The organism is Burkholderia sp. MSh2 (assembly GCF_000731655.1).
Taxonomy (GTDB): Bacteria; Pseudomonadota; Gammaproteobacteria; order Burkholderiales; family Burkholderiaceae; genus Burkholderia; species Burkholderia paludis.
On record NZ_JPGM01000004.1, the window covers coordinates 1 to 112,936 of the forward strand.

General features: G+C 67.5%; 108 protein-coding genes, 1 tRNA gene and 1 riboswitch (1 of these 110 cut by a window edge). Of the genes, 50 read left to right on the plus strand and 59 right to left on the minus strand.

Features of this window, described 5'->3' with window-relative positions; all coding sequences use genetic code 11:
- The first annotated feature begins 202 nt into the window (after positions 1–202).
- The 5 genes from GQ57_RS02500 to GQ57_RS02520 all read left to right on the plus strand — a co-directional run bounded on the left by GQ57_RS02500 (position 203) and on the right by GQ57_RS02520 (position 5,966).
- Entirely contained in the window at positions 203–775 is a 573-nt protein-coding gene (locus tag GQ57_RS02500) for a flavodoxin family protein (RefSeq protein ID WP_031396960.1), read from the plus strand.
- A 156-nt stretch (positions 776–931) separates the two neighbouring features.
- The gene (gene argC / locus GQ57_RS02505; RefSeq protein WP_031396961.1) at positions 932–1,882 is read left to right on the plus strand and encodes an N-acetyl-gamma-glutamyl-phosphate reductase; all 951 of its coding nucleotides are present in this window, start codon (positions 932–934) and stop codon (positions 1,880–1,882) included.
- Positions 1,883–2,312: 430 nt separating this feature from the next.
- Positions 2,313–3,737, plus strand: a complete 1,425-nt coding sequence (locus tag GQ57_RS02510; RefSeq protein ID WP_031396962.1) for a DUF2957 domain-containing protein — start codon at positions 2,313–2,315, stop codon at positions 3,735–3,737.
- Between the two features lie 135 nt (positions 3,738–3,872).
- A complete protein-coding gene (locus GQ57_RS02515; protein WP_031396963.1) occupies positions 3,873–5,114 on the plus strand; it encodes a DUF2957 domain-containing protein in 1,242 nt (413 codons plus the stop codon).
- 18 nt (positions 5,115–5,132) lie between these two features.
- Entirely contained in the window at positions 5,133–5,966 is an 834-nt protein-coding gene (locus tag GQ57_RS02520; RefSeq protein WP_031396964.1) for an OmpW/AlkL family protein, read from the plus strand.
- 187 nt (positions 5,967–6,153) lie between these two features.
- Here GQ57_RS02520 and GQ57_RS02525 read toward each other — a convergent pair whose 3' ends face one another.
- On the minus strand, positions 6,154–7,083 hold the full coding sequence (locus GQ57_RS02525; protein ID WP_034197005.1) for a LysR family transcriptional regulator: 930 nt from the start codon (positions 7,081–7,083) through the stop codon (positions 6,154–6,156).
- Between the two features lie 97 nt (positions 7,084–7,180).
- Here GQ57_RS02525 and GQ57_RS02530 point away from each other — a divergent pair, with 97 nt between their 5' ends.
- Positions 7,181–8,476: an MFS transporter gene (locus GQ57_RS02530; protein ID WP_034197006.1), complete on the plus strand. Its 1,296-nt coding sequence runs from the start codon at positions 7,181–7,183 to the stop codon at positions 8,474–8,476.
- Positions 8,477–8,551: 75 nt separating this feature from the next.
- Here the strand turns inward: GQ57_RS02530 and GQ57_RS02535 are convergent, their stop codons facing one another.
- Positions 8,552–9,193 (minus strand): LysE family translocator, encoded by a 642-nt coding sequence (locus GQ57_RS02535; RefSeq protein ID WP_031396967.1) that lies wholly within the window; start codon positions 9,191–9,193, stop codon positions 8,552–8,554.
- A 76-nt stretch (positions 9,194–9,269) separates the two neighbouring features.
- Positions 9,270–10,346 carry an NAD(P)-dependent oxidoreductase gene (locus tag GQ57_RS02540; RefSeq protein WP_268810859.1) on the minus strand — a complete coding sequence of 359 codons (1,077 nt, stop codon included), beginning with the start codon at positions 10,344–10,346 and terminating at the stop codon, positions 9,270–9,272.
- Here GQ57_RS02540 and GQ57_RS02545 point away from each other — a divergent pair.
- Positions 10,236–10,991 carry a Mut7-C RNAse domain-containing protein gene (locus GQ57_RS02545; protein ID WP_034197008.1) on the plus strand — a complete coding sequence of 252 codons (756 nt, stop codon included), beginning with the start codon at positions 10,236–10,238 and terminating at the stop codon, positions 10,989–10,991. The two genes, GQ57_RS02540 and GQ57_RS02545, sit on opposite strands and share 111 nt — an antisense overlap.
- 77 nt (positions 10,992–11,068) lie before the next feature.
- On the opposite strand, the gene GQ57_RS44225 is transcribed toward GQ57_RS02545, so the two are convergent.
- On the minus strand, positions 11,069–11,302 hold the full coding sequence (locus tag GQ57_RS44225) for a hypothetical protein (protein WP_031396970.1): 234 nt from the start codon (positions 11,300–11,302) through the stop codon (positions 11,069–11,071).
- A 406-nt stretch (positions 11,303–11,708) separates the two neighbouring features.
- Here GQ57_RS44225 and GQ57_RS02555 point away from each other — a divergent pair, with 406 nt between their 5' ends.
- Genes GQ57_RS02555 through GQ57_RS02570 form a run of 4 tightly spaced genes read left to right on the plus strand, consistent with a single transcriptional unit; the run spans position 11,709 to position 15,972 of the window.
- Positions 11,709–12,911 (plus strand): efflux RND transporter periplasmic adaptor subunit, encoded by a 1,203-nt coding sequence (locus GQ57_RS02555; RefSeq protein WP_031396971.1) that lies wholly within the window; start codon positions 11,709–11,711, stop codon positions 12,909–12,911.
- A gap of 7 nt (positions 12,912–12,918) precedes the next feature.
- On the plus strand, positions 12,919–13,617 hold the full coding sequence (locus tag GQ57_RS02560; protein WP_031396972.1) for an ABC transporter ATP-binding protein: 699 nt from the start codon (positions 12,919–12,921) through the stop codon (positions 13,615–13,617).
- Between the two features lie 21 nt (positions 13,618–13,638).
- Entirely contained in the window at positions 13,639–14,793 is a 1,155-nt protein-coding gene (locus GQ57_RS02565; protein WP_031396973.1) for an ABC transporter permease, read from the plus strand.
- A gap of 12 nt (positions 14,794–14,805) precedes the next feature.
- On the plus strand, positions 14,806–15,972 hold the full coding sequence (locus GQ57_RS02570; protein ID WP_031396974.1) for an ABC transporter permease: 1,167 nt from the start codon (positions 14,806–14,808) through the stop codon (positions 15,970–15,972).
- A 16-nt stretch (positions 15,973–15,988) separates the two neighbouring features.
- Here GQ57_RS02570 and GQ57_RS02575 read toward each other — a convergent pair whose 3' ends face one another.
- Together GQ57_RS02575 and GQ57_RS02580 are read right to left on the minus strand one after the other, a co-directional pair.
- The gene (locus GQ57_RS02575) at positions 15,989–17,320 is read right to left on the minus strand and encodes a carotenoid oxygenase family protein (protein WP_034197009.1); all 1,332 of its coding nucleotides are present in this window, start codon (positions 17,318–17,320) and stop codon (positions 15,989–15,991) included.
- A 16-nt stretch (positions 17,321–17,336) separates the two neighbouring features.
- Positions 17,337–17,963 carry a DUF2239 family protein gene (locus tag GQ57_RS02580; RefSeq protein ID WP_034197010.1) on the minus strand — a complete coding sequence of 209 codons (627 nt, stop codon included), beginning with the start codon at positions 17,961–17,963 and terminating at the stop codon, positions 17,337–17,339.
- 315 nt (positions 17,964–18,278) lie between these two features.
- On the opposite strand from GQ57_RS02580, the gene GQ57_RS02585 reads away from it, so the two are divergent.
- Together GQ57_RS02585 and GQ57_RS02590 are read left to right on the plus strand one after the other, a co-directional pair.
- Entirely contained in the window at positions 18,279–19,619 is a 1,341-nt protein-coding gene (locus GQ57_RS02585) for an MFS transporter (protein ID WP_034197087.1), read from the plus strand.
- A 62-nt stretch (positions 19,620–19,681) separates the two neighbouring features.
- Positions 19,682–21,085 carry an enolase C-terminal domain-like protein gene (locus GQ57_RS02590; RefSeq protein ID WP_034197011.1) on the plus strand — a complete coding sequence of 468 codons (1,404 nt, stop codon included), beginning with the start codon at positions 19,682–19,684 and terminating at the stop codon, positions 21,083–21,085.
- A gap of 81 nt (positions 21,086–21,166) precedes the next feature.
- Here GQ57_RS02590 and GQ57_RS02595 read toward each other — a convergent pair whose 3' ends face one another.
- Positions 21,167–22,156: an arginase family protein gene (locus tag GQ57_RS02595; protein ID WP_081896560.1), complete on the minus strand. Its 990-nt coding sequence runs from the start codon at positions 22,154–22,156 to the stop codon at positions 21,167–21,169.
- A gap of 101 nt (positions 22,157–22,257) precedes the next feature.
- Here GQ57_RS02595 and GQ57_RS02600 point away from each other — a divergent pair, with 101 nt between their 5' ends.
- Positions 22,258–22,905: a CGNR zinc finger domain-containing protein gene (locus tag GQ57_RS02600; RefSeq protein ID WP_052001024.1), complete on the plus strand. Its 648-nt coding sequence runs from the start codon at positions 22,258–22,260 to the stop codon at positions 22,903–22,905.
- Positions 22,906–23,059: 154 nt separating this feature from the next.
- Positions 23,060–23,371 (plus strand): hypothetical protein, encoded by a 312-nt coding sequence (locus GQ57_RS02605; RefSeq protein ID WP_031396981.1) that lies wholly within the window; start codon positions 23,060–23,062, stop codon positions 23,369–23,371.
- A gap of 111 nt (positions 23,372–23,482) precedes the next feature.
- Here GQ57_RS02605 and GQ57_RS02610 read toward each other — a convergent pair whose 3' ends face one another.
- The 12 genes from GQ57_RS02610 to GQ57_RS02660 all read right to left on the minus strand — a co-directional run bounded on the left by GQ57_RS02610 (position 23,483) and on the right by GQ57_RS02660 (position 36,860).
- On the minus strand, positions 23,483–24,844 hold the full coding sequence (locus GQ57_RS02610) for a virulence factor (RefSeq protein WP_425322010.1): 1,362 nt from the start codon (positions 24,842–24,844) through the stop codon (positions 23,483–23,485).
- A gap of 75 nt (positions 24,845–24,919) precedes the next feature.
- Positions 24,920–25,132, minus strand: a complete 213-nt coding sequence (locus GQ57_RS02615; RefSeq protein WP_034197013.1) for a hypothetical protein — start codon at positions 25,130–25,132, stop codon at positions 24,920–24,922.
- Positions 25,133–25,390: 258 nt separating this feature from the next.
- Positions 25,391–26,725 carry a hypothetical protein gene (locus GQ57_RS02620; protein ID WP_034197014.1) on the minus strand — a complete coding sequence of 445 codons (1,335 nt, stop codon included), beginning with the start codon at positions 26,723–26,725 and terminating at the stop codon, positions 25,391–25,393.
- A 291-nt stretch (positions 26,726–27,016) separates the two neighbouring features.
- Positions 27,017–27,274, minus strand: coding sequence for a PAAR domain-containing protein (locus GQ57_RS38705; protein WP_075122837.1), 258 nt, complete (start codon positions 27,272–27,274; stop codon positions 27,017–27,019).
- 9 nt (positions 27,275–27,283) lie between these two features.
- Positions 27,284–28,750, minus strand: a complete 1,467-nt coding sequence (locus GQ57_RS02625) for a hypothetical protein (protein ID WP_034197015.1) — start codon at positions 28,748–28,750, stop codon at positions 27,284–27,286.
- Positions 28,747–30,909 (minus strand): T6SS effector phospholipase Tle3 domain-containing protein, encoded by a 2,163-nt coding sequence (locus GQ57_RS02630; protein ID WP_052001026.1) that lies wholly within the window; start codon positions 30,907–30,909, stop codon positions 28,747–28,749. Before GQ57_RS02630 ends, GQ57_RS02625 begins: the two co-directional genes overlap by 4 nt.
- 198 nt (positions 30,910–31,107) lie before the next feature.
- Positions 31,108–33,894: a type VI secretion system Vgr family protein gene (locus GQ57_RS02635; RefSeq protein WP_052001027.1), complete on the minus strand. Its 2,787-nt coding sequence runs from the start codon at positions 33,892–33,894 to the stop codon at positions 31,108–31,110.
- Between the two features lie 508 nt (positions 33,895–34,402).
- Positions 34,403–34,478: transfer RNA gene (locus GQ57_RS02640), tRNA-Ala, on the minus strand.
- Positions 34,479–34,543: 65 nt separating this feature from the next.
- Complete coding sequence (locus GQ57_RS02645) at positions 34,544–34,906, minus strand: c-type cytochrome (RefSeq protein WP_034197016.1); 363 nt, start codon at positions 34,904–34,906, stop codon at positions 34,544–34,546.
- Positions 34,903–35,703, minus strand: a complete 801-nt coding sequence (locus tag GQ57_RS02650) for a BON domain-containing protein (RefSeq protein WP_034197017.1) — start codon at positions 35,701–35,703, stop codon at positions 34,903–34,905. The genes GQ57_RS02645 and GQ57_RS02650 overlap by 4 nt, the downstream gene beginning before the upstream one ends.
- Before the next feature lie 17 nt (positions 35,704–35,720).
- The gene (locus GQ57_RS02655; protein ID WP_031396988.1) at positions 35,721–36,305 is read right to left on the minus strand and encodes an SIS domain-containing protein; all 585 of its coding nucleotides are present in this window, start codon (positions 36,303–36,305) and stop codon (positions 35,721–35,723) included.
- A 126-nt stretch (positions 36,306–36,431) separates the two neighbouring features.
- Complete coding sequence (locus GQ57_RS02660) at positions 36,432–36,860, minus strand: YraN family protein (protein ID WP_031396989.1); 429 nt, start codon at positions 36,858–36,860, stop codon at positions 36,432–36,434.
- Between the two features lie 46 nt (positions 36,861–36,906).
- On the opposite strand from GQ57_RS02660, the gene rsmI reads away from it, so the two are divergent.
- On the plus strand, positions 36,907–37,788 hold the full coding sequence (gene rsmI / locus GQ57_RS02665; RefSeq protein WP_034197018.1) for a 16S rRNA (cytidine(1402)-2'-O)-methyltransferase: 882 nt from the start codon (positions 36,907–36,909) through the stop codon (positions 37,786–37,788).
- A 113-nt stretch (positions 37,789–37,901) separates the two neighbouring features.
- Here rsmI and GQ57_RS02670 read toward each other — a convergent pair whose 3' ends face one another.
- Entirely contained in the window at positions 37,902–38,513 is a 612-nt protein-coding gene (locus GQ57_RS02670; RefSeq protein ID WP_031396991.1) for a septal ring lytic transglycosylase RlpA family protein, read from the minus strand.
- Positions 38,514–39,169: 656 nt separating this feature from the next.
- Between GQ57_RS02670 and GQ57_RS02675 the strand changes: the two genes are divergently transcribed.
- The 3 genes from GQ57_RS02675 (at position 39,170) to GQ57_RS02685 (ending at position 41,020) form a co-directional block, all read left to right on the plus strand.
- Complete coding sequence (locus GQ57_RS02675; RefSeq protein WP_031396992.1) at positions 39,170–39,814, plus strand: MBL fold metallo-hydrolase; 645 nt, start codon at positions 39,170–39,172, stop codon at positions 39,812–39,814.
- Positions 39,811–40,470 carry an exonuclease gene (locus GQ57_RS02680; protein WP_034197019.1) on the plus strand — a complete coding sequence of 220 codons (660 nt, stop codon included), beginning with the start codon at positions 39,811–39,813 and terminating at the stop codon, positions 40,468–40,470. The genes GQ57_RS02675 and GQ57_RS02680 overlap by 4 nt, the downstream gene beginning before the upstream one ends.
- A 79-nt stretch (positions 40,471–40,549) precedes the next feature.
- The gene (locus GQ57_RS02685) at positions 40,550–41,020 is read left to right on the plus strand and encodes an Lrp/AsnC family transcriptional regulator (RefSeq protein WP_011882933.1); all 471 of its coding nucleotides are present in this window, start codon (positions 40,550–40,552) and stop codon (positions 41,018–41,020) included.
- A gap of 42 nt (positions 41,021–41,062) precedes the next feature.
- Here GQ57_RS02685 and GQ57_RS02690 read toward each other — a convergent pair whose 3' ends face one another.
- From GQ57_RS02690 to GQ57_RS02700, 3 genes are all read right to left on the minus strand, one after another.
- Entirely contained in the window at positions 41,063–42,220 is a 1,158-nt protein-coding gene (locus GQ57_RS02690) for a cation diffusion facilitator family transporter (RefSeq protein WP_034197020.1), read from the minus strand.
- Positions 42,221–42,460: 240 nt separating this feature from the next.
- Positions 42,461–42,754, minus strand: coding sequence for an H-NS histone family protein (locus GQ57_RS02695; RefSeq protein ID WP_006491875.1), 294 nt, complete (start codon positions 42,752–42,754; stop codon positions 42,461–42,463).
- A gap of 366 nt (positions 42,755–43,120) precedes the next feature.
- On the minus strand, positions 43,121–43,780 hold the full coding sequence (locus GQ57_RS02700; protein ID WP_034197021.1) for a HugZ family pyridoxamine 5'-phosphate oxidase: 660 nt from the start codon (positions 43,778–43,780) through the stop codon (positions 43,121–43,123).
- A 219-nt stretch (positions 43,781–43,999) separates the two neighbouring features.
- Here GQ57_RS02700 and GQ57_RS02705 point away from each other — a divergent pair, with 219 nt between their 5' ends.
- The gene (locus tag GQ57_RS02705; protein ID WP_034197092.1) at positions 44,000–45,217 is read left to right on the plus strand and encodes an MFS transporter; all 1,218 of its coding nucleotides are present in this window, start codon (positions 44,000–44,002) and stop codon (positions 45,215–45,217) included.
- 87 nt (positions 45,218–45,304) lie between these two features.
- On the opposite strand, the gene GQ57_RS02710 is transcribed toward GQ57_RS02705, so the two are convergent.
- Both GQ57_RS02710 and GQ57_RS02715 read right to left on the minus strand, forming a co-directional pair.
- On the minus strand, positions 45,305–46,447 hold the full coding sequence (locus GQ57_RS02710; RefSeq protein WP_031396997.1) for a branched-chain amino acid ABC transporter substrate-binding protein: 1,143 nt from the start codon (positions 46,445–46,447) through the stop codon (positions 45,305–45,307).
- 438 nt (positions 46,448–46,885) lie between these two features.
- Complete coding sequence (locus GQ57_RS02715) at positions 46,886–47,965, minus strand: NAD(P)H-dependent flavin oxidoreductase (protein ID WP_034197022.1); 1,080 nt, start codon at positions 47,963–47,965, stop codon at positions 46,886–46,888.
- Positions 47,966–48,188: 223 nt separating this feature from the next.
- Here GQ57_RS02715 and GQ57_RS02720 point away from each other — a divergent pair, with 223 nt between their 5' ends.
- Both GQ57_RS02720 and GQ57_RS02725 read left to right on the plus strand, forming a co-directional pair.
- Entirely contained in the window at positions 48,189–48,881 is a 693-nt protein-coding gene (locus GQ57_RS02720; RefSeq protein ID WP_034197023.1) for a dienelactone hydrolase family protein, read from the plus strand.
- 86 nt (positions 48,882–48,967) lie between these two features.
- The gene (locus GQ57_RS02725) at positions 48,968–50,446 is read left to right on the plus strand and encodes an amidase (protein WP_031397000.1); all 1,479 of its coding nucleotides are present in this window, start codon (positions 48,968–48,970) and stop codon (positions 50,444–50,446) included.
- Between the two features lie 84 nt (positions 50,447–50,530).
- Here GQ57_RS02725 and metF read toward each other — a convergent pair whose 3' ends face one another.
- The 9 genes from metF to GQ57_RS02770 form a co-directional block, all read right to left on the minus strand.
- Complete coding sequence (metF, locus tag GQ57_RS02730; protein ID WP_031397001.1) at positions 50,531–51,361, minus strand: methylenetetrahydrofolate reductase [NAD(P)H]; 831 nt, start codon at positions 51,359–51,361, stop codon at positions 50,531–50,533.
- A gap of 25 nt (positions 51,362–51,386) precedes the next feature.
- Positions 51,387–51,740: a phage holin family protein gene (locus GQ57_RS02735; protein ID WP_011882923.1), complete on the minus strand. Its 354-nt coding sequence runs from the start codon at positions 51,738–51,740 to the stop codon at positions 51,387–51,389.
- A 108-nt stretch (positions 51,741–51,848) separates the two neighbouring features.
- A complete protein-coding gene (gene ahcY, locus GQ57_RS02740; protein ID WP_031397002.1) occupies positions 51,849–53,267 on the minus strand; it encodes an adenosylhomocysteinase in 1,419 nt (472 codons plus the stop codon).
- A gap of 32 nt (positions 53,268–53,299) precedes the next feature.
- Positions 53,300–53,409, minus strand: a riboswitch (S-adenosyl-L-homocysteine riboswitch).
- A 65-nt stretch (positions 53,410–53,474) separates the two neighbouring features.
- Positions 53,475–54,209, minus strand: a complete 735-nt coding sequence (locus GQ57_RS02745; protein WP_031397003.1) for an RNA polymerase sigma factor FliA — start codon at positions 54,207–54,209, stop codon at positions 53,475–53,477.
- Between the two features lie 22 nt (positions 54,210–54,231).
- Positions 54,232–55,050 carry a nucleotide-binding protein gene (locus GQ57_RS02750; protein WP_031397004.1) on the minus strand — a complete coding sequence of 273 codons (819 nt, stop codon included), beginning with the start codon at positions 55,048–55,050 and terminating at the stop codon, positions 54,232–54,234.
- The gene (flhF, locus tag GQ57_RS02755) at positions 55,043–56,812 is read right to left on the minus strand and encodes a flagellar biosynthesis protein FlhF (protein ID WP_031397005.1); all 1,770 of its coding nucleotides are present in this window, start codon (positions 56,810–56,812) and stop codon (positions 55,043–55,045) included. Before flhF ends, GQ57_RS02750 begins: the two co-directional genes overlap by 8 nt.
- Complete coding sequence (gene flhA, locus GQ57_RS02760) at positions 56,809–58,908, minus strand: flagellar biosynthesis protein FlhA (RefSeq protein WP_031397006.1); 2,100 nt, start codon at positions 58,906–58,908, stop codon at positions 56,809–56,811. Before flhA ends, flhF begins: the two co-directional genes overlap by 4 nt.
- Positions 58,905–60,122, minus strand: coding sequence for a flagellar biosynthesis protein FlhB (gene flhB / locus GQ57_RS02765; RefSeq protein ID WP_031397007.1), 1,218 nt, complete (start codon positions 60,120–60,122; stop codon positions 58,905–58,907). The genes flhA and flhB overlap by 4 nt, the downstream gene beginning before the upstream one ends.
- A 308-nt stretch (positions 60,123–60,430) precedes the next feature.
- On the minus strand, positions 60,431–60,811 hold the full coding sequence (locus GQ57_RS02770) for a DUF805 domain-containing protein (RefSeq protein ID WP_031397008.1): 381 nt from the start codon (positions 60,809–60,811) through the stop codon (positions 60,431–60,433).
- A 375-nt stretch (positions 60,812–61,186) separates the two neighbouring features.
- On the opposite strand from GQ57_RS02770, the gene GQ57_RS02775 reads away from it, so the two are divergent.
- A complete protein-coding gene (locus GQ57_RS02775) occupies positions 61,187–61,591 on the plus strand; it encodes a hypothetical protein (RefSeq protein WP_034197024.1) in 405 nt (134 codons plus the stop codon).
- Positions 61,592–61,933: 342 nt separating this feature from the next.
- Here GQ57_RS02775 and GQ57_RS02780 read toward each other — a convergent pair whose 3' ends face one another.
- From GQ57_RS02780 to flhD, 15 genes are all read right to left on the minus strand, one after another.
- Positions 61,934–63,169 carry a DUF3443 family protein gene (locus tag GQ57_RS02780; RefSeq protein ID WP_031397010.1) on the minus strand — a complete coding sequence of 412 codons (1,236 nt, stop codon included), beginning with the start codon at positions 63,167–63,169 and terminating at the stop codon, positions 61,934–61,936.
- 16 nt (positions 63,170–63,185) lie between these two features.
- Positions 63,186–63,689, minus strand: a complete 504-nt coding sequence (locus GQ57_RS02785; protein ID WP_031397011.1) for a DUF2844 domain-containing protein — start codon at positions 63,687–63,689, stop codon at positions 63,186–63,188.
- A gap of 261 nt (positions 63,690–63,950) precedes the next feature.
- Positions 63,951–64,682 carry a protein phosphatase CheZ gene (gene cheZ / locus GQ57_RS02790; protein ID WP_031397012.1) on the minus strand — a complete coding sequence of 244 codons (732 nt, stop codon included), beginning with the start codon at positions 64,680–64,682 and terminating at the stop codon, positions 63,951–63,953.
- 1 nt (position 64,683) lies between these two features.
- Complete coding sequence (cheY, locus tag GQ57_RS02795; RefSeq protein ID WP_006485893.1) at positions 64,684–65,079, minus strand: chemotaxis response regulator CheY; 396 nt, start codon at positions 65,077–65,079, stop codon at positions 64,684–64,686.
- Positions 65,080–65,146: 67 nt separating this feature from the next.
- Positions 65,147–66,238, minus strand: a complete 1,092-nt coding sequence (locus tag GQ57_RS02800) for a protein-glutamate methylesterase/protein-glutamine glutaminase (protein ID WP_031397013.1) — start codon at positions 66,236–66,238, stop codon at positions 65,147–65,149.
- Positions 66,235–66,960, minus strand: a complete 726-nt coding sequence (cheD, locus tag GQ57_RS02805) for a chemoreceptor glutamine deamidase CheD (RefSeq protein WP_031397014.1) — start codon at positions 66,958–66,960, stop codon at positions 66,235–66,237. Before cheD ends, GQ57_RS02800 begins: the two co-directional genes overlap by 4 nt.
- Positions 66,957–67,940, minus strand: a complete 984-nt coding sequence (locus GQ57_RS02810) for a CheR family methyltransferase (protein WP_031397015.1) — start codon at positions 67,938–67,940, stop codon at positions 66,957–66,959. Before GQ57_RS02810 ends, cheD begins: the two co-directional genes overlap by 4 nt.
- 3 nt (positions 67,941–67,943) lie before the next feature.
- Positions 67,944–69,908 (minus strand): methyl-accepting chemotaxis protein, encoded by a 1,965-nt coding sequence (locus tag GQ57_RS02815; protein ID WP_031397016.1) that lies wholly within the window; start codon positions 69,906–69,908, stop codon positions 67,944–67,946.
- A 37-nt stretch (positions 69,909–69,945) separates the two neighbouring features.
- A complete protein-coding gene (gene cheW, locus GQ57_RS02820) occupies positions 69,946–70,461 on the minus strand; it encodes a chemotaxis protein CheW (protein ID WP_031397017.1) in 516 nt (171 codons plus the stop codon).
- A 51-nt stretch (positions 70,462–70,512) separates the two neighbouring features.
- Positions 70,513–72,750, minus strand: coding sequence for a chemotaxis protein CheA (cheA, locus tag GQ57_RS02825; protein ID WP_031397018.1), 2,238 nt, complete (start codon positions 72,748–72,750; stop codon positions 70,513–70,515).
- A 33-nt stretch (positions 72,751–72,783) separates the two neighbouring features.
- On the minus strand, positions 72,784–73,161 hold the full coding sequence (locus tag GQ57_RS02830) for a response regulator (protein WP_031397019.1): 378 nt from the start codon (positions 73,159–73,161) through the stop codon (positions 72,784–72,786).
- 24 nt (positions 73,162–73,185) lie between these two features.
- The gene (gene motB / locus GQ57_RS02835) at positions 73,186–74,205 is read right to left on the minus strand and encodes a flagellar motor protein MotB (protein WP_034197025.1); all 1,020 of its coding nucleotides are present in this window, start codon (positions 74,203–74,205) and stop codon (positions 73,186–73,188) included.
- Positions 74,206–74,218: 13 nt separating this feature from the next.
- Positions 74,219–75,079: a flagellar motor stator protein MotA gene (gene motA, locus GQ57_RS02840; protein ID WP_031397021.1), complete on the minus strand. Its 861-nt coding sequence runs from the start codon at positions 75,077–75,079 to the stop codon at positions 74,219–74,221.
- 169 nt (positions 75,080–75,248) lie between these two features.
- A complete protein-coding gene (flhC, locus tag GQ57_RS02845; RefSeq protein WP_031397022.1) occupies positions 75,249–75,803 on the minus strand; it encodes a flagellar transcriptional regulator FlhC in 555 nt (184 codons plus the stop codon).
- 91 nt (positions 75,804–75,894) lie between these two features.
- A complete protein-coding gene (flhD, locus tag GQ57_RS02850; protein ID WP_031397023.1) occupies positions 75,895–76,215 on the minus strand; it encodes a flagellar transcriptional regulator FlhD in 321 nt (106 codons plus the stop codon).
- A 665-nt stretch (positions 76,216–76,880) separates the two neighbouring features.
- Here flhD and GQ57_RS02855 point away from each other — a divergent pair.
- A complete protein-coding gene (locus tag GQ57_RS02855; protein ID WP_031397024.1) occupies positions 76,881–77,945 on the plus strand; it encodes a glycosyltransferase family 4 protein in 1,065 nt (354 codons plus the stop codon).
- A gap of 105 nt (positions 77,946–78,050) precedes the next feature.
- Here the strand turns inward: GQ57_RS02855 and GQ57_RS02860 are convergent, their stop codons facing one another.
- On the minus strand, positions 78,051–78,347 hold the full coding sequence (locus GQ57_RS02860) for an H-NS histone family protein (RefSeq protein ID WP_031397025.1): 297 nt from the start codon (positions 78,345–78,347) through the stop codon (positions 78,051–78,053).
- 299 nt (positions 78,348–78,646) lie between these two features.
- Here GQ57_RS02860 and aqpZ point away from each other — a divergent pair, with 299 nt between their 5' ends.
- The gene (gene aqpZ / locus GQ57_RS02865) at positions 78,647–79,387 is read left to right on the plus strand and encodes an aquaporin Z (RefSeq protein ID WP_031397026.1); all 741 of its coding nucleotides are present in this window, start codon (positions 78,647–78,649) and stop codon (positions 79,385–79,387) included.
- 117 nt (positions 79,388–79,504) lie between these two features.
- Here the strand turns inward: aqpZ and GQ57_RS02870 are convergent, their stop codons facing one another.
- Both GQ57_RS02870 and GQ57_RS02875 read right to left on the minus strand, forming a co-directional pair.
- Positions 79,505–80,329: a Cof-type HAD-IIB family hydrolase gene (locus GQ57_RS02870; protein ID WP_031397027.1), complete on the minus strand. Its 825-nt coding sequence runs from the start codon at positions 80,327–80,329 to the stop codon at positions 79,505–79,507.
- A gap of 126 nt (positions 80,330–80,455) precedes the next feature.
- Complete coding sequence (locus GQ57_RS02875) at positions 80,456–81,337, minus strand: BadF/BadG/BcrA/BcrD ATPase family protein (RefSeq protein ID WP_031397028.1); 882 nt, start codon at positions 81,335–81,337, stop codon at positions 80,456–80,458.
- A gap of 141 nt (positions 81,338–81,478) precedes the next feature.
- Here GQ57_RS02875 and GQ57_RS02880 point away from each other — a divergent pair, with 141 nt between their 5' ends.
- On the plus strand, positions 81,479–82,081 hold the full coding sequence (locus GQ57_RS02880) for a DNA-3-methyladenine glycosylase I (protein ID WP_031397029.1): 603 nt from the start codon (positions 81,479–81,481) through the stop codon (positions 82,079–82,081).
- A 92-nt stretch (positions 82,082–82,173) separates the two neighbouring features.
- Here the strand turns inward: GQ57_RS02880 and GQ57_RS02885 are convergent, their stop codons facing one another.
- Complete coding sequence (locus GQ57_RS02885; RefSeq protein ID WP_031397030.1) at positions 82,174–83,409, minus strand: PepSY-associated TM helix domain-containing protein; 1,236 nt, start codon at positions 83,407–83,409, stop codon at positions 82,174–82,176.
- Between the two features lie 227 nt (positions 83,410–83,636).
- On the opposite strand from GQ57_RS02885, the gene GQ57_RS02890 reads away from it, so the two are divergent.
- Entirely contained in the window at positions 83,637–85,760 is a 2,124-nt protein-coding gene (locus tag GQ57_RS02890; RefSeq protein WP_031397031.1) for a TonB-dependent siderophore receptor, read from the plus strand.
- A gap of 196 nt (positions 85,761–85,956) precedes the next feature.
- Here GQ57_RS02890 and rpsU read toward each other — a convergent pair whose 3' ends face one another.
- Positions 85,957–86,169, minus strand: coding sequence for a 30S ribosomal protein S21 (rpsU, locus tag GQ57_RS02895; protein ID WP_006401410.1), 213 nt, complete (start codon positions 86,167–86,169; stop codon positions 85,957–85,959).
- Between the two features lie 531 nt (positions 86,170–86,700).
- Between rpsU and GQ57_RS02900 the strand changes: the two genes are divergently transcribed.
- The 5 genes from GQ57_RS02900 (at position 86,701) to vioA (ending at position 93,605) form a co-directional block, all read left to right on the plus strand.
- Positions 86,701–87,858, plus strand: coding sequence for a flagellin (locus GQ57_RS02900; RefSeq protein ID WP_031397032.1), 1,158 nt, complete (start codon positions 86,701–86,703; stop codon positions 87,856–87,858).
- 135 nt (positions 87,859–87,993) lie between these two features.
- Positions 87,994–89,502, plus strand: coding sequence for a flagellar filament capping protein FliD (gene fliD, locus GQ57_RS02905; protein WP_031397033.1), 1,509 nt, complete (start codon positions 87,994–87,996; stop codon positions 89,500–89,502).
- Positions 89,503–89,527: 25 nt separating this feature from the next.
- The gene (locus tag GQ57_RS02910) at positions 89,528–89,827 is read left to right on the plus strand and encodes a flagellar protein FliT (RefSeq protein WP_031397034.1); all 300 of its coding nucleotides are present in this window, start codon (positions 89,528–89,530) and stop codon (positions 89,825–89,827) included.
- Between the two features lie 251 nt (positions 89,828–90,078).
- Positions 90,079–92,436, plus strand: coding sequence for a tetratricopeptide repeat protein (locus GQ57_RS02915; protein WP_031397035.1), 2,358 nt, complete (start codon positions 90,079–90,081; stop codon positions 92,434–92,436).
- Between the two features lie 26 nt (positions 92,437–92,462).
- Complete coding sequence (gene vioA, locus GQ57_RS02920) at positions 92,463–93,605, plus strand: dTDP-4-amino-4,6-dideoxy-D-glucose aminotransferase VioA (RefSeq protein WP_034197026.1); 1,143 nt, start codon at positions 92,463–92,465, stop codon at positions 93,603–93,605.
- 10 nt (positions 93,606–93,615) lie between these two features.
- Here the strand turns inward: vioA and GQ57_RS02925 are convergent, their stop codons facing one another.
- The 5 genes from GQ57_RS02925 to GQ57_RS02945 all read right to left on the minus strand — a co-directional run bounded on the left by GQ57_RS02925 (position 93,616) and on the right by GQ57_RS02945 (position 99,675).
- The gene (locus GQ57_RS02925; RefSeq protein ID WP_034197027.1) at positions 93,616–94,278 is read right to left on the minus strand and encodes an acetyltransferase; all 663 of its coding nucleotides are present in this window, start codon (positions 94,276–94,278) and stop codon (positions 93,616–93,618) included.
- Positions 94,279–94,371: 93 nt separating this feature from the next.
- On the minus strand, positions 94,372–96,312 hold the full coding sequence (locus tag GQ57_RS02930; RefSeq protein WP_034197028.1) for a tetratricopeptide repeat protein: 1,941 nt from the start codon (positions 96,310–96,312) through the stop codon (positions 94,372–94,374).
- A 25-nt stretch (positions 96,313–96,337) separates the two neighbouring features.
- A complete protein-coding gene (locus GQ57_RS02935; RefSeq protein ID WP_031397039.1) occupies positions 96,338–97,081 on the minus strand; it encodes an acetyltransferase in 744 nt (247 codons plus the stop codon).
- Positions 97,082–97,510: 429 nt separating this feature from the next.
- Positions 97,511–99,133, minus strand: a complete 1,623-nt coding sequence (locus GQ57_RS02940) for a TIGR04222 domain-containing membrane protein (RefSeq protein WP_034197029.1) — start codon at positions 99,131–99,133, stop codon at positions 97,511–97,513.
- Positions 99,134–99,345: 212 nt separating this feature from the next.
- Positions 99,346–99,675 (minus strand): helix-turn-helix domain-containing protein, encoded by a 330-nt coding sequence (locus GQ57_RS02945; protein ID WP_034197030.1) that lies wholly within the window; start codon positions 99,673–99,675, stop codon positions 99,346–99,348.
- Between the two features lie 654 nt (positions 99,676–100,329).
- Between GQ57_RS02945 and GQ57_RS02950 the strand changes: the two genes are divergently transcribed.
- From GQ57_RS02950 to GQ57_RS03035, 18 genes are all read left to right on the plus strand, one after another.
- Positions 100,330–100,536 (plus strand): tail protein X, encoded by a 207-nt coding sequence (locus GQ57_RS02950; RefSeq protein WP_034197031.1) that lies wholly within the window; start codon positions 100,330–100,332, stop codon positions 100,534–100,536.
- 16 nt (positions 100,537–100,552) lie between these two features.
- On the plus strand, positions 100,553–100,897 hold the full coding sequence (locus GQ57_RS02955) for a putative holin (protein ID WP_034197032.1): 345 nt from the start codon (positions 100,553–100,555) through the stop codon (positions 100,895–100,897).
- 1 nt (position 100,898) lies between these two features.
- Positions 100,899–101,165, plus strand: a complete 267-nt coding sequence (locus GQ57_RS02960) for a phage holin family protein (protein WP_034197033.1) — start codon at positions 100,899–100,901, stop codon at positions 101,163–101,165.
- 3 nt (positions 101,166–101,168) lie between these two features.
- The gene (locus tag GQ57_RS02965) at positions 101,169–101,987 is read left to right on the plus strand and encodes an N-acetylmuramidase domain-containing protein (RefSeq protein ID WP_034197034.1); all 819 of its coding nucleotides are present in this window, start codon (positions 101,169–101,171) and stop codon (positions 101,985–101,987) included.
- Positions 101,984–102,424, plus strand: a complete 441-nt coding sequence (gene lysB / locus GQ57_RS41270; RefSeq protein ID WP_034197035.1) for an Rz-like lysis system protein LysB — start codon at positions 101,984–101,986, stop codon at positions 102,422–102,424. The genes GQ57_RS02965 and lysB overlap by 4 nt, the downstream gene beginning before the upstream one ends.
- Positions 102,312–102,548: an Rz1-like lysis system protein LysC gene (lysC, locus tag GQ57_RS43565; protein WP_235215008.1), complete on the plus strand. Its 237-nt coding sequence runs from the start codon at positions 102,312–102,314 to the stop codon at positions 102,546–102,548. The genes lysB and lysC overlap by 113 nt, the downstream gene beginning before the upstream one ends.
- Positions 102,541–102,990: a phage tail protein gene (locus GQ57_RS02980; protein WP_034197037.1), complete on the plus strand. Its 450-nt coding sequence runs from the start codon at positions 102,541–102,543 to the stop codon at positions 102,988–102,990. Before lysC ends, GQ57_RS02980 begins: the two co-directional genes overlap by 8 nt.
- Positions 102,991–103,570: 580 nt before the next feature.
- The gene (locus GQ57_RS02985; RefSeq protein WP_034197038.1) at positions 103,571–104,257 is read left to right on the plus strand and encodes a phage baseplate assembly protein V; all 687 of its coding nucleotides are present in this window, start codon (positions 103,571–103,573) and stop codon (positions 104,255–104,257) included.
- Positions 104,254–104,616: a GPW/gp25 family protein gene (locus GQ57_RS02990; protein ID WP_034197039.1), complete on the plus strand. Its 363-nt coding sequence runs from the start codon at positions 104,254–104,256 to the stop codon at positions 104,614–104,616. Before GQ57_RS02985 ends, GQ57_RS02990 begins: the two co-directional genes overlap by 4 nt.
- The gene (locus GQ57_RS02995; protein WP_034197040.1) at positions 104,613–105,527 is read left to right on the plus strand and encodes a baseplate J/gp47 family protein; all 915 of its coding nucleotides are present in this window, start codon (positions 104,613–104,615) and stop codon (positions 105,525–105,527) included. Before GQ57_RS02990 ends, GQ57_RS02995 begins: the two co-directional genes overlap by 4 nt.
- Entirely contained in the window at positions 105,520–106,062 is a 543-nt protein-coding gene (locus GQ57_RS03000) for a phage tail protein I (protein WP_034197041.1), read from the plus strand. The genes GQ57_RS02995 and GQ57_RS03000 overlap by 8 nt, the downstream gene beginning before the upstream one ends.
- Positions 106,063–106,068: 6 nt before the next feature.
- Positions 106,069–108,669, plus strand: a complete 2,601-nt coding sequence (locus GQ57_RS03005; RefSeq protein WP_034197042.1) for a phage tail protein — start codon at positions 106,069–106,071, stop codon at positions 108,667–108,669.
- A 15-nt stretch (positions 108,670–108,684) separates the two neighbouring features.
- A complete protein-coding gene (locus GQ57_RS03010) occupies positions 108,685–109,371 on the plus strand; it encodes a tail fiber assembly protein (RefSeq protein WP_034197043.1) in 687 nt (228 codons plus the stop codon).
- Between the two features lie 55 nt (positions 109,372–109,426).
- Complete coding sequence (locus tag GQ57_RS03015) at positions 109,427–110,599, plus strand: phage tail sheath protein (RefSeq protein ID WP_034197044.1); 1,173 nt, start codon at positions 109,427–109,429, stop codon at positions 110,597–110,599.
- 28 nt (positions 110,600–110,627) lie between these two features.
- A complete protein-coding gene (locus GQ57_RS03020) occupies positions 110,628–111,137 on the plus strand; it encodes a phage major tail tube protein (RefSeq protein ID WP_034188121.1) in 510 nt (169 codons plus the stop codon).
- A gap of 71 nt (positions 111,138–111,208) precedes the next feature.
- Positions 111,209–111,607 carry a phage tail assembly protein gene (locus GQ57_RS03025; protein ID WP_034197045.1) on the plus strand — a complete coding sequence of 133 codons (399 nt, stop codon included), beginning with the start codon at positions 111,209–111,211 and terminating at the stop codon, positions 111,605–111,607.
- A gap of 8 nt (positions 111,608–111,615) precedes the next feature.
- Entirely contained in the window at positions 111,616–111,729 is a 114-nt protein-coding gene (locus GQ57_RS38735; RefSeq protein WP_006484104.1) for a GpE family phage tail protein, read from the plus strand.
- A gap of 15 nt (positions 111,730–111,744) precedes the next feature.
- Positions 111,745–112,936: the start of a hypothetical protein gene (locus GQ57_RS03035; RefSeq protein ID WP_034197046.1), read on the plus strand. Its footprint extends 1,391 nt past the window's final position; only the first 1,192 of its 2,583 coding nucleotides appear in the window; its start codon is at positions 111,745–111,747; the stop codon falls past the right edge of the window.

Genomic DNA, 112,936 nt, shown 5'->3' on the forward strand with positions numbered 1-112,936 from the left:
GTGCCAGGTTGCCCGTCGCGCCACGTTGCTGCCGCAAATTTCAGCGTACCGCGCCCGTGCGCTGTCCCGTCATTTCGGCTTGCTAGACTCGTCTTCACCGGTCGCGGCGGCGCGCCGCGCATCCGTCGCGCCGCCCGCCGGCGACGCGTGACGCGGCGAGCCGCTGCGGCCGCCGTTCCCATTCCTTTCCGGAGAACGCTTCATGCCGAACATCGTCATCGTGTATCACAGCGGCTACGGTCACACGCAGAAACTGGCCGAGGCCGTGCACGCCGGCGCGCAGGACGCCGGCGCAACCGCGCGGCTGCTCGCCGTCGACGACCTCGACGACGCGGGCTGGGCCGCACTCGATGCGGCCGACGCGATCGTCTTCGGCGCGCCGACCTACATGGGCGGCCCGTCGGCGCAGTTCAAGCAATTCGCCGATGCAACGTCGAAAGCGTGGTTCACGCAGAAGTGGAAGGACAAGATCGCCGCGGGCTTCACGAACTCCGCGACGATGAACGGCGACAAGTTCTCGACGATTCAATATTTCGTCACGCTGTCGATGCAGCATGGGATGGTGTGGGTCGGCACGAGCCTGATGCCGGCCAACACGAAGGCGGCCACGCGCAACGACATCAACTACCTCGGCGGCTTCACCGGCCTGCTCGCGCAATCGCCGGCGGATGCGACGCCCGACGAGGCGCCGCTGCCGGGCGACCTCGCGACCGGAGCGGCATTCGGCCGGCGCATCGCCGAAGCGACGGCCCGCTGGGTCGCCGGCGACCGCTGAGCACGCCCCGACGCCAGCGCGCCCGTGGGCGTCAAAGGGACACAAGACGGCCCGCCGGCCGTCTTTTTTTCACCCCGTGCGGCACAGGCCCGGCGGATGACGTCTTAAAATGGCGGTCTCCGGGCGCGGGCCCCCGTTTCATCCAGTGAGAGCGAAATGAGCACCAAAGTTTTTGTCGACGGCCAGGAAGGCACGACCGGCCTCAAGATCTTCGAATACCTGTCGGCGCGCAACGATATCGAGATCCTGCGCATCGACGAAGCGAAGCGCAAGGACGTCGACGAGCGCCGCCGTCTGATCAACGCGTCGGACGTCACGTTCCTGTGCCTGCCGGACGTCGCCTCGCGCGAATCGGCCTCGCTCGTCGAGAACCCGAACACGACGCTGATCGACGCGAGCACCGCGTTCCGCACCAGCGCCGACTGGGCCTACGGCCTGCCCGAACTGACCCGCGCGCAGCGCGAGAAGATCCGCACGTCGAAGCGGATCGCGGTGCCGGGCTGCCATGCATCGGCCTTCGTGCTCGCGATGCGCCCGCTCGTCGATGCGGGCATCGTCGCGCCGACGTTCGCCGCGCACAGCTACTCGATCACCGGCTACAGCGGCGGCGGCAAGTCGATGATCGCCGACTACGAAAGCGCCGCGCCGGGCGGCAAGCTCGCGAGCCCGCGCCCTTATGCGCTCGGCCTCACGCACAAGCACCTGCCCGAAATGGCGGCCCACACGGGCCTCGCGAACCCGCCGATCTTCACGCCGATCGTCGGCCCGTTCCTGAAAGGCCTCGCGGTGACGACCTACTTCACGCCCGACCAGCTCGCGAAACGCGCGACGCCGCAGGACGTGCAGCGCGTGTTCGCCGAGTACTACGCGGACGAAGCGTTCGTGCGCGTCGCGCCGTTCGACGCGGACGCGAACCTCGACGGCGGCTTCTTCGACGTGCAGGCGAACAACGACACGAACCGCGTCGACCTGTTCGTGTTCGGCAACGCAGAGCGCTTCGTCACGGTCGCGCGCCTCGACAACCTCGGCAAGGGTGCGTCGGGCGCCGCGATCCAGTGCATGAACCTGAGCATCGGCGCGGCCGAGGATACGGGCCTCGCACGCTGATCATCATCGCACGCGAAACAAAGCCGGCCGCTGGCCGGCTTTTTATTTACCCGTATCAGGCAATATATAAAATTCCGTTCACGCATTTACAAATATTTACAAGCTTTCCATTTCACGATTACCAGTGAATTAATTGCCCCCTCTTTATCCAGTCAATCCCGATTAGGGATACACCGGATATCGCCCGCTTTAAACACTGCCGTTATACGCAAGAAGGCTCCCCGACAGTCTTCCCGGTGAGACATGTGCTCCCCTCCGGACACTCCCGGCAGGCTGTCGTCCGTTTTAATTCTTACCGCATGCCGCTTCCAGTAAGGATTAAAAACACCTAATCCGTTTCAATCGCCTTTTTTAGACGGGTTCATCAATTGACAGCAAAAATCAAGGCGGCGACATTAGCTCGCACAATTAAACGATTGGAGACAGCGGCATGTCGCACACCTTATCGAAGGGGGTGGCAACGGCCTTTGCCATTGCCCCTTTCCTGCTTGCATGTGGCGGCGGTGACTCCGGCGGCGCGCTCGCGCCGATCAATGCGCCCCAATGTTCCGGATCGAGCTGCGGCACGCAAGGGCCGCCGCCGTCGCAGCCCGTCAACGCCTCGCTGTGCCCGGCCGACGCCGACATCGTGAAGAGCACGTATCTCGGCGGCGCCGGCAGCGGCGAGATCGTCAGCGTCAACATCGACGCCGTGGCGATGACCTACACGCTGAAGTGGCTCGAATCGCCGATCCCGCTCGCGACCGGCACCGTGACGCCGAGCCGCGCCGGCACGACGATCACCGGCAAGGCCGTCCATCCGCCGACCGGCACGCTGCCGACCGCGGAACAGACACGTTGCGCGTTCGTCCTCACGCCCGGCACCGGCACCGCGCCCGGCGGCGCGACCTATTCGACGGCCGCCGACTTCAACCAGGCGAACCCGCCGATGCTGCTGGTCGGCATGGGCGTCGCGGGCGGCGGGATTCCGGGCGCGACGGTGCAGTACGACGGGCTGACGATCATCCCGGGCGTGCTCCAGAACGTCGGCCAGGTACCGAACCGTCACTTCGACTTTTATCCGTTCCTCGGCTTCGCGAACACGACCACGGATCTCTCGAAGCTGCCGGGCACGTACAACGCGCTGATCTACCACCTGGTGCCGTCGGGCAACTACGCGACGGCGGGCACGAACTCGAGCGAGACGTTCGATGCGAACGGCGCGTGCACGTCGACGAGCACGGGCGGCTGCCAGACGACCGGCAATCCGTGGACCGTGAACACCGCGAACGGCGGCTACTTCGACAGCACGAAAGCGCCGCAGACACTGCCGCAAACGCAGTTGCCGCTGATCGGCGCGACCGGCAAGTCGGCCACCGCGCATATGGTGATCGGCCAGCTCAACGGCGCGACGGTGCCGGTGATCGTGCGCACGGGCAACGTGAACCTCGGCACGCCGCCGCTGCACCTCGACGCGCAGGTCGACGACGAATCGGGCATCGCGGTGCTCGGCGCGGCAACCGCGATCCAGTCGGGCGCGATCGACGGCGGCTACGCGGGCGCGGACTCGAACTTCAAGTACACCGCCGCGCTGATTCGCGGCAGCAATGCGTCGTTCATCAACCCGACCACCCAGGTCGAGGAAGACGGCTTCACGCTCGACTACAGCCAGGCGACGCCCGGCCTGCTGAACGCGAAGACGACGCCGCCCAGCGGTGCGAGCTACCCGTCCGCGTCGGGCGTGGTGATCGCGACGGGCGGGCTGTACGCGGCGCTGATCCAGGGCACGGTGAACGGCGGCGTCACGTCGACGTCGGCGAACTCGACGACGACGTCGACACCGTACTTCGGCGTGGGCGCGCAGATCAGCAAGTAGCGGACGAGGACGCGACGGCGGCTCGCCCGCCGTCGCGTGACGCGCGCGCGGCACGGCGCGGGCAGGACGAGCACAAGCGACAGAAGCGGCCGACAGGGAGCTGGCCGCCACACAAGACAAATCTGGAGGAGCAACATGAAGCGCAACCTCATTCTCGCGGCGGCCCTTGCCGCCCCCCTTCTTTCCGCCTGCGGCGGTGGCGACGACAATCCGCCCCCGCTCGTCGAAGACCGGCTCTGCCCCGCCTCGCTCGACTACAGCACCGTGTTTACGGGCGGCGCGGGCAGCGGCGAACTCGCCAAGGTCCAGCTCGACACGACCAAGATGACCTGGCAGGTGACGTACGTCGAATCGCCGGTGCCGCAAACGACCGGCACCGTCGTGCCAACCCGCGCGGGCACCGTCGACAGCGGCACGCTCACGCAGGAAACGCTGCTGCCGACCACCAAGCTGAACCAGTGCGCGTACCGCCTGAACGGCGCGAGCCTCGACCCGACGCGCCCGGCGCGCATCTTCGTCGGCATGGGCGTCGCGGGCGGCACGATTCCCGGCAAGGAGATCCAGTTCAACGGCGTGCTCGGCCAGGCCGCGGTGCCCGACACGAAGTTCCCGTACTACCCGTTCATCGGCTTCTCGTCGATCGAGACCAACATCGCGAACGTCGCCGGCACCTACAGCCATGTCGGCTTCGGCGAAGTGCCGTCGCAGAACTTCGCGCCGGCGTCGATCGACGCGAAGGTCACGATCAACGCGGACGGCTCGTGGACCAAGTGCGACTCGACCGGCCAGTTCGCCGGCGGCGCGTGCACGCAGCAAGGCACGAACTTCGTGCAATCGGCGGACGGCAGCGGCGCGTTCCAGTCGAACAACTACGCGAGCCAGCTGAAACCGACGCTGTCGACGACGCCCCAGGGCAAGGGCTTCATGATCGTCGGCAAGCTGCGCAACCAGCTCGTGCCGATCCTCGTGCGCACCGGCGTCGCGAACCCGAACCCGACGCCCGACAGCAACGGCGTGCCGGGCCTCACCGCCGACGACGAATCGAGCATCTCGATCCTCGCGCCGCAGTCGATGATCGCGGTCGGCTCGCAGAACGGCGAGTACATCGGCGTCGACAGCCAGTTCGACTATCGCACCACCGCGCTGACCAACACCCAGGCAACGCTGCTCGATCCGTTCAACGCATCGCAGGCATCGCTCGCGACCGCGCTCGATCTCGACTACACGCAGAAGGTGCCGGGCACGGTGACGACGATCCACACCGGCGCCAGCAGCTCGACGCCGACCGGCAAGTTCATCTTCACGGGTGGCGTGTTCGGTTTCCTCGACAACGCCGGATCGACGCCGTATTTCACGATCGGCGCGTTCGTCCAGTAAGCGGAGGGGCAAGCCGTGATGAAGAAGACCCTTCTCTGCGCGGCGGCCGGCGCCGCCGCGCTGGCGCCGCTCGCGGCATACGCGCAGAGTGCCGGCAGCAACGTCGTCACGCTGGGGTGGTTCCACGTGATGCCGCAGCAGAGCAGCACGCCGATGACGACCAACGTCGCGCCGACGCCGATCAACACGCCGCTGCGGCTGCCGCCGTCGTTCACGTCGCCGGGCACCGGACTGCGCACGAGCGGCGCCGATACCGTCGGCCTGACGGTCAGCCACTTCCTGACCGACCATATCGCGGTGACGTCGGTGGCCGGCGTGCCGCCGGTGTTCAAGGTGTCGGGACAGGGCACGATCACGCCGCCGGGACCTGCCGGCGCGCTCGGCACGCAGAACATCGGGCTGGCGTCGGTCAACCCGATCGTGAAGAGCGTGCGACAGTGGAGCCCGGCGGTGCTGCTGCAGTACTACTTCGGGCAGGCCACCGCGAAGTTCCGGCCATTCCTCGGCCTCGGCGTGTCGTACAACTGGTTCAGCGACCTGCAGCTCAACACGAACTTCATCAAGCAGACGCAGGACAACCTCGGCGCGATTCTCGCGGCGGGCGCGGGCAAGCCGGGTACGACATCGGTGGAGGCGAAGGCGTCGTCGTCATGGCAGCCGGTGTTCAACGCAGGCGTGCAATACAACATGACCGAGCACTTCGGGCTGATCGCGTCGGTGACGTACATTCCGCTGAAGACGACGTCGACGGTGACGATCAAGGCGGCCGACGGCACGGTGCTCGCCGAGTCGAAGTCCGAACTGAAGGCCGACCCGATCATCAGCTACGTCGGGATGACGTACAAGTTCTGAGCGCGGCGACCAGGGGCGCACGGCAGTGCCGCGCGCAAAAATCGCAGGCAAAAAAAAGCCCGCCTAAGAGGCGGGCTGAATCCATATCAGAGGAGACATGGAGGAGACAGGTGCAACTATAGCGAATCGGTTTCCGCAATGCAACATTTCCGTAGAGAAAATAAGGATTTTCCCTCGAATGCTGCCTCTAGACCGTCGCCATTGCATCTGACCCCTTCCCGTTCTCGCGATCGAGCACCTCGCCCAGCGCATCGCGCAGCAGCGCGACGGGCCGCACCAGGCGGCCCGGCAGCGCGCCGTGCACGATCCACACGTTGATCCGCGTCTCCAGCCCCACCGTTTCCACCACGCGCAGCGCATCGCGGTGCGCGCTGCGCGCCAGCGCGCTTGGCGCCGCGATGCCGATGCCCGCGCCGCGCGCGACGAGCGACAACTGCAGCTCCGAGCCGAACGCCTCCACCGCGACGTCGAACGGCAGCCCGGCCGCGCCGAGCGTGCGGCTCAGCGCCGAGCGCATCCCGCAGCCGTCCTGGCTCAACACCCACGGAAATCCCGACAGCGTATCGATCGACAGCGGGCCGTCCGGCAGCGGAAAGTCGCGCGCGGCGACGAGCACCGTCGGCTGCGTGGCGAGCCAGGTCGCCGTGAGCGGGTCGGGCAAGGGCGCGCTTGCCGGCACCATCACGGCCGCGACGTCGAGCGCGCCGCGCTCGATCCCCTGGATCAGCGCCGGCGACCAGCCGGCCGTCACGCGCAGCGTGAGGCGCGGAAACGCGTCGCGCAGCCGGTCGATCGGCTGCTCGAGCGCCAGCTCGGACAGGAACGGCGGGACGCCGATGCGCAGTTCGCCGGACGGCTCGCTGTCCGGCGCGCCCGCCGCCATCAGTTCGTCGACCGCGCCCAGCACGTTGCGCGCCAGCGCGTAGACGTCGCGCCCGGCGGCAGTCGGCTTCAGCGGCTTGCTCTGCCGTTCGAGCAGCGGCATGCCGAGCAGCGTTTCGAGGTTCTGCACGCGCCGCGTCAGGCCCGGCTGCGTCAGGTGGAGTTTCGCGGCCGCCGCGACCATCGACCCGCTGTCGACCACCGCGACGAACGCCTGGAGATCACGCGTATTCAAAACAAACTCGCATAATCATGTTAGACATAATTCAATTGTCGCATAAACATCGGCCGCCTACGATGGGGATTCCTTCGACCCATCCGCCAGGCCCCCGATGAACCGCCCTGCCGCCCCTTGCCCCGCCGACGTTCGCCCGCCCGTCAGCACGCCCGCCGGTGCGCCGCCCGCGTTGAGCGCGGGCATGACGCTCTTCTTCGCCGCGACGGTCGGCGTAATCGTGATGAACCTGTTCGCCGCGCAACCGCTGACCGGCCCGATCAGCACCGACCTGCACCTGCCGCCCGGCCTGACCGGCCTCGTCGCGATGCTGCCGCAGCTCGGCTACGCGGCCGGGCTCGTGCTGCTCGTGCCGCTGGTCGACCTGCTCGAGAATCGCCGCCTGATCGTCGCGACGCTGGCCGCATGCGCGGCTGCGCTCGCGCTGCCCGCGTTCACGCGGTCGGGCGCCGTGTTCCTGCCGGCGACGCTGGTCGCCGGCGCCGCGTCGAGCGTGATCCAGATGCTCGTGCCGATGGCCGCGTCGATGGCGCCCGAAGCGCAGCGCGGCCGCGCGGTCGGCAACGTGATGAGCGGGCTGATGCTCGGCATCCTGCTGTCGCGGCCGCTCGCAAGCCTGATCGCGGGCGCCGCCGGCTGGCGTGCGTTCTACGTGCTGGCCGCGCTCGCGAACGCCGTGCTTGCCGCCGTGCTCGCGCTGCGCCTGCCGTCGCGCACGCCGTCGGTCACGGCCGGCTACCGCGCGCTGCTCGCGTCGATGGGGCGGCTGCTTGCCGACGAACCGGTCCTGCGCCGGCACGCGCTGTCGGCCGCGCTCGCGATGGCCGCGTTCAGCGCGTTCTGGACAGCCGTCGGGCTGCGGCTCGCCGGGCCGCCGTTCGGTCTGGATCTGCACGGCATCGCGCTGTTCGCGTTCGCCGGCGCGAGCGGCGCGATCGTCACGCCGCTCGCCGGCCGCGCGGGCGACCGCGGCCACGGCCCGGCCGCGCAACGGATCGCGCACGGCACGATGCTCGCGGCGCTGGCCGTGCTCGGGATCGCGGGCGCCGGCTGGTTCGGCTTCGATGCGCACGCTCACCGCGGGCTCGCGCTCGCGCTGCTGGCCGCCGGCGCAGCGCTGCTCGACGCGGGCGTCATCGTCGACCAGACGATCGGCCGCCGCGAGATCAACCTGCTGAATCCGGCCGCGCGCGGCCGCCTGAACGGGCTGTTCGTCGGGCTGTTCTTCATCGGCGGCGCACTCGGCGCGGCGCTCGCGGGCAGCGCATGGGCCTGGGGCGGGTGGAGCGCGGTGTGCGGCGTCGGGTTCGCGTTCGCCGGCACGGCCGCCGTCTTCGGGCGCTCGGCCGGGCGCGGAGCCCGCGCGGCGGCATTGCGCCGCCCGCGTGCGTGACACGCGCCCGAAAAGCCGAACGCCCCGCCCTCTTGCGAGTGGCGGGGCGTTCGGCGCGGCCGCGTCAGGCCGGAATCAGTGGCGCACCAGCGCCATCATCGCACCGAAGCCGACGAACAGGCCGCCGGTCAGCCGGTTGAAGACCTTCGCGACGCTCTGGCTCTTCAGCGTCGCGCCGATGCGCGTGCCGAACGACGCATAGACGAGATACCAGCTCACCTCGATCACCGCGAACGTGACGACGAGGACGCCGAACTGCGGCAGCGTCGGCTCGGCCGCGTTGATGAACTGCGGCAGCAGCGCGGCCGCGAACAGGATCGCCTTCGGGTTGCTGCCCGCGACCAGGAAACCGTTGCGGAACAGCGTCCCGCGCGAGGCCGGCGCAGCCTGGCGCGACACGGCTTCGACGTCGGCGGCCGGCGCGGCTTCGTCGACGCGTGCGCGCCACGCCTTCACGCCGAGGTAGACAAGGTAGGCCGCGCCCGCGAAGCGCAACGTGTTGAACATCGCCGGCCACGCTTCGAGGACCGCGCCGAGGCCCGCCGCCGACACCGACAGCATCAGCACCAGCGCGGTGAGGCAGCCGGCCATCGTCGACGCCGACCGCCGCAGCCCGTGCCGCGCGCCGTGCGTCATCACGAGCAGCATGTTCGGGCCCGGAATCGCCGACACGACGAACACCGTCGCCACGAAAAGCCACCACGTATGCAAGTTCATGACCGCCTCTGCCTGTATGTAAGGAAACGCGAAACGACGATTATGCCGGTGCGCGGGACTTCTGTCGCCGGCCGGATCAGCGCCCCGCGCGGCGCAGCGCGGCTTCGCCGAGCACCGCGAAATCCAGCTCGCCGCCGCCGTGCGCGAGCGCGTCGAGCAGGCTGTCGCGCACGACGCTCGCCACGGGCAGCGGCACCGACGCGGCGTCGCCGGCCTCCAGCGCGAGCCGGACGTCCTTCAGCCCGAGGCGCGCCTTGAAGCGCGCGGGCTCGTAGCGCCGCTCGGCGATCATGCTGCCGTAGCCCTCGTAGACGGGCCCCGGAAACACGCTGCCGGTGATCACGTCGAGGAAGTCGCGCATCGCGACGCCGTGCGCGCCGAGCAGGGCGGAGGCTTCGCCGAGCGTCTCGATCGCCGAAGCGAGCGTGAAGTTCGCGGCGATCTTCGCGACGTTCGCATGCTGCGGCAGCGAGCCGAACCGCCAGGTCTTCTGGCCGATCGCGTCGAACAGCGGCTGCACCCGGTCGATCGCCTCGGCCGGGCCGCCCGCCATGATCGTCAGGCGCGCGGCGGCCGCGACATCGGGCCGGCCCATCACCGGCGCGGCGACGTAATGGATGCCGCGCGACGCATGCGCGTGCGCGAGCGACTCGGCCAGCGCGACCGACACCGTCGCCATGTTCACGTGGATCAACCCGCGCGGCGCCTCGGCGAGCAGCGCATCGTCGAAGATCGCGCGCGCGGCCGCGTCGTCGGCCAGCATCGAGAACACCGCGTCGCCGCGAAACGCGTCGGCCGGCGTGTCGACGATCTGCGCGCCGATCGCGGCGAGCGGCTCGGCGCGCTCGCGCGAGCGGTTCCAGACCCGCACCGCGTGCCCCACCTTCAGCAGGTTCGTCGCGATTGCCTGCCCCATTTCGCCCAGCCCGATAAATCCGAGGTCCATTGCCCGCTCCTTCGCTCCGTGAAGCGGCGAGTTAAACACAGATGCGCGGCATTTGCAGGACACGCGGCCGGCCGGGCGCGGTGCGATACTGCGTGAATGGCGACCGCGACCTTCCGCTTCCACGACGAGCTGAACGCGTTCCTCGCGCACACGCTGCGCGACCGCGCGTTCGCGCGTGCGTGTGCGCGCGACGCGACCGTGAAGCACGCGATCGAGGCGCTCGGCATTCCTCATACGGAAATCGGCCGGCTGCACGTGAACGGCGCGCCGGCCACACTCGACCGGCGGCTCGACGAAGGCGACCGGGTCGACGCGTACCCCGAGCGGGCCCAGCCGGCGGCAGTCGAACGGCTCGCGCAGCCGCCCGCGGAATGGCGCTTCCTCGCCGACGCGCATCTCGGCGGACTCGCGCAACTGCTGCGCCTCGCGGGCTTCGACACTTGCTACGACAATCACTATCGCGACGACGAGATCGCGACGCTCGCCGGGCGCGAAGGCCGCGTCGTGCTCACCCGCGACCGCGAATTGCTGAAACGCCGCGCGGTCGCGCGCGGCTGCTACGTGCACGCGCAGCAGCCGGCCGCGCAGTTGCGCGAACTGTTCGAGCGGCTCGATCTGGCGCCGCACATGCGGCCGTTCCGGCTGTGCCTGCGCTGCAATGCGCCGCTGCATCCGCTCGACGCGGCCGCCGCCGCGCCGCGCGTGCCGGACGGCGTGCGGCAGCGGCACCGGCGCTTCGCCGCGTGCGACGTGTGCCGGCGCGTGTTCTGGGAAGGCTCGCACTGGCGGCGCATGCGAACGGTGGTCGATGCGATGCGCGCGCCGCCGGCGGCGGGCGTTCGCGACGCCTGAAAAAACAAAACCCCGCATGCCGAAACATGCGGGGTCCTGCGACGGGTGGCCGGCGGTACCGGCTCCGGGCGAATCGCTTAGTTCTGCGCGCCTGCGTCGTTCGTGCCGGCTGCCGATGCGGCGGCGGCCTTTGCCTTGCCCTTGGCCGAACCGTGTTGCTTCAGCTGGTGCTTCGGCTTGCTGTGATCCTTCTTGGCCGGTGCCGGAGCGGCTGCCGGCGCATCGGCTGCCGGGGCTGCCGTCTGTGCGAATGCCGAAACCGATGCGAGTGCGAATGCTGCGGTCATGATCGAAGCGAGCGTCTTCTTCATTGTTCTTCCTTTAGCGGAGAAATAGTCAAACGTACCGGTAAAAGATGCGAGGCATCCGCATCGGAACGCCAGTCGCGCCGGGATTTCCGGTTGCCGCCGGGCGGTCGGCCTGTGCCGTTTCGCCGCGACAAAAACTGACGTACTGGCTCCATAACGCGCCGCCTTCGCGGCGAGTTGACACGCGGCTTGCATGTCTCGGGTTTTCCCCGAGGATGCCGGTTTCCGGCGCCCGTGCCCGCGCAACCGTCGCCGCGCACCCGTGCGCCGGCCGGTCGCGGCGGCCCGCCAAACCGGCTCTCGCGCGCCTGCCCGCGACGCTATACTGGGCGTCCATCCGTCCCTTTCCCCGGAAACCGGATCGCGGCGGGCCCCGGCACGGGCCCGCCGCCGTCGCGAGGCGCTCAAATTGCCCGATCACAATCTGGACAGACTGAAGATCGACCGACGACCGCTCGCACCGGCGCCGCGCCGGCGGTGGCTTCGTTACGCAGCGGCCGCCGCAATCCTCGTCGTCGCGACCGCCGCCGGTCTCGCGCTCACCGGCCGGCCGACCGTCGAAACCACGTCCGTTACGTCCGCCTACCCGTACCAGAACGACACGCAGCTCAACGCGACCGGCTATGTCGTGCCGCAGCGCAAGGCCGCGGTCGCGTCGAAGGGCCAGGGGCGCGTCGAGTGGCTCGGCGTGCTCGAGGGCACGCGCGTGAAGAAGGACGAGATCATCGCGCGCCTCGAAAGCCGCGACGTCGAGGCGTCGCTGGCGCAGGCGCTCGCGCAGGTGAAGGTCGCCCGCGCGAACCTCGGCGTCGAGCAGGCCGAGCTGAAGGACGCCGAGATCGCGCTGCGCCGCACCTCGGCGCTCGCGCCGCGGGGCGCCGTGCCGGCCGCGCAGCTCGACACCGACACGGCGCGCGTGAACAAGGCGCGCGCGTCGCTCAACAGCGACCAGGCGGCGATCGCGTCCGCCGAAGCCAACGCGCAGGCCGCGCAGGTCGCGGTCGACCAGACAGTGATCCGCGCGCCGTTCGACGGCATCGTGCTCGCGAAGCACGCGAACGTCGGCGACAACATCACGCCGTTTTCGTCCGCGTCGGACAGCAAGGGCGCGGTCGTGACGATCGCCGACATGGACACGCTCGAGGTCGAGGCCGACGTGGCCGAATCGAACATCGCGACGATCCGCGCCGGGCAGCCGTGCGAGATCCAGCTCGACGCGCTGCCCGACACGCGCTTTGCGGGCCGCGTGTCGCGCATCGTGCCGACCGTCGATCGCTCGAAGGCCACCGTGCTCGTGAAGGTGCGCTTCGTCGACCGCGACGACCGCGTGCTGCCCGACATGAGCGCGAAGATCGCGTTCCTGTCGAAACCCGTGTCGGCGCAGGACCGGCAGCCCGTGACGGCCGTGCAGGCGAGCGCGGTCGCGCAGCGCGACGGCCGGCCCGTCGTGTTCGTCGTGAAGGACGACACCGTGCGCGCCGCCGCCGTGACGACGGGCATGCGGATCGGCGAACTCGTCGCCATCGGCGGCGTGAAGCCCGGCGACACGGTCGTGCTCGCGCCGGGCGCGAAGCTGAAGGACGGCGCGAAAGTGACCGTCGCGAAGAAGTAGCGCCCGCGTGAACGACGCTCCGCCGCCCCTCGTCGAGATCAGCCACGTCGCGAAATCGTACCGGCGCGGCAACCAGATCGTGCCCGTGCTGACGGACATCACGCTCGACATCCGCGAGGGCGACTTCGTCGCGCTGATGGGGCCGTCCGGCTCCGGCAAGAGCACGCTGCTGAACCTGGTGGCCGGCATCGACCGGCCCGACAGCGGCGAGCTGCGCGTGGGCGGGCTCGACATCTCGCTGCTCGCGGAAGCGCAACTGGCCGAATGGCGCGCGGCGAACGTCGGCTTCATCTTCCAGTTCTACAACCTGATGCCGGTGCTCACCGCGTTCGAGAACGTCGAGCTGCCGCTGATGCTCACGCACCTGTCGCGCCGCGAGCGGCGCGAGCGCGTCGAACTCGTGCTAGACATGGTGAGCCTGGGCGACCGGACGAGCCATTACCCGTCCGAGCTGTCGGGCGGCCAGCAGCAGCGCGTCGCGATCGCTCGCGCGCTGATCACCGATCCGGTGCTGATCGTCGCCGACGAGCCGACCGGCGACCTCGACCGCGCGTCGGCCGCCGACGTGCTGGCGATGCTGCAGCGGATGAACGCCGAGCTCGGCAAGACGATCATCATGGTGACCCACGACGCGCACGCGGCCGGCGCCGCGCGCTCGCTCGTGCATCTGGAAAAAGGGGAGCTGATCGATGGGCACGCCGGCTGACCGGCCGCGGGAGCGCGCCGGATGATGGTGCCGAAGCTGATCGTTCGCAACGCGCTGCGGCACCGGCTGCGCACGCTGCTGACCGTGCTCGGGCTGACCGTGGCGGTTCTGGCGTTCGGGCTGCTGCACACCGTCGTCGACGCGTGGTACGCGGGCGCGGCCGCCGCGTCCAGCGGGCGGCTCGTCACGCGCAACGCGATCTCGCTCGTGTTCCCGCTGCCGGTGAGCGACGAGAACCGGATTCGCGGCGTCGACGGCGTGACGGCCGTGGTGCGCTCGAACTGGTTCGGCGGCATCTACCGCGACCCGAAGAACTTTTTCGCGAGCTTCGCGGTGTCGGACAACTATCTCGACCTGTACCCGGAATTCATCATCCCGGCGCAGCAGCGCGCCGACTACAACCGCGACCGCCGCGGCTGCCTTGTCGGCCGCCAGCTCGCGACGCAGTTCGGCTTCAGGATCGGCGACGTGATCCCGCTCAAGGGCACGATCTATCCCGGCACCTGGGATTTCGTCGTGCGCGGGATCCTCGACGGCCGCGACGACTCGACGATCACGCGCCAGCTGGTGTTCCACTGGGACTACCTGAACGAGACGGTGCGCCAGCGCACGCCGAAGCAGGCCGATCAGGTCGGCGTATTCGTGCTCGGCGTCGCGAACCCCGACGACGGCGCGGCGATCGCGCGCAACGTCGACGCCGTGTTCAGGAACTCGCTCGCCGAAACGCTGACCGAGACCGAACAGGCGTTCCAGCTCGGCTTCGTCGCGATGTCGAACCAGATCATCGCGGCAATCCGCGTCGTGTCGTACGTGGTGATCCTGATCATCATGGCCGTGATGGCCAACGCGATGGCGATGAGCGCGCGCGAACGCACGGCCGAATACGCGACGCTGAAGGCGCTCGGCTTCGGTCCCGGCTTTCTCGCGCTGATCGTGTTCGGCGAATCGGTCACGATCGCGGTGGCCGGCGGCGGGCTCGGAATCCTCGCGACGCCGCCCGCCGCGAGCCTGTTCAGGCATGCGGCAAGCGGCATCTTCCCCGTGTTCAGGGTGTCGGCCGAGACCGTCGTGCTGCAGGGCGCATGCTCGGTCGCGGTCGGCATCGCGGCCGCGATCGTGCCGGCGTGGCAGGCCGCACGCGTGCGCGTCGTCGAAGGCCTGCGGGCCATCGGCTAGGCCGCCGCAGCCATGGCGATCCCGCTCTCCTACGTCGCGCGCAACCTGTGGGCCAGGCGGCTCACCACCGTGCTCACCGCGGGCGGGATGGCGCTCGTGATCTTCGTGTTCGCGACGGTGCAGATGCTCGATGCGGGGCTCACGCAGACGCTCGTGTCGACCGGCGAACCCGACAACGTCGTCGTGATCCGCAAGGGCGCCGAAACCGAGATCCAGAGTGCGATCGACCACCAGCAGGCCAATGCGCTCGAGATGCACCCGGCCGTCGCGCTCGGCCCCGACGGCCGGCCGCTCGTATCGAAAGAGGCCGTCGTGCTGATCTCGCTGGTAAAGACGTCGACCGGCAAGCCGTCGAACGTGGTGATCCGCGGCGTGTCGCCGGCGGGCCTCGCGCTGCGCCCGCACGTGACGCTCGCGGCCGGCCGCCCGTTCACGCCGGGCTCGTCCGAAATCATCGTCGGCAGCGCGATCGCGAAAGGCTTCAGCGGCACGCAGCTCGGCGACCGGCTGCATTTCGCGCAGCGCGACTGGATCGTCGTCGGGATCTTCGACGCGGGCGGCAGCGGCTTCGACTCGGAGATCTGGGGCGACGCCGACCAGCTGATGCAGTCGTTCCGGCGCACGAGCTACTCGTCGATGGTGCTGCGCATCCCGAGCGCCGACGGGTTCGCACGCTTCAAGGCCGACATCGACGTCGACCCGCGGCTCACCGACGAAGCGAAACGCGAGCAGACGTTCTACGGCGACCAGTCGAAGGCGCTGTCGACGTTCATCAACATCCTCGGCATCACGCTGTCGACGATCTTCTCGATCGCCGCGATGATCGGCGCAATGATCACGATGTATGCGTCCGTCGCGAACCGCGTGGCCGAGATCGGCACGCTGCGCGCGCTCGGCTTCAAGCGCACCAGCGTGCTCGCCGCGTTCCTGCTGGAGGCCTTGCTGCTCGGCTTCGTCGGCGGCGTCGCGGGGCTCGCGTGCGCATCGCTGATGCAGTTCGCGTCATTCTCGACGACCAACTTCCAGACCTTCTCGGACCTGTCGTTCCGCTTCGTTCTGACGCCCGCGATCGTCGTGAAGACGCTGCTGTTCTCGCTCGTGATGGGGCTCGTCGGCGGGTTCCTGCCGGCGATGCGCGCCGCGCGGCTGAAGATCGTCGACGCGCTGCGCGCGCGCTGACGCGCCGCGCCGCCGCTCAGCGCTCGCGCGCCACCCATGCGCCGTGGAACCCGGCCGGCACGCGGCGCGGCAGATGCACGGTCGCGACCGGCCCCGCGTCGATCGCGCGCGCATCGAGGATCACGACGTCGCTCGTATCCGTCGCCGCGCGGTAGACCATCACCAGCAGCCAGCCGTCGTCCTCGTCGACGCCGCCCGGACGCGGCACGAACACGGGCTCGCCGTTCTGGTCGCCGGGCGGCACCGCGTAGCGCGTCGTCGCACCGCTCGCGTGGTCGAAGCGCATCACGCCGCGCATTTCCGCGTTGTTCGGCTGCTCGACCGCATACAGGTAACGGTAGCGGCGTCCGGTCCGGCTTTCGTTGATGCGCGGCAGCTCGATGCCGCCGTCGGCGAGCGGCCCCTCGTCGACCAGGCCGTGCGCCGTGTCGATCACATAGCGCCACAGCTCGCCGAGCGGGTTATCGGCAAAGCGGCCCGTACCCGCGTCGAACCGCAGGAACGACGGATAGCGCACCGCATCGAACACGATGCACGACGCGTCGCAGTCGTACGCGTTCACGACGTGCTGGATGAAACACGGCTCGATGCCGAACCAGCGCACGGCGCCGCCGTGGCGCGGGATCACGCCGATGCGCGCTTCGCGGTCGTCGTGCCAGCGCAGCGGCATCCGGCAGCCCTGCCCGAGCAGCGAGAAATCGTAGCCGACGTTCAGGTCCAGCAGCAGGCTGCGGGTTTCGGTCACCGCAAGGTCGTGCATCATCGACGGCGCGGGCAGGTCGATCTCGATATCGACACGCTGCACGCCGTGCGCGTCGGCCACGCCGTAGCGCAGCCACGGCGCGCGCCAGTCCGCGCGAAACGCGATCAGCTCGCCGGTCACCGGATCGACCTTCGGATGCGCGGTCATCCCGCCGCCGAGGCTCGCATGCCGGCGCGGCGCGCCGAGCGAATCGAGCGCGGCCGTGATCGCGAACGGCGCGCCGCCCTCCGACAGCGCGAGCAATTCGCCCGCATGCCGCAGCACGCTGACGTTCGGGTTGGTGTCGGGCAGATCCGGCACCTGCGCGGGCGCATGCACGGCGGCCCAGCGCTGCGTGCGCGCCCAGCGGTTCCGGTAGCCGGTCGCACGGCCGTCCTCGAACGCGATCGCGTGCAGCATCGCGGCTTCCGGCCACCACGACAGCATGTCGTTCCCTTCAAAGCGGCCGCCCGGCGGATTCGGGCCGTTGCGCAGCAGCGTGCCGTCGAGTTCGCGCGGGACGGCGCCCGTCACGCGCAGGTCGACGAGGTCCGCCTCGTCGGCGACCGGCGCGATCGCGCCACGGTTCAGATCGAATACGGTCATCGCGTCGGATGCTCCTTCAGCAGTCTTCGGTAGACGGCGGCAGATCGCCGCCCGCCAGCGCGAGCGCGTGATCGCGCACGTCGCCCGGCCAGCCGGCGATCAGCTCGGCGAGCCGCGCCGGATCGTTCGCATACAGCGCCCGCGCGGCCTCCTCGAAACCGGGCAGGTCGCCAGCCATCGCCGACATGAAGTGGTATGCGCGGGTTTGCGCGTCGCGGTGCCGGTTGGCCGCCGCCTGCGTGCGCCGCGCGTCCTCGACGAGCTTGCGCAGTGCGACCGACGCGCCGCCCGGCTGCGCGCCGAGCCATTCCCAGTGACGCGGCAGCAGCGTGACCTCGCGCGACACGACGCCGAGCTTCGGCCGGCCGCGGCCGCGCTGTTCGCCGGCGCCGGCCGGCTCGTCGGCGGCCGCTGACGCGTCGCCCGACGGCGGCGCATAGCGCGCGCGGATATCGTCCGCCGTGCCGCGCAGGTCGAGGTCGATCGAGCGGCCCGTCGCGTCGTCGAAGATCAGGATCGTGCCGGCCATCGCGTCGCCGGCGGCCTGCCGGACCGCGAGCGCGACCGTCGCGAGCGGGCCCGACGCGAGCCGCCGGTGGCCGTCGAAGGCCGTGTACGAAGGAAGGAGCGTGGAAGTCGTCATGGTGATCGCCCGAGAGCAGAATTCAGAATGACGCTATTTTTATCCGGGTATTAATCGGATGTCAATATTGCCCGGGTAAAAATATGGCGGCCGTTCCGACGCCGAGGCTCGACCCGCCGATCGATTCAAATGCTGAATCGATCAAGTCAGCAATTGGCATGAAGGCGCGGATTTCGACATGACAGAATGGCCTGGACGCCCTCGCTGCATCGGCGTCCGGCGCCCGCCCTCGAACCGGCGGCGCCCGCACGCATCACGCGCGCAACGACGCGCCGGCCGCACGACGGCACCTTCCGCCCTTCGGAGGAGACAGTCATGAATCCGCTTCACGCGCTGCCGTCGTCCGCGTCGGCAACGGCCCGGCGCACGCGCGTGCGCTGGCTCGTGCTGGCCGTGCTGTTCGCGGTCACGACGATCAACTACGCGGATCGCGCGGCGATCGCGATCGCGGGCCCGAGCCTCGCCCGCGCGCTGCACCTGAACCACGTGCAGATCGGCTTCATCTTCTCCGCGTTCGGCTGGTCGTACGTGGTCGCGCAACTGCCGGGCGGCTGGCTGCTCGACCGCTACGGATCGCGCATCGTCTATGCGTTCAGCATCTTCTTCTGGTCGCTGTTCACGCTGCTGCAGGGCACGATCGGCTTCTTCGGCGGCGCGGCCGCGTTCGCGCTGCTGTTCGGCTTGCGCTTCCTGGTCGGCGCGGCCGAGGCGCCGTCGTTCCCGGCCAACAGCCGGATCGTGTCTGCGTGGTTCCCGGCCGCCGAACGCGGCACCGCGTCGGCGATCTTCAACGCCGCGCAGTATGCGGCGACCGTCGTGTTCGCACCGCTGATGGGCTGGCTCGTCCATGCGTTCGGCTGGCAGTCGGTGTTCGCGGTGATGGGCGTGCTCGGTTTCGCGTTCGTCGTGGTATGGAACCGCACGATGCACGACCCGAAGGACCACCCGGACATCAACCGCGCGGAACTCGACTATCTCGCCGAAGGCGGCGCGCTCGTCAACATCGACCAGGCGGCGGGCGGACGCGACGGCGGCCCGTCGATGCGCCACGTGAAGGCGCTGCTGAGAAGCCGGATGCTGATCGGCGTGTACGTCGCGCAGTACTGCATCAACGCGCTCACCTATTTCTTCATCACGTGGTTTCCCGTCTATCTCGTGCAGGCGCGCGGAATGTCGATCCTGAACGCCGGGCTCGTCGCGTCGATCCCGGCGGTGTGCGGCTTCCTCGGCGGGATTCTCGGCGGCCTCGTGTCCGACGCGCTGCTCAGGCAGGGGCGGTCGCTGTCGGTCGCCCGCAAGGTGCCGATCGTGATCGGCATGCTGCTGTCGATGTCGATGCTCGTCTGCAACTACACCGACTCGCACGTGCTCGTCGTGCTGTTCATGGCGCTGTCGTTCTTCGGCAAGGGGCTCGGCGCGCTCGGCTGGGCCGTCAACGCCGACACCGCGCCGCGCCAGATCGCGGGCCTGAGCGGCGCGCTGCTCAACACCTGCGGCAACCTCTCGAGCATCACGACGCCGATCGCGATCGGCTACATCGTCGATCGCAGCGGCTCGTTCAACGGCGCGCTCGTCTATGTCGTCGCGCACGCACTCGTCGCGGTGATCTGTTACGTGTTCGTCGTCGGCGAGATCCGCCGCGTCGAACTTCACTGAACCGCGCGGGCCGCGCCGGCTCGGCCGGCAGCCCGCGCGCCACCGGAACCAGGAGCGAACCGATGTCCGAATCCCGCCATGCCGGCACGCCGCGCGTCACGCGCATGCAGGTGATTCCCGTCGCCGGGCGCGACAGCATGCTGCTCAACCTGTGCGGCGCGCACGCGCCCTGCTTCACGCGCAATCTCGTGATCCTCGACGACAGCAGCGGACACACGGGCGTCGGCGAGGTGCCGGGCGGCGAAGGCATCCGGCTCGCGCTCGAGCGCATGACGGATCGCGTGATCGGCCAGTCGATCGGCCGCTACCAGGCGACGCTCAACGCGGTGCGCGCCGCGCTGTCCGGCGCGAGCCCGGCCGCGGGTGCGGGCCGCACGATCCGTCACGAGGTGACGTCGGCCGGCGAAGCGGCCGTGCTGCGCCAGCCGCACGAGATCAACCTGCGGCTCGACAACGTGATCACCGCGATCGAGGCCGCGCTGCTCGACCTGCTCGGCCAGCACCTCGACGTGCCGGTCGCGGCGCTGCTCGGCGAAGGCCAGCAGCGCGACGCCGTGCCGATGCTCGCGTACCTGTTCTACGTCGGCGACCGGCGCCGCACCGATCTGCCGTATCGCGACGAAGCGCGCGCATCGGACGCATGGTTTCGCCTGCGCAACGAAGCGGCGCTCACGCCTGCCGCGATCGTGCGGCAGGCCGAAGCCGCCGTCGCGCGCTACGGCTTCGCCGACTTCAAGCTGAAGGGCGGCGTGATGGCCGGCGCCGACGAGATGGCGGCGATCGCGGCGCTCAAGGCGCGCTTTCCCGACGCCCGCGCGACGCTCGACCCGAACGGCGCGTGGTCGCTCGACGAGGCCGTCGCGCTGTGCCGCGGACAAGGCCACCTGCTCGCGTATGCGGAAGATCCGTGCGGGCCGGAAGGCGGCTATTCAGGCCGCGAGGTGATGGCCGAATTCCGCCGCGCGACGGGGATCCCGACCGCGACCAACATGATCGCGACCGACTGGCGGCAGATGGATCACGCGGTACGGCTGCAGGCGGTCGACATCCCGCTCGCCGACCCGCATTTCTGGACGATGCAGGGCTCGGTACGGCTCGCGCAGCTGTGCCGCGACTGGGGACTCACGTGGGGCTCGCACTCGAACAATCACTTCGACGTGTCGCTCGCGATGTTCACGCATGCCGCGGCGGCGGCGCCCGGCACGATCACCGCGATCGACACCCACTGGATCTGGCAGGACGGCGACGCGCGACTCACGCGCGAGCCGCTCGCGATCGTCGGCGGCAAGGTGGCCGTACCGCAGCGGCCGGGGCTCGGGATCGAACTCGACATGGCGCAGGTCGAGGCCGCGCATGCGCTGTACAACGCGGTCGGCGGCACGGCGCGCGACGACGCGGTCGCGATGCGCCATCTCGTGCCGGGGTGGACCTACGACCCGAAGCGGCCGAGTCTCGGACGCGCGTGACGGAAACCGGCGACCTCGCCGCCGGTTCATCGCCACCCCGGACGCCGCCGCGCGACTGCCCTTCCCGGCCCGGCCGCGGCTTCAGCCGTGCCGCGCCGGCAAAGCGGCGGCGCAGCGCCCGATACTGTGCGCGATGCGGTTCGCATGCACGAGCCCTGGATCGAGCCCGGGGTCGTAGATGGTGAAGTTGATCCCCGCCACACGGCCCGATGCGACGAGCGGGCCGAGCAGTGCGTCGAGCCCGTCGAAATCCAGCCCCGGCGAACCGGGCGAATCCACCGCGGGCAGTTGCGCCTGATCGAGCACGTCGAGATCCACGTGCAGCCACGCATGCCCGAGCGCCCGAGCGCCGAGCCAGCCCACCAGTTCGGCCGCGACGGCCGCGGGCCCGCGCGCCAGCAACTGCCCGATCGTGATACGCGTGATCGCCGTGCTGGCGATATCGCCATACGTGGTCTCCAGGTCGCCGGATTCGGATTCTCGCTCGCCCACCTGGCAGGCGTCGAGATCGTCGACGAGCGGGCCGTCCAGATCGGGCCAGTCGGTCAGCAGCGGCTCCCCTCGCCCGGTCGACAGCGCAAGATCCATCCCCGCCACGGAACCGAGCCGCTTCGATGTGTCGTAGTTGCCGGGATGGTAGAAATCGCTGTGCCCGTCGACGTGCACGAGCCCGGCGCCGCCCGCCCGGCGGTTGCCCAGCAGGCACCCGAGCAGGACGCTGCAATCGCCGCCGAGCACGATCGGAAACACGTGCCGCCGGCGCGCGTCGGCGACGCGCCCGGCCAGGTCGAGCGAGAAATCGCGGATCGCCCGGCCGTTGCCGAGACGGGTTCCGGGCTGCGGCGTGAATGCATAGGCCGGATGCGCGAGCCGCGACACCTGCGCGCCAACTTGCGCGGCAAGGCCCGTCGCCAGCAACACTTCCGGGGCGCGCCAGGTCTCGGGCTCAAGACCGGCCGCGTTCGGCCGGAGGCCGAGGCTGCTGGGCGCGACGATGAATTCGACCGGCCGGGGGCCGCCGGTTTGCGACAGTCCGGCCTGCAGGCCGGGTGATGCGATGGACGGCGACATGCGTTCTCCTCGCGTAAGCGTCGGCTGGCGAATGTGCTAACCTTTTAAACAACGATCAAAGGTTAGCATCAATTCAACCCATGTCCAGCATTTCACCGGTTATGGAAGCGCATGTATTCGAGACCCGCGATTTCATCGGCGGCCACCCTGTCCTCGATTTCATCAATACGGTGAGCGGCCGCGATCAGACGCCGTGCGACTGGCTGCCGGATTACGACGCCTATCTCGCGTGGCTGACGCAATCGGCACGCCTTCCCGCCTCCGACCTGGCCCGGCTCGCGGCTCGCGCGGCCGAGGCGCCGGCTGAGGCCGCGCGAGCACTGCGCGATGCGAAGCGCCTGCGCGAAGCGTTGTTCGGCATCGTCGGCGCGCTCTCGCACGGCGCTCCGGTGGCCGCGGCGGACCTCGAAACGCTGGAGCGGCTCTGGAAGCGCGCGATCGGCGGCTGCCGGCTGGTCGCAACGGCCGCCCGGATCGAACTCGGCAGCCCGTCCGATCCGGCGGACCTGCATCTGCCGGCCCACCAGCTTGCACTCGAGGCCGTGAAGCTGCTCGAAGCGTTGCCCCAAGGGCGGTTGCGGATGTGTGCGGGTTCGAACTGCGCGTGGCTGTTCATCGACAGTTCCAAGACGGGGCGCCGCAAGTGGTGCGACATGGCCACTTGCGGCAACGTGGCCAAGGCACGGCGGCACTATCGCGCGGTGAGGGATGCGCCGGCGGAATCGGACAGCCGCGGGGCGACAGAGTGACGGCTGCCGGGCGCCGGTCGCGCGCTCGCGGTACGTCGGGATTGCGGCGGACGGCCGGTTGCCAAACACCGTAAATGCCCGCATCCTGCCGGCTGCCTGAACCCGCCCGCGCGGCAACCGGTTCGCCCCACCCTCGCTCAACGAAGCGCTCGCCATGACGTCTCACGACCCGACTTCGCGACAGATCGTCGTCTTCATCCTGTACCCGGTGCTGTGCCTGCCCGCAAGCATGACCGTCGCCGGTTACGTCGCAACCCTGATGACGCGGAACATGTCGAGCTTTGAAGGCGGGGCCGGCTATGCGGCGCTCTGGTGGGGAATCCTGCTGACCGGCGGATTCTTCGCCCTGTCGATGCTCGTTTTCGCGTTGCTGCGGAAAAGGACGGCAATTCTCGCGGCCGTCACGGTGGCGTTCGCCGGGCTGTCGATACCGGCGTTCAAGGTCATGTATGAACTGCTGACCTGAGCGGTCGGCGGATGCGATGTTGTGTCGCCACGGTGAGAGCGGTGCGCGGGCGCGAGTGGATGTCGCTGCGCTGCGTCGAATCAGGCCGTGTCTGGGGGATTTTCAGGACGTTCAGTACGAATAGCCCTGGATGCCGTAGTTCGTGTCGTGGCGGCGGCCCCACCAGGGTAGATAGGCGTTGTCTTCGCCGCGGGCGCGGAACCAGTCGCTGTCCGGGTCGATCGGTGTGAGCTTCGACGGCGGCAGCACCACGACCGCGGTTGGATGGCTGGCGTCTGTGGTGCCGGCAATCAGTGCGGTCCCGCCAAAGTGGTTGACCCGGCCGATCGCGAGTGCGACGTTCGTCAAGGCCGTGCCCGCGCCCATGTCGCCAAGCAGCGCCGATGTGTTGAACACCTGCTTCGTGCGGTCGAATTCCGGCAGCGTTTCCGTCAGCGTCTGCGATAGCGAAGCCAGACGCGTCGATGCCACGTCGTTGCCCTTGCCCGCATCGTGCACGACGAACTGAATGCTTGCGGGGTCGACGTTCGCGTTATGTGCGGCCTGCGCGATCGTTGCCTTCCATGCCTGGACCGTGCGTGTCGTACCGGCCTTCGCCTCGAAGTCGCTCACGTTACCCGTCGCAGCCTTGCCGATCCATGCGAGCGGCTCGCGTTCAGTCTTCAAATCTGGACCGGCAAGAAACAGCACGGTGAGGTTTTCGTTCATCTGCTCGTCTTTGGGCGGGAAGCTTGGAGCGTCCCAGTTCATCACCCATACGCTTTCCTGTGGATGCGCTTGCAGATAGTCGAGTGCGGCATTCAGGGACGTGAAGCCGGCATTCGCGCCGCCGATGTGGATCTGAATATCAGGTGGCGCATCCTTGCTCCATAGGTCAGGAAATTCTTTGTTTCCAATCGCAAATGCAGTGATCATTTCCTTGAGCAGATATGCGCGCGCTTCTTGCGGCGACAGTCGCGGAGGAATCGTGAACTCAATTCGGATTCCTGCCAACTCCCGCCAGCGTCGTTTGTCAGACGGCTGGACCGTATAAAAATAATGGCCATTCATCGCGTACTTGCTGTAAAGCAAGATGAGGAGTTTTGAGACATATTTTTCGTAGAACCCATCGAAGCTTTCATCTCCGTCATTACCGTCCGCAACAATTGCGACCGGCTGAACCGATGAAAAGCTCTTGGGGTCTGTTCTGACCATGTCGTCATTCTTGTTGGGTTTGACCAGACCCATCGCCCACAACAATTGCCATTCTGTCGGATAGTCACGGCGTTGCAGCGGGTTGAGCCATTCCAGACCGACAACTTGCGCGAGAAATGATTTCTCCTGGAATGGTGCTGATGCCGGCACCGAAGCGGGCTGCTCTGCGTCAGCCGTCGTAGCTGAACATGCCGTGGCAAAGGCAAAAGCTGCGAACCCTACCAGCGCTGACATTCCTATCCATCGGGTCATTTGTTTGTACCGGTATCTGCCTCGCATCAGGCAGTGGTTTGCGTCAAAAAAACCTTGCGTAGAGCACTGGCCCGCTCGGCAATGTGTCGAGGAAAAGCTCGATTACCCAATGATGTCGGGCATCATCCAACGCCGACACATCCGCGATCCTGTTTCGTTGCGCGAAATGGTCCGGCGACTGCGAGTGTCGAACAGATCATCTCCAATGCCCGCGGCGCTGGATTGCCCCTTCATCACTTCGCCCGATGCTTTCGCGATCTCCACCTGCATGCCCTCTACGACCCGCCCGTCGGTTGCCCGCACGAGCTTCGGCATCGCACGAAGTCTTCGTGACCGTCAAACGCGGCGGCTTAACCTCCAACCTTGAATGAGCCGCCACCTTCGACAATCACACAAGCACAGTGAATCGGATGCGAACATGCGTCCCATGGCCTTACTCGTTTCAGCTCCGGATTCGATTCGGCCGCCGTGGGTATGTACGTCACCTACCCGGACAGTTCCCCTCATATGTCCAATCTCTCGAATGACCCGGCGCGGCGATGTGCATTACTTGCACGCGCCGCGCCGAGTACATCACCACGAATAACCCTGCATTCCGTAGTTCGTATCGTGACGACGCCCCCACCAGGGCAGATAGGCGTTGTCTTCGCCGCGGGCGCGGAACCAGTCGCTGTCCGGGTCGATCGGTGTGAGCTTCGACGGCGGCAGCACCACGACCGCGGTTGGATGGCTGGCGTCTGTGGTGCCGGCAATCAGCGCGTTACCGCCAAAGTGGTTGACCCGGCCGATCGCGAGTGCGACGTTCGTCAAGGCCGTGCCCGCGCCCATGTCGCCAAGCAGCGCCGATGTGTTGAACACCTGCTTCGTGTAGTCGAATTCCGGCAGCGTTTCCGTCAGCGTCTGCGACAGCGAAGCCAGACGCGTCGATGCCGCATCACCGCCCTTGCCCGCGTCATGCACGACGAACTGAATGCTTGCGGGGTCGACGTTCGCGTTATGCGCGGCCTGCGCGATCGTTGCCTTCCATGCCTGGACCGCGCGTGTCGTGCCGGCCTTCGCCTCGAAGTCGCTCACGTTACCCGTCGCAGCCTTGCCGATCCATGCGAGCGGCTCGCGTTCAGTCTTCAAATCTGGACCGGCAAGAAACAGCACGGTGAGGTTTTCGTTCATCTGCTCGTCTTTGGGCGGGAAGCTTGGAGCGTCCCAGTTCATCACCCATACGCTTTCCTGTGGATGCGCTTGCAGATAGTCGAGTGCGGCATTCAGGGACGTGAAGCCGGCATTCGCGCCGCCGATGTGGATCTGAATATCCGGCGGTGTACCCTTGCTCCATAGATCGGGGAAAGATTTACTTCCAATTGAAAAGGCCGTGAGCATTTCATCGCTAAGACGCGAACGGGCATCCTGCGGCGACAGTCGAGATGGAATCGCGAGCTCGACTCGGATGCCTGCCAACTCCCGCCAGCGTCGCTTATTGGATGGCTGAACCGTATAAAAATAATGCCCATTCATCGCATACTTACTGTAAAGAAGAACAAGAAAGTTTGTGATGTATTTTCTATAAAATCCTTTTAAAGATTCAGTACCTCCATTCCCATCCGCAACAATAGCGACTGGTTTAACCGATGAAAAACTCTGAGGGTCCGTTCTGACCATGTCGTCATTCTTGTTGGGTTTGACCAGACCCATCGCCCACAACAATTGCCATTCTGTCGGATAGTCACGGCGTTGCAGCGGGTTGAGCCATTCCAGACCAACGACTTGCGCGAGAAATGGTTTCTCCTGGAATGGTGCTGATGCCGGCACCGAAGCGGGCTGCTCTGCGTCAGCCGTCGTAGCCGAACATGCCGTGGCAAAGGCAAAAGCTGCAAACCCTACCAGCGCTGACATTCCTATCCATCGGGTCATTTGTTTGTACCGGTATCTGCCTCGCATCAGGCAGTGGTTTGCGTCGCAAATCCTCGCTCAGAGCACTGCCCCCTTGGCAAGGGGCTGGGAGAGGCTCGATTACCCAATGATGTCGGGCATCATCCGACGCCGACACGTTCGCGATCCTGTTTCGCTGCGCGAGATGATCCGGCGACTGCGAGGTCGAACAGATCATCTCCAATGCCCTCCTGCGCCCCTCAGTTGAGAGACGCGGATCAAACGAAGCAGCTGCGATATCTCGGGAAATTGGGTTGCATCCGCATGCCCGGTTCAGGAACGTCCGGACGTTGGCACTGACGAAATGAGCACCGCGCCGCACGACGTCTTGTGACCGTCGAACGACGCGAGCGCCCCCTCCACATCAAAGCCGGCTTCACCGTCGACGATGACAACCTCGCCGTGAAGCGGACACGTGCAGCGATCTCCCTGACGAGCGACTGAGCGCCCCATGACTTCACTGTTCGCGGCACCAGTCTCTACACGTCCACCATGGCTATGCACGTCGCCTACCCGAATGATGCCGCGCATGGCTTCTCCTTAGTACGAATAGCCCTGGATGCCGTAGTTCGTGTCGTGGCGGCGGCCCCACCATGGCAGATAGGCGTTGTCTTCGCCGCGGGCGCGGAACCAGTCGCTGTCCGGGTTGATCGGTGTGAGCTTCGACGGCGGAAGGACGACCACGGCAGTCGGGTGGCCTGCGTCCGTGGTGCCGGCAACCAGCGCGTTCCCGCCGAAGTGGTTGATCCGGCCGATCGCGAGTGCGACGTTCGTCAGCGCCGTACCCGCGCCCATGTCGCCAAGCAGCGCCGGCGTGTTGAACACCTGCTTCGTGTAGTCGAATTCCGGCAGCGTTTCCGTCAGCGTCTGCGATAGCGAAGCCAGACGCGTCGATGCTGCATCACCGCCCTTGCCCGCGTCATGCACGACGAACTGAATGCTTGCGGGGTCGACATTCGCGTTATGCGCGGCCTGCGCGATCGTTGCCTTCCATGCCTGGACCGCGCGTGTCGTGCCGGCCTTCGCCTCGAAGTCGCTCACGTTACCCGTCGCAGCCTTGCCGATCCATGCGAGCGGCTCGCGTTCAGTCTTCAAATCTGGACCGGCAAGAAACAGCACGGTGAGGTTTTCGTTCATCTGCTCGTCTTTGGGCGGGAAGCTTGGGGCGTCCCAGTTCATCACCCATACGCTTTCCTGTGGATGCGCTTGCAGATAGTCGAGTGCGGCATTCAGGGACGTGAAGCCGGCATTCGGGCCGCCAATGTGAATGCGGATATCCGGCGGCGTATCCTTGCTCCACAGATCCTTTGCGGACTTATTGCCAATTTCAAAATAGTCTTTGATCTGGTAAGCCAAATAATCTATTGCCTCTTTCGACGTCAGTCGCTGAGGTATCGCGAACTCGACGCGAATGCCTGCCAACTCTCGCCAAAGACGCGGATCATGTGATTTAACCGTATAAAAATAATGATCATTCATCACATATTTCGTGGCAAACAGACCCAGCAGCGTATCGACATACTTCTCATAGTATCCATCGAAGCTCTCCCTTCCATGGTTCCCGTCCGCAACAATAGCGACTGGCTTAACTGATAAAAAGCTTTGAGGGTCCGTTCTGACCATGTCATCGTTCTTATTCGGCCTGACCAGCCCCATTGTCCATAGCAGTTGCCATTCCGTTGGATAGTCGCGGCGCTGCAGAGGATTGAGCCATTCCAGACCAACAACTTGCGCGACAAATGGCCTCTCCTGGGCGGGTGACAGTGGTTTCGGAGTCGAGATCGGCTGCGCGGCCTCGGCTGTCGACGATGACCACGCCGTAACGAATGCAAAAACAGCCACCCCAACAAGGGCAGGCAGCCCTATCCATCTTGTCATCTCCTCTCCCATGCTTCGCGTGTGCGGACTATGACCGAATGCCCAGATTGCGACAATACCAACCGCAAGAAGTACTCCAACGAATACCAGTGCAAATCGTCGTGACCGGGAGGCGACCAGCGATCTCATACTGCCTCCCCGATACCGAGTAATGTACCACCCTGCCGCGTGTCGTCTATCGAGTCAGGAAGCATTGCCTCGGGGTCTTCGAGCACCCAGTCTTGCAAAAACTGCCCATTCATTTTTCCTTTCTCGAAGTACGTCGAATAGATTTTATTCGGATTGCCTTTTTCCAATTGCTTACCGAACCGCCAGTCTGCTTCAACTCTAAAATCGTTCAACTGCTCAGACGAGATTCGACAAATACCAATCGCGACATCGTAAGCCAGCGCCAACCTGGCATGCATCGGATTCGTCATGATCGTCGAATGGTTCGTCGGGTTATTCACAGCCTGATCGAGAATACGCACGACCTGCTTGTTTCGCCATTTTTCATATCCCTCCGGCATTTGTGCGTTGGACCCAGCCTCGCCGATGACCACATCGTCCTTGACCCACTCCGAATTGTTGTCGTGACGAGCCTCCATGCGCGTGATTGCATGGTCCTCATAGCGTTGTGACGCCTCGCTGTCCGCATCTCCCTTGGGCGCCATCTCAACTGCATGCTTGCCTTCAGCCTTATATGTGTCGTACGGGTCAGCCATGTTGATGCTGGCCTTGCTCTTGTTTCGCGCAGCCGCCACCGGATCGTTGTCCTCATTGAAATCGCTTTCGGCGTTTCCGTCCCTGACCTGTACGACCGCTCCATAGCGGATCGCCTGCGGGAAGAACGGTTCCGGCAGGCCAGGTGCATCACACAGGACGTGCCAGTCCTTCGGTGGATCGGCGTTGGTACGAAACATGCCAAGAGCCGAAGTCGCCAATGTCGCGATAAACAACACGGGAGCCGCGCCGATGGTGCCGACCTTGCCATACCAATGCTCGTTACCCCGCAGCGCCTTGACTAGGTTGTATTTGGCCGGTGGCGACGTGGGATAGAAAAACAGCTTCGACGAGCCCTTTTCGTAACGCCAGTCATGCTCCCAGGTCCGATAGACGACAGGGTTCTCCTGGCCGACCTGAAAGTTGGTGGCGAACACGCGCTGCGTGAACAGGCTCGTGCCCTTCACGAGTTCGACCTCTTTCGGATGCAATCCTCGCCAGCCCATGCCCTGCACCGGAGCCGCGGAAATCACCTGATCGTGCGGACACGAGTACAGCGTCACACGCCCGTAGGTGTGATTCTGGACGCCATACCGCTTTCTGTCGTCGTCCGGATCGTAGGCGGGCTTGCCGTCTTCACCCGCCTTCATGTTTGCCATCGTCATCCGATAGTCGAGCGGGTCGCGCTGATCCTCGGCACCCTTGCTCTGCGCGATCAGTTCGAAAAATGCCTTCAAGGTCTTCGCCCGCGCCTGCGATTCCACCCGACCTCGGTTGCCCTTCGAATCATGGTTGTTGCGCTCGGCCCAGTGTTCCATGAACGGCGAGTTGTCACCCTCGATGGAACCGACGATCCCGTAGGGCGGATTGGCCAGCACATAGGTATCCGCCACGCATCTCACGCCGGCCGCCTTCGACAGCCGATCGCCGAGAAACGCCGAGGCAATGCCGACCATATTGCCCTGGCTATGGCACACCACGGTGATCGGGACATCCTTTTGCACTTTCCGGATAGACCCGATGAGCTTCGCCAGACGCAGCGCGCCCATCACGTTGTACGCGCGCGGCGGTGTCTCGTAGATCTGACGCGCCGTGGGATTGATGCTCTGAATGTTGATGAACCCGAAGATGCGCGGATCGACGCCGGCATTCCACAGGTCCGGCAGGCTGCCGCAACCGTTCGCGAACGGGCCACCGCCCCAATAGTTCTGCTCGTTCAGGAAGATCGACTTCCCGTAGCGCTTCAGATCCTCGGCGTTCGCCTTGTAGCCCCAGCGAAAATGAATGACGGGCGAGTAGGTATTTTCGTCCGGTTGCAGATAGGTCTTCGATGTCAGTTTCGGGTTGATGAACCCATCATCGGTCAGGCTCTTCATGTAACGCATCTTGCCCATCTGGCCACCCAGTGGCCCGCGATGCGTCAAATAATCGTCCTCGCGCCCAAGACGCCTGTTCAAGCCGGCGCACAGCCCCTCTTCTCCCGCTTCGAACCACTCTCCCTCCGAGTTGACCCCGTGCACGAAAATCACGATGCCCGGCAACGGCATCTGCATGACGCACAGATAGTCCGATTGGCTGAGCGTCATCACGCCATTGCCGTTGGCGACCAGGTAGCGATTCTGCGAATCGTCGTTCCCGTCCGACGAAGCTCCGCCTGAAGGCGCGCGCGGATCGAGGCCGCCGCCCTCGTTCGCCGCGGCTTGCGCCGACGCATTGTTTTCAGGTGCGACCGGATTGGCCGGTGCGGTATTGGCTGTATCTGCCATGATGATTGCCATCCCCGGTCAATTCTTGTTCTTGAAGAAATTCACGACGAATGGTTCGAACTGGTTGCTCTGGATGGGAGCAAGCTTGCCCGCGGCGTCGGATTGCCCCTTCACCACTTCGCCCGATGCTTTCGTGATCTCCGCCTGCATGCCTTCCACGGCCTGCCCGTCGGTCGCCCGCACGAGCTTGGGCACGCGCCCGAGCGGGGCATGATCGAACTTCGGCATGTCCGTGCTCATGCTCGCCGGCCCCTGCCACGAGTGCCCGGCGGACTTCACCGTGAACGTGCCGGGGCACCCCAGTTCGATATCGCTGCCGTGCAGTTTCAGGTAGGCGCCACCGGACGTCGTGAGAACCACCTCGTCGCTCGCCATGCCCGCTAGCTTGCCGCCGGCCGCCGTGAACTGAATGTTCTTCGCGGAATCGATCTGCGTGTCGTCGTTCTGGCTCTGCAGCGTCACCTTGCCCTGATTCGCAATCGCCGAAACGCCATCGCTGTGCGCGAACATCGCGACGCCGCGGCCACCGTGCAGCGTGATGTGCTGGCCGCTGGTCAGTTGCACGTGTTGCTGCGCGACCTGGTCGATGTTCTCGCCGGCGTATGTCACGTGGGTCTTCGGCGTGATTGCAACCGAGCCGGCTTGCGCGCCGAACGCCATCAGCGCTTGCGACCCGGCCGCACCACCGGTTCCGGCGTCCGACGCGCCACCGCCGCCGGGTGCCCAGCCCTTGAACGCCGCGGCGACCGCCTGCTGGCCCGTCGTGTCGCTCGCCTGACCGCCATGCTGACCGGCGTAGTCGCCCAGCGACTTGAACAGGTCCGTGCACTCGCCGAGCAGCCGCAGCAACTCGTCACGATCGAGCTGACCGCCGCTCGCCTGCGAGCGTGCGTAGGTCGTCAGGAGAATGCCCTGCGCGGCCCGCAATGCGGCTGCCGCGTCGGTGCGCAATTCCGCACCCTCACCACGATCCTGACCTCGGCCGTCCTGGCGGGGTTGCGTCAGGTACCCGAGATTCAGCTGGGAATACGCGTGCTCGCTCGCCAACTGACTGGATATTTGTCCCGGGGTATCGTCGAGACGCAGCTGGTTATATCGGCGCCCCTTGATTTCCTTGGTCTTGATCCCCGACACGTAGCGGTTGCCGGGAAGATTGCCGATGTGGGTGAAGGCCGCCGGGGGATTCACGCCGTTGCTCAGCACGTTGATGATGACCAGGCGGTCCGGATCGCCGCCGAGGCTGCCGATCAATACCTCCATGCCGACTCGCGGCAAAAACAGCGCCCCGAAGCTGCCGCCCGCGAGACTCGCTCCGACACGGATCGGTGCGCTGTCGCCGGCATTGTCGTTCGTGCCCGCCCCTTGGGCATGTGCATGGTCCGCCGGATCGAGGCCATGGATCCGAACGCGAACGCGGCCGTCGGCATCGCAAAACACTTCCTCGCCTTGCTGGCCGACGATCGTGCCGGTCAACAGGTGCACGGGCGGCAGATCGACCTTGGGATCGTACGCCGGCGTCAGCGGTACGCCACGCCGCACACAGGTGAACTGATTTTCGTAGCGCGTATCGGCTTCGGTTGCCGCCGACGCCGGCGGCTGCAATGGCGCCGGATAGGCGAGGTGCCGGCTCGCGGCAAACAACGCCTGGACACGGTCGGTCAACCCCTTCGGCAAATTGTTCCAGATGTCGTGGTCGATCGACGTGATCACGAGCTGCCGCTGGTCGGAGGACTGCATGTCCCATTCGGGATCTCCGGTCAGGGTGATCCACGCCCCGACGGCCAGATCGCGCACGCTGCTCACGCCGTCGTAACGCTCGGCTTCAAACTGATGCGCGAGCATCCGGACGCGCGTGAGGCGCTCGTGATCGTTCCATGAGTCGCCCGCATGGGGGATGTCGATCGCGACGTCGGTGAGCAGCTGCGCCAGGTCGTTGCCGGCCTCGCCCTGGTTGAGGCTCGACGCGACCACCGACTCGTCGATACGCGCCTTCTTGTAATCCCACGACGGACGCCCGACCTGGCCCGGCGCGAGCCGCTGATGCAGTGCGAACAGCGTAACGGTGTCGCGCTCCTCGGTGGCGGCGTCGCGCGGATGCAGTCGCACCGTGCCGGCCGGCGCTTCGGGCAACGACATCGGATCGTCGCAACACACGAGCGTATGCACCGGCGTGTCGTCCTGGCCGCTCCCCGCTCCCTTGACCGGACCGGCCTTGGCAAACACCGTGATGCCTTCGCGCCTCAACAGGCGGCGCACGAAGTTCGCATCGGACTCATTGACCTGGCGGGTCAGCTCACGCGCCGGATACCGGTCGCGACTCAAGCCGGACAGGTCGAATTCGAAGGCCGCAGCCAGCGCCGGGCTACGCTGACGCCATTCGCCGAACAATGTCGTGAGGATGTCGACTACGTTGCTCTGGCGGAATACACGGGAATTCGTGCGTTTGTCCATCAAAGACAGGGCGTCGCACACCGTGAGCTGGTACACGCACAGCTCGCCGTCGCTCTGGCCGATCTGCACATCCTGGACGATCGCGTTGACGAAGTGCAACCGGCCCCGATCGGTGACGAGCCGGATCGAGACGGGGACGCCGAGGAATAGCCTCGGCGACAGGTTGTGGCGGGGCGACACGCAGGTCAGATGCCCGCGAATGCCGGTCATCAGCCCTTCGTGCACGTGCGCGTGCTGCAGCGCAAGCAAGTGCCCCAACGCGCCTTGCGCCTTGCCGAAATTCAAGGCGACAGGCCGACGATTCCAGTCGACCACCCCTGCCGCGAAGCTGCTTATTGTTTCGCTTATCGACACAGCCGTTCTCTCAATATTGTTGTAAACGTATTGAATTCGGCTTTGCGACTCGCGCCACGGCACGGCACGGTCACACTACCGATTTGTGACAGCGAGGATATCAAACTTGCGGGAGCGATCCGGCGTCCGACGAACGTCCAGGCCGCTTGCCGACACAATCTGACAATCGTTGAGTTGACGGAATTCTGAGTGCGGCGAACAAGGCACTGGCGCCGCGATCTTGAAAAAGAACGGGATCAGCGAATGATCGACTGGCAATTAACCACTGGCATTTCGGCCGCAGGGACGGCCACCGTCAAGCAACCCGGGCAGGCTGGATGGCCGGCATCCGTGTGACGTGTGAGCACCACCGATATCGAACAAAAAACAAAAAGCCGGCTCGAGGCCGGCTTTTTGTTTGTGAAGCATCAGGCTGCATTTTGTTGCACTTTGTGAACGAGCATGTCACTTCGCGCCCAGTGCAACACTATCCGTCCTGTTTCAGGAGGACGAGCCTTTCGAATTCCGTTGGTGGAGCGGAGGAGGATCGAACTCCCGACCTTCGCATTGCGAACGCGACGCTCTCCCAGCTGAGCTACCGCCCCAACAGTCAATCATCATACACACGCATTTCCGCGCTTGGCAATAGGGGTTACACACCCCGCGTGCGTCACTTCGACGGCGCGCCGGCCAGCACCCATTCGACCACCGAACGGACGTCGGCGTCGCTCATGCGCGGATGCGCGGGCATCGGAATCGCCCCCCAGACGCCGGAGCCGCCGTCCTTCACCTTCTTCGACAGCTTGGCCACGGCCTGCGGATCGGCCGTGTAGCGGGCGGCAATATCCTTGAACGACGGGCCGACCAGCTTGCGGTCGACCGCATGGCAGCCCATGCAGGCGTTGCCGCGCGCGACCTTCAGGCCGTCGCCGACGTCCGCATGCGCGACGCCCAGCGTACCGGCCACGAGCACCGCGACCGCGGCGCCCTGCGCCATCCATTGTTTCATCTGCTTCATCTGAATGCTCTTCATTGCGACGGCGCCTTCGGGTTGCCCGGGTGCACGCTGGACGAATTCGAAATCGGCGCGGGCGACTGCAACGGCGTGGACTGCACCGACGCGTCGGGCACGGCGCCCACCGTCGCGCCATCCGCCGGCGCGGCGACAGCCTGCGCTCCGGACGCGCCGCTCGCGGACGACGCGGCCTGCAGCGCCTGCGCATCCTGCGGCTTCACGTACTGGAATACCTTCACGACCTTCTCGACGCCCGGCACCTGGCTGGCGGCTTCCGCACCGCGATTGCCCTCGTCGACCGTCACCAGGCCCATCAGGTAAAGGTTGCCGCGCTCGCTGACGACCTTGTAGTAGTTCGCCGAGATGCCCTTCGTCGCGATCAGCTCGGATTTCACGCGCCCTTCGAGGTACGAGTCGTTCGCACGCGACGACAGCGACGACGCCGGCTCGACCGACAGCTCGTTGACGATGCCGTTCACATTGTTGATGGCGCGCACGATTTCCTCGGCGCGCTGTTTCGACGCATCGTTCGGCACTTCGCCCGTCAGCAGCACACGGCGGTTGAACACCGTCACGTTCACGTGCGACTTGTCGGGCAGCCCGTTGTTGATCTGCGAGAGTGCCTTGACCTGGATCTCGCGATCCTCCGTCTGCGCACCGAGCGTGCGGCGATCGGTCGCGATCAGCGCACCGCCGCCGGCCGCTGCGCCCACGACCCCGAGCACACAACCCTGCAGCGACACGGCGAGGCCCGCCGTGAGCGCGGCGAGCAACGTGGTCCTGACGAGCGTCTGTTTGACGCGGCTTTGATTCATCGACGGCTCTCCTTCGTTCAATCCTCACCCAGCAGCATCGCGTCGATGCCGTCGCACAGGCAGTGGATGGTCAGCAGATGGACTTCGTGGATGCGCGCCGCGCGAACGGCGGGCACGCTGATCGGGATATCGGTTTCGGACAGCGCGGCCGCGACCGCATGGCCGTTGCCGCCCGTCAGCGCGACGACGGTCATCTCGCGCTCGTGCGCCTCTTCGATCGCCGCCAGCACGCGCGGCGACGCGCCGCCCGGATCGAGCACCAGCAGGATGTCGCCGGTCTGGCCAAGCACGCGCACCTGCTGCGCGAACAGTTGCTCGGCGGATGCGATGCCCGCGAGACCGCCCTGCGACGCATCGGTGGCCAGCGCGATCGCGGGCAGGCCCGGACGCTCGCGCTCGAAGCCGCCGACGAGCGACACGGCGAGGTAGTGCGCGGCAGCGGCCGACGGGCCGTCACCGCAGGCGACGATCTTGTTGCCGTTCGCCAGCGCGGCGAACATCGCGTCGACCGCCGCTGCGATCGGCAGCGACAGCGCGTCGGCCGCTTCGGCGTGAAGCGCGGCGCTGTCGTGGAAATGTTGCTGAATACGTTCGACTGACATCGATTCCTGGTGAACTGGGCGCGTGGCACGCATCGCGCGACATCGTGGGTGCGGCGAGTTTACCGTACTCCGGCACCCTCTCCGGGGGTGCGGCAAGAACTCTTTACAACTCGTCACAGCTCTCGGCTACGCATCGTCGGCACGAAATGCGTCGCGCAGCCACACGAGCCGCCCGGCCTCGAACGCGACGACGTCGAAGCGGCATGCGGCACCGCCGCCATCCCGCGCCCAGAACCGCAGCGCCGCGGCTACCAGGCGCCGCCGCTTGCGCCAGCCGACGCTCGCGGCCGCGCCGCCGTGCCGGGTGCTGCGCCGTGCGCGCACCTCGACGAACACGAGCATGCCGTCGGGCTCGCGCATCACGAGATCGAGCTCGCCGCCGCGCATCGTCACGTTCGCCGCGACGAACACAAGGCCGCGACGCTCGAGAAACTGCCGGGCACGCTGCTCGAACGCCGCGCCGACGGGTTTGGATCGCGCCGCACCGGAAAAGTTGTCGCCCGCGCGCGGCAAACCGCGCCCGGCGTCCGGCCCGACCGGCGCCGCGTGGCACAATGCCGTCCTTGTTCCGCTTGCGCCGCGATTGCGCGCATTGCCTGCCATGACTGCCCTCCTCGAACTCGCGCATACGCAGCACTACCCGAGCGCCGCGCTCTACGTGGTCGCCACGCCGATCGGCAACACCGCCGACATCACGCTGCGCGCACTCCATGTACTCGGCCTCGCCGACCGCATCGCCGCCGAAGACACCCGCAACACGGGCCAGCTGCTCGCCCGCTACGGGATCTCGAAGCCGCTGGTCGCCGTGCACGAGCACAACGAACGCGAAGCCGCGCAACGCGTGATCGAGCTGCTGCGCGGCGGCGAACGCGTGGCCTACGTATCGGACGCCGGCACGCCCGGCATCTCGGACCCCGGCGCACGGCTCGTCGACGCGGTGCGCGACGCCGGCTTCACGGTGATCCCGCTGCCGGGCGCGAGCGCCGCCGTGACCGCGCTGAGCGTGGCCGGCGACTGGGCCGGCGCATTCACGTTCGCGGGCTTCCTGCCGCCCAAGACGAAGCAGCGCGCGACCGCGCTGCAGGCGCTGGTGTCGCACCCGTATGCATTGGTGTTCTACGAAGCGCCGCACCGGATCGCCGAAACCGTCGCCGCGCTCGCCGATGCGTTCGGGCCCGCGCGCCGGCTGCTGATCGCGCGCGAGCTCACCAAGCTACATGAGCAGTTGTTCCAGGGCACCCTGGCCGAAGGACAGATCTGGCTCGCCGGCGACGCGAACCGGCAGCGCGGCGAGTTCGTGCTGGTCGTCGAAGGCGCGCCGGCGACGAGCGGCGAAGCCGACGACACGGCGCACGACGCGCTGCTCAAGCTGTTGCTGGAAGAAGTGCCGGTGAAGAGCGCGGCTAAACTCGCGGCCGCATTGACGGGCGCATCGCGCAGCACGCTGTATGCGCGTGCGCTGGCGTTGAAGGAAGAAAGCTGACGCGCGGCGCGGTGCCTGCACCGCACCGTGCCGGGAAAGACAAAGGGCTGCCCTCGGGCAGCCCTTCTGCATCATCGGTCGGCGCCGCGTGATGCGCGATGCATGATTCGGCGTTACTTCGTCGAGACCGACGCCAGCATTTCGTCACGCGCCTCGCGCGCTTCCTGCGGCGACAGCCCCTCGATCTTCACGCGCCCCGTGCCGGCGTGCACGAGGCCGATCACCTTGGCGGCCGCATATGACAGGTCGAGCACGCGGCCGCGCTTGAACGGCCCGCGATCGTTGACCTTCACGACGACCCACTTGCCGGTCGACGCGTTCGTCACCCGGATGTACGACGACAGCGGCAGCGTGCGGTGCGCGGCGGTGAACGCGTTCATGTTGAAGCGCTCACCGTTCGCGGTGCGACGGCCGTGGAAATCGCGCCCGTACCACGACGCGCGGCCCGTCTGACGGAAGTCGGATACGTCCTTGCCGTCGATCGGCTCGGCGTCCGCCAGCGACGCCTTCTTCGCGTCCTTGCTGTCGGCGGCCGGCATCGACGCCAGTGCGGAATCGAAATTGAGTGACTGCTTGTTGTCGTCCGCCTTCGCGGCAGCGGCCGTCCTGTCGGCCGCTTTCTTCTGGTCCGCGCTGCTGGTGGTCTGGCTGGATGGCACCGCACAGCCCGTCAGCGCAAAAAACAATGCAATGGTCCCGAGTCGACTCGGAAATCGTAAATTCATCGACGTGTCGCCTTCTGGTTCGGGCCGCTTCCTTCACAACGCTGCTAGACAACGCAGACATGCGGCCCGGACGGCAAATGCGTGCACGCCCCGCTCGGCGATGAGCAGGCGGCTAGCATGGGCGCGGCTTTCGTCTAGGCCGCAACCGTCCTGATTAGTTTTCACGTCTGGCGCAACCTGTCCCCAACAGCCTGACCAGACCCCGCATGCCGCCATCGAACATGACTTCACGTTCGCGCGCGTCGATACGACCAACGCACAGGAACGGCGGCACAGGCCTCATCCGGCGGCGCGGCAGCAAGGCCGCAGGCGGGCGCGCAGCACCCGGCCGGACAAGACGTGAGCACCGAATGCTCGGTGCTGGATACACCGCCGGACTCCCCGGCGGCTGATGCTTGACGGTGTTTCCGACGCCCCTTTAAACGGGGCCGAAACACCAGCGAATGGCGTGAATCTCACGCGCAATGGGCCGCATTATACATAAATCAAAAGGTCGTCCCGAAAAGCACCCCCCGAGGACCATTGATTCTCACTATGGACGTAACAATCGACATGCTCCGGGAATGCCCGCACCCTGACATCGCGACGCGCGTCGCGCGCACGGCAAGCGGCCCGCGCGACCGGTACAATCGCTCCTTTTAGCCGCCGGTGTTCCCATGAAAGTCACGCTCATTCCGGTCACGCCGTTCCAGCAGAACTGCTCGCTGCTCGTCTGCGAGAAGACGGGGCGCGCCGCCGTCGTCGATCCGGGCGGCGATCTCGACCGGATCGAACAGGAAGTCGCGCGGCAGAACGTGCAGGTCGAGAAGGTGCTGCTCACGCACGGGCACATCGATCACTGCGCGGGCGCAAAGACACTCGCGACGCACTACGGCGTGCCGATCGAGGGGCCGCAGGAAGAGGAGCGCTTCTGGATCGAGAAGCTGCCGATGCAGAGCGAGCGCTTCGGCTTTCCGGCCGCCGAAACCTTCGAGCCGGACCATTGGCTGAACGACGGCGACACCGTGCAGTTCGGCGACGAAACGCTCGAGGTCTATCACTGCCCGGGCCACACGCCCGGCCACGTCGTCTTCTTCAGCCGTGCGCACCGCATCGCGATCGTCGGCGACGTGCTGTTCGCGGGCTCGATCGGCCGCACCGATTTCCCGCGCGGCAATCACGCGGATCTCGTCCGCTCGATCAAGGAAAAGCTGTGGCCGCTCGGCGACGACGTCACGTTCGTGCCGGGCCACGGCCCCGTCTCGACATTCGGCGACGAGCGCCGCACGAACCCGTTCGTGTCCGACAAGGTATTCGGATGAACCAGACCGCCATTCCGGAAATCTACGTCAGCACCGACGTGGAGGCCGACGGCCCGATTCCCGGCCCGCACTCGATGCTGAGCTTCGCGTCGGCCGCCTACACCGAGGACAAGCAACTGATCGCGACGTTCTCGGCCAACCTCGACACGCTGCCCGGCGCGCAGGCGCATCCGGTACAGGCCGCATGGTGGAAGACCGAGCCCGACGCATGGGCCGCCTGCCGGCGGGACCTGCAGGCGCCCGAGGCGGCGCTGGTCGCGTACGTCGAGTGGGTCGAGGCGCTGCCCGGCAAGCCGGTGTTCGTCGCGATGCCCGCCGGCTTCGATTTCACGTTCATGTTCTGGTACATGATGCGGTTCGCGGGGCGGTGCCCGTTCTCGTGGTCGGCGCTCGACATCAAGACGCTCGCGTTCGCGATGACGGGCCTGCCGTACCGCAAGGCGATCAAGCCGCGCTTTCCGAAGCACTGGTTCGACGACCATCCGCACACGCATGTCGCACTCGACGATGCGATCGAGCAAGGCGCGCTGTTCTGCAACATGCTCGCCGACCTGCGTCGCCAGCAGGCCGCGCTCGCGGGCCTCGCCGCGTCGGACACCGATCGGTCGGAGCCCACGGAGGCAGGACAAATTGCCACGGATCCGCGAACAAATTAGCGAATCCCGCTCAACATTGCGACTCCAGATTGCCTTTCCTTCCCCGGCCCTCTAACATTCAGCGTGTTGTAGTTGCCGCATGGAGGCGCAGGTGACGCTCGATTCCTTTTCGCAAAAAATCCTTCGCCTGTTGCAGCTCGACGCGCGCCGTTCCGTACAGGAAATCTCCGACCAGGTCGGCCTGTCGAGTACGCCATGCTGGCGCCGCATCAAGGACATGGAGCAATCGGGCGTGATCCAGCGCTACACGGCGCTGCTCGATCGCGAGAAGCTCGGCCTGCACGTCTGCGCGCTCGCGCATGTCCACCTGACCCGGCACAACGAAGGCGGCGTCGAGCAGTTCGAGCGCGAGATCTCGACCTGCCCGGAAGTCACCGAGTGCTACAGCACGACCGGCGAGGCCGATTACATCCTCAAGATCGTCGCGCCGGACATCAAGGCCTACGACGTGTTCCTGCACGAGCGCATCTTCAAGATCCCGGCCGTGTCGCAGGTGCGCACGAGCGTCGTGCTGCGCGAGATCAAGTTCGACACGCAATTGCCGCTGTAACGCACGGCCGCGCGCGAACGCGCCGCCGTGGCCGGCGGCCGCTCACGCCTGCACGGGCATCGTGCGCGTGAAGCCGATCCGGTGCGCGCCGAACTCGCGCCGCAGCGCATCGGCGTCGAGCCGGCCGGCCAGCGCCGCATCGGTGTCGCGCGGATCGCCGGCCAGCGTCACGTCGATCTCGAGCCCCGTACTCAGGTAATGCAGGTCGATCGCCGCCGCGTGCAGCCCGCGCTGCGCGAGCGCGGCCTCGAGCCGCGCCACGATCTCGCCGCGCGGCGGCAGCGCGAGCGCCGGACGGCGCGCCGCGTCGTTCTCGGGGTCGACATGGATCAGCGCATCGAGCACGCGCCGATCGGACAGCACGCGCGCACGCGCGGTCTCGGCGATGTAGTGCCCTTCGGAGACGGAAATCTTCGGGTCGACGAGGATATGCGCGTCGACGAGCGCGGCGTCCCCCATCTTGCGCGTGCGCAGGTCGTGTACGTCGCGCACGCCCGGCGTCGCCGCGAGCAGCGCGCGGATCTCGGTCGCATCGGTCGTATCGAGCGCGCGGTCGGAGAGGTCCTGCAGCGCGTCATAGCCGAAGGTCCAGCCCATGCGCGCGACCATGAAGCCGACGATCGCCGCCGCGATCGGGTCGAGCAGCCGCACGCCGGCCAGGCTGCCGACGATGCCGATCGCGACGACGAGCGACGATGCGGCATCCGAGCGCGCATGCCATGCGTTCGCGACCAGCAACGCCGAGCGGACGCGCCGCGCCTCGCGCAGCATGTAGCGGAACAGCGCCTCTTTCGACACGAGCACCGTCAGCGCGACCAGCAGCGCGGAAAAATGGACGGCCGGGATGTGTCCTAGGTTGACGAGGCGGTCGCCGGCCCGCCACAGCATGCCGACGCCGACCGCGATCAGGATCGCACCGAGAAACAGCGACGCGACGGTTTCGTAGCGGCTATGTCCGTAATTGTGATCGGCGTCCGGCGATGCGCCGCTATGCCGATTCGCAACCAGCACGACAAAATCCGAGATCAAATCGGATATCGAGTGCACACCGTCAGCAATCAATGCCTGCGAATGCGCAATCACGCCGACGACGATCTGAAATGTCGCAAGCACGACATTCAGCACAATACTGACGAACGTACTCTTGCGCGCAACCGCGTGCTTATCAGTGCTCTGCGGGTCGCCGGAAAAAATGGACATGAAATATGAGATATCGGTGGCGGTACGCAATTCTATCAAGCGCACCCCGCAAACCCTGCCAATACCCACAAATTTCTTATTTAAATCAATCGCTTATGCGAACGGGTCGCATTTCCATTCACACCGCACGCTTACATTTTCATGACGAGACAATGCATGCGGCCGCCGCCGGAAACAAAAAAGCCGCGCTCCTCGACGGATACGCGGCTCTTTTGAAGCACAGACAATTTAAACAAATGTTTAAATCGCAAACTGTTCGCGGTTCTTGCCAGCGATCCAGCGCGGCGGCTTGCCACGACCCGACCACGTTGCGCCCGTTTCCGGATCGCGGTATTTCGCGGCAACGCCCGCACGCGGACGGCCGACCTTACCTGCCTTCGCGCGGCTGAGACCGAGTTCGGCGAGCGAAAAGCCGTAGTCGGCAATTTTCTGCTTCACGTCATTCAGCACTTCAGCGTATTCACGCGACTTCGCTTCTTCGATTTGCTTCTCCAGCTTCTCCCGCTGGGCCAGCAGGTCCTTGTAAGAAGACATAGTTTCCCTTTCTATCTGACCAATGGCGCCGGTCTGCAGCCAGCTCACCATTCATGAAATATATGTGCCTCGGATTTTCGAAGGCAGAGATTAGCACAGAAAAGATTTGATTGAAGCGAGACCCGCGAAAATACCGAGATCAAATGTAATTGCCACACGTCATTTTGACCGCTCACGGCCTTTTCTCAAATTTTTACCTTCCTACACAGAGATTAGGACATTAGCGATTGCCTATTAGGCCTATCAACATACGCAATTACCCTGCATTCGAGAAAATCAAAGCTTTCATCGGACGACAGCTTTCCGTAAATCCATCGGCGCGGCAGTGCCGAACGGACAAACCCGGACAAGCCGGCGCCCGCGACGTCACGTCACATCCCGCGCGCATGCGATCAGCCGTTCGCGCAATGCACCGGCATCGGCCGCCGGCGCATCGAACGGCGTGCGAACACGGCGGCCGTCACAGCGCCAGTCGGCGCCGTGGCGATCGACGCCGAGCAATTCGAGCCCGCCGCGGCAGGCCTCGCCGGCATCGTATGGGTTCCACAATGCCTGCTCCTCGTCGAGGGTAAGCGGCGGCAGCGTATCGAGATGCGTGCCGTCGACCCAGCCCATGCGCCCGAAACCGCCGATATAGCGCAACCGCTCGATATCGAGCGCCCAGAACGTGAAATCGCCGAGCGCGAGATAACGCGCGGCGTCGGGCTCGTAACGCAGGTAGCGCGCGGTGACGTGCGGATCGTCGCCGAGCGGCACGAACCGCCCGAGCAGCGTCGCGCGCTCGGCATTCAGCACGTCGCCGCCGGGCGCGTCGACGACGAGGAAGCCCGCCCGCGGATCGGCGGCGAGATTGCGCGTGTGCTCGGCGAGACCGCTCACGAGGATCACGGGCCGATGGCTTGCATCCGGTGCAAACGGAACGACCGTCGGATACGGGTAGCCCTGCGGATCGCGCGCATGGGTGGCGAGCGTGCCGAGCGCGCAGCGGTGCAGCAGATTCAGGGCGAAGGCGGGATCGATGTTCAAGAGGACTCCTGCGGTCGAAGGGCGGCGCATCGGATACGCCGTGCGCTTCGATGTTACCCGCGGGCGCGGTGCGCCGGCCATCGGCCGAACGGCCGGTGCGCTCACGCGCTGCCTAACGACCGAACGGCCATTGCCCGGCAGGATCGTAAGCGCTTCGATAGAATCGGACGGTTCCGACGGGCGCCGCATGCGCCCGTGCATTTTTTCGCGAGTCTTTCCGTGTCCGAATCCTCCTCCCCCGAATCGTCGTCCCCGTTCGCCGCGCCGCCCGACGCGCATCGCGTGCTGTCGCTGCCGGCCCGCCAGCGCGCGCGCGCGGCGTCGATGGCGCTGTTCTTCGTCGCCGGCATGATGTTCGCATCGTGGGGCGTGCACGTGCCGACCGTGCGCGACAAGTTCGCGCTGAGCCCGGGGCTGCTGTCGATCGCGCTGTTCGCGGTCGCCGTCGGCTCGATCGCCGCGATGCTGGTCATCGCGCGCTGGATCGCGCGCGTCGGCTCGCGCACCGCGTGCCTCGCGGGCGGGCTCTCGATGTCCGCATGCGCGGCGCTGATCCTCGTCGTGCCCGACTACGGGATGCTGCTCGCCGTGCTCGCGGTGTTCGGCTTCTCGATGGCGACGCTCGACGTCGCGATGAACGCCGAGGCCAGCGCGGTCGAGATCGCGCTCGGCAAGCCGATCATGTCGTCGCTGCACGGCATGTTCAGCATCGGCGGGATGGCGGGCGCGGCCGCCGGCGGCGCACTGCTGTCGGCCGGCATGGCGCCGGCCGTGCATCTCGCCCTCGCGGCGGCGACCAGCGCCACGGTGCTCGTGGTCGCAAGCCCGGCCGTGCTGCCGCACGTGCCGCACCACGAGCACGCGCACGGCAGCGCCAATCGCTGGCGCTCGCCCGCGCTGTGGATGCTCGGCGGCATCGCGCTCGTCGCGCTGATCGCCGAAGGTGCGATGTACGACTGGGCGACGGTCTACATGCGCGACGTCGTCGCGGCGAGCCCCGCGCTCGCGAGCGCCGCGTATGCGGCGTTCTCGGGCGGGATGGCCGTCGCGCGCTTCGCGGGCGACGCCGTGCGCGCCCGCTTCGGCGCACCGCAGCTCGTGTTCGCGAGCGCATCGCTTGCCTGCGCGGGGATGATCGGCGCGCTGCTGCTGCCGTATCCGGCCGCCGTGCTGAGCGGCTTCACGCTGATGGGCCTCGGCCTCGCGAACATGATGCCGGTGCTGTTCGCGGCCGCCGCGCGCGTGAAAGGCATCCACGCGGCCGAAGGGCTCGCGCACGTGGCCGGGCTCGCGTACTTCGGCATGCTGTTCGGCCCGGTCATGATCGGCGCGGTCGCGCAGGCCGCGAACCTGACGATCGGCCTGTCCGTCGTCGCGCTGTGCGCGGCGCTCGTCGCGGCAATCGCGCCGAAGGTGCTCGCGCGCCTGAAGATCTGACGGCGCGGCGCACGCCCGTCAATGAAAGAAAGCGCGCATGCGTTGCCGCATGCGCGCTTTCGCCCCTACTGTTGGCCGCAGCTTGCGTTACATCTTCACTTCGTCCAGCAGCGACTTCTTGCCGTTCTTGTAGTTGTACAGCGAGATCACGCCGTGCTGCAGGTCGCCCTTCGAGTCGAAGGTCGTCGTGCCGATCACGCCCGAGTAGTTCGTCGCCGGCATCGCGGCGAGGATCTTGGCCGGATCCGTCGAGTTCGCGCGCTTCATCGCATCGACGATGATGTACACGGCGTCATACGTGAACGGCGCGTAGATCTGGATCGGCTGGCCGAAGCGCTTCTCGTACTTCGACTTGAACGCCGCGCCGCCCGACATCTTCTCGAGCGAAGCACCGGCTTCCGAGCACACCACGTTGTCGGTCGCGTCGCCGGCCAGGTCGGCCAGCTTTTCCGTGCACACGCCGTCGCCCGCGAAGATCTTCGCGCGCAGGCCGAGCTGCTTCGCCTGCTTCGCGAACGGGCCGCCGGTGGCGTCCATGCCGCCGTACATGATCGCGTCCGGATTCTCACCCTTGATCTTGGTCAGAATCGCGCGGAAGTCGACCGCCTTGTCGTTCGTCGCGTCGTGCGACATCACCTTCAGGCCGAGCGCCTTGGCCTTCTTCTCGAACTCGTTCGCGAGACCCTGGCCGTAAGCGGTCGAATCGTCGACCACCGCCACGCTCTTGATGCCCTTCGAATGCGCGTAGTTCGCGAGTGCCGGGCCCTGCTGCGCATCGGTGGCCACCACGCGGTACGTGGTCTTGAAGCCCTGCTGCGTGTAGGCCGGGTTGGTCGCCGACGGCGAGATCTGCACGATGCCCGCATCGCTGTAGATCTTCGAGGCCGGGATCGACGTGCCCGAGTTCAGGTGGCCGACCACCGCGACGACCTTGTCGTCGACGAGCTTCTGCGCAACCTGCGTGGCCTGCCGCGGGTCGGCCGCGTCATCCTGCGGGTCGAGCTGCAGCGTGATCTTCTGGCCGCCGATCGTGAGACCCTTGGCGTTGATCTCCTCGACTGCGAGACGTGCACCGTTTTCGTTGTCCTTGCCCAGGTGTGCAATGCCGCCCGTCAACGGTGCGACGTGGCCGATCTTGACGACTTGATCGGCTGCCGCGTTGCCTGCGGCTGCAGCGCACAGCATCGCGGCCGCGGTGATCGGCAACAGCTTTTGCATCTTGATATTCATGTAAGTCTCCAGTTTCGGTCCCAATAAACGCCATCGCCCGGTGCCCCGCTTCCATCCCTGTGTTGCAATCACTGGACGATTCGCCGGTTGCATCGTTCATGCACTTGGCCTCAAGCACGTGAAAACCGCCGCTTTTAGCGGCCGCCCGTCCGTACTTGCGCGCAAGTGTAGGTGATCAAATTAATTTGTGGGACTTTTTTGGGGTAGTGGTAACACTACCGATATGCGCACTTTGGAACGACTCCTCGAATATCGCCGCGAGCCCCGCCGGATAAGGGTTTCCGCTAATTTTCAGCCGCTTCCGGAAAGGTCGTTTCAATGCATTCCCGGGACATTTCGATTCGGTATTTTGTGCCCGGGATCATTGAATGAAACGCGCGTGACAACGCGCGTTTCGTCATTGGATATGCACCATTCGAACGGCGGCGCGGCGGCCGTTCAGCCCGCCAGTGCGCGCCATTCGGCGTCGAGCGCGGCGACGAGCTGCGCGGTCGACAGCGCATCGCCGCGCCGCCGCGCGAGCGGCGCACCCTGCCCGGCCCACAGCGACAGGTAGTCGCCGTCGTTCGCGCGCGCGGCGGCCTGGCGCAGCGGCTGCGTCAGCGCGTTCTGCACCGGATACGGCGCGACGTCGGCCATGCGCTCGCCGAGCCGGGCCATCAGCGTGTTGCGCAGCCCGCGTGCGTGACGGCCGGTAATCGCGCGCGTGACCTGGGTCGACGTATCGGCGCTCGCGAGCAGACGCGCCTTCCAGTCCGCCGCGATCGGGCTTTCCGTGCAGGTGAGGAACGCGGTGCCGAGTTGCGCGCCCTGCGCGCCGAGCGCGAGCGCGGCCGCGATCCCGCGGCCGTCCATGATGCCGCCCGCAGCCAGCACGGGCAGGCCCGTCGCGTCGACGAGCTGCGGCACGAGCGCGAACGTGCCGATCAGCGCCTCGTCGGCGGAACCGATGAACGTGCCGCGATGGCCACCCGCCTCGGCGCCCTGCGCGGACAGCGCATCGGCGCCGGCCGCCCGCCACGCGAGCCCCTCGGCCACGTGGGTCGCGGTGCCGATCACGTAGGTGCCGGCGGCCTTCAGGCGCGCGACGTCGGCCGCGTCGAGCACGCCGAACGTGAAGCTCGCGACCGGCACACGCAGCGCCACGAGCGCGTCGAGCTGCGCGCGGAAGTCCGGCGCGTAGCGCGCGGGCGCCTCGCCCGGCGGCAAGCCGAACGCCGCGTTCAGCGGATCGATCGCGGCCAGCGCGCGGGCGACGGTCGCCGCGTCGGGCGCGGCGTCCGGCAGTACGAACAGGTTGATCGCGAACGGGCGATCGGTTGCGGCGCGGATGGCCGCGACGTCGGCCGCCAGGCGCTCGGGCGCGAACGCGGCGGCGCCGAGACTGCCGAGCGCGCCGGCATTCGATGCGGCGGCGACCATCGCGGCCGTGGTCGCGCCGACCATCGGCGCCTGCACGAGCGGCAGGCGCAGGCCGAAGCGTTCGGAAAAGGGCGTGGAAAAAGAACGGGAAGACATGGCGAATCCTTCGATGACGAGGGGCGAAAGCGCTTTGTAAAAGCCGACTCATCGACTCTATCGAAGCCCCGCGGCGCCGAAAAATGAATAATCGAGATCGAAACGATCGCTGCGCGAGAAGCGGCGCGCACCCTGCACCGCCCCACGATTGGTGGCACACTAGGCCGCCCTCTTCCACCCCGGGGGCGCGTCTCGCGCACCCCGTTCGCCAGGAGTTCAGAACGTGACTGCCCAATGGATCGACATCCCGACCGGTAACGACAGCTTCGGCGGCTATCTCGCGCTGCCCAAGCGCGGCAAGGGCCCTGCCGTCATCATCATCCAGGAGATCTTCGGCGTGAACTCGCACATCCGCGCGGTCGCCGACCAGTACGCGTCCGACGGCTTCGTCGCGCTCGCGCCGGACGTGTTCTGGCGCACGCAGCCGCGCGTCGAGCTGACCTATGAAGGCGCGGATCGCGACAAAGGCATCGAGCTGATGAAGAAGACCGACGTGGGTCTCGCGGTCGCGGACATCGGCGCGGCGGCCGACGCGTTGCGCGCACGCGCCGAAGTGGCCGGCAAGATCGCCGCGATCGGCTACTGCTTCGGCGGCCAGCTCGCGTACCGCACGGCCGCGACCGGCAAGCTCGACGCGGCGGTCGCCTACTACGGCGGCGGCATCCAGAATGCGCTCGACCTTGCCGGCGGGATCACGCAACCGATCCTGTTCCACTACGCGGAAAACGACCACGGCATCCCGCTCACGGCCGTCGACCAGGTGAAGGCCGCGTTCGCCGGCCGCGGGCACGCGTCGTTCCACGTGTATCCGGGCGCCGAGCACGGCTTCAACTGCACGGACCGCGCGTCGTACAACCAGCGCGCGTCGGCGCTCGCGCATGGCCGCACGCTGACGTTCCTCGCCGAGCACCTGTAAATACAATACGCGCGGCCGCGGGCCCCTCGCGCCGGGCCCGCGTTATGCTCCCATCATCGCCACAGGTCACAACGGGGGTGACTGCGATGCACTCTGACTATCTCGCGCATGACGCGATCGGCCTCGCCGCGCTGGTGCGCGAACGCAAGGCGAGCCCGCGCGAACTGCTCGACGCCGCGATCGGCCAGGCCGAAGCGGTCAACGGCGCGATCAACGCGATCGTGCTGCAGGACTACGATGCCGCGCGCCAGCGGGCGGCCGCCGCCCAGGATGGCGGCGCCGACGCGCCGTTCGCCGGCGTCCCGTATCTCGTCAAGGATCTCGGCGCGGCGGTCGCCGGGTTGCCGCTGTCGATGGGCAGCCGGCACTACCGGTATTTCGTGCCGAGCGACGATTCGCCGGTGATCGCGCGAAGCCGTGCGGCCGGTTTCAACGTGTTCGGCAAGACCAACACGTCGGAAATCGGCCAGATGCCCTACACGGAGCCCGAACTGTTCGGCGCGTGCCGCAACCCGTGGAATCTGGACCACACGCCCGGCGGCTCGAGCGGCGGGGCCGCCGCCGCCGTCGCGGCCGGCATCGTGCCGCTTGCGCATGCGTCCGACGGCGGCGGCTCGATCCGCATTCCCGCATCGTGTTGCGGGCTGTTCGGCCTGAAACCGAGCCGCAACCCGGTGCTCGTCGATCAGCCGTCGAACGGCGAGCTGGTCGTCCAGCATGCGGTCGCGCGCAGCGTGCGCGACAGCGCGCTGCTGCTCGACGTGACGACCGGCCAGACGCTGCCGCCCGGCGCGCCCGGCACCTTCCTCGGCGAGCTCGACACGCCGCCCGGCGCGCTGCGGATCGGCCTCGTGACCGACCCGATGCTCGCGCCGGCGCTCGCCGACGACACGCGCGCGGCGCTCGACGACGCGGCCGCGCTGCTCGAATCGCTCGGCCACCATGTCGAGCCGGCCACGCTGCACGTCGACTACGCGCGTACGGCCGAAACCTTCCTCACGCTGTGGGCGACGATCGCCGAGGAGATGGTGCTCGGCGCGCGCGCGCTGACCGGCCGCGCGCCGCGGCGCGGCGAATTCGAAGCCGCGACGTGGGCGATGGCGGTGGTCGGCCGGCGCCTCGCGCGCACGCGGCTGCCGGACGTGCTCGAATGGCAGCGCCAGCTCACGGTGCAGGTCGCCGGCCTCGTGTCGCGCTACGACGCGATCCTGTGCGCATCGCTCGCGGGGCCGCCGGTGAAGATCGGCGAATTGCAGCCGACCCCGTTCGAATCCGTGCAGATGAAGGTGCTCGCGGCGCTGCCGGTGAAACCGCTGCTGAAGGAAATGCTCGCGAAGTCGTCGGAAAAGGCCTTCACGTGGGCCGGCTGCACCGAGCTGTTCAACCTGACCGGCCAGCCGGCGATGTCGGTGCCGCTCTACTGGAATGCGCGCGGGCTGCCGATCGGCGTGCAGTTCGCCGCGCGTCACGCCGACGACGCGCTGCTGCTGAGGCTCGCGCGGCAGCTCGAACAGGCGCGGCCGTGGTTCGATCGCCGCCCGCCGCTGATGACGGCGCGGCGCTGACGCGCACGGCCTCGCCGCACCTCGAAAAAAAGCCCCGCCGGTGTTGCCGGCGGGGCTTTCGCGCATGCAGTTGCCTGACGGCGCCTATCCGGCGAGCCGTTCGCAGATCGTTCGCGTCGCGGCCGCCGTGTTCAGCGTATAGAAGTGCAGCCCCGGCACGCCCGCATCGACCAGACGCTGGCACAGGCCCGTGACGACGTCCGCGCCGAACGCGCGGATCGACTCGCGATCGTCGCCGAAGCTCTCGAGCCGGCGCGCGATCCAGCGCGGCACTTCGGCGCCGCACATCTCGGAGAAGCGCATCAGCTGCGAGAAGTTCGTGATCGGCATGATGCCCGGCACGATCGGCACGTCCACGCCGAGCTTGCGCGCGTCGTCGACGAAGCGGAAATACGCATCGGCGTTGAAGAAGTACTGCGTGATCGCGGAATTCGCGCCGGCCTTCACCTTGCGCGCGAAATTCTCGAGATCGGCCTTCGGCGAACGCGACTGCGGGTGGTACTCCGGATAGCCGGCGACCTCGATGTGGAACCAGTCGCCGTGCTCGGCACGGATGAAACTGACGAGCTCGGACGCGTAGCGCAGCTCGCCGACCGCCCCCATCCCCGACGGCAGGTCGCCGCGCAGCGCGACGATATGCCGGATGCCGTACGAGCGGTACTGGTCGAGGATCGCGCGCAGGCTGTCGCGCGACGAGCCGATGCACGACAGGTGCGGCGCGGCCTCGAGGCCGTCCTTCTGCATGTCGAGCACGGTATCGAGCGTGCCCTGCTGCGTCGAGCCGCCGGCGCCGAACGTCACGGAGACGAATTTCGGCTGCAGCGGCAGCAGTTGCGCGCGCGTGGCGCGCAGCTTCTCGACGCCGTCCGCCGTCTTCGGCGGGAAGAATTCAAACGAAAGTTCGATCGGTTTCATGATTCGGTGGGAGCAGGCGCCGGCCTCAGCCGATGTCGCGCTGACCGAAGATCAGCGCGGACAGCAGCCACGACACGATGCTGTACAGGATCGAACCGAAGAACGCGGACCAGAAGCCCGACACCTCGAAGCCCTTCAGCAGCGACGACGCGAACCAGAAACACAGCGCGTTCACGACGAGGATGAACACCCCGAGCGTGACGATCGTGACGGGCAGCGTCAGCAGGATCAGCACCGGGCGGATCACCGTATTGATCAGGCCGAGCACGACCGCGACGATCAACGCCGTGCCGAAGCTCTTGATGTGGATCGACGGCACGAGATAGGTGATGATCAACAGCGCGAGCGCGTTGATGACCCAGGTGAGGATGACGCTCATGAAGTGCTCCGGTTCGATGGTCGATCGGTACGATCAATGACCGCCGCGGGCGCCCGAAGGCGCGCCGCGGCGGCCGGCGATCCGGCGCCGCGGCGGCGGCGCAACGGATCAGTAGCGGTAGTGGTTCGGCTTGAACGGGCCTTCCTTCCCGACGCCGATGTACGAAGCCTGCTCGTCCGACAGCACGGACAGGTTCGCGCCGATACGCGCGAGGTGCAGGCGCGCCACCTTTTCATCGAGATGCTTCGGCAGCACGTACACCTTGTTCTCGTACTGTTCGCCGCGCGTGAACAGCTCGATCTGCGCGAGCGTCTGGTTCGCGAACGAGTTCGACATCACGAACGACGGGTGGCCGGTCGCGCAGCCGAGGTTCACGAGGCGGCCTTCCGCCAGCAGGATCACGCGCTTGCCGTCCGGGAAGATGATGTGGTCGACCTGCGGCTTGATGTTTTCCCACTGGTACTGGCGGGTCGACGCGACGTCGATTTCCGAGTCGAAGTGACCGATGTTGCAGACGATCGCGTTGTGGCGCATCGCCTTCATGTGGTCGTGGTTGATCACGTGGTAGTTGCCGGTCGCCGTCACGAAGATGTCGGCCTTGTCGGCCGCGTATTCCATCGTCACGACGCGGTAGCCTTCCATCGCCGCCTGCAGCGCGCAGATCGGATCGATTTCGGTGACCCACACGGTCGCGCCCAGACCGCGCAGCGACTGCGCGCAACCCTTGCCCACGTCGCCGTAGCCCGCGACGACCGCGACCTTGCCCGCGATCATCACGTCGGTCGCGCGCTTGATGCCGTCGACCAGCGATTCACGGCAGCCGTACAGGTTGTCGAACTTCGACTTCGTGACCGAATCGTTCACGTTGAACGCCGGGAACGGCAGGCGGCCGTCCTTTTCCATCTGGTACAGGCGGTGCACGCCGGTCGTGGTTTCCTCGGTCACGCCCTTGATGTGCGCGAGGCGCTTCGAGTACCAGTTCGCGTCGATGTCGAGGTGCTTCGCGATCGACTTGTACAGCGCGACTTCTTCCTCGTTGGTCGGCTTCGCGATCGCCGAACGGTCCTTCTCGGCCTTCGAGCCGAGGATCAGCAGCAGCGTTGCGTCGCCGCCGTCGTCCAGGATCATGTTCGCGAATTCGCCGTTCGGCCATTCGAAGATGCGGTGCGAGTACTCCCAGTACTCGTCGAGCGACTCGCCCTTGTACGCGAACACCGGCGTGCCGGCCTCGACGATCGCGGCCGCGGCGTGATCCTGCGTCGAGAAGATGTTGCACGAGGCCCAGCGGACGTCCGCGCCGAGCGCCTTCAGCGTCTCGATCAGCACGCCCGTCTGGATCGTCATGTGCAGGGAACCGGCGATGCGCGCGCCCTTCAGCGGCTGCTGCGCCTTGTATTCGTCGCGAATCTGCACGAGGCCCGGCATTTCGGTCTCGGCGATGTTCAGTTCCTTGCGGCCCCAGCCGGCCAGTGCCAGATCGGCGACGACGTAATCCTTGGAAGCCTGGGTATCGATAATGGCGTTCATCACGCCCTCCTTTCTAAAAAGTTTCTAGATTGGTGACGTGAGCGCCGTTCAGGAAGCGGGGCCGGCGCATTCGCCGGCTGCTTGGTGAAGCTTTCCGAGCCTGGCGGGCCTGGGACGGCCCGTCGCAACGCTCCTCGGAAAACGGGAAGGATTGTAGCAAATCGGCGCGCGGAATGCGCATCCGCGCGCGCGACCGCCACGAAAGGGTCAGGACTCGGCGCCGACCCACGCCTGTTCGCGCAGCCGTGCGCGCAGGCGCGCGACGGCCTGGCTGTGCAACTGGCACACGCGCGATTCGCTCACTTCGAGCACCGCGCCGATCTCGCGCAGATTCAGACCCCGCTCGTAGTACAGCGACATCAGCAGCTTCTCGCGCTCGGGCAGCCGCTCGATCGCCTCGACGAGCGCCTCGCGCAGGTGCTCGTCGAGCAGCGCCGACAGCGGGTCGGCGTGATCGACGCGGTAGCGGTCGAGAAACGGCTCGTCGTCGGCCGCGCGATCGAAATCCTCGTAGTAGATGAGCTGGCTGCCGTGCAGGTCCTGAAGCATCCCCTGGTATTCGTCGAGCGGCATGTTCAGGTGCTGCGCGATCTCGGCCTCGCTCGCCGAGCGACCGAGATGCTGCTCGACCTGGTGCACCGCCTGCTCGACCTCGCGCGACGTCTTGCGCAGGCTGCGCGGCAGCCAGTCGTTGCTGCGCAGCTCGTCGAGCATCGCGCCGCGGATGCGCTGCGTCGCGTAGGTCTCGAACTGCGCGCCCTGGTCTTCCTTGTAGCGGCCGGCGGCATCCATCAGGCCGATCATGCCGGCCTGGATCAGGTCGTCGAGATCGACGCTCGCCGGCATCTTCGCGACGAGCTGCAGCCCGAGACGACGCACGAGCGGCGCATATTGCGCGAGCACGTCGGCCTGGGACATCTTTCCTTGAGCGTTGTACATCATGGCTCTCTCCTTCCGGTGGCGCTCATGCGGCGTGTGCCGCGCCCGCCTCGTACGACGGCTTGCCGCCCGCGTGGACGGCGCGCCCCGCGCCCGGACCCGGACGCATCGGCCAGTACAGCAGATCGGCGGCAATCTGCCGGTAGTCGCGCGCGGCCGCCGACGACGGAAACGCGTCGACCGCCGCCCGCATCAGCTCGCGCGCATGCTCGACGAGCTGATCCGCGCTCACGCAGCCTGCATCGGCGATCGACACCGTCAGGTAGCGGCTCGCGACGCCCGCGAGGTTGTCGAACGCGACCTTCGCGTCCGCATGGCTGCCGACCTGGTTGGTCAGCACGCGGAACTGCGCGAACGCATGGGCGAAATGCAGCCGCTTCATGCACGCGTACGCCTCGGTGATCGCCTGCGCGGCAACCCGCGTGACGATCAGCACGTCGTGCGCCTCGCGCGCGAGCGCCGAGAACGCGCCGTCGGCGCCGAGTTGCGCGTCGACGAGGACGATGTCGGCCGGGCCGTCGATGAAGTCGCTCAGCTGCGCATCGGTATAGCCGGCGCGCGCGAACCGCGCGGCCGCGCACAGGCCGAACCCGGCCGCCACCCGCGTGCGCTCGCCTTCGCGCAGCCACGCGCCCGCAAGGGTCGCGCTGGCCGAATGCACGTCGGCGCGCTCGTCGACGACGAGCACGTCCTTGCCGAGCGACGCGAGCGCCGCCGCCAGGTTCACGACGGTGGACGTGCAGCCGACGCCCGCCGGCCCGCCCGCCACCGCAACGATCCGCGATGTGCGCCCGGCCAGCAGGCGCCGCAATCCTTCAGCCTGGTCGATGATCCGTTTATCCAAATCGCACCTCGTGCAGCTCGGCGGTGGAACGTGCGGTCAGCGCGGACAGCAGCGTCGGCATGTCCTCGTCTTGCGGGACGAAGGGCGAACCGTCGCGCGGTACGCAGAACGCGCTCTTCAGCAGGAATCGGGTCGAGGCGACGTACAGGTTCTCCGGCACCTTCTGGCCGGTCGACACGTAGTGGACCGGCAGCTTGTAGCGGATCACCGTGTCGAGCACGCCGCCGAGGTGGGTCGCCTCGTCGAGCTTGGTGAGGATGCAGCCGGCCAGATCCGGATGCTCGCCGGCGCTGCGGTAGGCCTGCACGACTTCGTTGAGCGTGTCGCCATGGCTGGTCGCGTTGAGCAGCAGCAGGCGCTGCACCGGCGCGTTCGCGCCGTGCAGCATCGCGATCTGGTCGGATACCGCGCGGTCGCGCTGGCTCATGCCGATCGTGTCGATCAGCACGATGTGCTTGTTGCGCAGCTCGGACAGCGCGAGCGCGAGATCGCCCGCATCCTTCACCGCGTGCACCGGCACGCCGAGAATCCTGCCGAAGATGCGCAGCTGCTCGTGGCCGCCGATCCGGTAGCTGTCGGTGGTCAGCAGCGCGACCTTGCTCGCGCCGAAGCGCATCACGCAGCGCGCGGCCAGCTTCGCGGTGGTGGTCGTCTTGCCGACGCCCGTCGGCCCCATCAGCGCGAATACGCCGCCGCGCTCCATCAGCGCATCCTCGCTGTCGAGCACCGGCAGGTTCGCCGCGAGCACCGACTGCGCCCACTCGGCGGCCTGTTCGAAGCTCTGCATGTCATCGCCGGACGGCAGGTTGTCGACCAGCATCCGCACGAGCTGCGCGGAGAAGCCGGCGGCAAACAGGTGCTTCGTCAGCGCGCCATGCACGGCGCTGCGGCGCTGGCGGTCGTGCCACATCAGGCTGTCGAACTGCTCGTCCATCCGCCCGCGCAGTTCGCCGAGCTCCTGCATCACCGTGTCATTGACGATCCGCTCGATGCGCGACTTCACCGCATCGGCCACCGCGGCGGCCGTGTCGGCGGACAGGCGCGTGCGCTCGGCCGCCCGCGCGGCCTGCGCGGCGCTCGCTTCCTGCGCGCGCACGGCGGCGGCCGGCATCCGGCGTTCGGCGTCGCGCACGATCTCGCGCGCCCAGTCGGGCGGCGTCGCGCTCGCGGCCGGCTGCGGCTGCGGCGCGGGCGCGCTCGCTTGCGGCGCGGCGGGCGTCGCCTGCGCGCGCGCGATCAGCGCGTCGCGCTGCTGCGTCAGGCGTTTCGCGTGCTCGACCAGCCACGGCGCGGGTTCGGAAGCAGGGGCCGGCGTACCGGCGGCCGGCGCGGCGGCAGCAGGTGCCGCGATCGACGGCGCGGCCGCGTCCGGCGCGTCCACGTCGCCCGCCGGCAGGTGCGCCGCTGTCTCGTCCGCCTCGGCGCTCGCGCCGAAGACCGACGAGAACACGTCCGGCAGCCCGCCTTCGTCGGCGGCGTACGGATTGACGGCCGGGCGGCCCAGCGCCGCACCCGGGCGCGACACGATGCCCGGCACCGCGGCGGCCGGCACGGATTCCGGCAGCCGCGGCATGGCGAGCCGCGGCCGCACCGCGGCCGGCGGCGCCACGGCGGCGAGGTCCGAATCGGCGAGGGCGACGATTTCCACGCTGCCGTCATCGAGCGTGCGGTTCGACAGCACGACCGCGTCGGCGCCGAGCGCCTCGCGCACGAGACGGAGGGCGTCGCGGCTCGTAGCGCCGGTGAATTTGCGAATGTTCAAGCGGAACCCCCGATGACGTTAACGACTTTGATCGTGCGTGTGTCCGGCACTTCGGCATACGACAGCACTTTCAATTGCGGCAGGCTGCGGCGCAGGAAACGCGCGAGCATCGCGCGCAGCGCGTGCTGCACGAGCAGCACGGGCGGCAGCCCGAGATTCTGTTGACGCAGCATCGCCTGCTGCGTACCGGTCAGAAGGTTGTGCGCCAGGCCGGGCTCGAGGCCCGGATTCGCGCCGGTGGCGAGCGCCTGCGACAGCACGCGCTCGAGATTCGAATCGAGGCCCATCACCTGCATCTCGCCCACGCCCGGATACCACTGCTGCGTGATCGCGCGACCGAGCGCGAGCCGCACCGCGGCGGTGATCTCGAACGCGTCGCCGCGGCCCGCATGTTCGGACACGGCCTCGAGGATCGTGCGCATGTCGCGGATCGGCACGCCTTCCTCGAGCAGGTTCTGCAGCACTTTCTGCAGCGTCGTCAGCGAGATCGTCTTCGGCACGAGGTCCTCGACGAGCGACGGCGCGTCCTTGCCGGTGCGCTCGACGAGCGCCTGCACTTCCTGGCGGCCGAGCAGCTCGGCCGCGTGCTGGACCACGAGATGGTTCAGGTGCGTCGCCACGACCGTGCTCGCGTCGACCACCGTGTAGCCGTACACCTGCGCCTGTTCGCGCATCGCGACGTCGATCCACACGGCCGGCAGCCCGAACGCGGGGTCCTGCGTGACGGCGCCCGGCAGCGCGGCCGTGACCTGGCCCGGGTTGATCGCGAGCCACTGGCCCGGGAACACTTCGCCGACGCCGATCTCGACGCCCTTCAGCGCGATCCGGTACGCGTTCGGCCGCAGTTCGAGGTTGTCGCGGATATGGATCACCGGCGGCAGGAAGCCGATTTCCTGCGCGAATTTCTTGCGGATGCTCTTGATGCGCTTGAGCAGTTCGCCGTCGCTGTTCCTGTCGACGAGCGGGATCAGCCGGTAGCCGACTTCCAGCCCGAGCGGGTCGATCAGCTGCACGTCGTCCCAGGTCGCCTCATGGCTGTCGGACGGCAGCGCCGCGGGCGGCGCGATGTCCGTCACGTCGCCGGCCGCCTTGCGGGCCGCCGCGCGGCGGGTCTGCGTGCGCGCCAGCCAGATCGCGCCGCCGCCGAGCGCGAGGAACGCGAAGTGCGGCATCCCCGGGATCAGCCCCATCAGCACGATGATCGCGCCGGTGATCGTCAGCACGCGCGGGTTCGTGAACAGCTGGCCGGTGATCTGCGTGCCGATGTCCTCGTCGGTCGCGACGCGCGACACGATCACGCCGGCCGCGGTCGAGATCACGAGCGACGGGATCTGCGCGACGAGGCCGTCGCCGATCGTCAGCAACGTGTAGTTGGTGCCGGCCGCGGCGAAGCTCATGTCGTGCTGGACCATCCCGACGATCAGGCCGCCGATCACGTTGATCGCCATGATGATCAGGCCGGCGATCGCGTCGCCGCGCACGAACTTCGACGCACCGTCCATCGAGCCGTAGAACTCGGCTTCCTGCGCGACGGACTGGCGGCGCTTGCGGGCCTGTTCCTCGTTGATCAGGCCGGCGTTCAGGTCGGCGTCGATCGCCATCTGCTTGCCGGGCATCGCGTCGAGCGTGAAGCGCGCGGACACTTCGGCGATCCGCCCCGCGCCCTTCGTGATCACCATGAAGTTGATGATCATCAGGATCACGAACACGACGATGCCGACCGCGAAGTTGCCACCGACGAGGAAGTGGCCGAACGCCTCGATCACCTGGCCGGCCGCGTCCGGCCCGGTGTGGCCTTCGAGCAGCACGACGCGCGTCGACGCGACGTTCAGCGACAGGCGCAACAGCGTCGAGAACAGCAGCACGCTCGGGAACGCCGCGAAATCGAGCGGCTTCATCGTGTACATGCTGACGAGCAGCACCATCACCGACAGCGCGATGTTGAACGTGAACAGCAGATCCAGCAGCAGCGGCGGCAGCGGCAGGATCATCATCCCCAGGATCATGCAGATGAGGATCGGGCCCGCGAGCGCGCGCAGGTTGGTACCCGCGAGCATGTTCGGGCGCTTCGCGAACAGTCCGGTCGGCGTGCTCATGCGGCGGCCCCCGGCGTGCCGTTGCGACCCGGCTTGCCGAGCGAGTCTTCGGCTTCCTCGCGTTCGTCGTCGGTGGACACCGACGCGCCCTTGTCGAGTTCGGCCGGCACGTCGAGATCGACCGGCACCGCCGGGAACGCGCCGCCTTCCGAACGGAAGCGCTTGAGCTGGTAGACCCACGCGAGCACTTCGGCGACGGCCGCGTACAGCGAGCCGGGAATCTCGCGCTCGAGTTCGACGTTGTGATACAGCGCACGTGCGAGCGGCGGCGCCTCGAGCAGCGGCACGTTGTGTTCGGATGCGAGTTCGCGGATGCGCGCGGCGACGAGGTTCACGCCCTTCGCGACGACCTTCGGCGCGCGCATCGCGCCGTCCGTGTATTTCAGCGCGACGGCGAAGTGCGTCGGGTTCGTGACGACCACGTCGGCCGTCGGCACGGCCGCCATCATCCGGCGGCGCGCGAGCGCGCGCTGCTGCTGGCGGATCCGCCCCTTCACGTGCGGATCGCCTTCGTTCTCGCGATGCTCGCGCTTCACTTCTTCCTTCGTCATGCGCAACTTCTTGTTGTACTGCCAGATTTGGTAAGGCACGTCGAGCGCGGCGACCACCAGCATCCCGGCGACCGTCGTGCCGCAGCACACCGCGACCAGGTGCAGCGCATCGGGCAGCGCCGCGCCGAGCGGCTGCGTCGCGAGGCCGAGCAGTTCGTCCTTGCTGCGCCAGATCGCGACGCCGCCGACCCCGCCGACGACCAGCGTCTTCGCGACCGACATCCCGAGCTGGATCGGCCCCTGGATCGAGAAGATCCGGCCGAGGCCCGAGATCGGGTTCAGGCGGTCGAACTTCAGCTCGAACGTTTTCTGCGAGATCAGCCAGCCGCCGAGCGCCATCGGCGCGAGCAACGCGGCGAGGCCGGTGAGCGCGAGGAGCGGCAGCAGCGCGGCAAAGCCTTCGAGGCTCGCGCTGCCGGCCGCCGACAGCATCCGGTTCGTGTCGAACGCGGTCGCGCGATCGAACGTGAACGCGCCGCGCAGCATCGCCTGCAGATGGCCACCCGACGGACCGGCGAGCAACCACGCGCCGTAGAACCCGGCCGCGAGCAGCGCGAACGACGCCAGTTCGCGCGAGCGCGCGACCTGCCCCTCCTCGCGCGCCTTCGCACGGCGTCTCGGAGTGGCGGCTTCGGTCTTGTCGAGATCGCTCTCGTCTGCCACGGGGCCTCCAGTCGGGTACGGCGGAATGCCGTTTTCCAGTGACACCGATTATTCATGGAGGCGTCAACCAGCGATCGGTCGAGGAAAGCCGGGAAAGGGGGGTATTTCGGGGAATCGGGCGGGCCGGCGCAAAGCGGGCCGGAACGGGCCGGAACGGCGATACGGCGCGGCGGTCGGCGGGATCGCGAAGCGTCGGTCCCGGGCGGGACGGCGACGGTGTCGGGCGGGGAAATGGTGCAACGCCGCGGCGCAAGCCGCGGGAAAATCGGGCCCCGGCGCGACGCGACGCGCGCCGGGGCAGGCGTCGGTCAGACCGCCGGGATCGGGTCCGCGCCGAAGCGGTTCGGGCCCTCGGTGCCGCGCGAGCACATCCACACGAGCAGCAGGATGCCGCCGATGATCGGAATGAGCCCGATCAGCAGGAACCAGCCCGAGCGGCCCGTATCGTGCAGGCGGCGCACGCTGACCGCGATGCCCGGAATGATCAGGGCCAGCGAAATCAGGAAAATCACGCCGAGCAGCAGCAGCGTGATCACGCCCGCGTCACGGCCCACCGCGCCGATGACCTGGCCGACGATCGACAGAATGCAGCTCAGCAGCGCGAAATACCAGTATTCGGCACGACGCGCCCGGCCTTCGAATGTCGCGTATTTATTAAGTACGGTACGAACGGCTTCAGAGAAATTCATCTTTATTACCCTCCTGTTATATATTGGCACCCCGGAAACAACGCCGGCATTATATGTTTGAATGTCGGCAAGCTCCATCTCTTTTCGCGTGCAGGCCGGCTTGCCCGCCTGTACTGGCCGTCCGCCGGCGCGACGCGGAAACGGCTGCAATAGCGCAACGCCGCGCCACGGGCTTGCGTGCCGCGTCATTTTCACAATCTCGAAAACCTGACAGAAACTGCAGCCCCCGATAATCCTGAATTTGATTACATGCGCATGAAACCGGGTTCGATCGATAATCGGCACGGGCATGCGGGATTCGATTAACCCGCCGGTATTACGCGAACGCGCGAATCGCGCTACCCTTCGCCATTTCCCGGCCGGCCGAACCGCATCATGCTCCGTCATCCGCTCGTCCCGTCGCTGTCGCTCGCCTGCGCGCTGGCCGCCGGCTGCGCGGGCACGCCGGCCCTGCCGCCCGGCGCGCAGGCGCCCGACGCACCGCACCCCGGCACGATCGCCCTGCACGATGCGTGGAACGGCTCGACGAGGACCTTGCGCGCGCAGGACTACTCCGAGAGCTTCACGTTCCGCTGCTTCGACACGCGCGGCGAGCCGACCGAACGGGCGCGCGCGGCATGGTGCGTGCCGGTCGTCGAGATCGAATCGGTGTCGGTCGACGCGGCCGGGCGTGCGGTCGCACCGGCCGACGCGGTGCGGATCGAAAGCACCGCCTACGGGCCCGGCCACCACTTCCTCGACCATACGCTCCTGATGCGCAACGGCCGGCCACCGGCCTAGCGCCGGTTCGCGCCGGGCGCGGGCCGGAGGCCGTTCCCGTGCATCGCGGCCCCGCGCCGCCGGCCGCGACCGGCCGGCGCCGCCTGCAGCGCGCCGGGATCGAGCGTCCGCATCGCCATCGCCTGCGCCATCGCGCGCCCGGCGCGCCGGTTCGCCCGCGATCCGTTCCGTTCATCCGCACGGACACGACTTGCGCCGGCACGCCGGAGCGGTCGCGCCTCCCGCCGCACTGCGCGCGCGTGCTGCGGCCGTCCGGTTCGCTCCGCCGTACGCGCGCGGCGCACGGATAAAAAAAGGGGGCGATTTCTCGCCCCCCTTGCTCCAGCGTACGGCCGCGCCGCGTCAGAACGCGACGAAAGGCGCCGGGCCGCCGCTCGCGGTCTTGTCCATCCCGATGTAGATCGTCCGGCCGTAGAAGTACGGCAGGCCGATGTCGAGCCACGCGGACGAACCGAACGGGCCCGCGATGTCGTTGAACGCAAACGTCGACGAGTTCGCGAACAGCGAATCCGCGTTCGCGACGGACATCGACACCGTCGCGGCCACGCCGTTCTGGCCGCTCAGCGTCGCGGAATAGCTGGCCGGCGACGACGTCGGGCAGTAGAACTGCGGGTTCTTCGAGCAGGCCGTCTGGGACGAATCGTTGAAGAAGTACGCGTTCGAGCCCGTATCGAAGAACGCGGTCACGTTGCGTCCGAGGAACGTCGCGTTGACATCGCCCGTCGTGGTCGAGGTCATCACGGTCTTCCCGGTCAGGTCGGGCAGGCCGAAGGTCAGCGTGCCGGTCGCGCTCGCCTGCCCGCTGCTCGAAATGCCCGGCATCGTCACGCTCAAGCCGCTGTTGTCGGCGAAATGCGGCACCGGGTTGGCCACCTGCTGCGACACCGGCACGAGCGCGACCGTGCAGTTCGCGTTGTTGCCGTTCGGGCACGCGTAGTAGTTGTTGTTGCTCGACGACGTCGACGTCGCACAGGTCGTGCCGCAGTCGACCGGCGCCGGCCCGATGCCGAGGATCCCGTTCGCGCCGAGTGCGCTCGCCGAGTTGGCCGACGCGCCGCCATTGGTGCACGAGCTCGGCACATTCGTCGTGCCGAGGTCGCCGATGATCTGCACGGGCAGCGAACTCGCCTGCTCGGAGCCGATCGACAGGTCGACCGTGCGCACCGATCCCCACGTGTAGCTCGACACGAACTTGCCGCACTCGGCGACCGGCGAGCCGCCGCTCGTCACCTGCGGCAGGCTGCCGAGCACGCCCGACACCGCGCTGCCGACGAGCCGCAGCCCGTAGGACGCGGTATCGACGAGCACGTTGTTGACCACCTGGCAGTTCGACGTGCCCGGCGCGCAGACCTTCAGGCTCACGGTCGGGATGTTGATCACGTTCGCGACGCCGGCGTTGACCGTGATGACGGCCGTGTTCCCGGAATTGCCGTCCGAGCCGGAACCGCTGTTGCCGTTGTTGCCGGTATTGCTGCTGCTGCCGCCGTCGCCGCCGCCGCAGGCCGTCACGAGCACGGCCGTCGCGGCCGCGAGGCCCAGCACGCCGAGCCAGCGCTTGAAGGTACGAGGAATTCTCAAGATCGCTCTCCCGCTGTCACTGGATATCGTTGCCGGTCAGACCGGCAGGCAACGCCGCCGGCAGCCACGCCTGGCCCGAGAAGGCGCCCATGTGGCCGCCCGTCCGGATCACGAGGCCGCTCGTCTCGACGGACACGGGCGCGCGCCAGCCGCGCGCCTGGTGCGCCGCCTGGACGCCGGCGGTGTACTGCGGGAAGTAGCTGCCGAGCAGCGACGCGAGATCCGGCATCGTCGGCCCTTGCCAGGCGAGGCCGAACACGCTGCCGGAGGCCGACGTGTATTCGTGGATGACGGTGCCCGACCCGAGCGTGATCTCGCGGACGGTATAGGTGGCCGTGCTGGCCTGCACGCCGTCCGCCGAACGCATCGCACGCTGCAACGCGCGCACGGAGGCGGCCTGATCGTCCGCGGGCGGCGACATCGGCGCGCCGCCCAGTTCCGCATGTGCGTGGACGGCCCACAACACACCCATTGCAGCCGTCGCGTGCGCGACGGCCCAGCCCAAGCGTTTCAGCTTCACGTTCCCCCCCAAAGGGACTGGCTTCGTTGCCAGCGGTGCGGCCGTCGGGCCCGCGCCGCCTGCCAACTTATGAATCGTACGAATGACGGACGCTACGTTGCTGCTAATGCGTAGTATGCCTGCTGCGTGTGTCGAAGTGTCAATTTGACGCAGGACCGCCCGGTGCGTCGGAAGCGGCAAGCGGGGAAACGGTAAGGGGATGGTGCGACGCATGCATCGGGCAGCGCCGCGACAACGCGGCGCGCAATGCATGCGGCAGGGTCAGAAGCCCAGGCTGGCGAGCAGGTCGTCGACCTGCCCCTGATCCTGGACCACGTCGGATTTGCCTTCCGGCGCGATCTGCGGGCCGTTCAGCAGCGACTCGGGGCTGCCGGTCGAGCTCATCTGCTCGGCCGCGAGCGCAGCCGCGGTGGCCGCGAACTGCTCGCGCCGCTCGGGCGCGATGTTCTCGACGAGCACGATGAGGAGCTGCTGTTCGATCAGGTAGACCATGTCCATGATCTTCTTGATCACCTGCCCGGTGAGGTCCTGGAAATCCTGCGCGAGCATGATCTCGAGCAGTTGCGCGCTGGTTGCCGAAGCCGACTCGGGCAGCGTGCGCAGGAACGCGCGCGTATCGTCCATCAGCTCGCGCACTTCCGCATGCTCGATCGGCGCCGCGTACCACTGTGCCCAGCGCGCGTCGAGCGCCTCGGCCTCGTTCTGGATGCGTTCCTGCATCGGCTTCGCGACTTCGATCGCATTCAGCACGCGCACGGCGGCCTGTTCGGTCATCGTCGCGACGTAGCGCAGCCGGTCGCGTGCATCGGGCACGGCTTCCGCCGCGCGCTCGACGTGCTTGTCGAGCCCCAGCTCGCGCATCGAATCGCGCAGCGTGCGCGTCACGTGGCCGATGCGCGCGAGGATGCGATCGCTCGCGTAATCGGCGCCTTCGGCCTGGCCGTCTGCGCTGAATCCGGCGCCGGTCAGCGCGGCATGGATCGGCTCGTTCACGTCAGCTCCCGGCCTTCGCCATCTTGTCGATGATCTTGTTCAGCTTCTCGTCGAGCGTCGCGGCCGTAAACGGTTTCACGACATAGCCGCTCGCGCCGGCCTGGGCGGCCGCGATGATGTTCTCCTTCTTCGACTCGGCCGTGACCATCAGCACCGGCAGGTGCGTGAGCGTCGCGTCCGCGCGGATTTCCTTCAGCATCGCAAGCCCGTCGAGGTTCGGCATGTTCCAGTCCGAGATCACGAAGTCGTAGCCGCCGCCGCGCAGCCGCGCGAGGCCGGCCAGGCCGTCCTCGGCCTCGTCGACGTTCGAATAACCCAGTTCCTTGAGCAGGTTGCGGACGATCCGGCGCATCGTCGGGAAATCGTCCACCACCAGGATTTTCATGCTCTTGTCCATCGTCGTTCCTTTCCAGATTCGTTTCCAGCGGGACGCGTATCGTGGCACGCGCCCCGTGACATTCCATTCAAACGCGCTGCACCCGGTCGCCCATGGTCGCCAGGCGGGCCATCACGCGGCGGCTCATGTCGGCGAGCGGCGCGATCTCGTCCGCGCCGCCGAGCGCGATCGCCTCGCGCGGCATCCCGAACACGATGCAGCTTGCTTCGTCCTGCGCGAACGTGTGAGCGCCCGCGCGTTTCATTTCCAGCAGGCCGGCCGCGCCGTCGCGGCCCATCCCGGTCAGGATCACCCCGATCGCGTTCTTGCCCGCGTGCGTCGCCGCCGAGCGGAACAGCACGTCGACCGACGGGCGGTGCCGGTTGACCGGCGGCTCGTCCGACAGTTGCGCAATATAGTTCGCTCCGCTTCTCGCAAGCAACAAGTGCGCGTGCCCCGGCGCAATATACGCGTGACCGGGCAATACGCGCTCGCCGTGCTCGGCTTCCTTCACCGCGATCCGGCACAGGCCGTTCAGCCGCTGCGCGAACGACTTCGTGAAGCCGGGCGGCATGTGCTGCGCGATCAGCACGGCCGGCGCATCCGGCGGCAACGGCGTCAGCACTTCGCGGATCGCCTCGGTGCCGCCCGTCGACGCGCCGATGATGATCAGCTTTTCGGTACTGACGAGCGGGTTGTTGATCATCGGCGCGACCGCGTGGCTTTCCGCCGCGCGCGCGACGGCCTGCGGCTGCGGCGCCTGGCGCACGCGCGCGCGCGACGCCGCGCGGATCTTGTCGGCAAGCTTTTCCGCGTAGTCGAGCATCCCGTCGCGGATCCCGACGCGCGGCTTCGTCACGAAGTCGACCGCACCGAGTTCGAGCGCGCGCAGCGTGATTTCCGACCCGCGCTCGGTCAGCGACGACACCATCACGACCGGCATCGGCCGCAGGCGCATCAGCTTCTCGAGGAAGTCGAGCCCGTCCATGCGCGGCATTTCGACGTCGAGCGTCAGCACGTCGGGATTATGCTGCTTGATGAGCTCGCGCGCGACAAGCGGATCGGGCGCGGTCGCGCACACCGTCATGTCGGGCTGGCTGTTGATGATCTCGGTCATCAGGCTGCGGATCAGCGCCGAATCGTCGACGCACAACACTTTGATCTTTTGCACTGCGGTCATGCCTCCTGCTTTCTTGATAGGTTCGCCGCCCACCCGCCGCCGGCCGGCGCCGCGCCGCGCGCACCGAACAGCTCGATGCGCGGTCGCGCCGGCTGCGGCGCGGGCGGACGCTTCGCCGCGAACAGCTCGACCTGCGGACGCGACCGGGCGGCGCGTGCGCGATCGGCCTCGCGTGCGAGCGCGGCTTCGCGTTCGGTCACGCCCGGCACCTGCAGCCGCAGCTTCTTCACCATCGCACGCCCCGTCGTCGCCATGAACGCGACCTTGCGCGGATGCACGCCCTGCAGGTCTTCCGCCGTGATGCGGATGCGTTCGAGCGCGAGGTAGCGGCGCACGAAATCCGCGTTGCGGTCGCCGATGTTGATCGTCGTCATCCCGGCCAGCACGGCCGCGCCGCCGAACACCTTCGCCTCGAAGCGTTCGCGGCGTCCGCCGGCCTTGATCATCTCGTTGATCAGCACTTCCATCGCGTACGCGCCGTAGCGCATCGATTCCGACGCGGCCGCGCCGGGATCGGCGCCGTCGTCCGGCAGCATGAAGTGGTTCATCCCGCCGATGCCCGCGTATGGATCGTGCAGGCACGCAGCCACGCACGAGCCGAGCACGGTCATCAGCACCATGTCCTCGGACGTCGTGTAGAACTCGTTCGGCAACAGCTTCACGCCGGGACGGCCGAAGTGGGTGTCGAAGTAGCGATTGGTCGCGATCGGCAGGGCACTCATCCGCGCTCTCCAAGAGCTGGCGCGGCGCCCGCGGCACGCGCACGCACGGGGGACGGCATCGCGGACGCCTGCGCGCCACGCGGCCGCGCGCTCTGCGCGGCATCGCGCGTCAGTTCGTACACCGTCTGCCCGCGCAGCCGGAACGCCTGCGTGACATAGGTGAAGTTTTCCGAATGGCCGGCGAACAGCAGCCCGCCCGGCTTCACGAGCGGATCGAAGCGCGACAGCACCTGCCCCTGCGTCGGCTTGTCGAAGTAGATCATCACGTTGCGGCAGAAGATCGCATCGAACGGCTTCTCGATCCGGTAATCGGCATCGGTCAGGTTCAGCTGCTCGAAGCGGATCATCGCGCGCAGCTCGGGCCGCACCTTCACGCGGCCGGACTGCGCGCCCGTGCCCTTCAGGAAGAAGCGCTTCAGCCGCTCCGGCGCCAGGTGCTTGACCTGGTCGTACGTGTAGATGCCGGCTTCCGCCTTCGCGAGCACCTGCGTGTCGAGATCGGTCGCGAGGATCGACGCGTTGCGCGCGGCCGATTCGCCGAGCGCCTCGATCAGCGTGATCGCGATCGAATAAGGCTCCTCGCCGGTCGACGCCGCCGAGCACCACACCGATACCGGCGCCGGCCGCCCCTTCACGAAATCCGCCAGGATCGGGAAATGGTGCGCCTCGCGAAAGAACGCGGTCAGGTTGGTCGTCAGCGCATTGGTGAAGGCTTCCCACTCGAGCGGATCGTCCTCCTGCTCGAGCAGGTCCAGATAGTCCCGGAAGGTGTCGAGGCCGCGAGCACGCAACCGCCGCGCAAGACGGCTGTACGCCATGTCGCGCTTGTGCTCGGACAGCGAGATTCCCGCGCGTTGATGAATCAGCGCGCGGATGCGTGCGAAATCCGCGCCCGTGAACGCGAAGTCGCGCCCCGGCTCGCCTGCGCGAGGCGAGGCATCCGGTGCATCGGGTCGAAACGGCGCGCGCGCGTGGGGCATGGTTTAGAAGGTCTCCCAGTCGTCGTCGGACGTGCCGGCCGTGGCCGGCGCCGGCTTCTCGCCGTTCAGCGCCGGGCGCACGAGCGCGGGCTTCGCGGCCGCCGGGGCGGCCGTTTTCGCGAGACGCGGCCCGTAGCCGCCGGCGGCGGTGCCGCGAGCGGCCGGCGCATCCTTCTGTACTGGCACGCCGGCATCGGCCGCGCGCTTCGGTTCATGGCCCGCGCCCGCGGCAGCCGACGCGGCGGCGCGCGGCGCCGATGCGGCGCGCCGCGCCGGTTGCGCGGCGGCCTGCGGGGCCGGCAGCGCGGCAGCCGGCGCCGCGTCGAAACGCGGCTCGGACGGCAGCGCCGGCACGGCTGCCGGCTCATGCGCGATCGGCCGCGCGACGGTGCGCGCCGGCGCGAACACGATGCCGCCCGCCACGCGCCAGCCCGACACGATCGCCTTCATCTGGCGCGTCTGCTCCTCGAGCGACGCGGCCGCGGCGGCCGCCTGCTCGACGAGCGCCGCGTTCTGCTGCGTGACCGAATCCATCTGGCCGACCGCGCGGTTGACCTGCTCGATGCCGGTCGACTGCTCGTCCGACGCCGCGCTGATCTCGCCCATGATGTCGGTCACGCGGCGCACGGCCTGCACGATCTCGTCCATCGTCGAGCCCGCGCGCGCGACGAGCGCCGACCCGCTTTCGACCTTGTCGGTCGAATCGCCGATCAGCTGCTTGATTTCCTTCGCGGCGCTCGCGCTGCGTTGCGCGAGCGAGCGCACCTCGCCCGCGACCACCGCGAAGCCGCGGCCCTGTTCGCCCGCGCGGGCCGCTTCGACGGCCGCGTTCAGCGCGAGGATGTTGGTCTGGAACGCGATGCCTTCGATCGTGCCGATGATGTCGACGACCTTGCCCGAGCTCACCGCGATGTCCTGCATCGTCGACACGACCTGGCCGACCACCTCGCCGCCCTGCGTCGCGATGTCCGACGCGTTCACCGCGAGCTGGCTCGCCTGCCGCGCATTCTCCGCGTTCTGCCGCACCGTGCCCGTCAGCTGCTCCATGCTCGACGCGGTTTCCTGCAGCGACGCGGCCTGCTCTTCGGTGCGCTGCGACAGGTCGATGTTGCCCGTCGCGATCTCGCGCGCGCCGACGTCGATCGACTCGGTGCCGCGATGCACGGCCTGCACCATCGTCGTGACGGCGTCCTGCATCCGCTTGATGCCGCCGAACAGGCGGCCGATCTCGTTCGTGCTGAATACGTTCACCGGCTGCGTGAGGTCGCCCCCGGAAATGCGCTCGAAGTGCACGATCGCGTCCTCGAGCGGCTGCACGATCAGCCCGCGCAGCGCGAAGCGGATCGCGATCACGACGACGAACGCGAGTCCGATGCCGGCCGCGATCAGCCCGATCATCAGCGAGATCTGCGACTGCGTCGCGTCCTGGCGATCTTCCGCGCGCTTCTGCAGCGACGCGATCACGGCCGCCGACGCGTCGCCGTACGCGACGAACATCGGGCTGATCTTGGTATCGGCGACCGCGTGGAACGCGGTCATGTCGCCCGCGCGCGCGGCCGCGAATTCGGGCTCGACGCCTTCCTTCACGATCGCCGTGTAGCGTGCGGTGAGCTCGTCGATCAGTGGCTGCTCGACGCCGAGCTTCGGCGTCGCCTGGAACGCCTGCCAGTTCTGGTTCGACTTCGCGTACAGCTCCTGCGCGCGGTCGAGCACCTTGGCGGCCTCGGCCGTATTGCCGGCTTCCGTCAGCGAGCGGAAGCGGTCGAGCGACACGCGCGCGCGCAGCAGGTATGCGGACGTGTCGTCGAGCGTATGGATCGCCGGCAGGTCGACATGCGCGATCTCGTCGAGCGAGCGGCTCGCTTGATTCAGCGCGTACAGGCCGAGCCCGCCGACGGCTGCGGCCAGCGCCACGAGGATGAGTCCGACCGCCGTGAGCGTCGTGCGGATCGACCAGTTTTGCAACATTGCAGATTCTCCCGAAATTCCTGCGCGCGCGGCGCGCTTACCCGCCGAGCGTCTCGATCAGCGCCATTTCACGGCTCGACATCAGCTTCTCGATATCCATCAGGATCAGCATCCGGCCGTCGACCGTGCCGAGGCCCGTCAGGTATTCGGTCGTCAGCGTCGCGCCGAATTCCGGCGCCGGCATGATCTGGTCCGTCTGCAGCGTCAGCACGTCCGACACGCCGTCCACCACCATCCCCACCACGCGGTTCGACACGTTCAGGATGATCACGACCGTCTGGTGGTCGTACTCGACGCGGCCGAGATGGAACTTGATCCGCATGTCGACGATCGGCACGATGATCCCGCGCAGGTTGATCACGCCCTTGATGAAATCCGGCGCGTTCGCGATGCGCGTGACGCTGTCGTAGCCGCGGATTTCCTGCACCTTCAGGATGTCGATCCCGTATTCCTCGTCGCCGAGGGTGAACACCAGGAATTCCTGGCCCGTCGCGTCGCCTTGTTCCGCGTCGCGGCGGCTCGTTGCCGCGTTCGCCGCGGCCGGATTGATCATTTGGACTTCAGCAGACACGTTTGCCCCCAATCGGTTGAATGGCGAGAGACATCAGAACATCGCGAGCTCGGCGCCGGCACGGGCGCCGTGCATCGCACGGGTTTCGCGGTTCAGCGCCGCGACGTCGACGATCAGCGCGACGCTGCCGTCGCCGAGGATGGTCGCTGCCGAGATGCCGTGCACCTTGCGATAGTTGGTTTCGAGGTTCTTCACGACCACCTGCTGCTGGCCGACCAGTTCGTCGATCAGCATCGCAAAGCGGCGCCCCTCGGTTTCCATGATCGTGACGATCCCCTGCGTCGGGTCGGTGCGGGCGTCGTCCACCGAGAACACCTCGTGCAGCGCGACCAGCGGCAGGTATTCGCCGCGCACGCGCACCACGCGCTCGCCGTTGCCGACCGTGTAGATGTCGTCCATCGACGGCTGCAGCGACTCCATCACGAAGTTCAGCGGCAGGATGAAGATCTCGCTGCCGACCTTGACCGACATCCCGTCGAGGATCGCGAGCGTCAGCGGCAGCACGATCCGCGTGGTCGTGCCCCGGCCGGCCAGCGACGTGATCTCCACGTGGCCGCCCATCGACTGGATGTTGCGCTTCACGACGTCCATCCCGACGCCGCGGCCCGACACGTCGGTCACCGTCTCGGCGGTCGAGAAGCCCGGCGCGAAGATCAGTTGCCAGACTTCGTCGTCGCTGATGTTGTCGGAAATCTGCATGCCCTGCTTCGCGGCCTTCGCGAGGATCCGCTCGCGGTTCAGGCCCGCGCCGTCGTCGCTCACCTCGATCACGATGTTGCCGCCGTGATGCGCGGCCGACAGCACGAGCTGGCCCACCGCGTCCTTGCCGGCGGCGACGCGCTTGTCGACGGTCTCGATCCCGTGGTCGAGGCTGTTGCGCACGAGGTGGGTGAGCGGGTCGATGATCCGTTCGATCAGGCTCTTGTCGAGCTCGGTCGCCTGGCCGAACGTGACCAGCTCGACCTGCTTGCCGAGCTTGCCGGCAAGGTCGCGCACGAGCCGCGGGAAGCGGCTGAACACGTAGTCCATCGGCATCATGCGGATCGACATCACCGCTTCCTGCAGGTCGCGCGCGTTGCGCTCGAGCTGCGCCATCCCGTTGAACAGGCGATCGTGCAGCGCCGGATCGAACGCGGTCGCGGTCTCCGCGAGCATCGCCTGCGTGATCACGAGTTCGCCGACGAGGTTGATCAGCTGGTCGACCTTCTCGACGCCGACCCGGATCGAGCTGCCTTCGGCGCCTGCCGCGGCCGCGGCGCCCGGGCGCCGCTTGTCGTCGTGATGCGCGGCCGGCGCGTGGTCGGCGTGCGGCGGCTGGGGCGACGGCGCTTGCTGCGGCTGCGCGGCGGCGGGCGCGACCGGCGCCGGAGCGGCCGGTTGCGGCGCGGCGGCCGGCTGGGCAAACACTTCGGCCCGTACCGGCTGCGCGGGAGCGGCCGGTGCGGCCGGTTCGGCCGCTGCTGCGGCGCCCGGCGCGTCGGCTGCCGCCGGCGCGGCCGGCGCCGTGCCGTGCGCGACACGGATCTGGCTTTCGTCGATCACGAAGCAGCACACGGCGACGATGTCGTCGGTCGGCACGTCCGACTCGACCCACAGCGTCAGGTCGGCACCGACTGCCTCGCGGCCGACGATCCGGCCGAGGTTGCCGAGTTCCTCGGTGAGCAGCGCCTGGTCCTTCGCGTCGACGCCCACGAGCGTGATCTTCAGGTGCGGGCCGCCTTCGCCCCCGTCGGCCGCCGGATGCGCGGCCGCGACGGCCTGCTCGATCACGTGATCGGGCACGCGATCGTCGCCGGCGACAGGCGCCGCGGCCGGTGCGGCGGCAGCAACCGGTGCAGCGACGCTCGCCGCGGGCGCGACGGCCGCCGGCGCGCCCGCGCCGCTCTCGGCCTTCAGCCGTTCGAGCTTCGCGCAGATCGCCGCGGCAGCCGCGGCATCGGGTTCGGCGCTCGCGCGGTAATCGACGAGCTGGTCGGACAACACGTCCTTGGTCTCGAGAAACGCGTCGACCATTTCCTTGGTCAGCGTCAGCTCATGGTTGCGCGCGCGGTCGAGCAGCGATTCGAGGATGTGCGTCGTATCGGTCAGCGCGGAGAAGCCGAACGTCGCCGCGCCGCCCTTGATCGAATGCGCGGCGCGGAAGATCGCGGCCAGATCCTCGGGATCGGGCGAGCCGACGTCGAGGTTCAGCAGCAATTGCTCCATCTGGGCGAGCAGCTCGTCCGCTTCGTCGAAAAATGTCTGGTAGAACTGAGTGATGTCGAGAGTCATGCCCGGTCCCGGGTTGAGTGCGTCGCGTGAATGTCAGGAGGCGGCCGGTTCGGACAGCGTCGCGACCAGGTCGACCAGCACGGCGGGGTCGATCGGCTTCTCGATCCAGCCGGTCGCGCCCGCGTCGCGCGCGGCGTCCTTGAACGCATCGCTGCCCTCGGTCGTCAGCACGAGGATCGGCGTTTCCGTGTAGGCGGTCAGCTTGCGCAGCGCGGCGATCACCTCGAGCCCGCTCTTGCGCGGCATGTTCTGGTCGGTCAGCACCAGGTCATAGGGAACGGTGGCCGCCAGCTCGAAGCCGGCCTCGCCGTCCGGCGCCACCGTCACGTCGTAGCCGGCCTGCGCAAGCGTCGCCTGCAGCAGCGCACGCATGGTCGCGGAGTCGTCGATGGCGAGAATGGTTCGGATCATGTCTGTCTCGGAATCTTGTCAACGTCAGGGTTTCGGCACGGCGACGGCGGACGCCCCGAGCGCCGGGCGCGCGGCCGGCGCCGGGCCGGCAAGCTGCTGCGCGAGCTGCTGCGAGCCGGCCGCATCGGCCGACAGCGTCGTGGTCGTCGCATCGTCGCGCATCAGCGCCTCTTCGGATTTGCGATTGAGCACGATGACGCTGATTCGGCGGTTTTCCGGATCGAGCGGATCGGCCTTGTTCAGGTTCTGCGTCGACGCGAGGCCGAGCACGCGCAGCACCTTCGCCTCGTCCATGCCGCCCGAGATCAGCTCGCGGCGCGACGCGTTCGCGCGGTCGGCCGACAGCTCCCAGTTGCTGTAGCCGCCCTCGCCGCCCGCGTACGGCACGGCGTCGGTATGGCCCTGGACGATGATCCGGTTCGGCACGTCGTTCAGCGTCTTGCCGATCTCGCGCAGGATGTCGCGCATGTACGGCTCGACGTTGTCGCTCGACATCGCGAACATCGGCCGTTTCTGGGTGTCGACGATCTCGATGCGCAGCCCCATCAGCGTGGAATCGATGCGGATCTGCTGCTTGAACTGGCGCAGCGTCGGGTTGGCCTCGATCGCGGCCATCAGCTTGATCTGCAGGTCGTGCAGGCGCGTCTGCTCGAGCCGGTCCTGGGCGCCCTGCGCCTGCGACCGGGAATTCTCGTCGCCCGCTTTCGCGAGGCGTTCGGCGAGCTGCGTCGTGCCGTCGGTGCGGCGCAGCGTGCCGGCGTCGACGCTCGACAGGTCGCGGCCGCCGCCGTTGATGATGCTGGAATCCTGCGAGCTGCGGTCGCCGCTGCCGAACAGCGCGGCCTTCAGCGGCGTGTTGAAGTATTCGGCGATCCCCTTCAGCTGCACCGGCGTGACCGAGCTCAGCAGCCACATCAGCAGGAAGAACGCCATCATCGCGGTCATGAAGTCCGCGTACGCGAGCTTCCATGCGCCGCCGTGGTGGCCCTTCTTCGCCGGGGCCACCCGCTTGACGACGATTGCGCGATCCTTGCTCTTGCTCATCGGGCGCTCCGCGTCACTTCGCCTTCACGCGGCGGACATGCTCTTCGAGCTCGGAAAACGACGGGCGCTCGGTCGAGAACAGCACCTTGCGGCCGAACTCGACCGCAATCGCCGGCGCATAGCCGTTCAGCGTCGCGAGGATCGTCACCTTGATGCACTGGAACATCTTGGTCGACTCGGCGACGCGCTGCTCCGCGAGGCTCGCGAGCGGCCCGATCAGCCCGTACGACAGCAGGATCCCGAGGAACGTGCCGACCAGCGCCTGCGCGATCATCGCGCCGAGCACCGCGGGCGGCTTGTCGGCGGAGGCCATCGTGTGCACGACGCCCATCACGGCCGCGACGATACCGAACGCCGGCATCGCGTCGCCGACGCGCATCAGCGCGTGCGCGGGGCCCTCGCCTTCCGCGTGGTGCGTCTCGATCTCCTCGTCCATCAGGCTCTCGATCTCGAACGCGTTCATGTTGCCGCCCACCATCAGGCGCAGGTAGTCGGTCAGGAACTCGACGATGTGCTTATCGGCGAGGATCTTCGGGTATTGGGTGAAGATGGGGCTCTTTTCCGGGTCGTCGATGTCGGCCTCGAGCGTCAGCGTGCCTTCCTTGCGTGCCTTCGCGAGCAGCACGTAAAGCAGCGCCATCAGCTCCATATAGACGTCTTTCGTGTATTTCGAGCCCTTGAACAGCGTCGGCAGCACGCGCAGCGTGGCCTTGATGGTCTTGCCGCCGTTGCCGAGAATGAACGCGCCGACGCCGGCGCCGACGATCATCAGGATCTCGACGGGCTGGATCAAAGCGCCCAGATGCCCGCCTGCCAGCGCATAACCGCCGAAGACGGACAACAGCGTCACGAGTGTTCCCACGATAATCAGCACTGCCTGTCCCTCACGAATGACCGGCGAAGAGACCGCCGTTAAGCAGGTTTACGGCAGTCGGCAGGAAAACTTTCGCGGTCGCCCGGTGGCGGCCCGACGGTGTTTACCAGCAATTCACCGGCGATTCGCGCCGTCCGGCGCGGCCCGCCCGAGCCCCGCCCGGCGGCGCTCAGGCCACGGCGGCGGCAATTTCGGCGCGCGCGGCGGCGGCCTTGCGGGTCTTGCCCGCACGCGACGGCGGCTGGCACAGGCCGCAGACGAAACCTTGATGCGGATCATGCGCATGCGCGACGAAGTGGCCGCCGCAGCGCGTGCACGGGGTCATCTGCAGCATCCCCGAATCGAAAAAGCGCACGAGCGTCCATGCGCGCGTGAGGCTCAGCGCGGCCTCGTCGCCGGACAGGTTCACATGCTCCAGATAGAGCCGGTACGCCTTCACGATCGACTGGATCGGCTCGCAGCGGCCATGGTCCTGCATGAACCGGTAGATGTTGTAGAACAGCGACGAGTGGATGTTCGGCTGCCACGTCATGAACCAGTCGGTCGAGAACGGCAGCATCCCCTTCGGCGGCGACACGCCCTTCAGTTCCTTGTACAGCTTGATCAGACGGTCCCGCGACAGGCTCGTCTCCGCTTCCAGCAACTGCAGCCGGGCGCCCAGTTCGATCAGTTCGATGGCGAGGGTGATTTCCTTCACCTCGATCACGACGCTTTTGCTTGCCATGGTGATAGCCGTCCGCTTGACGTTGTTCGGATGAGTAGCCAATACACTGCCGGCCGGCGCGGCACGCCGGGACATACGCAAGGCGGGTGGATCAGCGGACGCCTTCTACTTGCTGCCCGGCCATCAGGATGGCCGAGTGGGCGTGCGTGACGACGTCGCTGCGGCCTTTGTCGGCGAGCGACGACAGCAGCGCGTGATCATCGAAACGGAAGCGGCACAGCATCTGGTTCGACGCGGCGAGCTTCACGGTCTGTGCGAGCGTGAGGTTCCCGAGTACATCGGCCAGTTCCTGGGAAATTCCCATGCGGAACATGCCCATCGCCTTGTCTTCCCGCAGCAGGCGCTGCGCGAGGAGGAGGTACGACAGGTTGACCTCTTTGATCTCACTGAGCATTTCGCTTGTAGCGCTCATGATTCCCCCGTTAAAGAGCTTTGCTTTGGCCATTCATGTTATGAAAACGTTTGCTCGATCAGGGCGCTCTTGGCGCGCAGTCGACTCGTTTATAGTCTTACAGGGCGAATTTTGGCCAAACGGCATTTCTGCCGGTATCAGCGAAGTGGCGTATGCCTTGCAGGATTTATCTGTAAACCGTGTAGGAATTTTTCCGACAAGGCGAATTGAAAGGAACGGGCGGGAGAGCGGGTGGCGGCGCGAATTCGGCCTTGACGATACCGATGACCGCCACGCTGAGGCGAAAAACCATCGGCAGGGCTGCCGATATTCGGATCGGTAAAAATTATAGTGGTTTTTCACAATGGCGCAACAATAGTTATCGCCATCTCGAATAATGATTCCACGCAGTTTCTTCACGCCGCATGCGCGTATTTCATCGTGTAACAAGCTTTAAGTGTTTGAAAAAACACTCGAGCCGCCCGGGGCGATATCGATAATGAATACCGATGGGCGGCGGCGCGAGCCGTGCCGGCCCGCTCCGCAGCTTGCCGTCCGGCGCCCCGCGCACCCCGTTCGGGCCCGGCCACGACCCGCGCATCGCGTGCGTCGGCGAGTTCCGCCCCCTCGTACGCCATCCGCATCGGCGCCAGCGCGCCCACGCGGACCGACACAGGAGAACCTCCATGCGAATTGCCCAGATCGCGCCGCTTTACGAAGCCGTTCCGCCGAAGCTCTACGGCGGCACCGAGCGTGTCGTGTCCTACCTCACCGAAGCGCTCGTCGAACTCGGCCATGACGTCACGCTGTTCGCCAGCGGCGACTCCGTCACGTCGGCCCGTCTCGAGGCGGCCTGGCCGCGCGCGCTGCGGCTCGACCCGTCGATCCGCGATTCGGTCGCGCCCCACATGCAGCTCATCGAGCAGGTCGCCCGGGTCGCGGATCAGTTCGACGTACTGCACTTCCACCTCGACTACCTGCCGTTCCCGCTGATGTCGCGCCTCGACACGCCGTACGTGACGACGCTGCACGGCCGCCTCGACCTGCCGGAGCTGCAGCCGGTGTTCGACGCGTTTCCGGACGCGCCGGTCGTGTCGATCTCGAACAACCAGCGCAAGCCGCTGCCGCAGGCCGCGTGGGCCGGCACCGTGTATCACGGGCTGCCCGACACGCTGCTCGCGCCGCAGCCGGGCGTGAAGCCCGAGTACCTCGCGTTCCTCGGCCGGATCTGCCCGGAAAAACGCGTCGACACCGCGATCCGGATCGCCGCGCAAAGCGGGCTGCCGCTGAAGATCGCCGCGAAGGTCGACAAGGCCGACGCCGACTATTTCAAGGAAGCGATCGAGCCGCTGCTCGGCCAGGCGCACGTCGAATTCATCGGCGAGATCAACGAAGCGCAGAAGCCCGCGTTCCTGTCGGGCGCGAAGGCGCTGCTGTTCCCGATCGACTGGCCGGAGCCCTTCGGCCTCGTGATGATCGAGGCGATGGCCTGCGGCACGCCGGTCGTCGCGTTCAACCGCGGCTCGGTGCCGGAAGTGATCGAGGACGGCGTGACCGGCTTCATCGTCGAGGACGTGCAGGGCGCGGTCGGCGCGCTGCACCGGATCGACAGCCTGTCGCGCCCCGCGATTCGCCAGCGGTTCGACACGCGTTTCAGCGCGAAGGCAATGGCACGGCGTTATGTCGAAACGTACGAATCGCTTTGCACGGCGGCCAGACAACCGGCATTGCGCCGGGTCGCGGGCGCCTGACGCTGAAATCCATACAGAAATATTCAGTAATAAAATCCGCGCCGAAATCGGCATGCAATACAAAAGAGCCGCATCTCGATGCGGCTCTTTTGTTTGGGCTTTCGGTCATTCGATCGCGAACCGATCGCGGTTTTTCCCGACGATCCAATTCGGCGGCTTGCCGCGCCCGCTCCAGGTCGCACCCGACTTCGGGTCGCGGTATTTCGGCGGCAGCGGCGCCTTCTTCGGCGGGCGCCCGCGCTTCGCTCGCTCCGCGAAGCCCAGATCCTGGGCCGTCAGCCCGTATTCGGCAATCTTTTGCTGAACTTCGGCAATCACCGCCGCCACTTCCTGACGGCGCACGTCGTCCGCCTGAGCCTGCAGATCGGCGATCTGCGCCTTGAGTTTCGCGTATTGAGACATTCTTCGACTCCCCTTTTCGATGATGCGGCCCCGGCGAATCCGGCCGGAACACAAACACCTGTTACGCCATCCGTACTGCCACCCTGCCCTTCAAATTAATGCTGTCATCTTTAACCGATTCGACTATATCGAGAATGCGGACTTATTCTAATAAAAGGCATTCGTCAGCCATTCAAATTTAACAATCGTTGACCCTCCTCACCCCGATTCATTTCCTATAATCCAGACCAAATCCGGAAGATGGTTTAAATCCGTCGCGTCATCCGGCAGTCTTCAATCGACTTTAACGAGGTCCTTACATGAATCTTTCGCAGCGGCTCGCCGCAGAGGTATTCGGCACGTTTTGGCTGGTGCTCGGCGGGTGCGGAAGCGCCGTGCTGGCGGCCGCCTTTCCGGGCCTCGGCATCGGCTTTGTCGGTGTCGCACTTGCCTTTGGCCTGACCGTGCTGACGATGGCATTCGCAATCGGGCATATTTCGGGTTGCCACCTGAATCCCGCGGTGAGCGTCGGCCTGACGGTCGCCGGCCGCTTCCCCGCCCGCGATCTCGTGCCGTACATCGTCGCGCAGGTAGTCGGCGCGACCATCGGCGCATTCGTGCTGTACCTGATCGCCACCGGCAAGCCGGGCTTCGACGTGGTCGGCAGCGGCTTCGCGACGAACGGTTTCGGCGAGCGCTCGCCCGGCCACTACGCACTCGGCGCGGCGTTCATCTGTGAAGTGGTAATGACGGGCTTCTTCCTGTTCGTGATCCTGGGCGCCACCGACAAGCGCGCGCCGGCCGGCTTTGCGCCGATCGCGATCGGCCTGTGCCTGACGCTGATTCACCTGATCTCGATCCCGGTCACCAACACGTCGGTGAACCCGGCCCGCTCGACCGGCCCCGCGCTGTTCGTGGGCGGCGAGGCGATCGGCCAGCTCTGGCTGTTCTGGGTGGCGCCGATCATCGGCGCGGCACTCGCCGGGATCATTTACCCGCTGGTCGCGGGGCGTGACAACGCCGTCGACCTGCTGCCGGCATCCGCTCGCACAAGCGAATAAGTCACTACGGGGTCAAGCGAGCAGAGCAGCGAGCCTCACGCTGTCCAAGACAATCGAGGCAGGTAATTTCGACGGGCGCCACTGGCGCCCGTTTTTCATGCGCGCCGGGCAGGATGCTCAGGAAACGGCGGCGTTGTCCGCGAGCGAGAACAGCGTGCGCAGGTGACGGGCGACACCCGCGTCGAAATTGTTGCCGATACGGGGGATATGCGGCAGCCGCGCGACCAGGTCGGGGTTCGCGTTGTTCATCATGAACGCGTGGCCGGCGGTTTCGAGCAGGTCGATATCGTTCATGTTGTCGCCGAAGGCGATGCAGTGGCCGGTGTCGACACCGAGCCGGCCGAGCACCGAGCGCAGCGCGCGGCCCTTCGACACGTTCGCGGTCATCACCTCGAGGCAGTCGGGCAGCGAATACGTGACGTACAGCGCATCGCCGAAGCGCACGCGCATCCGCTCGGCGACGGCCGCCAGATCGGCCGGATCGCCGATATACAGCACCTTCGCGATGGCCGCGCCGTCGTGCGCCGCCATGTCGGTCACGTTGTAGCGGAAGCCCGAATCCTGGTGGAATTCGAGCAGGTGAGGCGCCTCGCGGTCGATCAGCCAGCCCTGGTCGGTGAAGAGGTTGACGATCACGCGGCCATGCGCGCCGACGACGTCCGGCTGCACGAGATCGCGGACGATCGCGGGATCGATGTCCTGCGCATGGATCGTCGTGTCGTCCGGCGCATGCACGCGCGCGCCGTTCGACGTGATCAGGTAGGGCCGGATGCCGAGCACGTCGCGAATGCCGGCGACGTCCGCGTAATGGCGCCCCGTGGCGATCACGAATTGCAGGCCGTCGCGGTCGAGCCGGCGGACGGTGTCGATCGTGTAAGGGTCGAGCTGGTGGTCGCTGTTCAGCAGGGTGCCGTCGAGATCGGTGGCGATGACTTTGTACATGGGACGGGAGAATGGCGCTCATGGCTCTGCGGAACGGCCATTCTAACGTCGCGGCCGGCTGCCCGCCGGACGGTTTGCGGTCGATCTCGGCCGCCTGCCCGGACTCGGCGCCGCCTCTTGCGGCCCTTAGCCGCCGTCCGCCGCCCGCAGCGCCTGCAACGCGAGCCGCAGCGCGCCATGCGCCGAATCGTCGAACGGCGCGCGCAGCCGGGCCGCGTGGCGCGCCGGCACGGCCGGAGCCAGCGCGTCCGCCAGCCCGCCGCACAGCGCGACCGGCAGCGCCCGCTGCGGATCGAGCGCGTCGATCATCTTCCCGATCTCGTCGCCCGCCTGCGCGATCAGCGCGCCCGCGACCGGGTGCGCACGGTGCGCGAACACGATCGGCGCAAGGCGCGCGTAGATCGTCTGGTTCGCGTCGCACGACCACTGGACGAGCGCGTCGCGATCCTGGGCGCCCGTTTCCGCGAGCAGTGCATCGGCGAACGCATCGCGCGGCACACGGCCGTCGAGCGCCTGCTGCGCGTACGCAAGCGCACGCACGCCGAGCCACGCGCCGCTCGCCTCGTCGCCGGACGGAAAGCCGAAGCCGCCCGCGATGCGGCAGGCGCCGGCCGCATCGAGCGACGCCGCGATACTGCCGGTGCCGAGCGCGACGATGAGCCCCGGCGCACCGCCATGAGCGCCGACGACGGTCGTATAGGCGTCGCTCTCGACCACGAGCGCGCCAAGCGGCGCCTGCGCGCGAAACGCGGCGAGCCATGCCGAATTGTTGACGCCCGCGAGCCCGCAGCCGAGCGCGCACTGCGACCAGTCGAACCCGAAGCCCGCCTGCGTGAACGCGTCCGCGCAGGCCGCGCCGATCGACGCCCACGCGCGCTCGATGCCGAGCCCGAGCCCCGACGGGCCGCCGCGCCCCTGCGCGAGCTCGCGCCCGTGCCGGTCTGCCAGCACCGCGCGCGTGCCGGTGCCGCCGCCGTCGATGCCGATCGCAAAAAGTAATGCCGCCATGCCTTCATCCTGCTGGTTCGAACAGGCGCCAAGCTTACCCGCATCGGCGCCGCGCGCGCATCTGCCGTTCGGCCGGCTGTTCCGCGAAAAGGGCTTCCGCTATGCTGGTGCGATCGAATCGATACGAATACGAGGCAGACGATGTCGCAGCGGTGCAACTGGGTGAAGACTGAAGCGGACGCTCACTATCACGATACCGAATGGGGCGTCCCGTCGCACGACGATCGCCACCTGTTCGAAATGCTGATCCTGGAAGGGGCGCAGGCCGGACTGTCGTGGTCGACGATCCTGAACAAGCGCGCGGGCTACCGCGAAGCATTCGCCGATTTCGATGTCGATGCCGTTGCACGCTTCACGCCGAAGCGCATCGAGAAGCTGCTGGAAAACCCCGGCATCGTGCGCAACCGCGCGAAGGTCGAATCGGCGGTCACCAACGCGCGCGCCGTGCAGCGCATCCGCGAGGAACACGGGTCGCTCGCCGCGTTCCTGTGGTCGTTCGTCGGCGATACGCCGATCCAGAATGCGTGGCAGTCATACCGCGACGCGCCCGCGTCGACCGAGCAGTCAGACGCGCTCAGCAAGGCGCTGAAGGCGTACGGCTGCAAGTTCGTGGGTTCGACGATCTGCTATGCGCTGATGCAGGCGACGGGAATGGTCAACGATCACGAGGTCGGTTGCCCGTGCCACGCGCAATGCGCGGCGCTTGGCGGCAAGCAGCCGGCGCGCCGGCGCAAGGCGGGCTGACGGCGCAGGTAGGCGCCGCCCGCCGGCCGTTCACTGGCCGCTCACCGGCCATTTGCAGCGGCCCCGCAACGGCCGTACCGCCGGCCCGCCGCTCACCGTGCGGCGCGCGACGCCGCCGGCGCGACCGTCCGTGCGCTGCGCGCGGCCCGCCCGCGCGCACTGCGCTTCTTCACCCAGATGCAGATGCCGGTCACGCTCAGCATTGCGATGACGACACCAAGCGCGCTCACCGCGGCGCGGCCCGCCACGCCGGCGATCCGCCCCGAGTGCAGCGGAAACTGCGCCTGCATGAACAGGTCGCCGACCGAGCCGCGGCCCGGCACCTGGGAGGCGACGGGCTTGCCGGTCACGGCGTCCCAGTAAAGCCACGCATTGCCGAGCCCGACGTCGCCGTGATCGTTGCCGGGCGTGAAGAATCCGACCGCATAGGCATTCATCGCCGGCGCGAACAGCAGCGCGCCGGGCGGTGCGGCGATCCCCGCGTCGCGGCCGGCCGCGCGCGCGATCTCGACGATCCGCTCGCGCGACAGCACCTTGCTGCCGGGCCCCGCGGGCGGAAAGTGTTCGGGATTCGTGTAGGGCGTTTCGGCAAGCGGCGACACCAGCGACACCAGCGGCCGCACGACGGGAACGGCGAGATTCATCGAGATCGACGTGACCGCAACGACCAGCAGCAGCCCCCACACCCACACGCCGCCCGAGCGGTGCAGGTCGAATACGAGCGGATAGCCGCCGCGCCGCACGCGGAACGCGAACGACTTGCGCCAGCTTTTCAGGTTCGGAAACGCGAGCACGAGCGCGATCAGGCTGTCGATCGCCCACACGATGCCGACCACGCCCATCACCCAGAACCCGAAGTTGATCCCCGCGTACTCGGGCAGGAACAGCGAGTAGTGCAGCCGGTAAATGAACGGCATCAGGTCGAGCCGCGCGAGCGACAGCGCGCCCCATTCGCGGCGCCCCTGCACCGCGCCGTTCGCGGGATCGACGGCGATCTGGCTGAAGTCGAGCGCGTACGGCTGGCCGGTCGCCGGATCGGTGCGCGGGATCACGCCGGCCTGCAGCGTATGCCCCGGCTCGACCGCGAGCGGCAGATAGGTCACCTGCACGCGCGGGTCGGCAGCCTCGATGCGCGTCGCCAGCGCGAGCGGATCGAGCGGCGCCGCGTCGCTGCGCGCCGTGTAGAAGCCCGGGTTCAGCGCCGCGTCGAGCTCGTGGTCCCACGCGATCAGCGCGCCGGTCAGCCCCGCGAGGAACAGGAACAGCGCGATGGCAAGGCCGAACCAGCGATGCAGGCGGACAAGAAACGGTCGCAGGAGCGCATTCATCGCGCGCACCGCGAAGGACAAGCGGGCCGGCAGGCGCGGCCCCGATTCGACGGGATGCAGGTCATTTGAGGTCAGGCGCCGCGCACGAGCCGGCCGGCCGCCGCGAACGGGGGCCGGATGCCCTTGCGCGCCGCAAGGAATTGTTGCGCGCTCGGCGGGTTTTGATAGGATGCGCGACATTTTACAACAATGCGAATGATTCCTACTCGCATTTTTAATCCAGCATCATGACCGTCCGCCTCGCTCGCCCGCCCTTCCGCCCATGTCATGTGGCCGCCGCCCTTGCCTGCTTCGCCGCTTCGCTCGCCCACGCGGACGATACGCCCGGCGGCGACGCCGTCCTGCCGGCGCTCAACATCACGGCCACGCACGATTCGCCGCAGCACCTGACCGAGACGCTTTCCGCCGGCGCGCTCGGCACGCGCCGCCAGCTCGACACGCCGTTCTCGACGACGATCGTCACGTCCGAGGAACTGGAGGCGCGCCAGCCGTACAAGCTCGGCGACGTGTTCGCGAACGACGCGTCGGTGTCCGACAACAGCGGCGCGTACAGCGCGTGGGCCAGCTACATGACCGTGCGCGGCATGCAGCTCGACTGGCAGAACGGCTACAAGATCGACGGGCTGCCGTTCGTCACGTACGGGATCACGATGCCGTACGAGCAGCTCGATCGCGTCGAGCTGCTGAAGGGGCTCGGCGGCTTCCTCTACGGCTTCGTGACGCCCGGCGGCGTCGTCAACTACGTGACGAAGCAACCGGGGGCCGAGCCGGTGCGCAGCGTCGACGTCGGCTACCGGAGCACCGGCGTGTGGACCGAGCACGCCGATCTCGGCCAGCGGTTCGGGCCGGACGGCATGTTCGGCGCGCGGCTGAACGCGACGCACGAGGAAGGCAAGACGTACAACGACGGCAATATCCGCCGCGACAGCGTATCGCTCGCGCTGCAGGCGAACCTGACGCGCGACCTGTCGGTGACGTTCGGCGCGCTGTACCAGGAGCGCCGCACGACGGGCCAGACGCCGTCGATCTTCACCGGCAGCTATCCGGGCGGCGCGCTGCCGGCGACGATCAGCGGCGGCACGACCAATCTGGGCGGCAAGGACCAGTACCTCAACACGAACCTGCAGCTCTATACGGCCGGGTTGCAATACCAGCTCGCGCCCGACTGGCAGCTCGACGTCGCATACAGCTACAGCAAGGCGACGCGCCGCCGCAACGAAAGCACGCTGTACCTGCAGGACGCGGCCGGCGACTACACCGACAGCCGCTACGTCGGGATGGAGGATCACCGCTTCAGCCAGTGGCGTGCGATGGTCGAGGGCAAGGTGCGCACCGGCCCGTTCAGCCACCAGATCGTGCTCGGCGCGTCGTGGCAGAAGCAGGCGAACGACTACTCGGCGAACAGCGTGTTCGTGCCGCTCGGCGCCGGCAACCTCTACGCGCCGAATCCGTACCGCTACGACAGCCCGCACGGCTTCATCCAGTACCGCACGAGCGAGATCGTGCAGAAGGCGCTGTTCGCGAGCGACACCGTACAGCTCACCGAACGCTGGTCGGTGCTCGCCGGCGTGCGCTACATGAACTACGAACAGCGCTCGTTCGAGCCGAGCGGCGTGGAGGATCCCGGCTACAGCCAGAATGGCGTGACGACGCCGACCTTCGCGGTGATGGTCAAGCTCGCGCCGACGACCACCGCGTACGCAAGCTACGCCGAATCGCTGGAGCCGGGCAGCCGCGTGAACGACGTGTACGCGAACGCCGGCCAGGTGCTCAAGCCGCTGCGCAGCAAGCAGTACGAGCTCGGCATCAAGAGCGAGCACGCGCGCTGGAGCGCGACGGCCGCGCTGTTCCGCATCGAGCGCAGCGCGGAATATGCGAACGCCTCGAACGTCTACGTGCAGGACGGCGAATCGATCATCCAGGGGCTCGAGTTCGGCGCACGCGCGAAATTCGGCGCGCGCTGGAACGCGGGCGTCGACGCGATGCTGCTCGACGCGTGGTACTCGAAGGGCGCGAGCAACAACGGCAACCGTGTCGCGGGCGCGCCGCGCTTCGTGTTCGCCGGCGACGTCGGCTATGCGGTGCCGGGCGTACCGGGGCTGACGCTCGGCGTCGATGCGAAATTCACCGGGGCGACGCCGCTGCGCGCGGCAGGCGGCCTCGACGCGCCGGGCTTTCTCGTCGTCAACGCGGGCGCACGCTACCTGACGCGGGTCGGCGGCCACGACGTGACGCTGCGCGCATCGCTCGACAACGTGCTGAACCGTCGTTACTGGGAATACCAGTACGCGGACTACGTGAAGCCGGGCGACCCCCGCACGGTGAGCCTGAACGCGAAGATCGACTTCTGAGCCCGGCGCGGCGGCGGGCAAATGCCGGCCGGCCGCCGGAAACGGCGAAACCGCCGCGCAGCCGCGCGGCGGCCGCTCGCGCGACGGCTCGCACTCCGTCACGACGGCGGAGCCAATCCGGCCCCCAAAAGCAAAACGGCGGAGCGGCTTCTTTCGAAGCACGCTCCGCCGTTTCGCGGCGAACCGTAAGACGCTCTTAGTGGAGCTTCTTCGGCAGCATCTGGCTGCGCAGGCGCTTGTGCAGGCGCTTGACGGCTGCCGCCTTCTTGCGCTTGCGGACTGCGGTCGGCTTTTCGTAGGACTGGCGTTCACGCAGTTCAGCGATCAGGCCATTTTTTTCGATAGCACGGCGAAAGCGGCGAATCGCCACTTCGAACGGCTCGTTTTCTTTCAGAAGAATCGTCGTCATGTCGTTCCTAAATTGCTTAAACGGTCAAAAACGTAGCGGCCAAGCGCCACGCACCGGCCATCCGGGCGTTCCCACAACAGGCGAAACGAGCGGAAATACGGCCTCGGAGGCCGGAAAAGAGAGGCGGAAAGCACCGCGAGTACGCTTCACAAGCCGCGTGCAGCGCCGCGTTTGACTGCCAGCAGACATGCCGAAAACGGCAGAGGCGTGACAGAAAATCTCAATTCAGCCCGCCATCATAGCAGGGAATCACAGACAAAACCACCCTTTTGTCGCTCGTGCATGCACAGGCGCGCGACTGCATGACGGGACCGGCCTCCGGCCCCTTTAGTCGGACATTCGGCCGGGTATCGCGCAGGAGTGCTCCGAAATGACAAAGAAGGATAAAAAATCGGGCCGAATCTCCACGTGCCCCTCAAGTTTTGTTTTGGTGCGCCGAAATCCTGCTCTGAGGCGGCCAGCAATGAACGAGTGCTTCCGCCGACGCCAAAACGGCTTTTCAGGGCTTTCGGCTTAAACAGGAGATTTTCCATGCTCGGAATTAACAGCAACATCAACTCGCTGGTTGCACAGCAGAACCTCAACAGCTCGCAAGACGCCCTGTCGCAGGCAATCACCCGCCTGTCGTCGGGTAAGCGCATCAACAGCGCAGCGGACGATGCAGCCGGTCTCGCGATCTCGACCCGGATGCAGACGCAGATCAACGGCCTGAACCAGGGCGTGTCGAACGCGAACGACGGCGTGTCGATGATTCAAACGGCGTCGAGCGCACTGTCGTCGCTGACCAACAGCCTGCAACGTATCCGCCAGCTGGCCGTCCAGGCGTCGACGGGCACGATGTCGTCGTCCGACCAGGCAGCACTGCAGCAGGAAGTTTCGCAGCAGATCCAGGAAGTGAACCGTATCGCGTCGCAAACGACGTACAACGGCACGAACATTCTCAACGGCTCGGCAGGCATCGTGTCGTTCCAGGTCGGCGCGAACGTCGGCCAGACCATCTCGCTGGACCTGAGCCAAAGCATGTCGGCGGCACAGATCGGCGGCGGCGTCGTTCAGACGGGCCAGACGGTCGGCACGATCACGGGCCTGAGCCTGAACGCCAGCGGCGCATACACGTCGTCGGGCGCGACCATCACGGCCATCAACGTGACGTCGGACGGCAAGGGCGGCTTCACGTTCACCGACCAGAACGGTTCGACGCTGTCGAGCACGGCAGCATCGGCAGTCTTCACGACGTCGTCGGCAACGGCATCGAACGGCCAGTCGGTCACGCAGATCTCGATCAGCTCGGGCGCGACCAGCTCCAGCATGTCGTCGGCATCGCTCACCGCGATCTCGAACGCCGTTGCGCAGATCAACGCCGTCAACACGCCGGCTACCGTGTCGAACCTCAACATCAGCACGGTCAGCGGCGCGAACGTCGCGATGGTGTCGATCGACAACGCACTGCAGACGGTGAACAACCTGCAAGCAGCACTCGGCGCGGCGCAAAACCGCTTCACGGCGATCTCCACGTCGCAGCAAGCGGAATCGACCGACCTGTCGTCGGCACAGTCGCAGATCACTGACGCGAACTTCGCGCAGGAAACCGCGAACATGTCGAAGAACCAGGTGCTGCAGCAAGCAGGCATCTCGGTGCTCGCACAGGCGAACTCGCTGCCGCAGCAGGTCCTGAAGCTCCTGCAGTAATCGCGTAGCACCCCACGGCCGGGCCCCGCGTAAGCACGCGCGGCCCGGCCGCAGGCACTTGGCACGCGGGGCCTTGCCCCGCGGCCGGCTCTTCATCCAGAATTTCACGGATCACCCGCCGCACGGAGCACTACGATGTCGACGATCAATTCCGCCGTTACCGCCGCCAACAGCTCGGCCAACAGCCAGCTGCAGCAGGCCGCCCAATCGATCATCAGCGGTTCGACCGGCAACTCGTCGATGGACGTCAACTCGCTCGTGACGGCGCTTGTCAATGCAAAGACCGCCGGTCAGACCGCCGCGCTCACCGCGCAGCAGACCAGCGACAACACCCAGATTTCCGCGTACGGCGCCCTGTCGGCCGCGCTGAGCGCACTCCAGGCGGGCGTCACGACGCTGTCGAACGGCACGCTGCAGAACACCTTCACCGCCAACATGAGCGGCACCGGCATCACCGCGACCGCAGGCGCGGGGGCCGTCGCCGGCAACTATTCGATCGGCGTCACGCAGATCGCGACCTCGCAATCGCTGTCGTCGGCCGCGTTCGGCGCGTCGACGGCGCTCGGCAGCGGCACGATGACGCTGTCGCTCGGCAGCCAGTCGTTCACGGTCAACGTGGACAGCACGAACAACACGCTGTCGGGCATCGCCGCCGCGATCAACACCGCGACCGGCAACCCGGGCGTCGTCGCGTCGGTCGTCAACGGCAGCGACGGCGCCCACCTCGTGCTCAGCTCGACGCCGACCGGCGCGGCGAACACGATCAGCGTCGCGCTCAGCAACGTGTCCGGCGACAACGGCCTGTCCAGCCTCGGCGTCACGTCGACGGCCAGCACGACGGGCGGCCAGTCGACCTTTACGTCCGCGAACAGCAACGCCGCATGGACGCAAAGCACGGCCGCGCAGGACGCCGCGTTCACGATCAACAACATCGCCGCGACGAGCGCGAGCAACACCGTGACGAGCGCGATCACCGGCGTCACGCTGAACCTGACCTCGGCCGCCGTCAGCTCGACCCAGACGCAGACGCTGTCGATCGCCACCAACACACAGTCCCAGGCGTCCACGATCAACAACTTCGTGACGCTCTACAACACGCTCGTCACGACGATGGGCTCGCTGTCGAGCTTCTCGTCCGGCGCGGCCTCGCAAGGCCCGCTGCTCGGCGACTCGACGCTGAACACGATCCAGAACGCGCTCGCGTCGGTCGTCGCGAACGGCGTGACCAGCAACGGCACGACGATCACCCTCGCGTCGATCGGCGTCACGCTGCAGGACGACGGCACGCTGCAGGTCGACAACACGGCGCTCAACAGCGCGCTGCAGAACAACCCGACGGGCGTCGCGGCACTGTTCAACTCGACGAACGGGATCGGCCAGCAGCTGACGACGGACATCACGAACTACACGCAGACGGGCGGGATGATCGCCGCACGCACGACGGCGCTCAACAACGACCTGACGAGTGTCTCGCAGCAGCAGACGAACCTGTCCAACTACGTGGCAGAACTGACCAGCCAGTACCAGGCGCAGTTCACCGCGCTCAACACGCTGATGGCGACGATGAACTCCAATTCGGAGTACCTGACGCAGCTGTTCGGCGGCTCGAACAGCGCCGGCGCGCTGTCGAGCAACAAGAGCTGACCGCCGGCCACACGGGAGAGCCACGATGGAACAGACCGAACTGATCGCCCGACTCGACGCGCTCACCGACGCGCTCGAGCATGCCGCCGCAATGTCCGACTGGATCGAGGCGGCGCGCCTCGTCGACGTGCGCGATCCGCTGATCGCATCGCTCGCGGCCGACCAGCCGCCGGCCGGCCTCGCCGCGATCCGCCGGATGCAGACCAGCAACGACCGCATCTTCTCCGACGCGCAGCGCGCGCAGCAGGAACTGGCCGACGAATACCACGCGGCGATGGGCCGCGTGCAGGCCGTCAGCCAGTACCAGCGCGTCGCGAGCCGCTGACGCGCGACCGGCGCCGCGACGCCGGCGCACCCACCCGACAACAAGAACTACGCGCTGATGTGAGGGCGTGCTCGTTCGCCTCCGCCCGCCTCGTGCGGGCGTTTTTTTTGGGGTACGGCCGACCGCGCCGCCCCCGCGCCGGCCGGGCGTTCAATCGACCAAACTGACCGGGCTTTTACCGTCACCTCGCGGCATCGGCGCGGCGGCACGCTACCGATAATGGCATCGACCGACTTTCCGCAGAATTCATCATGCTCCCGTCCGAACTGCCCGCCCCCGCCGCGCTCACGCCCGAACAGCAGCTTGCGCAGGACATCGCGCTTGTCATGGACAGCGCGCTCGAACGTCAGCACAGCGGCGCGTTCGAGGACGCCCGGGCGCTGTACGAGGCCGTCCTCGACGCGATGCCCGCGCACGCGGACGCGCATTACAACCTCGCGGTGCTGCTGGTCGATACGGACCGGCCGGCCGACGCGGTGCCGCATTTCGAAGCCGCCATCGGCGCGAATCCGGCCAACGGCTACTACTGGGTCAGCTACATCCACGCGCTGCATCGCAGCGGACAGACGGCCGCCGCATGGGTCGCCGTCGAGATCGCGCAGCAGCGCGGCATCCGCGGGCCCGCGCTCGACGGCCTGATCGGACAAATGGCATCGCCCGACATCGTGCTCGCGACCGCGGCGATCGCCGTCGCCCCGAGCGGCATCGACACGGCGATCGTCCTGGAAACCGCGGCCGGCCCGGCCGACCCCGCCGGACGTCAAGGCAACGCCAAGTCCGCCCGCCGCCCCAATCAGGCGCTGCTGCAAAAGCACGCGGCGCTGTTCGACAAGAACAAGCACGCGGAAGCCACCGCGCTGGCGCGGCAACTGGTCGCCGACTATCCGGAAGAAGGCGCGTGCTGGCGCGCGCTGTCGGCCTCGCTTCACCGGGAAGGCCGCTTCGTGGAAATGATCGAGGCCGGCTTTCGCACGGTGGAATTGCTGCCCGACGAAGTGCTCGTGCGCATCCTGCTCGCCGACACGCTGCGCGCCGTCAACCGGCACACGGAAGCACACGCGCAATGCCGCCGCCTGCTCGAGATCCAGCCCGATCACCCGGAGGGGCTGCGGATCCACGGCCTCGTGCTGTTCGCGATGCGCCGCACGGAAGAAGCGCTCGCGGCCTGCCGGCGCGCGGTCGAACTCGCTCCCGGCGCGGCCGCCCCGATGAGCACGCTCGGCTTCGTGCTGCTCGAACAGGGCGCGACGCAGGAGGCCGTGGGCTGGCTGAGGCGCGCGATCGAAATCAACCCGACCGACAGCATCACCCACAGCAGCATGCTGTTCTGTATCGCGCACAGCAGCGACTTCGATCCGCAGGCGCTCGTCGCGGAACACCGCAAGTTCGGCCAGCGCTACGACAACCACAAGCGCAAGCGCGCGGCCGTGTTCTCGAACCCGCGCGACCCGGCGCGCAAGCTGCAGGTCGGCTTCGTATCGGGCGACCTGTTCAGCCACGCGGTCGCCTCCTACGCGGTGCCCGTGATCGAGCATCTCGCGGCCGACCCCGGCATCGCGATGCACTTCTATCACAATCACTTCGAGGAAGATCAGACGTCCGATCGCTTCAAGGCCCACGCCACGACCTGGCGCAACGTCGCCGGCATGAGCGACCCGGCCTTCCTCGAACGCGTGCGCAACGACCACATCGACATCGTGATCGACCTGTCGGGCCACACCGGCCGCAACCGGCTGGTCGCGCTGGCGCAGCGCGCGGCGCCGGTGCAGGCGTCCTGGATCGGCTATCCGGCCACCACCGGCCTCGGCGCGATGGACTACTACCTGACCGATCGCTTCGTCGCGCCGCACGGCGCATTCGACGACCAGTTCGTCGAGCAGATCGTGCGGCTGCCCGCGATCGCGCCATTCATGCCGCCGCAGAACTGCCCGCCGGTCAACGGGCTGCCGGCGCTGCACAACGGCTATACGACCTACGCCAGCTTCAACCGCCTGAACAAGCTGAGCCCGCACGTGGTCGAGGTCTGGGCGCGCGTGCTGCATGCGGATCCGACCGCGCGCATGGCCCTCGGCGCGATCAGCAACGACCGCGACCAGGACCAGCTGATCGAATGGTTCTCCGCCGCGGGCATCGACATCGGCCGCCTGACGTTCCACCGGCGCTCGAACATTCCGGTCTACATGCAGCAGCATCACGGCGTCGATCTCTGCCTCGACACGTTCCCGTACACGGGCTCGACGACCACGCTCAACGGGCTGTGGATGGGCGTGCCGACCGTCACGATCCCCGGCGCGACGATGGCCGGGCGCGGCAGCGCGGGCTGGCTGCAGCACGTCGGACTCGACGCCTACATCGCGGCGGACGAGGACGATTTCGTCGCGAAGGCGCTCGCGCTCGGCCGCGATACCGCCGCGCTGCAGACGCTGCGCGCGGGCCTGCGCGCACGCTGCGCTGAATCCGCCGCGTTCCGGCCGGCCGTCGTCGCGGCCGGGCTATCGTCCGCGCTGCGCACGATGTGGACCCGCTGGTGCGGGAACGAACCCGTCACCGCATTCGACACCCCGCTGTTCGAGGACGCGACCCCTGCGCGCGCCTCGGCCGAGGCCTGAAGCACGCCCTATCGGGAGAGACCATCATGACCGCCAGCCTGCCCGCTTCGTCCGTCGCGCAACTGCCGCACGAGCGCATCTACGTCACGCAACCGCACCTGCCGCCGCTCGACGAGTTCTTGCCGTACCTCGAGAAGATCTGGGCGAGCCGCACGCTGACCAACGGCGGCCCGTTCCACCAGCAGTTCGAGCGTGCGCTGTGCGAGTATCTCGGCGTGCCGTACCTGTCGCTGTTCGCGAACGGCACGCTCGCGCTCGTCACCGCGCTGCAGGCGCTGCGCATCACCGGCGAGGTGATCACGACGCCCTACTCGTTCGTCGCGACCGCGCATTCGCTGCTGTGGAACGGCATCAAGCCGGTGTTCGTCGACGTCACGCCCGGCACGCTCAATCTCGACCCGGCCCGCATCGAGGCGGCGATCACGCCGCACACCACCGCGATCATGCCCGTGCACTGCTACGGCAATCCGTGCGACGTGGACGCGATCCAGAAGATCGCCGACAACTACAACCTGCGCGTGATCTACGACGCGGCGCATGCGTTCGGCGTGCGCAATGCCGGCGGAAGCGTGCTCACGCACGGCGACCTGTCGGTGCTGAGCTTCCACGCGACGAAGGTGTTCAATACGTTCGAAGGCGGCGCGATCATCTGCCCCGACGCGAAAACCAAGCAGCGCATCGACCACCTGAAGAATTTCGGTTTCGTCGACGAGGTCACGGTCGTCGCGCCCGGCATCAACGGCAAGATGAGCGAAATCAACGCCGCATTCGGGATGCTGCAGCTTCAGCACATCGACGGCGCGCTCGCGCGCCGCCGCGCGATCGACACGCTGTACCGCACGCTGCTGAACGACGTGCGCGGCATCCGCTGCGTGCCGCTCGGCGGCCAGACCGTCGCGAACCACGCGTATTTCGCGATCCTCGTCGACGAGGACTATCCGCTCGACCGCGATGCGCTGTACCAGAAGCTGCGCGACTACGACGTGTATGCGCGCCGCTACTTCCATCCGCTGATTTCGGAATTCCCGATGTATCGCGGGCTGCCGTCCGCGAACCGAGACAACCTGCCCGTCGCCACCGAGGCCGCGCGCAAGGTGCTGTGCCTGCCGATCTACCCGGCGCTCACCGACGACATGGTCCGTCGCATCGTCGAGCTGATCGCGCACTGACGCGCGGCGCTTACAGGTAGCGCTCGCCGGCCGCCCGCGCGCGGATCCGGCGGGCCGGATTGCCGTACGCGACCGTGTACGGCTCGACATCGCGCAGCACCACCGAGCCCGCGCCGACGACGCTGTGCTCGCCCACCGAGATCCGGTGCCGCAGCATTGCACCGAGGCCGATCGCCGCGCCGCGGCCGATCCGGCAGTTGCCGCCGGTAACGACGCCCGGCGCGAGACTCGAGAAATCCTCCATCACGCCGTCATGGTCCAGCGACGCGTGCGTGTTGACGATGCAGCCGTCGCCGATCGTGCTGCACGGATTGATCACCGCACCGGCCATCACGACCGTACCCGCGCCGATCGTCGACGCCTTGCCGATGCGCGCGCCAGGGTGCACCGCCGACACGCACGGCAGACCGGGCACACGGGCCGCGAGATCGGCCGTCACCTTCTCGCGCGCATGGTTGTCGCCGATGGCGACCAGCAGCCCGGCGACACCGTGCACGTCGACCAGATCCGGCAGGTCGCGCTCGGCGCCCAGCACCGGGTAGCCGAGCGTTTCCTCGCCGCGGGGCCGGAACGAATCGATCAGCCCGGCGATCCGGTACCGGCCGGCCTGCTCGACGATGTCGATCACGACCTTGGCGTGACCGGACGAGCCGATGATGACGATGTTTTCCACGAGGGCCTCGATTGATCTGAAACGCGGGTACGGCAGGGCCGGGCTTCCCGCAGTATGCCGTGTCGCCGAACGCGCACGGCGGGCGTGGTCGTATCAGACGGCCCGCGCGGTTTCGTCCGCCATCGCGCGGCCCGCCGCGAAATGCGCGGCGAATGCCCCGCGCAAGCGCTCGGCCATCCGGATCCAGCTCTCGTCGCGCCCGCGCCGGAACAGCCGCACCGTGCCGGGATACCACGGCGAATCGTCGCGATCGTGCATCCAGCGCCAGTCCACATCCTGATTCGGCAGCAGCACCCAGCAAGGCTTGCCGAGCGAGGCGGCCAGATGGGCGGTCGACGTATCGACGCACACGACGAGATCGAGTTGCGCGACGATCGCGGCGGTATCCGCGAAATCGTCGATCTCCGAGCCCAGGTGCAGCAGCGGCAGGCCGCCCGGCGGCTGGCACGCCTCGTCCTCGCCCTGCCCTTTTTGCAGGCTCGCGAACTGCACGCCCGGCACGCTCCACAGCGGCGTCAGCAATGCGAGCGACGGCAGCGAGCGGTGCGCGTCGTTGTGATGCTTCGGGTTGCCTTTCCACACGAGGCCGACGCGCGGGCCGGCCGGCAGCACATCGAGACGCGCGCGCCAGCGCGCGACACGGGCCGGATCGGGCGCAAGCCGCACCGGCGGCGGGATCGTGTCGAGCGTCGTGCCCGTGTGCATCGGCGCGCTCAGCAGGCTTGTCCAGTAATCGAACTGCGCCGCCTGCGCCGTCGCCGTCTCGTGATCGAGCACCGCGTCGATGCCGTCGACCGCCTCCATCAGCCGATGCAGCGCGGGCTGGCACGCGAATACCACCCGCGCGGCCTGCCGCGTGCGAAACGCCGGGAAATAGCGGCTGAACTGCAGCATGTCGCCGAGGCCGTCCTCCTGCCAGACGAGCAGCGTCTTGCCGGCCAGCGGTTCGCCCTGCCACTGCGTGCACGGCAACACCTCGCGGGTCCGGCGATGCACGAACGCCGCCTGTTCGTAGCGCGATTCGTAACGCCGCCAGCCCTCCTCGAACCGGCCGAGACCGAGCAGCAGCGTCGCCAGTCCGAAGTGCGCATCGCCGTAGTCGGCGCGCAACTCCAGCGCGCGGCGATACGCACGCTCGGCGTCGTCATGGCGACCGGCATGCGCGAACGTGGCGCCGAGGTTGTAGTGCACCTCGGCCATGTCGGGAGCGAGCGACAGCGCATCGGCGAAGACGGCCGTCGCCTCGTCGTGGCGGCCCTGCGCGCGCAGGACGCAGCCGAGATTGTTGTGCGGCTGGGGCAAGCCGGGGCGGCAACGGATCGCGTCGCGATAGGCCGCTTCCGCTTCCGGCAAGCGATCGAGGTTCTGCAGCGCGACGCCGAGGTTGTAATGCGCCTCGGGATGATCCGGGCACAGCGCGAGCGCCTGGCGGCTGGCGGCTTCCGCTTCCGGCATCCGCTGCATGTCGACGAGGATCGCGCCGAGGTTCGCGTGCGCGAGCGTGTGATCGGCGCGCACGGCGATCGCGAGCCGGTACGCAAGCTCCGCCTCGGCATGCCGGCCGCGCACACGCAGCAGGTTGCCGAGGTCGGTCAGCACGTCGGCGGACTGCGGCTCGATCAGCAGCGCCTGCCCGAACGCCTGCTCGGCTTCGTCGAGCCGGCCGAGCGCTTCGAGCACCTTGCCGAACCGGTGATGGTGCGACACCCGCAACGGCGTGACGGACGCGATCTGCCGACGCAGGAGCGCCTCGGCGTCGGCCAGGCGCCCTTGCGACACGAGCAGCGCGCCCAGGCCGTCGTACGGCGGCTCGAACGCCGGCATCGTGTCGATCGCGCGTCGCCACCACGCCTCCGCGTCGGCCAGCCGGGTCAGGCCGAGCGCGCAGACGGCCGCGATGTGCAGCGCCGCGACGGCGGGCGCCGGCCGGTCGAGCAGCGGCACGACCCGCGACAGCGCATCGGCAAACTGGCCGTTCTGGCACAGGGTTGCCGCGTGTTGTATCGATACGGCTTCGTCGGAAACGGGTGTCATGTCACTGCGCGGCGCGAACCGACGGTCAGACCGGCGCCGCCGAGGCGGCCGGCTGGCCGGGCTGGCTCATGGCACGGTCCTTGGATTCCTGGAGTGCCGCGAGCGTATCGAGCGCGCGCCCTTCGTCGGCGGCGAGGTCGATCAGAAACGCGTCGTTGTGCCGCTTGATCCAGTCGAGCGGCATGTCCCACCACGCGAGCTGCAGCAGCCGTTCGCGCACTTTCTCCGTGAAGCGGAAACGAATCAGCCGGGCCGGCGATCCGGCGTAGATTCCGTATGCCTCGGTGCGGAAATTGGGCGGAATCACGGCCCGCGCCCCGATCACGCACCCGCTCTCGATCTGGCTGCCGCCGAGGAACAGCGCTTCGTCGCCGATCCACACGTCGTTGTGGATCACGGTGTCCTCGTATTGCGGCATCGACGCATTCGTGAGGCCGTTGCCGAAGATGCTGAACAGGGTCGTGGAAATGGTCCCGATCTCGTGCTGACCGTTCAGCAGGAAGCGCAGGCGCAGGCCGCCGGCCACGTTCTTGCCGATCACGAGCTTCTGCACGCCCTGGTCGTACTTGACGATCGAGCCCACGCCGAGCAAGGAGCAGCGCCCGATATGAAAGGTGCCGACCTGCGCCTCTTCATCGAGCCAGTTGCGGAAGAAATTGTTCGGAATCGTCGACAGGGCGCCATCGCGGTAGCCCAGCACGATGAAGTGCTTCGACCACGGATGGTCAGGCAGCACGCCAATACAATCGTCGGAGGTCGTAACGTTCATTTGCGGTCGCAAGTGTGCCGTTGCGGCGGCTCGATACCGGGCCGCCCGATACGGCGATGGGAAACGCCGCGGCGCATGGACCGCGAGCATGAACGATGCAGTATAGAAAGCGGGCGGCGGCAACCTACAACGGATAAGAACGGCGTTCTGGCTTCTATTCACTCGATAGGCGCGGGGACGATCCGGAGCCCACGGGCCGGATGGGTCGGGCAATCAACCCGGGCCGGCGTTCGGCGACGGCCGGCGCGCGCACCAGCCGGCCCTCGGCGGCTCGCACCCGGCACGCCGCCGCGACATCCGGGCACCGGCAGAAGCACCGCCTGGATCCGGCCGCCCCGTGCCGTCGGCAATGCCCTGACGGCGCGTTGCCGCGGCCGCCACCGACGGCGCGCCGCCTGCGTTCGCCTCCTACGCAGGCGCGACGCGCGCTCAGTTGCTCGACGAACACCCGCCGCAACTGCTCGAACTGCACGAGCTGGAACTGCACGAACTCGACGAACTGCAGCTCGACGACGAGCAACTGCTGTCGGACGAATCGAACGAACCTCCGCTGCCGGCTTTCACGGCGGCAATCGACGATATCCGCGACGTGGCCAGCATCGTGTTCGAGTACGCCGACCATGCGGTACCGGCCAGCGCATTCGCGCCGAACAGCGCGGCAGTCCACAGCAACGGGTCCGGATCGCCGCGTTCGCGATCCTGCGCCGGTTGCGAGCCGTGCGTATCCGATGTTTGCTGCGGGTCCCGCGCGGCCCGCGGATCGTGCGCGACACGGCGCGCGAGCAGCAGGGCCCGCCCGGCAGCCGTCGCGCCGCCCCGGCCGAAGCCTGTCATGCGCCGCGCGACGATCCGGTACGCGATCGCGAACACCGCCATGCAGATGACGAGCAGCAGCACGGGCCGCCCGCGGCTCAGGCCGACCGCCAGCTTCGCGGCGCCGACGCCGAGCACGAGCAGCACGATCGCGCGCGCGGCCATGCGCGACGCGCGCATCTCGCCGGGCGCCCAGAGCCAGCCCTGCGCACGCATCCCGTCGGCGACCTCTTTCGCGTAACCGGCTAGCCGCTTGCGAAACAGGTCGTAACGCACGGTGCCGGACGGCTGCTCCTTGAGCCACGCGCAGTGGTCGTCATGCCGGCCCGCGCGGTCCGGATCGCCGATCCTCACGTAGCCGCCCTGCCCGGGGACCGTCCACAGGTCGACCGCGCCCGCATGCGCGAGCGACAGCGTCACGACCTGCGCGACCCGCGCCTCGCCGCCGGTGAGATACGCGACTTCGTCGGCGCTCAGGTCGGCCGACGCCTTGCGCGTGCGCCCGCCCCAACGGCGGCGCCGGAACTCGATCGCCTGCAGCGCCGCGATCAGCAGCAACGCGATGACGCACGCCGGCACGTAGAACGCCAGGAACTGCGGGCCCGTGTAGTTCAGCACGTTGAAGTCCTGCGCCGATGCGCAGCTCGCGGCGACGCTCGCGGCCGTGGCCGCCCACGCGAGTGTCGGCAGCCGGTCGCGCCAGGTCCTGTGGGCAGGCGAGGCGGCCGGCGCACTCGCCGACGGTTCCGGCTGCCGCGCGCCGGATGCGTCGCGCAGGCCGGCGGGCGGCGGCCAGATCGACGCGGGCGGCTCGCAGCCGAACAGCCGGCGATAGCTGTCGAGCGTGTCGCGGTAACGCTGCGCGTACACGGCGGCCTCGTCCGGCGCGCCTGTGCCGGGCATGTGATGCAGCCTCGCGCGCAGGACGTCGGCGCAGAAGACGTCCCAGTACTCGTGCGTGTATTGCAGATGAAAATGCCACGCGGCATCGACCGCGACCGACGGCGTGACCGGGTGCCCGGCAATCTGCGCGAGCAACGCGAAGCGCTTGTATTCGTCGATCACGGCCAGCGCGTGCGCATGCGACCAGCCTTCGGCTTCGGCAAGGCGCCGGCTGTACGGCAGCGGCGCGTCCGGGTCGTCGGGGGAATACGCAAGCAGACGCGCGAGCAACGCCTGCTGTGCGTCGGTCAGGGTGCTGGCGTCAACAGCGGTCGAGGGAGACGGGATGGCAGCCATCTGAAGTCGGCGCGACGCGCGGACGGCCACCGCGATCGACGCCTGGAGTTGTCGTTGCGGAGGATTCTCGCACGACGGTGACGCGACGCGGCACGGCACGGCACGGCACGGCACGGCACGGCACGGCACGGCACGACGGCACCAGCATACGGTTGCGGGTTGCTGCCGCAGTGGTTGGGATGCTGGCGCGCCGTGCCGGGCCGGCACGCGCGTCAGAAATCCAGCTGCGCCAGCGTGATATCGAGCGCGGCCGCGACTTTCTTGCGCATCGACTTGCGCAGCTTCCCGCGCTTTTCATGTTTCGCGTAGTCCGCCCGGCTGATGCCGATCCGTCGCGCTACCTCGGTCCGCGTCAACCCGAGATACTCGCGCCATGCACGCGCCGGAGAGCTTCCGTCGAACACGGCGCGCGTCACGAGTTCGTGCGGAACCGGATCGCGTGCGGCAGACTGCTGCGCCATATAGTCGGCGTACGGAATCACGACGAAGGCCGGCGCGCCGTCCGGCCCGTTGATGAACTGAATGGGGAGTGATTTGCTCATGCGGTGAGCGCCGCCCGCGAGGCGACGCGGCTATTCCTCGTTTCCGCCGATATTGTCGATCGGCGCCTCGGACAAGGCTTCGGGCACGTCGAACCGGAGTCGAACCAACCGGATGCGCACGCGATCGGAAGCCGCCAAACCGGCCGGAATGTTACTGCAAACGGGAAAACTGCGACGCGGCGGAACCGCGGAAAGCCTGGAGTGGCCATTTTTGGCGCCCGGCTGGGATCGAACCAGCAACCCCTGCCTTCGGAGTTTTACCTACGCCGGCCGCCCCCTTGCCCGGCAAGGCGCTGCACACCACGCTCACTGCAAAACCAAGATCGGCCAAGGTCAATCAAGGCCGCCCCGGTTCACGCAAGCTGCCATTCCGCTGCACGGCATGCGCGGCGCCCGCCCGCGAACATCGCGCACCGTCCCGAGAAGCGTAAAGCGCGCCGCACATCGCGGCACGCACCGCGCTGCGTGCCCGCACAGGTCACGCATGCGTCCCGTTGAACGCCGCCCCGCGAAGCTCGACCATGGGAATCATCTTCACTGCCTCACGGTCCGGAACCTCGCCATGGCAAGCCGCACGACATCGACACGCCTCCCCCGCACGCCGGCCGGCACAACCGCCCGCCGCCACACCGTCCCGCATCGCGGGCAACCGTCATGATCGCGCGCACCTTGCAGGGCGATACGGTCGACGCACTCTGCTGGCGTCATTACGGCCGCACGGACGGCACCGTCGAGGCCGTGCTCGAAGCCAACACCAGGCTCGCCAGCCTCGGCGTCGTGCTGCCGGCCGGCACGCCCGTCCATCTGCCGCCGTTCGATACCGTCACGCGCACCCGGCCGCTGCTGCAACTGTTTGACTGACCCTGGAATCGCCGTCATGGCCGAACCGAACCTCACCACCGCTGCGCTGCTGTCCGCCGCGATCGGCGTCGCAGGGCTCGCGCCCGGCATCGACGGCAACGCGCTGATCGGCGCGTTCACGGGTGCCGCGCTCGTGGTCGTCACGTCGAAGGAGATCGGCGTCGCGCGCCGCGCGGCCTACCTGCTGATCTCGCTCGTGATGGGCTATCTCGCCGCGCCCGAAATCGTCGCCGCGACGCCGATCCATTCGACCGGCGTTGCCGCGTTCTTCGCGGCCGCGCTCGTCATCGCCGTCACGCTGCAGCTCATCGAGCGCGTCAAGACCCTCGATCTGCTCTCCCTGTTCCGCAGAGGGGGATGACATGCATCTCCCGTTCGCGCTGATCGCGCTCGCTGCCCACGTCGCCGTGCTCGTGCGCGTGCTCACCTACCGGCGCAACGGCGCGCGGCACCGGCATCGCGCCGCGTGGTTCGCGTGGACCGTCGCGGCGATCGCCGGCGGCGCATCGATCGAGCTGCTGCTGCACGCCGGCGCGACCGGCTTCTTCGACGCGGCCACCGCGGTGCTGCTCGCGATGTCCGTCTGCGGCACGCGCGGCAACGTCGCGCGCCTTCTGAGGAGTGAATGAATCATGAAAACCCGCCGCCTCGGTGATCACGGCGACGACGTGGCCCTGCTGCAACGCCGGCTGATCCGCGCCGGTTACGCGGTGCAGGTCACGCACGTCTATGACGCGGCAACCGAAGCCGCCGTGATCGCGCTGCAACGAAAAACCGGCCTCGTCGACGACGGTATCGCCGGCCCGAAGACCTATGCCGCACTCGCCACCGGCCAGCGCGATCCGAAGCGCCTCGCGCTCGCCGACCTCGAACGCGCCGCGCGCACGCTCGACGTTCCACTCGCATGCGTGCGCGCCGTCAACGAGGTCGAATCCCGCGGTGCCGGGTTCCTGCCCGACGGCCGGCCCGTGATCCTGTTCGAGCGCCACGTGTTCTGGAAGCGGCTGCAGGCGCGCGGCATCGATCCCGCGCCGTTCGCGGCCCGGCAGCCGGACATCGTGTCGCGCACGCGCGGCGGCTATCGCGGCAGCGCGGCGGAATACACGCGCCTCGCCGCGGCCGAATCGATCGATGCCGGCGCTGCGTGGGAATCGGCGAGCTGGGGTGCGTTCCAGGTGATGGGCTATCACTGGGAACACCTCGGTTATGCCGGCATCGACGAATTCGTCGCGTGCATGGAAAGCGGCGAAGCGCAGCAGCTCGACGCCTTCGTGCGCTACGTCGCGGCCGACAGCGCGCTGCGCCGGATGCTCGGCGCGCGCCAGTGGGCCGCATTCGCCCGCGCGTACAACGGGCCCGACTACGCGACAAACCTCTACGACGTGAAGCTCGCGCGCGCCTACGACCGGTATGCATCGCAAGCCGCGGTCGGTGCGTCTGTCGCCGCATGAACGGGTTCGCCGCGAAATGCGCCGCCTGCCTCGTCACGCTCGCCGCGTGCGCGGCCGCGGCGCTGTATCTGCATGCACTGCATGCCGACCTGGCGCTCGCGCGGCAGCAACTCGTCGACGCACGACAGACGCTGGCCGGGCGCGACGGCGTCATCGCACGCATGCAGCAGGACGCCGCCGCACGCGCGCAACAGCAGGCGCGCCTCGACCGCTCGCAAACCGCGATCGCCTCGAAGCTCGACGCCATTCGACTTGAAAACCGGAGATTGACCGATGAAAACGCCGCGCTTCGCGCCTGGGCTGGCACTCCTCTGCCTGACGACGTTGTCCGCCTGCAAGCCAATCCCGCTCTCACCGGCGCCGACGCTTACGTCGATCACGTGCCAGACGGTGAGCCGCTGCACGCTGCCGATGCTCGCGCCGCGCACCAACGGTGAGCTCGACGCCGCGCTCACGCTCGCGAAGGCGGCCTGGGCGCGCTGCGCGGCGACGGTCGACATGATCGCGGCGTGCCAGGCCGGCACGCCCGCAACCGGCCACGGAGACCGTCCGCATGAATAAGCCCGACAGCCTGCGGCGGGCGCTCGTCGCCGCGATCCCTTCCTTCGGGACCGAACCGAGCGCGCTGACCGTGCTCGTCGAGCAAGGGTCGATCGCGGCGACGGGATCGCTGACGCCGTCGTTCGAATACCGCTACACGGCGCACGTGCTCGCAACGAATTTCTCCGGCGACACCGACCGCGTGTTCGTCGCGCTGGTCGAATGGGCGCGCGCGAACCAGCCGGATCTCGTGACGAACCCGGCCTCGCGCGCGAGCGGCATCACCTTCGAGGTGGGCATCCGCGACCAGGCGGCGGCCGACCTGTCGATCCGGCTGGCGCTGACGGAAAGCGTCGTCGTCACGAGCGGACCGGATGGCGGCCACGTGATCACGCACGTCGACGATACGCGGGTCGATCCGGCCGATACGTTGACCTGGGTCGCGCTGCCGCAGATCCGGTGAGTGCGGCGGGCGTCGCGCCCGCCTTTCTGCGCGCCCGATCGAATCCGTGTGCGGTGCGCTCGGGCGCGCGCATCGCTTCTCGTCGCCTTCATCCGATCCGGCAACGGCCGCGCACCGCGGCCGCTCTTGCCTCCTCGCACGCCGCGGCGAAACTGCACGGTGCGATCGCGATGCCGATCGCATGATCCCGTCGTCCCGTCGAATCAGCCCGTTGCAACATCGAGCAGGTCATCGACTGCGTTGACGATGGATGAAAACCCCTCCACGCGCCTCGCAACGACGACCGCCACCCGGCTTCGCCACAAGACATCGACACGGCCAGTCACTCACACCTCTTCAGCACGCCGCCGCAGCGCGCCCCCCCGAACATGCGGCCCGTCACCTTCCTTCACGGCATCGATCCGGCCGCGCAGCCGAACCTTGCGACAGCACCGCCAAGCCGCACGACTCCATCCTCACGCCAACCGGTACGACGATTTTCGACGCACGTCTTCGTGCCGGCATCCGCCGCGCGCTGTCGTCGCCGCGACGACACAGGCCATCGCTCGCGCCGTGACCGCCCGGCCGGCACCATGGCTGCATGGACGCTAACGAAATTCAACGGCAGGCACGCAACGCGGTGCGCAAGGGAACGATCCTCGCGGTCGATCATGCGGCCGCGTTGTGCCGCGTCTCGGTCGGCGACGCCGATGCCGACGGCGGCGGGCTGCAGACCAACTGGATTCCCTGGGTCGCCGGCACCGCCGGCGGAACCCGCGACTGGCTGCCGCCGACGCCCGGTGAACAGGTCGTGCTGCTCTGCCCGATGGGCGATCCGGCGCAGGGCGTCGCGCTGCGCGGCGTCTATTCGAATGCCGCGCCGGCGCCGGCGTCGAGCCCGGACACGCACGCACGCGTCTATCCCGACGGCGCAAGCATCACCTACGACCACGCCGCGCATGCGCTCACCGCCGAGCTGCCGGCCGGCGCGACCGTGCGTGTCGTCGCGCCGGCGTCGGTCGTCGTGCAGACCCGCGACGCGACCGTGCACGCCGAGCGCGTCACGCTCGACGCGCAGCAGACGACCTGCACCGGCGCGCTGACGGTCAAGGGCCCGTTCGCGTTCGAAGCCGGCATGACCGGCACCGGCGGAGCCGGCGGCGGCGCCACGATGCAGATCGACGGCGCGGCCACCTTCACCCGCGAAGTGACTTCCCAGGGCATCAGCCTCCCGCATCACACGCATCGCGAACAAGGCGATGGACAACTCGTGAGCGCACCGCAATGAAAGGCATGAACGCGAACACCGGCCGCTCGATCTCGGGCCTAGACCATTTCTACCAGTCGATCGGCAAGATCGTGACGACGCCGCTCGCGTCGTGCGTGAAACGCCGCACATTCGGCTCCGAGCTGCCCGACCTGATCGACGCGCCGGGCAACGGCACCGTGCGTACGCGGCTGTATGCCGCCGTCGCGACCGCGCTGATGCGCTGGGAACCGCGCCTGACGCTGACCCGCGTCGTGCTCGCCGCGGACGACGCGAACGCGGCGGCCGGCTCGGTCTACCTCGACATCGAAGGCTGGACCGGCGAGAACGGCACGACCGTGTCGACCCGCGTGCCGGTCGCAACCGGGAGCGCGGCATGAGCGTAACGCCGATCGACCTCTCCCAGTTGCCGTCGCCCGATGTCGTCGAAACGATCGACTATGAAACGCTGCTTGCCGTGCGCAAGGCCCGGCTCGTGTCGCTCTACCCGGCCGCGGAACAGGCCGAGATCGCCGCGACGCTCGCGCTCGAATCGGAGCCGCTCGTGAAGCTGCTGCAGGAGAATGCGTACCGCGAGATCGTGCTGCGGCAGCGCGTGAACGATGCGGCGCGCGCGGTGATGCTCGCGTACGCGGTCGGCGCGGATCTCGACCACCTCGCGGCGCTGTTCGGCATCCGGCGCCTGACGATCACGCCCGCCGACCCGGAACACGACATCGCCGCGGTCATGGAAAGCGACACCGACCTGCGCGCCCGAACGCAGCTCGCGCCGCAAAGCTTCTCCGTCGCCGGCCCCGAAGGCGCGTACGTCTCGCATGCGCGCAACGCGGACGGGCGCGTGCTCGACGCGTCGGCGGTCAGCCCCGCCCCGTGCGAAGTCCTCGTCACGGTGCTGGCGCGCAACGGCGACGGAACGGCCGACCCGGCGCTGATCGACGCGGTGGCCGCAGCGCTGCAGGCCGACGACGTGCGCCCGCTCACCGACCAGGTCAGCGTGCGCGGCGCGGACATCCTGCGCTACCAGGTACGCGCGCGGCTGGTGTTCTTCGCCGGCCCGGATCGCGCGGTGGCGCTCGCGGAAGCGAACCGCGCGATGAAGAAGTACACCGAATCGATGCACCGACTCGGGATGGAAGTCACGCTCGACGGGATCTACGCGGCCGCCCGCGCGGCCGGCGTGCAGAAGGTGATCCTCGAAAGCCCGCTCGCCGGCCTGCCGGCGACGAAGCAGCAGGCGCCCTACTGCACCGCGATCGAGCTGATCGACGGCGGGGTGTACAGCAATGAATGACATCCTGCCGCCGAACGCGACACGGCTCGAACGCCGGCTCGCGTCGACGCACGCGTGCATCGACGACGTGCCGACGCCAGTCGCGACGCTGATGAACCCGGACGCGATCCGCTCCGACCTGCTGCCGTGGCTCGCATGGCACCTCGGCGTCGATGCGTGGAAGGACTACTGGCCCGAGTACGTGAAGCGCGCCCGCGCCGGCCAGGCGATCCCGATCGCGCGCCGCAAGGGCACCGCCGCGTCGGTGCGCGAAGTCGTCGCGGCCTTCGGCGGAAACATCGTCCTGCGTGAATGGTTCGAGCAGCGCCCGCCGGGCCGTCCCGGCACGTTCGACCTCGTGATGACGGTCAGCGGCCAGGAAGGTCAGCCGCCGACCGCCGAATACGTCGCCGACATCCTCGCGGAAATCGACCGGACCAAGCCGGTACGGGCGCACTACACGTTCACGCAGGGCTTCGAGATGCGGGGCCGGCAACCGGTCGGCGCCGCTGCGCGCGTGGCGGCCTATCGCCGCCTGAACCTCACCGACTACTGATCGCACATGGCAACCCAGATCATCATCACCGACGCCGGCCGTGCCGCCCTCGTCGCCGCCGGCAACGGCGGCACGAGCGCCCACCAGGTCGTGGAAATCGGCCTGTCGAACGCTCCGTTCGTCGCCGACAAGGGGCTCACGAAGCTGCCGAACGAGCTGAAGCGGATCAAGTCCTTCGGCGGCGCCAACGTCGCGCCGGACACGATCCACACGACGCTGAAGGACGACACCGCGGACCAGTACTCGCTGTACGGGTTCGGCCTCTATCTCGAGAACGGCGTGCTGCTGGCCGCGTACGGCCAGACGACGCCGATCATGGAAAAGTCGCCGGCCGCGCTGCTGCTGCTGTCGACCGACATGCAGTTCACCGCGATCGACGCGACCAAACTCGTGTTCGGCGACGCGTCGTTCCTGAATCCGCCGGCGACCACCGAGCGGCAGGGGGTGGTCGAGCTGGCGACGCAGGCGGAAGTGAATGCCGGCGGCGACGATACGCGTGCCGTCACGCCGAAAACGGCTGCGTCGCGGTATGCGGCATTGACCGGCGCCAAGTTCACCGGCCCGGTCGCGACCGAATTCGATGCCGGCCCGGACACCGCGCATGTGTCGATTCGTCCGCCGACGGGCAAGAACGGACGCGAAAGCCGCGTGCGCCTGCACGGCACGTTCGGCGGCAACAACCCGGATACCGGGTCGCGCCTCGTCGCGACGATGCGCGCGGGTTTCGACAACGGCTCGTGGGGGCGTGAATACGTCGACGTCTGGCTGAACCGCAACGCCAACGACAACCAGAGCGATGCGAACCAGGCGCGTGCGCTGCGCATCGGCTACGGCGGCCGGGTGCTGGTGGGCGACGTCAAGAACGACGACGGCGATTCGCGGCTGCGCGTCGGCGGCGATATCGCCGCCGAAGGCACGAGCTATTCCAGGAATGCGTCGATCGACGGCGGCGCCGGCAACTTCTCGACCCTGTTCTTCGGTGACGGCGGCAAGTTCCGCTGGTCGATGTTCAAGCGCGATGGCGCGGCAACTGGCGGGAACAATGGCAACGACTTCGGCATGAACGCGTTCGCCGACGACGGTGTCACGCAGTTCCCCGCATTTCGTGTCAGTCGCGGCACACAGACATTCTCGGTCGCGAAGCGGCTGCTCGTCGGTGATACCCGCGATGACGGCCGCAATGTGATTCAGGCGGCGGGAAATGCAACTTTCAATGGTGGGTTGATCTCGCGGGCGATGGACGCCAACGGTGCTCAGTTTCGGGCAGTCTATGGCGACTACGGCGCGTTCCTGCGCAACGACGGCAAGGATATGTATCTGCTGTCGACCAGCAAGGGCGATCCAGACGGCCCAGGCAACGGATTCCGGCCGTTTTCCTGGTCTCTCGCCGACGGCACCGTGCGCATCAGCAACAGCGGAGCCTGGACGGACATCGGTGGCGATCTTAGAGTCGGGAAGAATACGGACGAAGGGCGCATCAGAGTCGGTCCCATCGATGGCTACTTTTACGCCAACGCGAAGACGGTCGGCTGGTGGAGCGACAACGACGCATTCCAGTATTTTCGGGAAGATCGCACCTTCCGCGTGAACGGCAAGCCGGTATGGCACACCGGCAACCTGACGCCGCTCGATCGCGCGACAGGCGGCACGATGGCCGGCGATCTCCAGTTCGACCCAGGCAAGCGGCTTTTCCTGTCGGAAGGCAGCGCCGGGGTACCGTCCCTCACGTTCAGCAACGACGGCACACCGGACACCGGCCTGTATCACATCAACGACGGAGCGTTCGGCGTCACGTGCAACTCGACCCCGCAGGTGACGTTCACGCCGGGCGGCACCGTCTTTCAAACGCCCGTGCGAGCGCCAACGCCCGCCGCTGCCGACCGGTCGACAGCGCTCGCCACAACCGAATGGGTACTGGCCGCGCTGTCAACGACCTCCATCGGCCAGATCGTTTTCGAACCGCGCACATCGGTACGTTCGGGTTTCCTCAAAGCCAACGGCGCACTCGTCAATCGCGCCGACTACCCCGCACTGTGGGCATACGCGCAAGCCAGCGGCGCACTGGTGACGGACGACGAATGGCAGAAGGCCTTGTGGGGCAGCTTCTCGCACGGCAACGGCACGACGACGTTCCGTCTGCCGGAGCTGCGAGGCGAACACATCCGGTGCTGGGACGACGCACGCGGCATCGACACCAATCGAATCCTCGGCTCGTGGCAGGACAGCGCGAACCGATGGCACGGCCACGGCGCGAGCGCGAATGAAGTTGGCGATCACTCGCACTCAGCGTGGACTGACGGCCAGGGACAACACGGCCACGGCGTCAATGACCCGGGGCACGGTCACGGTGTCCGGATGGGGCGCGTCGGTGTCGTCGCCACCTCTTATGGCCAGGGCTGGGGCCCATACAACTGGGACCGGCAGGACCTGCATGGCACCGAAGGCGCCGGAACCGGCATCTGGCTCAACGAAGCCGGCAACCACGGCCACGGGGTCGGCATCGGCGGCGCCGGCCGCCACAGCCACGCCATCACCGTCAACGGTGACGGCAGCAACGAAGCACGGCCGCGCAACGTCGCGCTGCTCGCCATGATCCGCGCCTACTAACCTGGATAACGAAACATGCTGATCCATCACTACAGCCAATCAAACGGCGAATACCTGAGCAGCGGCCAGCCCGATGCCGATCCGCGCAACCCCGAACGCTGGCTCGTGCCGTCATGGGCGACGTTCGACGCGCCGCCGGCGCGCACGCCGACGACCTGGCCGTTCTACCGCGACGGCGCGTGGACGCTGCTGCCGGACTTCCGCGGCCGCGTCTGCTATCGCACCGACACGGGCGAAGCGGTCGAAATTGCCACCGCCGGAAAGACGCCCGACGAACTCGGCCTGACGACCGAGGCGCAACCGTCGACGCGCCACGCGTGGATCGACGGCGCGTGGGTCATCCCGGCCGCGCTGCTCGAGCGCGAGAAACGCGACGCCGCGATGGCCGAGTTCGAACGCCGCCTGGAAGCCGCGCGCAAGGCCAACGCCGGCAAGGCCGACGCGTACGCCGCGGGCCTGCTCGACGACGAAGGCATCTATTACTTCAAGGCCTGGTCGGCCTACCAGATGGCGCTCGTTTCGGTCATCCAGGCAGACACGTTCCCCGATTCTGTGACGTGGCCGACTACGCCGGCGCCGTACGTAGCGCCTCCGCCTTCGCCCCCGCAGCCGCAGCCGCAGCCGCAGCCGGAGCCGGAGCCGGAACCCCAGCCTGACGAACCAAGCGCACCTGCAGCTCCGGTCGCGAACCCCGCGACCTGATCCGCACGGGATTCCTCCCGTTCTCTTTCATCTGCAAACACAGGAGCCACACACCATGCCGCAGGATTACCACCACGGCGTACGCGTCATCGAAATCAACGAGGGCTCGCGCCCGATCCGCACCGTGTCGACGGCCGTCGTCGGCATCGTCTGCACGGCGTCCGACGCCGACGCCACCGCCTTCCCGCTCGACACGCCGGTCCTTCTGACCAACGTCGTGGCCGCGCTCGGCAAGGCTGGCACCAAGGGCACGCTGCGCCGCACGCTCGACGCGATCGGCCGGCAGACCAAGCCCGTCACGATCGTCGTGCGCGTCGCCGAAGGCAAGGACGCCGCCGAAACGGCGACCAACGTGATCGGCAGCGTCACCGCCGACGGCAAGTACACGGGCATGAAGGCGCTGCTCGGCGCGCAGGCGCGCTTCGGCGTGAAACCGCGCATCCTCGCGACGCCGGGCCTCGACACGCAACCCGTCGCCGCCGCGCTCGCGTCGATCGCGCAGTCGCTGCGCGCATTCGCGTACGTGTCGGCCAACGGCTGCAAGACGAAGCAAGAAGCCGTCACGTATCGCAAGCAGTTCAGCCAGCGCGAACTCATGGTCGTCTGGCCGGATTTCCTCGCGTGGGACGACACGACCAACACGACCGTCGTCGTGCCGGCCACCGCATACGCGGCCGGCCTGCGCGCGAAGATCGACAACGACACCGGCTGGCACAAGACACTGTCGAACGTCGGCGTGAACGGTGTCACCGGCATCAGCGCCGACGTGTCGTGGGATCTGCAGGACCCGGCGACGGACGCCGGCTTCCTGAACGAGCAGGACGTGACGACGCTCGTGAACCGCAACGGCTTCCGCTTCTGGGGTTCGCGCACGTGCTCGGACGATCCGCTGTTCGCGTTCGAGAACTACACGCGCACCGCGCAGGTCATCGCCGATTCGATCGCCGAAGCGCAGATGGCGATCATCGACGGCCCGCTGAACCCGTCGCTGCCGCGCGACATCATCGAGACCATCAACGCCAAGTTCCGCGAATGGATTTCGCAAGGCTACCTGATCGGCGGCTCGGCCTGGTACGACCCGGAGCCGAACACGACCGACGTGCTGAAGTCCGGCAAGGCATATCTCGACTACGAATACACGCCGGTTCCGCCGCTCGAAAACCTGATGCTGCGCCAGCGCATCACCGACCGTTATCTCGCCGATTTCGCCGCGCGCGTGAGCGCGTAACGACCGGCCTCACCAGGAGTCAAACACGATGGGTATGCCTCGCAAACTCAAGGGATTCAACCTGTTCCAGAACGGCGAGAACTTCGTCGGCCAGGTTGTCGAAGTCACGCTGCCGAAGCTCACGCGCAAGATGGAGGACTACCAGGGCGGCGGCATGAGCGGCCCGATCAAGGTCGACTTCGGGCAGGAAGGCATCCAGCTCGAATGGACCTGCGGCGGCTTCATGCGCTCCGTGCTCGGCCAGTACGCGATCACGAAGCACGACGGCGTGCTGCTGCGCTTCGCCGGCGGTTACCAGTCCGAGGATTCGACCAGTGTCGACGCGATCGAGATCGTGATCCGCGGCCGCCACAGCGAAATCGACCCGGGCACCGCGAAATCGAAGGAAGACACCGCGTTCAAGGTAACGACCGTCGCCAGCTACTACAAGCTGTCCGTGAACGGCCAGGACGTGATCGAGATCGACTTCGTCAACATGATCGAGAAGGTCAACGGCAACGACCTGTTCGCGGCGCTGCGCAACGCGATCGGCCTGTAATCGGCCGCCCGGCCGGCCATACCGGCCGGGTTTCTCCGCCGCTCCTCCCGACAGATCACCACAGGACCACCATGAATCCGATGCAATCCGAACCGGCCGTGCACGACCTGCAGGCCGACGCCCCCGTCGCGACCACTGCGGCCGCCGTGGCCGCCGACGCCGCGCCCGAACAGGACGATCCGGCAACGCACACGCTCGATACCCCGCTCGTGCGCGGCAGCCAGACGATCACCTCGATCACGCTGCGCAAGCCCAAATCGGGCGAGCTGCGCGGCGTGTCGCTGTCCGACCTCGTCAGCCTCGACGTGGTCGCACTGTCGAAGGTGCTGCCGCGCATCAGCTCGCCGATGCTGACGGAAGCCGACGTCGCCAACATCGACCCCGCCGACCTCGTGCAACTGGGAGGCATCTTCGCCGGTTTTTTGATGCCGAAGGCCGTGAAATCCCGACTGGCCTCCCAGACCGCATAGAAGACCCGATGGCGGACATCGCGACGGTGTTCGGCTGGACGCCACCCGTGATGGACGCCTTCAGCCTGGCCGAGCTGATGGACTGGCGCGAGCGCGCGCGAGTGCGCGCCGGCGCCCAATGAGCGAAACGAGCGACGATGGACAACACCACGAAACTGCGCGTCATGTTCGACCTGGTCGACAACATGACGAAGCCCCTGCAAATGATGCTGACCGGCAACCAGGGGCTGGCTGCATCGCTGCGCGCGACCCGCCGCGAGCTGGACGACATGGCGAAGACGCAGAAGCGCATCAGCGAGTTTCGCGATTTGCGCAGCGGCGTAGCCAGGACGGCGACCGATCTCAAGCTGACTAAGCTGCGCATCGGGCAGCTGCGCGTGTCGCTGCGCGAGTCCGGTCCGCCGTCGCGCCAGATGATCGACGATTTCGACAACGTGCAGCGCTCGGCAACGGAACTCACGGCCACGCAAGGCAGGCAGGTCGCACGCATCCGCGAGTTGCGCGCGCAGCTGATCGGTGCGGGCGTCGAGACGCGCAATCTCGATCAGCACGAGCTCAATCTGGCCGTGAACAGCAGGCGACGCCAGGCGCAGATGCGGGCCGACGTGCTCGCGTACGACGACGGGCGCCGCAAACGCGCCGAAGCACGGCGCGCGAAGCTCGAATCGCTGCGCGCCGTCGGCCAGAAGTGGACGGAGCGCGGCAAGGCCGTCAAGGGCGTCGGCACGGAAATGTTCGGCATGCTGTCCAAGCCGCTCGACGCCGCGAAGCAGGCCGAAAGCGAAACCTTGCGCATGCGGGCGCAGGGCGCCTCGGCCGACGCCGTGAAATTCGCGCGCACGCAGCAGGTCAGCGGCCAGTCGACCAGCGACAACCTGACGCTGATGCGCGAATCGCTGTCGGCGCTCGGCGGCGACGAGCAGCGCGCGCGTGTCATGATCCAGACCGTGGCGGAGATGAAGTCGGCCAACGAGGCGCTGTACGGCAAGGACGAAGCGAAGGCGAACGTCGACAAGTTCATGGGCATGCTGAAGGTGATCGACCTGCGCGGCCGCACGAAAGACAAAACCGCAGGCGCCGGCGAAGCGGATGCCGTGCAGAAGATGCTGCTCGCGACCGGCGGCAACGTCAGCAGCGACGAGTGGAACAATTTCGCGGAATCGGGCGGCGGCGCAGCCCGGCGCCTGCGCACGGACGCGTTCTACTACCAGATGCAGCCGCTCATCGAGAAGCTCGGCGGCAAGGCCGCCGGCGAAGGGCTCGCGGCGCTGTCCGGCAGCGTCCTCGAAGGCAAGGCGAGCGCACCCGCCGCCAGGCGGCTGGCGGCGC

What these genes read in the sequence shown, in the direction of transcription:
- GQ57_RS02500 (WP_031396960.1), top strand. Translation starts at nt 203, where the DNA reads ATGCCGAACATCGTCATCGTGTATCACAGCGGCTACGGTCACACGCAG.
- argC (WP_031396961.1), top strand. Translation starts at nt 932, where the DNA reads ATGAGCACCAAAGTTTTTGTCGACGGCCAGGAAGGCACGACCGGCCTC.
- GQ57_RS02510 (WP_031396962.1), top strand. Translation starts at nt 2,313, where the DNA reads ATGTCGCACACCTTATCGAAGGGGGTGGCAACGGCCTTTGCCATTGCC.
- GQ57_RS02515 (WP_031396963.1), top strand. Translation starts at nt 3,873, where the DNA reads ATGAAGCGCAACCTCATTCTCGCGGCGGCCCTTGCCGCCCCCCTTCTT.
- GQ57_RS02520 (WP_031396964.1), top strand. Translation starts at nt 5,133, where the DNA reads ATGAAGAAGACCCTTCTCTGCGCGGCGGCCGGCGCCGCCGCGCTGGCG.
- GQ57_RS02530 (WP_034197006.1), top strand. Translation starts at nt 7,181, where the DNA reads ATGAACCGCCCTGCCGCCCCTTGCCCCGCCGACGTTCGCCCGCCCGTC.
- GQ57_RS02535 (WP_031396967.1), bottom strand. Translation starts at nt 9,193, where the DNA reads ATGAACTTGCATACGTGGTGGCTTTTCGTGGCGACGGTGTTCGTCGTG.
- GQ57_RS02545 (WP_034197008.1), top strand. Translation starts at nt 10,236, where the DNA reads ATGGCGACCGCGACCTTCCGCTTCCACGACGAGCTGAACGCGTTCCTC.
- GQ57_RS44225 (WP_031396970.1), bottom strand. Translation starts at nt 11,302, where the DNA reads ATGAAGAAGACGCTCGCTTCGATCATGACCGCAGCATTCGCACTCGCA.
- GQ57_RS02565 (WP_031396973.1), top strand. Translation starts at nt 13,639, where the DNA reads ATGATGGTGCCGAAGCTGATCGTTCGCAACGCGCTGCGGCACCGGCTG.
- GQ57_RS02570 (WP_031396974.1), top strand. Translation starts at nt 14,806, where the DNA reads ATGGCGATCCCGCTCTCCTACGTCGCGCGCAACCTGTGGGCCAGGCGG.
- GQ57_RS02575 (WP_034197009.1), bottom strand. Translation starts at nt 17,320, where the DNA reads ATGACCGTATTCGATCTGAACCGTGGCGCGATCGCGCCGGTCGCCGAC.
- GQ57_RS02580 (WP_034197010.1), bottom strand. Translation starts at nt 17,963, where the DNA reads ATGACGACTTCCACGCTCCTTCCTTCGTACACGGCCTTCGACGGCCAC.
- GQ57_RS02585 (WP_034197087.1), top strand. Translation starts at nt 18,279, where the DNA reads ATGAATCCGCTTCACGCGCTGCCGTCGTCCGCGTCGGCAACGGCCCGG.
- GQ57_RS02590 (WP_034197011.1), top strand. Translation starts at nt 19,682, where the DNA reads ATGTCCGAATCCCGCCATGCCGGCACGCCGCGCGTCACGCGCATGCAG.
- GQ57_RS02595 (WP_081896560.1), bottom strand. Translation starts at nt 22,156, where the DNA reads ATGTCGCCGTCCATCGCATCACCCGGCCTGCAGGCCGGACTGTCGCAA.
- GQ57_RS02600 (WP_052001024.1), top strand. Translation starts at nt 22,258, where the DNA reads ATGGAAGCGCATGTATTCGAGACCCGCGATTTCATCGGCGGCCACCCT.
- GQ57_RS02605 (WP_031396981.1), top strand. Translation starts at nt 23,060, where the DNA reads ATGACGTCTCACGACCCGACTTCGCGACAGATCGTCGTCTTCATCCTG.
- GQ57_RS02610 (WP_425322010.1), bottom strand. Translation starts at nt 24,844, where the DNA reads ATGCGAGGCAGATACCGGTACAAACAAATGACCCGATGGATAGGAATG.
- GQ57_RS02615 (WP_034197013.1), bottom strand. Translation starts at nt 25,132, where the DNA reads ATGCCGAAGCTCGTGCGGGCAACCGACGGGCGGGTCGTAGAGGGCATG.
- GQ57_RS02620 (WP_034197014.1), bottom strand. Translation starts at nt 26,725, where the DNA reads ATGACCCGATGGATAGGAATGTCAGCGCTGGTAGGGTTTGCAGCTTTT.
- GQ57_RS38705 (WP_075122837.1), bottom strand. Translation starts at nt 27,274, where the DNA reads ATGCGCGGCATCATTCGGGTAGGCGACGTGCATAGCCATGGTGGACGT.
- GQ57_RS02625 (WP_034197015.1), bottom strand. Translation starts at nt 28,750, where the DNA reads ATGAGATCGCTGGTCGCCTCCCGGTCACGACGATTTGCACTGGTATTC.
- GQ57_RS02630 (WP_052001026.1), bottom strand. Translation starts at nt 30,909, where the DNA reads ATGACGCTCAGCCAATCGGACTATCTGTGCGTCATGCAGATGCCGTTG.
- GQ57_RS02645 (WP_034197016.1), bottom strand. Translation starts at nt 34,906, where the DNA reads ATGAAGAGCATTCAGATGAAGCAGATGAAACAATGGATGGCGCAGGGC.
- GQ57_RS02650 (WP_034197017.1), bottom strand. Translation starts at nt 35,703, where the DNA reads ATGAATCAAAGCCGCGTCAAACAGACGCTCGTCAGGACCACGTTGCTC.
- GQ57_RS02655 (WP_031396988.1), bottom strand. Translation starts at nt 36,305, where the DNA reads ATGTCAGTCGAACGTATTCAGCAACATTTCCACGACAGCGCCGCGCTT.
- rsmI (WP_034197018.1), top strand. Translation starts at nt 36,907, where the DNA reads ATGACTGCCCTCCTCGAACTCGCGCATACGCAGCACTACCCGAGCGCC.
- GQ57_RS02670 (WP_031396991.1), bottom strand. Translation starts at nt 38,513, where the DNA reads ATGAATTTACGATTTCCGAGTCGACTCGGGACCATTGCATTGTTTTTT.
- GQ57_RS02675 (WP_031396992.1), top strand. Translation starts at nt 39,170, where the DNA reads ATGAAAGTCACGCTCATTCCGGTCACGCCGTTCCAGCAGAACTGCTCG.
- GQ57_RS02680 (WP_034197019.1), top strand. Translation starts at nt 39,811, where the DNA reads ATGAACCAGACCGCCATTCCGGAAATCTACGTCAGCACCGACGTGGAG.
- GQ57_RS02685 (WP_011882933.1), top strand. Translation starts at nt 40,550, where the DNA reads ATGGAGGCGCAGGTGACGCTCGATTCCTTTTCGCAAAAAATCCTTCGC.
- GQ57_RS02690 (WP_034197020.1), bottom strand. Translation starts at nt 42,220, where the DNA reads ATGTCCATTTTTTCCGGCGACCCGCAGAGCACTGATAAGCACGCGGTT.
- GQ57_RS02695 (WP_006491875.1), bottom strand. Translation starts at nt 42,754, where the DNA reads ATGTCTTCTTACAAGGACCTGCTGGCCCAGCGGGAGAAGCTGGAGAAG.
- GQ57_RS02710 (WP_031396997.1), bottom strand. Translation starts at nt 46,447, where the DNA reads ATGAATATCAAGATGCAAAAGCTGTTGCCGATCACCGCGGCCGCGATG.
- GQ57_RS02715 (WP_034197022.1), bottom strand. Translation starts at nt 47,965, where the DNA reads ATGTCTTCCCGTTCTTTTTCCACGCCCTTTTCCGAACGCTTCGGCCTG.
- GQ57_RS02725 (WP_031397000.1), top strand. Translation starts at nt 48,968, where the DNA reads ATGCACTCTGACTATCTCGCGCATGACGCGATCGGCCTCGCCGCGCTG.
- metF (WP_031397001.1), bottom strand. Translation starts at nt 51,361, where the DNA reads ATGAAACCGATCGAACTTTCGTTTGAATTCTTCCCGCCGAAGACGGCG.
- GQ57_RS02735 (WP_011882923.1), bottom strand. Translation starts at nt 51,740, where the DNA reads ATGAGCGTCATCCTCACCTGGGTCATCAACGCGCTCGCGCTGTTGATC.
- ahcY (WP_031397002.1), bottom strand. Translation starts at nt 53,267, where the DNA reads ATGAACGCCATTATCGATACCCAGGCTTCCAAGGATTACGTCGTCGCC.
- GQ57_RS02745 (WP_031397003.1), bottom strand. Translation starts at nt 54,209, where the DNA reads ATGATGTACAACGCTCAAGGAAAGATGTCCCAGGCCGACGTGCTCGCG.
- flhA (WP_031397006.1), bottom strand. Translation starts at nt 58,908, where the DNA reads ATGAGCACGCCGACCGGACTGTTCGCGAAGCGCCCGAACATGCTCGCG.
- GQ57_RS02770 (WP_031397008.1), bottom strand. Translation starts at nt 60,811, where the DNA reads ATGAATTTCTCTGAAGCCGTTCGTACCGTACTTAATAAATACGCGACA.
- GQ57_RS02775 (WP_034197024.1), top strand. Translation starts at nt 61,187, where the DNA reads ATGCTCCGTCATCCGCTCGTCCCGTCGCTGTCGCTCGCCTGCGCGCTG.
- cheY (WP_006485893.1), bottom strand. Translation starts at nt 65,079, where the DNA reads ATGGACAAGAGCATGAAAATCCTGGTGGTGGACGATTTCCCGACGATG.
- GQ57_RS02800 (WP_031397013.1), bottom strand. Translation starts at nt 66,238, where the DNA reads ATGACCGCAGTGCAAAAGATCAAAGTGTTGTGCGTCGACGATTCGGCG.
- cheD (WP_031397014.1), bottom strand. Translation starts at nt 66,960, where the DNA reads ATGAGTGCCCTGCCGATCGCGACCAATCGCTACTTCGACACCCACTTC.
- GQ57_RS02810 (WP_031397015.1), bottom strand. Translation starts at nt 67,940, where the DNA reads ATGCCCCACGCGCGCGCGCCGTTTCGACCCGATGCACCGGATGCCTCG.
- GQ57_RS02815 (WP_031397016.1), bottom strand. Translation starts at nt 69,908, where the DNA reads ATGTTGCAAAACTGGTCGATCCGCACGACGCTCACGGCGGTCGGACTC.
- cheW (WP_031397017.1), bottom strand. Translation starts at nt 70,461, where the DNA reads ATGATCAATCCGGCCGCGGCGAACGCGGCAACGAGCCGCCGCGACGCG.
- cheA (WP_031397018.1), bottom strand. Translation starts at nt 72,750, where the DNA reads ATGACTCTCGACATCACTCAGTTCTACCAGACATTTTTCGACGAAGCG.
- GQ57_RS02830 (WP_031397019.1), bottom strand. Translation starts at nt 73,161, where the DNA reads ATGATCCGAACCATTCTCGCCATCGACGACTCCGCGACCATGCGTGCG.
- motB (WP_034197025.1), bottom strand. Translation starts at nt 74,205, where the DNA reads ATGAGCAAGAGCAAGGATCGCGCAATCGTCGTCAAGCGGGTGGCCCCG.
- flhC (WP_031397022.1), bottom strand. Translation starts at nt 75,803, where the DNA reads ATGGCAAGCAAAAGCGTCGTGATCGAGGTGAAGGAAATCACCCTCGCC.
- flhD (WP_031397023.1), bottom strand. Translation starts at nt 76,215, where the DNA reads ATGAGCGCTACAAGCGAAATGCTCAGTGAGATCAAAGAGGTCAACCTG.
- GQ57_RS02855 (WP_031397024.1), top strand. Translation starts at nt 76,881, where the DNA reads ATGCGAATTGCCCAGATCGCGCCGCTTTACGAAGCCGTTCCGCCGAAG.
- GQ57_RS02860 (WP_031397025.1), bottom strand. Translation starts at nt 78,347, where the DNA reads ATGTCTCAATACGCGAAACTCAAGGCGCAGATCGCCGATCTGCAGGCT.
- aqpZ (WP_031397026.1), top strand. Translation starts at nt 78,647, where the DNA reads ATGAATCTTTCGCAGCGGCTCGCCGCAGAGGTATTCGGCACGTTTTGG.
- GQ57_RS02870 (WP_031397027.1), bottom strand. Translation starts at nt 80,329, where the DNA reads ATGTACAAAGTCATCGCCACCGATCTCGACGGCACCCTGCTGAACAGC.
- GQ57_RS02875 (WP_031397028.1), bottom strand. Translation starts at nt 81,337, where the DNA reads ATGGCGGCATTACTTTTTGCGATCGGCATCGACGGCGGCGGCACCGGC.
- GQ57_RS02880 (WP_031397029.1), top strand. Translation starts at nt 81,479, where the DNA reads ATGTCGCAGCGGTGCAACTGGGTGAAGACTGAAGCGGACGCTCACTAT.
- GQ57_RS02885 (WP_031397030.1), bottom strand. Translation starts at nt 83,409, where the DNA reads ATGAATGCGCTCCTGCGACCGTTTCTTGTCCGCCTGCATCGCTGGTTC.
- GQ57_RS02890 (WP_031397031.1), top strand. Translation starts at nt 83,637, where the DNA reads ATGACCGTCCGCCTCGCTCGCCCGCCCTTCCGCCCATGTCATGTGGCC.
- rpsU (WP_006401410.1), bottom strand. Translation starts at nt 86,169, where the DNA reads ATGACGACGATTCTTCTGAAAGAAAACGAGCCGTTCGAAGTGGCGATT.
- GQ57_RS02900 (WP_031397032.1), top strand. Translation starts at nt 86,701, where the DNA reads ATGCTCGGAATTAACAGCAACATCAACTCGCTGGTTGCACAGCAGAAC.
- fliD (WP_031397033.1), top strand. Translation starts at nt 87,994, where the DNA reads ATGTCGACGATCAATTCCGCCGTTACCGCCGCCAACAGCTCGGCCAAC.
- GQ57_RS02910 (WP_031397034.1), top strand. Translation starts at nt 89,528, where the DNA reads ATGGAACAGACCGAACTGATCGCCCGACTCGACGCGCTCACCGACGCG.
- GQ57_RS02915 (WP_031397035.1), top strand. Translation starts at nt 90,079, where the DNA reads ATGCTCCCGTCCGAACTGCCCGCCCCCGCCGCGCTCACGCCCGAACAG.
- vioA (WP_034197026.1), top strand. Translation starts at nt 92,463, where the DNA reads ATGACCGCCAGCCTGCCCGCTTCGTCCGTCGCGCAACTGCCGCACGAG.
- GQ57_RS02930 (WP_034197028.1), bottom strand. Translation starts at nt 96,312, where the DNA reads ATGACACCCGTTTCCGACGAAGCCGTATCGATACAACACGCGGCAACC.
- GQ57_RS02935 (WP_031397039.1), bottom strand. Translation starts at nt 97,081, where the DNA reads ATGAACGTTACGACCTCCGACGATTGTATTGGCGTGCTGCCTGACCAT.
- GQ57_RS02940 (WP_034197029.1), bottom strand. Translation starts at nt 99,133, where the DNA reads ATGGCTGCCATCCCGTCTCCCTCGACCGCTGTTGACGCCAGCACCCTG.
- GQ57_RS02945 (WP_034197030.1), bottom strand. Translation starts at nt 99,675, where the DNA reads ATGAGCAAATCACTCCCCATTCAGTTCATCAACGGGCCGGACGGCGCG.
- GQ57_RS02950 (WP_034197031.1), top strand. Translation starts at nt 100,330, where the DNA reads ATGATCGCGCGCACCTTGCAGGGCGATACGGTCGACGCACTCTGCTGG.
- GQ57_RS02955 (WP_034197032.1), top strand. Translation starts at nt 100,553, where the DNA reads ATGGCCGAACCGAACCTCACCACCGCTGCGCTGCTGTCCGCCGCGATC.
- GQ57_RS02960 (WP_034197033.1), top strand. Translation starts at nt 100,899, where the DNA reads ATGCATCTCCCGTTCGCGCTGATCGCGCTCGCTGCCCACGTCGCCGTG.
- GQ57_RS02965 (WP_034197034.1), top strand. Translation starts at nt 101,169, where the DNA reads ATGAAAACCCGCCGCCTCGGTGATCACGGCGACGACGTGGCCCTGCTG.
- lysB (WP_034197035.1), top strand. Translation starts at nt 101,984, where the DNA reads ATGAACGGGTTCGCCGCGAAATGCGCCGCCTGCCTCGTCACGCTCGCC.
- GQ57_RS02980 (WP_034197037.1), top strand. Translation starts at nt 102,541, where the DNA reads ATGAATAAGCCCGACAGCCTGCGGCGGGCGCTCGTCGCCGCGATCCCT.
- GQ57_RS02985 (WP_034197038.1), top strand. Translation starts at nt 103,571, where the DNA reads ATGGACGCTAACGAAATTCAACGGCAGGCACGCAACGCGGTGCGCAAG.
- GQ57_RS02990 (WP_034197039.1), top strand. Translation starts at nt 104,254, where the DNA reads ATGAAAGGCATGAACGCGAACACCGGCCGCTCGATCTCGGGCCTAGAC.
- GQ57_RS02995 (WP_034197040.1), top strand. Translation starts at nt 104,613, where the DNA reads ATGAGCGTAACGCCGATCGACCTCTCCCAGTTGCCGTCGCCCGATGTC.
- GQ57_RS03000 (WP_034197041.1), top strand. Translation starts at nt 105,520, where the DNA reads ATGAATGACATCCTGCCGCCGAACGCGACACGGCTCGAACGCCGGCTC.
- GQ57_RS03005 (WP_034197042.1), top strand. Translation starts at nt 106,069, where the DNA reads ATGGCAACCCAGATCATCATCACCGACGCCGGCCGTGCCGCCCTCGTC.
- GQ57_RS03010 (WP_034197043.1), top strand. Translation starts at nt 108,685, where the DNA reads ATGCTGATCCATCACTACAGCCAATCAAACGGCGAATACCTGAGCAGC.
- GQ57_RS03015 (WP_034197044.1), top strand. Translation starts at nt 109,427, where the DNA reads ATGCCGCAGGATTACCACCACGGCGTACGCGTCATCGAAATCAACGAG.
- GQ57_RS03020 (WP_034188121.1), top strand. Translation starts at nt 110,628, where the DNA reads ATGGGTATGCCTCGCAAACTCAAGGGATTCAACCTGTTCCAGAACGGC.
- GQ57_RS03025 (WP_034197045.1), top strand. Translation starts at nt 111,209, where the DNA reads ATGAATCCGATGCAATCCGAACCGGCCGTGCACGACCTGCAGGCCGAC.
- GQ57_RS38735 (WP_006484104.1), top strand. Translation starts at nt 111,616, where the DNA reads ATGGCGGACATCGCGACGGTGTTCGGCTGGACGCCACCCGTGATGGAC.